Annotated in this window: 109 protein-coding genes and 3 pseudogenes (1 of these 112 cut by a window edge); 36 read left to right on the forward strand and 76 right to left on the reverse strand. The window is 62.1% G+C overall.

The genetic code is table 11. The features are described from left to right. The 5 genes and pseudogenes from tolC to M1D34_RS08040 all read right to left on the reverse strand — a co-directional run. Positions 1-1001: the 5' portion of an outer membrane channel protein TolC gene (tolC, locus tag M1D34_RS08020; protein ID WP_013844327.1), read on the reverse strand. Its footprint begins 370 nt before the window's first position; 1001 of the gene's 1371 nt are visible here — the first part of the coding sequence; its start codon is at positions 999-1001; its stop codon lies beyond the left edge, outside the window. A 276-nt stretch (positions 1002-1277) separates the two neighbouring features. Next, on the reverse strand, positions 1278-1937 hold the full coding sequence (locus M1D34_RS08025; protein WP_003534532.1) for a protein-L-isoaspartate O-methyltransferase family protein: 660 nt from the start codon (positions 1935-1937) through the stop codon (positions 1278-1280). A gap of 879 nt (positions 1938-2816) precedes the next feature. Beyond that, positions 2817-3242 (reverse strand): TonB system transport protein ExbD, encoded by a 426-nt coding sequence (gene exbD / locus M1D34_RS08030; protein WP_003534530.1) that lies wholly within the window; start codon positions 3240-3242, stop codon positions 2817-2819. 6 nt (positions 3243-3248) lie between these two features. Continuing rightward, positions 3249-4235, reverse strand: coding sequence for a tonB-system energizer ExbB (gene exbB, locus M1D34_RS08035; RefSeq protein WP_498781535.1), 987 nt, complete (start codon positions 4233-4235; stop codon positions 3249-3251). A gap of 220 nt (positions 4236-4455) precedes the next feature. Beyond that, positions 4456-6839: pseudogene (locus M1D34_RS08040) on the reverse strand (ComEC/Rec2 family competence protein). A gap of 305 nt (positions 6840-7144) precedes the next feature. Here M1D34_RS08040 and gltA point away from each other — a divergent pair. Continuing rightward, positions 7145-8434 carry a citrate synthase gene (gltA, locus tag M1D34_RS08045; protein WP_003537363.1) on the forward strand — a complete coding sequence of 430 codons (1290 nt, stop codon included), beginning with the start codon at positions 7145-7147 and terminating at the stop codon, positions 8432-8434. Between the two features lie 343 nt (positions 8435-8777). Continuing rightward, the gene (locus M1D34_RS08050) at positions 8778-9062 is read left to right on the forward strand and encodes a GIY-YIG nuclease family protein (RefSeq protein ID WP_010969264.1); all 285 of its coding nucleotides are present in this window, start codon (positions 8778-8780) and stop codon (positions 9060-9062) included. A 199-nt stretch (positions 9063-9261) separates the two neighbouring features. Here M1D34_RS08050 and lpxB read toward each other — a convergent pair whose 3' ends face one another. The 14 genes from lpxB to M1D34_RS08120 all read right to left on the reverse strand — a co-directional run bounded on the left by lpxB (position 9262) and on the right by M1D34_RS08120 (position 23877). Continuing rightward, positions 9262-10431 (reverse strand): lipid-A-disaccharide synthase, encoded by a 1170-nt coding sequence (gene lpxB, locus M1D34_RS08055; protein ID WP_498781538.1) that lies wholly within the window; start codon positions 10429-10431, stop codon positions 9262-9264. After that, positions 10428-11315: an LpxI family protein gene (locus M1D34_RS08060; protein WP_028012042.1), complete on the reverse strand. Its 888-nt coding sequence runs from the start codon at positions 11313-11315 to the stop codon at positions 10428-10430. Before M1D34_RS08060 ends, lpxB begins: the two co-directional genes overlap by 4 nt. Further along, on the reverse strand, positions 11315-12133 hold the full coding sequence (gene lpxA, locus M1D34_RS08065; RefSeq protein WP_162145860.1) for an acyl-ACP--UDP-N-acetylglucosamine O-acyltransferase: 819 nt from the start codon (positions 12131-12133) through the stop codon (positions 11315-11317). Before lpxA ends, M1D34_RS08060 begins: the two co-directional genes overlap by 1 nt. Then, on the reverse strand, positions 12130-12594 hold the full coding sequence (fabZ, locus tag M1D34_RS08070; RefSeq protein WP_498781540.1) for a 3-hydroxyacyl-ACP dehydratase FabZ: 465 nt from the start codon (positions 12592-12594) through the stop codon (positions 12130-12132). Before fabZ ends, lpxA begins: the two co-directional genes overlap by 4 nt. Beyond that, positions 12587-13651 (reverse strand): UDP-3-O-(3-hydroxymyristoyl)glucosamine N-acyltransferase, encoded by a 1065-nt coding sequence (gene lpxD, locus M1D34_RS08075; protein WP_015241169.1) that lies wholly within the window; start codon positions 13649-13651, stop codon positions 12587-12589. The genes fabZ and lpxD overlap by 8 nt, the downstream gene beginning before the upstream one ends. A 44-nt stretch (positions 13652-13695) precedes the next feature. Continuing rightward, complete coding sequence (bamA, locus tag M1D34_RS08080; RefSeq protein ID WP_010969258.1) at positions 13696-16026, reverse strand: outer membrane protein assembly factor BamA; 2331 nt, start codon at positions 16024-16026, stop codon at positions 13696-13698. A 248-nt stretch (positions 16027-16274) separates the two neighbouring features. Next, positions 16275-17399 carry an RIP metalloprotease RseP gene (gene rseP, locus M1D34_RS08085; RefSeq protein ID WP_003534980.1) on the reverse strand — a complete coding sequence of 375 codons (1125 nt, stop codon included), beginning with the start codon at positions 17397-17399 and terminating at the stop codon, positions 16275-16277. A 400-nt stretch (positions 17400-17799) separates the two neighbouring features. Then, on the reverse strand, positions 17800-18633 hold the full coding sequence (locus M1D34_RS08090; protein WP_010969257.1) for a phosphatidate cytidylyltransferase: 834 nt from the start codon (positions 18631-18633) through the stop codon (positions 17800-17802). After that, on the reverse strand, positions 18633-19376 hold the full coding sequence (locus M1D34_RS08095; protein WP_003534985.1) for an isoprenyl transferase: 744 nt from the start codon (positions 19374-19376) through the stop codon (positions 18633-18635). The genes M1D34_RS08090 and M1D34_RS08095 overlap by 1 nt, the downstream gene beginning before the upstream one ends. 36 nt (positions 19377-19412) lie before the next feature. After that, positions 19413-19973 carry a ribosome recycling factor gene (frr, locus tag M1D34_RS08100; protein WP_003534987.1) on the reverse strand — a complete coding sequence of 187 codons (561 nt, stop codon included), beginning with the start codon at positions 19971-19973 and terminating at the stop codon, positions 19413-19415. Positions 19974-20024: 51 nt separating this feature from the next. After that, positions 20025-20747: a UMP kinase gene (pyrH, locus tag M1D34_RS08105; protein ID WP_003534989.1), complete on the reverse strand. Its 723-nt coding sequence runs from the start codon at positions 20745-20747 to the stop codon at positions 20025-20027. 183 nt (positions 20748-20930) lie between these two features. After that, a complete protein-coding gene (tsf, locus tag M1D34_RS08110; RefSeq protein ID WP_003534991.1) occupies positions 20931-21854 on the reverse strand; it encodes a translation elongation factor Ts in 924 nt (307 codons plus the stop codon). A 251-nt stretch (positions 21855-22105) separates the two neighbouring features. Beyond that, complete coding sequence (rpsB, locus tag M1D34_RS08115) at positions 22106-22873, reverse strand: 30S ribosomal protein S2 (RefSeq protein ID WP_003534993.1); 768 nt, start codon at positions 22871-22873, stop codon at positions 22106-22108. 185 nt (positions 22874-23058) lie between these two features. Continuing rightward, positions 23059-23877, reverse strand: coding sequence for a cell envelope integrity EipB family protein (locus M1D34_RS08120; protein ID WP_003534995.1), 819 nt, complete (start codon positions 23875-23877; stop codon positions 23059-23061). Between the two features lie 141 nt (positions 23878-24018). Between M1D34_RS08120 and M1D34_RS08125 the strand changes: the two genes are divergently transcribed. The 4 genes from M1D34_RS08125 to M1D34_RS08140 are packed head-to-tail and all read left to right on the forward strand — an operon-like array spanning position 24019 to position 26869. Continuing rightward, positions 24019-24483: a RidA family protein gene (locus tag M1D34_RS08125; RefSeq protein WP_010969255.1), complete on the forward strand. Its 465-nt coding sequence runs from the start codon at positions 24019-24021 to the stop codon at positions 24481-24483. Between the two features lie 13 nt (positions 24484-24496). Continuing rightward, positions 24497-25222 carry a glycerophosphodiester phosphodiesterase gene (locus M1D34_RS08130; RefSeq protein ID WP_010969254.1) on the forward strand — a complete coding sequence of 242 codons (726 nt, stop codon included), beginning with the start codon at positions 24497-24499 and terminating at the stop codon, positions 25220-25222. A gap of 4 nt (positions 25223-25226) precedes the next feature. Next, complete coding sequence (locus tag M1D34_RS08135) at positions 25227-26414, forward strand: GNAT family N-acetyltransferase (RefSeq protein WP_010969253.1); 1188 nt, start codon at positions 25227-25229, stop codon at positions 26412-26414. A gap of 35 nt (positions 26415-26449) precedes the next feature. Continuing rightward, a complete protein-coding gene (locus M1D34_RS08140; protein WP_498781548.1) occupies positions 26450-26869 on the forward strand; it encodes an HIT family protein in 420 nt (139 codons plus the stop codon). A 250-nt stretch (positions 26870-27119) separates the two neighbouring features. Here M1D34_RS08140 and M1D34_RS08145 read toward each other — a convergent pair whose 3' ends face one another. The 8 genes from M1D34_RS08145 to M1D34_RS08180 form a co-directional block, all read right to left on the reverse strand. Next, positions 27120-27491 (reverse strand): AzlD domain-containing protein, encoded by a 372-nt coding sequence (locus tag M1D34_RS08145; RefSeq protein ID WP_028012036.1) that lies wholly within the window; start codon positions 27489-27491, stop codon positions 27120-27122. Then, positions 27461-28207, reverse strand: coding sequence for an AzlC family ABC transporter permease (locus M1D34_RS08150; RefSeq protein WP_498781550.1), 747 nt, complete (start codon positions 28205-28207; stop codon positions 27461-27463). The genes M1D34_RS08145 and M1D34_RS08150 overlap by 31 nt, the downstream gene beginning before the upstream one ends. A 72-nt stretch (positions 28208-28279) precedes the next feature. Continuing rightward, the gene (gene clpA / locus M1D34_RS08155; protein ID WP_010969251.1) at positions 28280-30796 is read right to left on the reverse strand and encodes an ATP-dependent Clp protease ATP-binding subunit ClpA; all 2517 of its coding nucleotides are present in this window, start codon (positions 30794-30796) and stop codon (positions 28280-28282) included. A gap of 9 nt (positions 30797-30805) precedes the next feature. Next, positions 30806-31159, reverse strand: coding sequence for an ATP-dependent Clp protease adapter ClpS (gene clpS, locus M1D34_RS08160; protein WP_003535011.1), 354 nt, complete (start codon positions 31157-31159; stop codon positions 30806-30808). A gap of 271 nt (positions 31160-31430) precedes the next feature. Further along, on the reverse strand, positions 31431-31784 hold the full coding sequence (phaP2, locus tag M1D34_RS08165) for a phasin PhaP2 (protein WP_153312972.1): 354 nt from the start codon (positions 31782-31784) through the stop codon (positions 31431-31433). A 241-nt stretch (positions 31785-32025) separates the two neighbouring features. Then, positions 32026-32229: a DUF3126 family protein gene (locus M1D34_RS08170; RefSeq protein WP_003535016.1), complete on the reverse strand. Its 204-nt coding sequence runs from the start codon at positions 32227-32229 to the stop codon at positions 32026-32028. A 179-nt stretch (positions 32230-32408) separates the two neighbouring features. Continuing rightward, positions 32409-33236, reverse strand: coding sequence for a serine O-acetyltransferase (gene cysE / locus M1D34_RS08175; RefSeq protein WP_003535018.1), 828 nt, complete (start codon positions 33234-33236; stop codon positions 32409-32411). Positions 33237-33529: 293 nt separating this feature from the next. Then, positions 33530-34309 carry an alpha/beta fold hydrolase gene (locus M1D34_RS08180; RefSeq protein WP_015241159.1) on the reverse strand — a complete coding sequence of 260 codons (780 nt, stop codon included), beginning with the start codon at positions 34307-34309 and terminating at the stop codon, positions 33530-33532. A gap of 190 nt (positions 34310-34499) precedes the next feature. Here M1D34_RS08180 and M1D34_RS08185 point away from each other — a divergent pair, with 190 nt between their 5' ends. Further along, positions 34500-34745: a zinc-finger domain-containing protein gene (locus M1D34_RS08185; RefSeq protein ID WP_003535025.1), complete on the forward strand. Its 246-nt coding sequence runs from the start codon at positions 34500-34502 to the stop codon at positions 34743-34745. Between the two features lie 27 nt (positions 34746-34772). Then, on the forward strand, positions 34773-35936 hold the full coding sequence (locus M1D34_RS08190) for an FAD-dependent monooxygenase (RefSeq protein WP_498781556.1): 1164 nt from the start codon (positions 34773-34775) through the stop codon (positions 35934-35936). 54 nt (positions 35937-35990) lie between these two features. On the opposite strand, the gene M1D34_RS08195 is transcribed toward M1D34_RS08190, so the two are convergent. Continuing rightward, the gene (locus tag M1D34_RS08195; protein WP_127638895.1) at positions 35991-37178 is read right to left on the reverse strand and encodes a cystathionine beta-lyase; all 1188 of its coding nucleotides are present in this window, start codon (positions 37176-37178) and stop codon (positions 35991-35993) included. Positions 37179-37515: 337 nt separating this feature from the next. Between M1D34_RS08195 and M1D34_RS08200 the strand changes: the two genes are divergently transcribed. The 6 genes from M1D34_RS08200 to M1D34_RS08225 all read left to right on the forward strand — a co-directional run bounded on the left by M1D34_RS08200 (position 37516) and on the right by M1D34_RS08225 (position 42504). After that, entirely contained in the window at positions 37516-38541 is a 1026-nt protein-coding gene (locus M1D34_RS08200) for an amino acid ABC transporter substrate-binding protein (protein WP_003535031.1), read from the forward strand. A gap of 104 nt (positions 38542-38645) precedes the next feature. Then, on the forward strand, positions 38646-39839 hold the full coding sequence (locus tag M1D34_RS08205) for an amino acid ABC transporter permease (RefSeq protein ID WP_010969246.1): 1194 nt from the start codon (positions 38646-38648) through the stop codon (positions 39837-39839). Positions 39840-39843: 4 nt separating this feature from the next. Next, positions 39844-40998 (forward strand): amino acid ABC transporter permease, encoded by a 1155-nt coding sequence (locus M1D34_RS08210; RefSeq protein WP_003535035.1) that lies wholly within the window; start codon positions 39844-39846, stop codon positions 40996-40998. Positions 40999-41016: 18 nt separating this feature from the next. Further along, the gene (locus M1D34_RS08215; protein ID WP_003535037.1) at positions 41017-41793 is read left to right on the forward strand and encodes an amino acid ABC transporter ATP-binding protein; all 777 of its coding nucleotides are present in this window, start codon (positions 41017-41019) and stop codon (positions 41791-41793) included. A gap of 188 nt (positions 41794-41981) precedes the next feature. Then, positions 41982-42227, forward strand: coding sequence for a type II toxin-antitoxin system Phd/YefM family antitoxin (locus tag M1D34_RS08220; RefSeq protein ID WP_498781560.1), 246 nt, complete (start codon positions 41982-41984; stop codon positions 42225-42227). Then, positions 42217-42504: a type II toxin-antitoxin system RelE family toxin gene (locus tag M1D34_RS08225; RefSeq protein WP_498781562.1), complete on the forward strand. Its 288-nt coding sequence runs from the start codon at positions 42217-42219 to the stop codon at positions 42502-42504. The genes M1D34_RS08220 and M1D34_RS08225 overlap by 11 nt, the downstream gene beginning before the upstream one ends. A 220-nt stretch (positions 42505-42724) precedes the next feature. Here M1D34_RS08225 and M1D34_RS08230 read toward each other — a convergent pair whose 3' ends face one another. The 5 genes from M1D34_RS08230 to cysG all read right to left on the reverse strand — a co-directional run bounded on the left by M1D34_RS08230 (position 42725) and on the right by cysG (position 47674). Further along, positions 42725-43537, reverse strand: a complete 813-nt coding sequence (locus tag M1D34_RS08230; RefSeq protein WP_003537440.1) for a ferredoxin--NADP reductase — start codon at positions 43535-43537, stop codon at positions 42725-42727. 145 nt (positions 43538-43682) lie between these two features. Further along, positions 43683-44183 (reverse strand): DUF934 domain-containing protein, encoded by a 501-nt coding sequence (locus M1D34_RS08235; RefSeq protein WP_010969243.1) that lies wholly within the window; start codon positions 44181-44183, stop codon positions 43683-43685. 17 nt (positions 44184-44200) lie between these two features. Further along, complete coding sequence (locus tag M1D34_RS08240) at positions 44201-45874, reverse strand: nitrite/sulfite reductase (RefSeq protein ID WP_003537444.1); 1674 nt, start codon at positions 45872-45874, stop codon at positions 44201-44203. Between the two features lie 14 nt (positions 45875-45888). Continuing rightward, the gene (locus tag M1D34_RS08245; RefSeq protein ID WP_003537445.1) at positions 45889-46206 is read right to left on the reverse strand and encodes a DUF2849 domain-containing protein; all 318 of its coding nucleotides are present in this window, start codon (positions 46204-46206) and stop codon (positions 45889-45891) included. A 10-nt stretch (positions 46207-46216) separates the two neighbouring features. Next, positions 46217-47674: a siroheme synthase CysG gene (gene cysG / locus M1D34_RS08250; RefSeq protein WP_498781566.1), complete on the reverse strand. Its 1458-nt coding sequence runs from the start codon at positions 47672-47674 to the stop codon at positions 46217-46219. A 223-nt stretch (positions 47675-47897) separates the two neighbouring features. Between cysG and M1D34_RS08255 the strand changes: the two genes are divergently transcribed. After that, positions 47898-48485, forward strand: a complete 588-nt coding sequence (locus M1D34_RS08255; protein WP_127638893.1) for a deaminase — start codon at positions 47898-47900, stop codon at positions 48483-48485. A 3-nt stretch (positions 48486-48488) separates the two neighbouring features. Beyond that, positions 48489-49322, forward strand: coding sequence for a nucleoside triphosphate pyrophosphohydrolase (gene mazG / locus M1D34_RS08260; RefSeq protein ID WP_003537451.1), 834 nt, complete (start codon positions 48489-48491; stop codon positions 49320-49322). A 178-nt stretch (positions 49323-49500) separates the two neighbouring features. Here mazG and M1D34_RS08265 read toward each other — a convergent pair. From M1D34_RS08265 to dusB, 12 genes and pseudogenes are all read right to left on the reverse strand, one after another. Beyond that, positions 49501-49608 (reverse strand): annotated as a pseudogene (locus tag M1D34_RS08265) (GIY-YIG nuclease family protein); the annotation flags it as partial. A gap of 21 nt (positions 49609-49629) precedes the next feature. Beyond that, entirely contained in the window at positions 49630-50793 is a 1164-nt protein-coding gene (locus M1D34_RS08270; protein WP_498781710.1) for an IS4-like element ISRm16 family transposase, read from the reverse strand. 114 nt (positions 50794-50907) lie between these two features. After that, positions 50908-51096 (reverse strand): annotated as a pseudogene (locus M1D34_RS08275) (GIY-YIG nuclease family protein); the annotation flags it as partial. A 929-nt stretch (positions 51097-52025) separates the two neighbouring features. After that, positions 52026-53423, reverse strand: coding sequence for a GTPase HflX (gene hflX / locus M1D34_RS08280; protein WP_015241154.1), 1398 nt, complete (start codon positions 53421-53423; stop codon positions 52026-52028). A gap of 6 nt (positions 53424-53429) precedes the next feature. Next, the gene (gene hfq / locus M1D34_RS08285; protein WP_003535434.1) at positions 53430-53672 is read right to left on the reverse strand and encodes an RNA chaperone Hfq; all 243 of its coding nucleotides are present in this window, start codon (positions 53670-53672) and stop codon (positions 53430-53432) included. 100 nt (positions 53673-53772) lie between these two features. Then, the gene (locus tag M1D34_RS08290; protein ID WP_498781570.1) at positions 53773-54636 is read right to left on the reverse strand and encodes a D-amino-acid transaminase; all 864 of its coding nucleotides are present in this window, start codon (positions 54634-54636) and stop codon (positions 53773-53775) included. Positions 54637-54647: 11 nt separating this feature from the next. After that, positions 54648-56024 carry a Trk system potassium transporter TrkA gene (trkA, locus tag M1D34_RS08295; protein ID WP_498781572.1) on the reverse strand — a complete coding sequence of 459 codons (1377 nt, stop codon included), beginning with the start codon at positions 56022-56024 and terminating at the stop codon, positions 54648-54650. A gap of 54 nt (positions 56025-56078) precedes the next feature. Beyond that, positions 56079-57443, reverse strand: coding sequence for a two-component system response regulator NtrX (gene ntrX / locus M1D34_RS08300; protein ID WP_003535439.1), 1365 nt, complete (start codon positions 57441-57443; stop codon positions 56079-56081). Beyond that, positions 57433-59748 carry a two-component system sensor histidine kinase NtrY gene (gene ntrY, locus M1D34_RS08305; protein ID WP_013844315.1) on the reverse strand — a complete coding sequence of 772 codons (2316 nt, stop codon included), beginning with the start codon at positions 59746-59748 and terminating at the stop codon, positions 57433-57435. Before ntrY ends, ntrX begins: the two co-directional genes overlap by 11 nt. 179 nt (positions 59749-59927) lie before the next feature. Beyond that, positions 59928-61382, reverse strand: a complete 1455-nt coding sequence (gene ntrC, locus M1D34_RS08310; RefSeq protein WP_003535443.1) for a nitrogen regulation protein NR(I) — start codon at positions 61380-61382, stop codon at positions 59928-59930. Further along, positions 61379-62527, reverse strand: coding sequence for a two-component system sensor histidine kinase NtrB (locus M1D34_RS08315; RefSeq protein WP_127541065.1), 1149 nt, complete (start codon positions 62525-62527; stop codon positions 61379-61381). The genes ntrC and M1D34_RS08315 overlap by 4 nt, the downstream gene beginning before the upstream one ends. Further along, positions 62524-63552, reverse strand: a complete 1029-nt coding sequence (dusB, locus tag M1D34_RS08320; RefSeq protein WP_498781576.1) for a tRNA dihydrouridine synthase DusB — start codon at positions 63550-63552, stop codon at positions 62524-62526. The genes M1D34_RS08315 and dusB overlap by 4 nt, the downstream gene beginning before the upstream one ends. Positions 63553-63700: 148 nt before the next feature. Between dusB and M1D34_RS08325 the strand changes: the two genes are divergently transcribed. Together M1D34_RS08325 and M1D34_RS08330 are read left to right on the forward strand one after the other, a co-directional pair. Then, the gene (locus M1D34_RS08325) at positions 63701-64933 is read left to right on the forward strand and encodes a bifunctional 2-C-methyl-D-erythritol 4-phosphate cytidylyltransferase/2-C-methyl-D-erythritol 2,4-cyclodiphosphate synthase (RefSeq protein ID WP_027993638.1); all 1233 of its coding nucleotides are present in this window, start codon (positions 63701-63703) and stop codon (positions 64931-64933) included. Further along, positions 64914-65411: a CinA family protein gene (locus tag M1D34_RS08330; RefSeq protein ID WP_498781578.1), complete on the forward strand. Its 498-nt coding sequence runs from the start codon at positions 64914-64916 to the stop codon at positions 65409-65411. Before M1D34_RS08325 ends, M1D34_RS08330 begins: the two co-directional genes overlap by 20 nt. On the opposite strand, the gene M1D34_RS08335 is transcribed toward M1D34_RS08330, so the two are convergent. The 16 genes from M1D34_RS08335 to tpiA form a co-directional block, all read right to left on the reverse strand. Further along, positions 65399-65848, reverse strand: a complete 450-nt coding sequence (locus M1D34_RS08335; protein ID WP_015241148.1) for a type II toxin-antitoxin system RatA family toxin — start codon at positions 65846-65848, stop codon at positions 65399-65401. The two genes, M1D34_RS08330 and M1D34_RS08335, sit on opposite strands and share 13 nt — an antisense overlap. A gap of 158 nt (positions 65849-66006) precedes the next feature. Further along, positions 66007-66975 carry a lipoyl synthase gene (gene lipA / locus M1D34_RS08340; protein WP_003535457.1) on the reverse strand — a complete coding sequence of 323 codons (969 nt, stop codon included), beginning with the start codon at positions 66973-66975 and terminating at the stop codon, positions 66007-66009. 134 nt (positions 66976-67109) lie between these two features. Next, positions 67110-67361, reverse strand: a complete 252-nt coding sequence (locus tag M1D34_RS08345) for a GlsB/YeaQ/YmgE family stress response membrane protein (RefSeq protein WP_003535458.1) — start codon at positions 67359-67361, stop codon at positions 67110-67112. A gap of 75 nt (positions 67362-67436) precedes the next feature. Next, positions 67437-68882 (reverse strand): dihydrolipoyl dehydrogenase, encoded by a 1446-nt coding sequence (gene lpdA / locus M1D34_RS08350; RefSeq protein ID WP_010969230.1) that lies wholly within the window; start codon positions 68880-68882, stop codon positions 67437-67439. Between the two features lie 17 nt (positions 68883-68899). Further along, positions 68900-69481: a GNAT family N-acetyltransferase gene (locus M1D34_RS08355; protein WP_498781581.1), complete on the reverse strand. Its 582-nt coding sequence runs from the start codon at positions 69479-69481 to the stop codon at positions 68900-68902. Positions 69482-69483: 2 nt separating this feature from the next. After that, a complete protein-coding gene (locus tag M1D34_RS08360) occupies positions 69484-70125 on the reverse strand; it encodes an SGNH/GDSL hydrolase family protein (protein ID WP_028011131.1) in 642 nt (213 codons plus the stop codon). A 56-nt stretch (positions 70126-70181) separates the two neighbouring features. Further along, complete coding sequence (locus tag M1D34_RS08365) at positions 70182-71525, reverse strand: pyruvate dehydrogenase complex dihydrolipoamide acetyltransferase (protein ID WP_498781583.1); 1344 nt, start codon at positions 71523-71525, stop codon at positions 70182-70184. A gap of 12 nt (positions 71526-71537) precedes the next feature. After that, positions 71538-72920, reverse strand: coding sequence for a pyruvate dehydrogenase complex E1 component subunit beta (locus M1D34_RS08370; protein WP_010969227.1), 1383 nt, complete (start codon positions 72918-72920; stop codon positions 71538-71540). Between the two features lie 17 nt (positions 72921-72937). Then, positions 72938-73984, reverse strand: coding sequence for a pyruvate dehydrogenase (acetyl-transferring) E1 component subunit alpha (gene pdhA, locus M1D34_RS08375; protein WP_003535472.1), 1047 nt, complete (start codon positions 73982-73984; stop codon positions 72938-72940). Between the two features lie 136 nt (positions 73985-74120). Next, positions 74121-74441, reverse strand: a complete 321-nt coding sequence (locus tag M1D34_RS08380; protein WP_013844312.1) for an FtsB family cell division protein — start codon at positions 74439-74441, stop codon at positions 74121-74123. Between the two features lie 770 nt (positions 74442-75211). After that, positions 75212-76486, reverse strand: coding sequence for a phosphopyruvate hydratase (gene eno / locus M1D34_RS08385; RefSeq protein ID WP_015241146.1), 1275 nt, complete (start codon positions 76484-76486; stop codon positions 75212-75214). A 134-nt stretch (positions 76487-76620) separates the two neighbouring features. Continuing rightward, entirely contained in the window at positions 76621-77463 is an 843-nt protein-coding gene (kdsA, locus tag M1D34_RS08390) for a 3-deoxy-8-phosphooctulonate synthase (protein ID WP_192937776.1), read from the reverse strand. Continuing rightward, positions 77463-78353: a VOC family protein gene (locus tag M1D34_RS08395; RefSeq protein ID WP_003534734.1), complete on the reverse strand. Its 891-nt coding sequence runs from the start codon at positions 78351-78353 to the stop codon at positions 77463-77465. The genes kdsA and M1D34_RS08395 overlap by 1 nt, the downstream gene beginning before the upstream one ends. Positions 78354-78505: 152 nt before the next feature. Continuing rightward, positions 78506-80143: a CTP synthase gene (pyrG, locus tag M1D34_RS08400; protein ID WP_162098018.1), complete on the reverse strand. Its 1638-nt coding sequence runs from the start codon at positions 80141-80143 to the stop codon at positions 78506-78508. A 135-nt stretch (positions 80144-80278) separates the two neighbouring features. Beyond that, positions 80279-80764: a preprotein translocase subunit SecG gene (secG, locus tag M1D34_RS08405; protein ID WP_003534731.1), complete on the reverse strand. Its 486-nt coding sequence runs from the start codon at positions 80762-80764 to the stop codon at positions 80279-80281. A 121-nt stretch (positions 80765-80885) separates the two neighbouring features. Next, the gene (tpiA, locus tag M1D34_RS08410; RefSeq protein WP_015241144.1) at positions 80886-81656 is read right to left on the reverse strand and encodes a triose-phosphate isomerase; all 771 of its coding nucleotides are present in this window, start codon (positions 81654-81656) and stop codon (positions 80886-80888) included. A gap of 260 nt (positions 81657-81916) precedes the next feature. Between tpiA and M1D34_RS08415 the strand changes: the two genes are divergently transcribed. Both M1D34_RS08415 and M1D34_RS08420 read left to right on the forward strand, forming a co-directional pair. After that, entirely contained in the window at positions 81917-82543 is a 627-nt protein-coding gene (locus M1D34_RS08415; protein WP_498781588.1) for a cytochrome b, read from the forward strand. Then, positions 82540-83145 carry a YceI family protein gene (locus tag M1D34_RS08420; protein WP_498781590.1) on the forward strand — a complete coding sequence of 202 codons (606 nt, stop codon included), beginning with the start codon at positions 82540-82542 and terminating at the stop codon, positions 83143-83145. Before M1D34_RS08415 ends, M1D34_RS08420 begins: the two co-directional genes overlap by 4 nt. Here the strand turns inward: M1D34_RS08420 and M1D34_RS08425 are convergent. Next, the gene (locus tag M1D34_RS08425) at positions 83142-84467 is read right to left on the reverse strand and encodes an FAD-binding oxidoreductase (RefSeq protein ID WP_498781592.1); all 1326 of its coding nucleotides are present in this window, start codon (positions 84465-84467) and stop codon (positions 83142-83144) included. The genes M1D34_RS08420 and M1D34_RS08425 overlap by 4 nt on opposite strands. Positions 84468-84495: 28 nt before the next feature. Continuing rightward, the gene (locus M1D34_RS08430; RefSeq protein ID WP_498781594.1) at positions 84496-85431 is read right to left on the reverse strand and encodes an alpha/beta hydrolase; all 936 of its coding nucleotides are present in this window, start codon (positions 85429-85431) and stop codon (positions 84496-84498) included. A 192-nt stretch (positions 85432-85623) separates the two neighbouring features. On the opposite strand from M1D34_RS08430, the gene parE reads away from it, so the two are divergent. Then, positions 85624-87684, forward strand: coding sequence for a DNA topoisomerase IV subunit B (parE, locus tag M1D34_RS08435; RefSeq protein WP_003534725.1), 2061 nt, complete (start codon positions 85624-85626; stop codon positions 87682-87684). A gap of 16 nt (positions 87685-87700) precedes the next feature. Here parE and M1D34_RS08440 read toward each other — a convergent pair whose 3' ends face one another. Next, the gene (locus M1D34_RS08440; RefSeq protein ID WP_003534724.1) at positions 87701-88171 is read right to left on the reverse strand and encodes a GNAT family N-acetyltransferase; all 471 of its coding nucleotides are present in this window, start codon (positions 88169-88171) and stop codon (positions 87701-87703) included. Between the two features lie 226 nt (positions 88172-88397). On the opposite strand from M1D34_RS08440, the gene M1D34_RS08445 reads away from it, so the two are divergent. Next, a complete protein-coding gene (locus tag M1D34_RS08445) occupies positions 88398-88829 on the forward strand; it encodes a hypothetical protein (protein WP_003534723.1) in 432 nt (143 codons plus the stop codon). Positions 88830-88844: 15 nt separating this feature from the next. On the opposite strand, the gene M1D34_RS08450 is transcribed toward M1D34_RS08445, so the two are convergent. After that, a complete protein-coding gene (locus M1D34_RS08450; protein WP_498781597.1) occupies positions 88845-89978 on the reverse strand; it encodes a DUF2336 domain-containing protein in 1134 nt (377 codons plus the stop codon). Positions 89979-90050: 72 nt separating this feature from the next. On the opposite strand from M1D34_RS08450, the gene M1D34_RS08455 reads away from it, so the two are divergent. Next, positions 90051-90761, forward strand: coding sequence for an aldolase/citrate lyase family protein (locus M1D34_RS08455; RefSeq protein ID WP_498781599.1), 711 nt, complete (start codon positions 90051-90053; stop codon positions 90759-90761). An 8-nt stretch (positions 90762-90769) separates the two neighbouring features. Here M1D34_RS08455 and M1D34_RS08460 read toward each other — a convergent pair whose 3' ends face one another. Together M1D34_RS08460 and M1D34_RS08465 are read right to left on the reverse strand one after the other, a co-directional pair. Further along, positions 90770-91372 carry a flavin reductase family protein gene (locus M1D34_RS08460; RefSeq protein ID WP_498781601.1) on the reverse strand — a complete coding sequence of 201 codons (603 nt, stop codon included), beginning with the start codon at positions 91370-91372 and terminating at the stop codon, positions 90770-90772. Beyond that, positions 91372-91956: a nitroreductase family protein gene (locus M1D34_RS08465; protein ID WP_003534715.1), complete on the reverse strand. Its 585-nt coding sequence runs from the start codon at positions 91954-91956 to the stop codon at positions 91372-91374. Before M1D34_RS08465 ends, M1D34_RS08460 begins: the two co-directional genes overlap by 1 nt. A 100-nt stretch (positions 91957-92056) precedes the next feature. Here M1D34_RS08465 and M1D34_RS08470 point away from each other — a divergent pair, with 100 nt between their 5' ends. Next, entirely contained in the window at positions 92057-93052 is a 996-nt protein-coding gene (locus tag M1D34_RS08470) for an RgsD C-terminal domain-containing protein (RefSeq protein WP_498781603.1), read from the forward strand. Positions 93053-93256: 204 nt separating this feature from the next. On the opposite strand, the gene thrS is transcribed toward M1D34_RS08470, so the two are convergent. The 5 genes from thrS to M1D34_RS08495 all read right to left on the reverse strand — a co-directional run bounded on the left by thrS (position 93257) and on the right by M1D34_RS08495 (position 97145). Beyond that, the gene (thrS, locus tag M1D34_RS08475) at positions 93257-95239 is read right to left on the reverse strand and encodes a threonine--tRNA ligase (RefSeq protein WP_127638834.1); all 1983 of its coding nucleotides are present in this window, start codon (positions 95237-95239) and stop codon (positions 93257-93259) included. A gap of 111 nt (positions 95240-95350) precedes the next feature. Continuing rightward, complete coding sequence (locus M1D34_RS08480; RefSeq protein WP_498781605.1) at positions 95351-95890, reverse strand: DUF1697 domain-containing protein; 540 nt, start codon at positions 95888-95890, stop codon at positions 95351-95353. After that, positions 95887-96324, reverse strand: a complete 438-nt coding sequence (locus M1D34_RS08485; protein ID WP_318876689.1) for a DUF2267 domain-containing protein — start codon at positions 96322-96324, stop codon at positions 95887-95889. Before M1D34_RS08485 ends, M1D34_RS08480 begins: the two co-directional genes overlap by 4 nt. Further along, on the reverse strand, positions 96321-96695 hold the full coding sequence (gene yidD, locus M1D34_RS08490) for a membrane protein insertion efficiency factor YidD (RefSeq protein WP_003534704.1): 375 nt from the start codon (positions 96693-96695) through the stop codon (positions 96321-96323). The genes M1D34_RS08485 and yidD overlap by 4 nt, the downstream gene beginning before the upstream one ends. Before the next feature lie 3 nt (positions 96696-96698). Then, positions 96699-97145: an iron-sulfur cluster assembly scaffold protein gene (locus M1D34_RS08495; protein WP_003534702.1), complete on the reverse strand. Its 447-nt coding sequence runs from the start codon at positions 97143-97145 to the stop codon at positions 96699-96701. 338 nt (positions 97146-97483) lie between these two features. Between M1D34_RS08495 and folE the strand changes: the two genes are divergently transcribed. From folE to M1D34_RS08510, 3 genes are all read left to right on the forward strand, one after another. Continuing rightward, complete coding sequence (gene folE, locus M1D34_RS08500) at positions 97484-98098, forward strand: GTP cyclohydrolase I FolE (protein WP_003534700.1); 615 nt, start codon at positions 97484-97486, stop codon at positions 98096-98098. Between the two features lie 101 nt (positions 98099-98199). Continuing rightward, positions 98200-98652 carry a phosphoribosyl-AMP cyclohydrolase gene (gene hisI / locus M1D34_RS08505; protein ID WP_003534698.1) on the forward strand — a complete coding sequence of 151 codons (453 nt, stop codon included), beginning with the start codon at positions 98200-98202 and terminating at the stop codon, positions 98650-98652. A gap of 346 nt (positions 98653-98998) precedes the next feature. Further along, positions 98999-99964, forward strand: a complete 966-nt coding sequence (locus M1D34_RS08510) for a patatin-like phospholipase family protein (RefSeq protein WP_003534696.1) — start codon at positions 98999-99001, stop codon at positions 99962-99964. A gap of 462 nt (positions 99965-100426) precedes the next feature. Here the strand turns inward: M1D34_RS08510 and M1D34_RS08515 are convergent, their stop codons facing one another. Together M1D34_RS08515 and M1D34_RS08520 are read right to left on the reverse strand one after the other, a co-directional pair. Further along, positions 100427-100855, reverse strand: a complete 429-nt coding sequence (locus tag M1D34_RS08515) for a CBS domain-containing protein (protein WP_003534694.1) — start codon at positions 100853-100855, stop codon at positions 100427-100429. A 395-nt stretch (positions 100856-101250) separates the two neighbouring features. Beyond that, positions 101251-101982 (reverse strand): rhomboid family intramembrane serine protease, encoded by a 732-nt coding sequence (locus M1D34_RS08520; protein WP_003534691.1) that lies wholly within the window; start codon positions 101980-101982, stop codon positions 101251-101253. 281 nt (positions 101983-102263) lie between these two features. On the opposite strand from M1D34_RS08520, the gene M1D34_RS08525 reads away from it, so the two are divergent. The 6 genes from M1D34_RS08525 to M1D34_RS08550 all read left to right on the forward strand — a co-directional run bounded on the left by M1D34_RS08525 (position 102264) and on the right by M1D34_RS08550 (position 108123). Next, positions 102264-102926 carry a PAS domain-containing protein gene (locus tag M1D34_RS08525; RefSeq protein WP_014529689.1) on the forward strand — a complete coding sequence of 221 codons (663 nt, stop codon included), beginning with the start codon at positions 102264-102266 and terminating at the stop codon, positions 102924-102926. 67 nt (positions 102927-102993) lie between these two features. Further along, the gene (locus tag M1D34_RS08530) at positions 102994-103602 is read left to right on the forward strand and encodes a PilZ domain-containing protein (RefSeq protein ID WP_003534682.1); all 609 of its coding nucleotides are present in this window, start codon (positions 102994-102996) and stop codon (positions 103600-103602) included. A gap of 863 nt (positions 103603-104465) precedes the next feature. Continuing rightward, positions 104466-105074, forward strand: coding sequence for a transglutaminase-like cysteine peptidase (locus M1D34_RS08535; protein WP_014529690.1), 609 nt, complete (start codon positions 104466-104468; stop codon positions 105072-105074). Between the two features lie 229 nt (positions 105075-105303). Then, positions 105304-106032, forward strand: a complete 729-nt coding sequence (locus M1D34_RS08540; protein WP_498781612.1) for a hypothetical protein — start codon at positions 105304-105306, stop codon at positions 106030-106032. 243 nt (positions 106033-106275) lie between these two features. Then, on the forward strand, positions 106276-107778 hold the full coding sequence (locus M1D34_RS08545; protein WP_013844306.1) for a D-alanyl-D-alanine carboxypeptidase: 1503 nt from the start codon (positions 106276-106278) through the stop codon (positions 107776-107778). Positions 107779-107853: 75 nt separating this feature from the next. After that, on the forward strand, positions 107854-108123 hold the full coding sequence (locus tag M1D34_RS08550; RefSeq protein WP_010969213.1) for a hypothetical protein: 270 nt from the start codon (positions 107854-107856) through the stop codon (positions 108121-108123). Between the two features lie 670 nt (positions 108124-108793). On the opposite strand, the gene M1D34_RS08555 is transcribed toward M1D34_RS08550, so the two are convergent. Both M1D34_RS08555 and M1D34_RS08560 read right to left on the reverse strand, forming a co-directional pair. Then, complete coding sequence (locus tag M1D34_RS08555) at positions 108794-109228, reverse strand: DUF1489 family protein (protein ID WP_003536712.1); 435 nt, start codon at positions 109226-109228, stop codon at positions 108794-108796. A gap of 86 nt (positions 109229-109314) precedes the next feature. Then, on the reverse strand, positions 109315-110715 hold the full coding sequence (locus M1D34_RS08560) for an L-serine ammonia-lyase (protein WP_498781615.1): 1401 nt from the start codon (positions 110713-110715) through the stop codon (positions 109315-109317). A 599-nt stretch (positions 110716-111314) separates the two neighbouring features. Here M1D34_RS08560 and M1D34_RS08565 point away from each other — a divergent pair. From M1D34_RS08565 to M1D34_RS08575, 3 genes are all read left to right on the forward strand, one after another. Next, a complete protein-coding gene (locus M1D34_RS08565) occupies positions 111315-112049 on the forward strand; it encodes a DUF599 domain-containing protein (RefSeq protein WP_013844304.1) in 735 nt (244 codons plus the stop codon). 140 nt (positions 112050-112189) lie between these two features. After that, positions 112190-113212 (forward strand): heparan-alpha-glucosaminide N-acetyltransferase, encoded by a 1023-nt coding sequence (locus tag M1D34_RS08570; RefSeq protein ID WP_498781617.1) that lies wholly within the window; start codon positions 112190-112192, stop codon positions 113210-113212. A 3-nt stretch (positions 113213-113215) separates the two neighbouring features. Then, positions 113216-113689 carry a methyltransferase family protein gene (locus M1D34_RS08575; RefSeq protein ID WP_010969210.1) on the forward strand — a complete coding sequence of 158 codons (474 nt, stop codon included), beginning with the start codon at positions 113216-113218 and terminating at the stop codon, positions 113687-113689. Positions 113690-113896: the final 207 nt, after the last annotated feature.

Raw genomic sequence — 113896 nt, forward strand, 5'->3', positions numbered from 1 at the left:
GCCGAGTCGACGAGGATTCGCTGCTGCCCCAGGATTTCCTTCGCCTGGCGAATCTGTCCGTATTCGGCACCGCCCTGATAGATCGGAACTTCCAGCCGAGCCGTGACGCTCGCGGTGGTATCGTCGAGGCCTTGACCGGCATTACCGGTGTTGCGGGTCACGGCGCCCTGGAGAACGACGCCCGGCAGCATCGTGCCTTCCGCCGATTTCACCTGGTAACCGGCCGAATCGACGGCATATTGCGCCGCCAGGATTTGCGGGTTCTCCCGCAGCCCCGTCGCAACGGCCTGATCGAGGGACCTCGGCATGGCCTTCGTGGCCGGTCCGGGCTGTCTGATGCCGGTCGGCGCTGCGCCGACGATCTGCACATAGACCGCTTCGCTCTGCTTCAGCTGCGCGATTGCAGCGACGAGCAGCGACTGTGCGTTGGCGAGTTCGGCTTCCGCCTGGCTCACATCCGTCCGCGTGCCTTCGCCCACTTCGAGGCGGGCCTGTGCGGCGCTCAACTGTTCCCGAAGGAAGGCGAGGTTCTGCCGGCGAATGGAAACGACCTGCTGATCGCGGGCTATGTTCGCATAGGATTGCGCGGCCGAAAGAAGGATCTGAATCTCATTGGCCTTCAGCGTCTCGCGGCTCGAAAACACGTCCGCTTGGGCCGCCCTGACATTGTTCAATGTCTGAAATCCATCGAAGATCGTCTGCGTGATGGAGATGCCGACCTGTCCTGCGTGAAGGTCCTGCGCACGGCTCTTTTCCTGGTCCAGCCGCGTTAGCGTTCCAGTCGCCGACGCGGAAATCTGCGGCCGGTAGCCGGCCTTCGCAATCGGCACCCCTTCGTCGGTCGCGCGCAGGCCGGCGCGAGCGGCGTTGAGATCCGGGTTGTTCGCATAGGCCTTGGCCATCGCCCCGAAAATCGTCTCCGCGAGAACGGCGTGGGGCGCGAGCAGCACACTGGTCGAGACAGCCGCCCACAAGGCTGCTTTGCGGACAATCGACACCATCTTCCCTCCGATCAATCGGGGCAGCGTCGCCACCCCGCATTTTTCAGCAGACCGTTTGGCGGCCTGCACAAACACTGCAGTGAAGCCCAGCGCCACCCATGGCGGGCAAATCACCGCTTCCAGGCTCTTTTGAACTCCGGATTCGGTTCTACGACAACTGCGCACCGACCCTCTACACGGCCATTTCAAAAAGAAACAAATAATACGTTGCCGATTGGCAACATTGCAGTTTTAGCTTCAGCACTCATATGTTGAGCTACCTCAATAAGAGGCACATCAAAAAACAAAAGAACGGTCGCGGCGGAAGCCGGGAAGCGGCTTCACGGCGGTGTTGAAGTCAGCTCGCTCGGACGTCATGCCCGATTCGCGCACGTAAAGTTTCGCACGAGATGCGTTACCAAAACCTTCCACGGCCACGAGCCGGCCGCCGTCGCGAAGCTGCTCGAACAGCTCGGCAGGGAGCATCTCGACGGCACCGTCGATGAAGATGACGTCATAGGGCGCTTCCGCCGCATATCCCTTGGTCAGATCGCCGCTCACCACGGCGACGTTGTCGTAACCGAGGCGTGCCAGCGTTGCCGTGGCCGTGGCGGCCAGGGCTTCGTCGCTCTCCAGCGCCACGACGGAACCGGCGAGAAGCGAAAGCAGGGCCGAGGCGTAACCTGTCCCGCAGCCGATCTCGAGGACCAGATCCGATTTGGAGATCTCCGCGAGCTGGAGGAGCTTTGCCAACGGCGACGGCTCCATCAGGTAACGCGGCTGGGAACCGCCGACGAGCTCGATATCGGTGTCGATATAGGCCAGCTCCCGCATCTTGGCAGGCACGAACTCCTCACGCGGGACCGACAGGAAAGCAGACAGGACTGAATGGGAGGTCACATCCGTGGTCCGGATCTGATTGTCCACCATCTTGATGCGGGCTGCTTCGAAGTTCATGATATTGCCTCGTGTCGGAATGGGCGCGGCGCCGGAAAGACCGTGCGATCTTGCGTCCGGCGGCGGCCAGCCTGTTGCCTGAAGCGCAACGCACCGATCGTATGCATGCGACGCGCCCTAGGTTGTTGTCTCTGTGCATGTCGTTGGCCCAAAACCGCTCCGCGCTTTCGGACGCATGCATAAAGCTCATAGATCGCCGCACGGCCGGTTTCAAGCGACTGCGCATCTGTGCACGCAAAAAGGCACCGCCAGCCCGCATCGGGACCGGCGGTCGGGACATGAGGAAACCTGCCGAGACGCGGGATGCGGTGGGGGAACCGCACTCCCTTCCCCTCATCCCGCTCTCTAAGGCCTGTTGAGATCATAGGCGAAGGTCAAACCACTTGTCGTCTCCCCGCATGCGGGCTTACGGCATGCACATATCTCTTGCGCGCCGGTGCGGCGGATACTGCTCATGAAAGGGATCCCTCGGGAACCCAACCGCCTCAACCCCGCTCGGTCGGGATTGCCCCTCAACCGGCTGCCGCCACCTTCTCCCCGCAGGCGGGGAGAAGGGATATGCCGCGCCCACTCGCTCCCTCGGGCGGACAGTGAATGCGGGGTTCAGTCGGCGCCGCTTGTCCCTTCTCCCCGCCTGCGGGGAGAAGGTGGCGGCAGGCGGATGAGGGGCGGGGGACCGCTAATGCCAATGTCAGCGCATACGGGTTTGATCCCGAGGACCCTTCCGCAAGCCTCGCCACTGATGGAAATACAGATGCCGCCGCTCCGGAGTGCCGTGGCATCGTTTTGGACATGCGAAGGTCTAGCCGTTTATCGTGCTCGTCACAGGGATGAGGAGAGCAAACAAGCCGCTGCGGTTTGCCCGAATCTCAACAGGCCTTAGCGGGCAGGCGCGGCCTCAAGGCCGACGAGTGCGATCTTGCCGTAGCCGGCATTCTGAATGAGGTTCATGACCGTCATCAGTTCGCCGTAGTCGACCAGCCGATCGGCGCGCAGGAGCACGCGCGTTTCCGTGTTGCCGCCGGTTATCCGGTTGAGTTCGGCAACGAAAGCTTCGCGAGGCGCCTCTTCATTGCCGATGGCAAGCGTGAGGTCGGCCTTCAACGTCACGAAGATCGGCTTGTCGTCGCGCGGCGTCGGCTTTGCCACGGATTGCGGCAGATCGACCTTCATGTCGACCGTCGCGAGCGGCGCAGCCACCATGAAGATGATGAGCAGCACGAGCATGACGTCGATGAAGGGGGTGACGTTGATCTCGCTGTTCTCGTCGAGATCGCCGCTGCTCTCGGAAATTCTTCCAGCCATTTTCGCTTATCCGATTCTGGCGATCGAGTCGGGGGCGTGGGCGAAGCCGTCCTGGCGGCGCGGCGGCGCTCTGCGGGCGTGGCGATGATCGAGATCGCGGCTTACCAGTCTTTCGACGGCTGCCGCCGCATCTGCCAGGATGAGCTTGTAGCCCCCGACGGACCGAGCAAAATAGTTATAGATCACCACCGCCGGTATTGCCGCGACGAGGCCGATCGCAGTCGCCAGCAGCGCCTCGGCGATGCCCGGCGCGACGATGGCGAGGTTGGTCGTCTGCGCCTTGCTGATGCCGATGAAGGAATTCATGATTCCCCAGACGGTGCCGAAGAGGCCGACGAATGGACCGACGGACCCGATCGACGCCAGGATTCCCGTACCGGCGCTCATCCTCTTGCCGGCGCGAACCTCGATACGCGTGAGCAGAGAAGAGACGCGTTCCTTGACACCCACTGCCGGCGCAAGGTCCAGAACGGCTTCCGAGCGTGTCATTTCGTCGATCGCTGCGGCGACCATCTCCCCAGCCACACCGGCGCGGCGCTCGAGCTTTGGCTGCACCTCGGCGAGACCATTCGCGGAAACGAGCGCAGCCACGGCGCGCTTGAGGCGCGACTTGGCATATATGAGTTCCAGCGTCTTCACGAGGAAGATCGCCCAGGTGGCGACGGAGGCGAGCGCCAGAGCGACCATCACCGCCTTTACGACGATATCGGCAGCGAGGAACATGCCGACCGGCGAAAGATCATGCGGAAGCACGGGGTTGACTTCCGTCGCGTCGCCCGCCGTTGCGTCGCCCGCTGCTGCCTCGAGCGGCGCCGGTTGCGCGCCCGGGTCATCGGCGCCGGGAACGTCTGTCGCCGGCGGCTGCGCATCGACCGAGACGGACGAGGGCTGTTGTACGGTCTGCGCGAGGCCGTGCGCGACCGGGCCGGCAAGGAAAACAGCCAGCGTTGCCGCCAGCAACACGTTCAATTTCGGCCGGATCCGATCAAACATCTCGTTCCTCTTTTCCCGCATTCGCCCGAGCGTCACGGGCCTGCAATCGATTTCAACCATCAGGTGGGCGCGGGATGCAAGCCGCAGCCGCTTGCGCCTCCCTTGTCGGTGAAGCGCCTTCGCAACGCTCTTTACGACAAACAATGGCGGGATGACAAGATTGTGGAGTACAATAATCAAGAATATGCGGCAGATGGGGCGATGAGGAATGCGCGGGCCGTCAGGGGGGTGAACCTTGCGGCGTAAAACTGCCCGTCCGCCAGTCGTAGCGGCGATGACGCTGCCAGGGGCGCTCAGTGGAGGAGAACGACGAGACGACGCGCATGCGAGGCGGCGCGCCCGGTTGTTCCTGCTCGGCATGGATCTCGTCTCGGTGCTTATGACCAGCGATCCGCCGGGCGGGCAGCCTGCAGACGGGCGGCGGCTGGCGACGACGACCAGATCGACGCGACCGCACAGGAAGGAGAGCGATTCGGCCTTTTCGATAACAGCCACTGTCCATCCCTCGCGGCTGCGCCCGGCGCACCCTGTTCCCTTTCTGCAGGCGAAGACGCCAGCTCGAGCCGAGGTCAGGAAAGCTGATGTCCCGGCGGCGGTGTCCGGTTCCGCTGCAAGGTCGACCGGTGCCTTATGTGCTGCGATCGCAAGCGCGCGCTGCCATTGCGAGAAGATGAACTCCGGCGGACGGCTCCGATTGGTCGCGATTGCATCCGCGGCGACCAGACCGACCAGTTGAGCATCCTCCGATATGGCGATCGATGGGCGCTCCTTCCGCGGCTCGAGCACGATCGCGGATGCACCCAGAGCGATCAGCCCCGCACCGACGAGCGCCAGCCGCGTTCTCAGCACGCAGAGCAGGATGCCGCCGAAGGCAATAAGGAAGAACTGCACGTCGCCCATGCGACCGGTCGTCCACTCGCCGTCGAGGGATGCGACATATCTCGCGACCGCCAGCATCCAGTCCAGCCCCTGCCCCATGACCACGAGGGGGTAATATTCGAGCCCGAAGGGCATAAGCAGCATCGCGAACAGCGCGAACGGCATGATGAGCACGCTGATCAGAGGCGTCGTGAGAACGTTTGCGGCCAGCCCGTAACCGGGGAGCCGGTGGAAATGGGCAGCCGCGTAAACCGCCGTCGCCAACCCGCCGATGACGGAGGTGGCGACAGTACCGATGGCGAGGCCGGACACGACCCCCGCGCCCCCCCGGTTCCTCGGGGTTTCGCGATCCTTTCTCCTGTGGTCGCGCCAGCGGGAATAGCCCGCAACGAGGGCCAGCGTCGCCGCAAAGGACATTTGGAACCCTGGTCCGGCTGCCGCCGATGGCGTCCAGGCGAGGATGACGAGTGCGGCAAGCGCCACGTTGCGCAGGCTGATCGAAACGCGGTCGAAGAACAATGCGACGAGCATGATCGAGATCATGATCCAGGATCTGAGCGCCGAGACCGCGCCGCCGGAAATCAGGATATAGAAGAAGACCATGAGAAGAGCGCCGACGGCGGCGATCTTCTTGACGGAATATCTTTCGGCCAAGCCGGGAACGAAGCTCAGCAGGGTCCGGGCGCCGATGAGAAACGTGCCCGCCGCCAGCACCATGTTGAGGCCCGAGATCGCCAGGACGTGCGACAGGCCGGCGGCGCGCAGCATCTCGACGGCCTCGCGGCTGATCGCGCGCTCCTCGCCGGTCACCAGCGCCGCAGCGATTGCACCGGTATCGCCGCCGATCGCTGTCCGGATACGGTTGCCGATCGCCTCGCGGACCAGTGCCAGATATGCGGCCGCCTTCGCCGGCAGCGAGGCCTGGGACCGATCCGTGACAGCGCCGGCATCCACCGGCGCTCGCGGCGCGCCATAGAAATACCCGACCGCGCCTACGCCTTTGAAGTAGGCGCCGAACGCGAAGTCATTGAGACCCGGCAGAGCCGGCCCGGAGGGCGGCGACAAACGCGCCTTGCCTTCGATCGTCGCCCCGACCGGAAACGCCTCGTGACGGCTCCGCGCCAGGAGCGTCGCCCTTTCCGGAGCCCTGCGAAGACGCGGGCCGGAGGTTTCCTGGATGCGAACGAGATAGCGCCAGCGCCCCCTGTCGTCCGGATCCCGCGACAGCACGGTTCCGCGAACGGTCGTCGTAACGGGAGTATCGAGAATGACCGTGTCGCGCCTTGCTGTTTCGGCCGCGGCGAGCAGCATGCCGGCCGTAAAGAGAGCAGGCGCGATCAACAGCGGCCGCCAGTTTCGCAGGTCTCCCCGGCAAAGCACCGCAGATATGCCGAAAACGCAAAGCAGCGCTGCAAGTTTGGCAGTTCCGACGGTTTCGGGCAGCGCGAGCCATGCAAGCGAGCCGAGCGCAAGCACGACCGGGATCAGGACGAAGCCGTGGCCGTATTCCTGCTCTTCTGCAACTGCAGCGCCTATCCGGAGGGAAACCGCCGTGGCCGCCGAGCGTATCCGATGGCGAATGTGTATCGCATGCCGGCCGGCAGGCGCCCGGCGGCCGGAGCCGATGACGGGCAAATCGCCAGTGAGAACCTGCGTCGCCTCGCTCTCGGGCCACGCGCTGCGTTCCCCATCGCGCACGACCGCTTGTGCCCCGCTCTCCCCCATTCCGCTCCGCCCGCGCCTGTTTTCGCGATCCTGCAGCCAACCATGCAATCTTGCAACTCGAAGGCTGATGCTCAAAAAAGAGGCAGACTAGATAGAATGGTACCGCATTATCAGCTTGCCGATCATTGATCTCTTCGAACGAATTGCCGTAACATGCGTTTGTTGCGTTGCCATATGCGTTTTCGCATCGCACAAGTTTGCCTTTGGTACTGCTTGGCAGTCGAAAATAAATCATATAGCAAATTCGCAACGCTCAAATTCGCGGCACAGAGCTATGCCACGATGTCACAAAAACGGAGGGTCCCATGTCAGAGAAAAGCGCGACAGTAACATTCGGCGGAAAATCCGCGGACCTGCCGGTGCGATCGGGATCAATCGGTCCGGACGTCGTGGACATCGGCTCGCTCTACAAGCAGACGACGATGTTCACCTACGATCCGGGCTTTACCTCCACGGCATCGTGTGAATCGAAGATCACCTATATCGATGGCGACGAGGGCGTCCTGCTTCACCGCGGATTTCCGATCGAGCAGCTTGCTGAGCACGGCGATTTTCTCGAAGTCTGCTACCTGCTTCTCTACGGCGAACTGCCGACAAAGGCTCAGAAGGCCGATTTCGATTATCGCGTCACGCATCACACCATGGTCCACGAGCAGATGTCGCGGTTTTTCACCGGCTTCCGCCGCGATGCCCATCCGATGGCCGTCATGTGCGGCTGCGTCGGTGCCCTTTCCGCCTTCTACCACGACTCGACCGACATCACCGATCCGCATCAGCGGATGGTCGCATCGTTGCGCATGATCGCCAAGATGCCGACGATCGCCGCGATGGCCTACAAGTACCATATCGGCCAGCCCTTCGTTTACCCGAAGAACGATCTCGACTACGCCTCGAACTTCCTGCGCATGTGTTTCGCCGTGCCTTGCGAGGAATATGTCGTCAATCCGGTCCTGGCGCGCGCCATGGACCGGATCTTCATCCTCCACGCCGACCATGAGCAGAACGCATCGACCTCAACCGTTCGCCTCGCCGGCTCGTCGGGTGCCAATCCCTTCGCCTGTATCGCTGCCGGTATCGCCTGCCTTTGGGGGCCCGCCCATGGCGGCGCCAACGAGGCGGCGCTCAACATGCTCGCCGAAATCGGCACGGTCGACCGCATTCCGGAATACATCGCCAAGGCCAAGGACAAGAACGATCCGTTCCGTCTGATGGGCTTCGGCCACCGGGTCTACAAGAACTACGATCCGCGCGCGAAGATCATGCAGAAGACCACGCATGAGGTTCTCGCCGAACTCGGCCACAAGGACGACCCGCTCCTGGAAGTCGCGATGGAGCTCGAACGCATCGCCCTGACGGACGAGTACTTCATCGAGAAGAAGCTCTACCCGAACATCGACTTCTACTCCGGCATCACCCTGAAGGCCCTGGGCTTCCCCACCACGATGTTCACGGTGCTCTTCGCCCTTGCCCGCACCGTCGGCTGGATCGCCCAGTGGAACGAGATGATCGAAGATCCGGAACAGCGCATCGGCCGTCCGCGCCAGCTCTATGTCGGCGCACCGCTGCGCGACTATGTGCCGATCTCAAAGCGATAAACGCGGGACGACCTCGAAAGCCTACCCCACCAACCGTCATCCTCGGGCTCGCCCCGAGGATCCAATCACGAACGTCGTTGGTATCGGGAATGGAAGATCGAGCTCATCGAGAAGTTGAACCCGATCGGCACGCATATGGATCCTCGGGTCAAGCCCGAGGATGACATGTGGTGGGTTTGCGCGTAATGACTGCGGCGAGGTTCTTGCACGAACCGCAGATCGGCCTTGCGAAGGCTGAGGCAGTCTTTAAGGATCGTAGCGACGTCCCTTCCCAGTCCCCTCGACTCCTCTCCCGTCATCCTCGGGCTTGACCCGAGGATCCAATCACGAGCATCGTCCGCATATGGCGGGCTATGTCTATATCGTCACGAACCACAAGCGCGGAACGCTCTATATCGGCGTTACGTCCGATCTCGAGCGCCGCATCTTCGAACACCGAGAAGGCTCGACGCCGGGCTTTGCGTCGAAATACGGGTGCAATCGACTGGTGTGGTATGAGGAGCACCTGCAGATCGGTACGGCCATTCAGCGCGAGAAATCGCTGAAGCGCTGGTATCGCGAATGGAAGATCGAGCTCATCGAGAAAATGAACCCCGACTGGCGCGACTTGTATTTCCAGCTTTGGTGAGCTCGCATATGGATCCTCGGGTCAAGCCCGAGGATGACATGCGGTAGGGTTCGTAAAAACTAGGGCGAGGTTCTTGCACGAACCGGCTGATCGGCTTTGCGAAGGCTGAGGTTAAGGGTCACAGCAACGTCCCTTCCCAGTCCCCTCGACTCCTCCCCGGTCATCCTCGGGCTTGACCCGAGGAAGCACCCGCCTCTCCTCATCCGGCCCGAATGCAAGCGAGGACGATATCCGCCGCCTTTTCGCCGGGCGGCCGATCCGTTTCCATTCGCTGTTGAACGAGGGCGAAGCCGTCGAGCATCGCACGACGTTGCGCCGTATCGCTCGAAAGCCGTTCGAACCAGCGCGTCAGAACGGCCGGCCGGATCGACTTGTTGAAATATTCGGGCACGACCGGAAAATCCGCGATGAGGTTCGGAAGCGCCGCGGTCCATATCCGAATGCGGGAATGCAGGAGGCTGACGATCCAGTCGGCAGAGTAGGTGGACACGACCGGAACTCCAGCGAGCGCCAGTTCGAGGATCACCGTACCCGAGGCGGCAATGGCCGCGTCGGCTTGGGCAAAAGCCTCCCATTTCCCGTCCGCCGTTACGCTTATCTCGGGCTGGATCCTCCAGGATGCCGTCAACGCCCTCACACGCTCTTCCTGGCGCGGCACGGTCGGCAACAGGAAACGAATGCCTTCGTGCCGCTCCGCGAGTTCTTCGGCTGCTTCGCGGAAGATCGGAAGCAGGCGGCTGACCTCGCTCCCGCGCGATCCGGGCAGCAGGAGACAGGCCTTCGGCTCGCGCCGATCCTGCATCTGCTGTCTAAGCCGCTGCCGCTCCCGGACAGCGAGGACATTGCCGTCCGATGCGAGCCGGTGCCCGACATAGGTCGTCGGCGGACCGCCGAGCTTCGCCATCGCTTCCTGCTCGAAGGGCAGAACCGCGAGCACGTGATCCACATAAGCACGCATGCGCGGCGCCCGCTCCGGCTTCCACGCCCAGACGCTCGGGCAGACGTAGTCGATCACGGGCAAGTCCGGCAATGCGGCGCGGACGCGTTGCGCCACGCGGTGGGTGAAGTCCGGGCTGTCGATGATCAACAAAGCATCCGGACGCGCAGCGGCGATCGCGCGGGCGGTCTGCCCAATCCGCAACAGAAGCTTCGGCAGGTTCGCCAGAACCTGCGAGAAACCCATGATCGACAGTTCGGAATAGTCGAAAAGCGACCGGAGCCCTTCGGCTTCCAGCCCCTCGCCACCAACGCCCACGAGTTCGAGCGGACCGCCCAGACGGTCACGCAGCGCCCGTACCAGGTCGGCCCCGAGCAGGTCTCCGGAAACTTCTCCGGCGATAACCGCCAGCCTGTAGGCCCTGCCCGTCATCTCCGGTCCCTGCGGCCGTCGCGCTCGATACCGAGAATGAACAGCCCGCTCCTGTCGGCCTCCTCCACGAGACGCGCGCGCTCGAGAACCAGCGCGCGTCCCGCCTCGACGGCGATGCCCGCGAGACCGGCTGCATGCGCTCCTGCGACCGTCGACGGACCGATCGAGGGCAGGTCCGCCCGTTCGTCCTGTTGCGGCTTGCAGAGCTTGACGAGAACGCCGCGACGACGGATTGAAATCCGCCCGTCTTTCCTGAGGTCGGCCACTCTCGCCAACATGGCGTCCGTCCCTTCCGCCCCCTCCAGCGCCACCACCCTGCCGCCGACTGCAACGGCGCCCTGGCCCACATCCAGCGCCCCCAGCGCGTTGGCTGCGGCGATGCCGGCTTCGATGTCACGCCGGTCTTCGTCCGTCGGGGCATGGGCGCCGAGCGGACCGGTATCGGCAAGAAGCCCCGGAACGACCTCGTGCGCGCCGATCACATGGGCGCCACTTGCCTCGATCAATTCGATCACCATGCGCAGCACGGCGTCGTCCCCGCCGGATATCAAGGTGCGGAAAACCCGCGGCACCTTGGCCAGCGTCTTCAGCGTAGGACGGATATCGCGCCACTCCGGCCGTCGCCGCACCGCACCGGAAAGGACGACCCGGTCGATTCCCTCGGTCTCGAAAGTGCGGCTGATCGCGGCAAAGTCTCCGATTGCGCAAACGGCATGGTCGAAGCCGGTCCAATCGGTATCGGCCTCACGCGAAAGCGCGATGATGAACGGGTCTTCACCCTGAAGGCGTGCGGCCTCGGCCACGTGATGGGGAAGCGTTCCGGCGCCGGCGATGATGGCGAGCCTGCCTTTTGACTGCGGCAGGCGATGAATCGCCACCGCCATCAGCCCTTGGCGCCGCGATTCGGCGACGACAGCGCGCGGTCGCTCTCCGCGGCGATGAAATCCAGGATCTCGATTGCCGGCGCGCAATCGAGATATTCGTTGCGGATAGCGGCTGCGTTCGCGCGGATCGAGCCGTCTCCTTCGAATATCTGCTTATAGCACCGCCGAACGCGATGAATCGCGGGACGATCGATCCCCGCACGGGTCATCCCGACCACGTTGAGTCCGCTCAAAACGCCGGGGTTGCCGTTGAGCATTCCATAGGGAATGACGTCATAGCTCACCGCCGACAGGCCCCCGATGAAGGCCTGACGCCCGATGCGGGTAAACTGGTGAACCGCGGAGCCGCCCCCGAGTATGGCTCGATCCTCGACGGTCACGTGCCCCGCAAGCATGACATTGTTGGAAAGGATGATGTTGTTGCCGAGGCGGCAGTCATGCGCCACGTGCGAATAGGCCAGGAACAGGTTGTTGTTGCCGACAATGGTTGCGCCGCCATGCTCCACCGTACCCGTATTCATGGTCACGCCTTCGCGGATGGTACAGTTTTCGCCAATCACCAGTTTCGTATTCAAGGCGCTGTGGTGCACACTCTGCGAATCGCCGCCGATGACGGCACCCGGAAAGATCTTCGTGCCCTTGCCGACGCTCGTATGGCCGATGACCGCGACGTGACTCAGAATTTCGACGTCATCCGCAAGAACGACATTCGGCCCGATGTGGCAGAACGGGCCGATCTTCACGTTTTCGCCGATTACCGCACCGTTCTCGATGGCCGAGGACGGGTGGATCTTCGCACTTGATGCTATCATTCTCAGGCGTCTTCCTTGCTGACAATCATCGCGCCGATATCAGCTTCCGCGACGAGTTGCCCGTCAACTTTTGCATCGCAGTGAAATTTCCAGATATTGCCGCGCTGCTTCTGCTTCACGACATGGAACTCCACCCGGTCGCCCGGCACGACGGGTTTGCGGAACCGTGCATTGTCGATCGTCATGAAATAGACGAGATTGCTTCCGATTCCCGTCTTGCGCGCACAGATCGCGCCGGCCGTCTGCGCCATGCCTTCGATCAGAAGAACGCCCGGCATGATCGGCTTCTCGGGAAAGTGCCCGGTGAAATGCGGCTCGTTGGCCGTCACGTTCTTGATCCCGATGGCCGAATTGTCGTCATCGATCTCGATGATGCGGTCCACCAGCAGGAAGGGGTAACGATGGGGAAGAAGCGTCAGGATTTCCTGTATGTCCGCCGTGCCGAGGACCGTTGCAGCCTCATTCATCCTTGCCACCCTTCTTCTTCTGCCTCTCGCTCGACCTGAGGGCCATTTCGGCGACATCGCGCAGGAAATCCCGCATCGGTCGCGCCGGAATCCCGCCATAGCGCTCGCCGGCCGGCACATCGCTCGCCACGCCGCTCATCGCGGCGATCTGCGCTCCGTCTCCAATGGTGATATGCCCGTTGACCCCGACGCCTCCGCCGATCATGACGCCGTCGCCGATCTGCGTGCTGCCGGCGATACCGACCTGGCTTACGATGCCGCAGTAGCGGCCGATGCGCACGTTATGGCCGATCTGCACGAGATTGTCGATTTTCGTCCCCTCGCCGATCACGGTGTCATCCATTGTGCCGCGGTCGATCGTCGTGTTCGCACCGATCTCGACGTGATCCTGGATGATCACCCGCCCGACCTGGACGATCTTGATCATTCCGCCCTTCGGGCCCGGTGCGTAGCCGAATCCGTCCTGGCCGATGCGGGCGCCCGGATGAATGATGACGTTGTTGCCGATCAACGCACAAAGGATGCTTGCACCGGCGGAAATGGTGCAATCCCGACCGATCCGCACGCCCTGTCCGATCATTGCTCCCGCTGCGATGCGCGTTCCGCTTCCAATCTCGGCGCCGGCTCCGATCACAGCCATCGGCTCGACCTCGACGCCCGCCTCCAGGCGCGCCGTCGGATCGACGAAGGCTCCCGGCGCTACGCCCCTCTCGCTCGTATTATACGAGGGCCGCATGGCCCTTTCGTGAAGCAGGGTGCCGGCAAGCGCGAAGGCCGTGTGCGGCTTCGATGTCAGCAGCACGGGAATAGTGTCGGGGACGAGCGACGAAATTGCTTTGTCGCAGATGATCGCGGCGGCGCGACAGGTCTGCAACTCTTCGCGATTCTTGCGCGACAGCATATAACAGATGTCGCCCGGCTTGGCGCGATAAACAGGCGCGACCGCACGCACGGTGCGGTCGGCGGCGCTTATATCCAGCAACTCCGCCCCAATCTGATTCGCGAGGTCGCCCAGACGAATCCCCTGATGGGGCGGAAAAAACCAATTCTGTTCCATGGACACTCCAGAACGATTCTCTGGCAGTTCTGGACTGCTCTTTATCAGAACGACGAGTTGATACCGAACTTGAAGTTCTGGACCTCGTCGAAGTCTTCCTTCGCAACCGGCACGGCGTAGTCCACACGCAGCGGACCGAAGGGCGAAGCCCAGATCAAGCTGACGCCGACCGAGGCGCGCAGCGAGGCATTGTCCCCGCGTACCGATTCACCAGGACCGATCTCGACGTCGTTGCCATAGAGCGTGCCCGCATCGACGAAGAGCGCGCCGCGGAAACCGCTGTCACGCGGAAGACCCGGCAGCGGGAACGTCGCTTCCGCAGACGCCGTGAAATAGGTCGTACCGCCCAGTGCGTCGCCGTTGTTCATGCGCGGGCCGAGACCGTTGCGCTCGAAGCCGCGGATATCGTTGCTGTTCAGCTGGAACTGGTCGAAGACTTCCAGCGAACCGGACGTCTCGAACAGATGACCGGCGCTACCGGAAAGCGAACCGATGATGTCGGCCTCGTCATGCAGCGTGTAGTACCACTTGGCTTTACCCGTCAGCTTGTAGAAGTCCGACGTGCCGCCAAGGCCGGCAAACTCCTGCGTCACCGAAGCGAGGATGCCCTCGTGCGGCAGTTGAGCATCATCCAGCGTGTTGTAGGTGATGGACTGCGAGATGGACGAGCGCGTCCAGGGGCTGCCGTCGATTACACGGTCGTAGGGAGACGAGAGTTCGTCCCGGTCGCCGAAATATTCGAGCTCCGTGTAGTTGTAGCGCAGCGTGGTCGACAGGTTCTCGGTGATCGGCGCGGTCACGCGCAGGCTGAAGCCCTGATCGTTGTAGCTGTAGTTGTCGTCGTCGAAGTCGTTTTCGTTCTTGAAGAGGTCGAAGCCTGCAGCGAGACGATAGCCGAGGAAATAGGGCTCGGTGAACGAAACATTGTAGGTCTGGCTGTCCTCGCCCTTGCCGGCGGCAAGACGAATATACTGGCCGCGGCCCAGGAAGTTCTTCTCCTCGATCGAAGCCTCGACGAGGAAGCCGCCGCCGTCGCCGGCGGAATAGCCGGCGCCGATGCCGAACGAACCGGTCGACTGATCCTGCACGTCGACGACGATGACGACGCGGTCAGCCGCGCTGCCCGGCTGCGTCGAGATGTTGACCGACGAGAAATAGCCGAGCGCCTCCAGGCGGCGCTTGGCGCGAGCAACCATTTCCTGGTTGAAGGCATCGCCTTCGCCGACATCGAACTCGCGACGGATAACGTAGTCACGCGTCCGGGTGTTGCCGCGAATCTCGATGCGCTCGACATAGGCGCGCTCGCCCTGGTCCACGAGATAGTCGACGGCGATCGTGTGGTTGGCGAGATCGCGGTTGCCGCGCGGCGTGACGCGCGCAAAGGGATAACCCTCCGACGCGACGCGCTTCGAAATCTCGCTCATCGTGCTCTGAATGTCCTTGGCCTTGTACACCGTGCCTTCCCGGCTCTGAACGAGACCCCTCAGTTCCTCGGCGTCGATGCCTTCGACCGTCGACTCGATATTGACCGGACCGAAGTCGTATCGAGGACCTTCCTCGATGGTGATCGTCACCGTGTATTCGTTGGTCGCCTCATTGAGCGCCGCTTCGGACGAGACCACCTGAAAATCGGCGTAGCCGCGGTTGTAATAAAACTGCCGCAGCAATTCCTCGTCGGCCCGCAACTTATCCGGATTGTAGACGTCCTTGCGCGTGAGGAACGAGAAGATGCCCGATTCCTTGGTCGCAATCACCGACTGCAGACGGCCGTCGCTATAGACCTCGTTGCCTACGAAGTTGATCTGCGTGATCTTCGTGCGTTCGCCTTCATTGATGACGAAGGCCAGGTTGACGCGGCCTTCGGCAATCGGAACGACCTGGGTCGTCACGGTCACGTCGCTGCGGCCGATGGCGGCATAGGCGTCCCTGATGGCCTGAATGTCGGTTTCGACGGTCGCCTCGCTATAGGGACCGAGCGGCTGGGTGCGAACGACACCCTGGAGCTTGTCATCCTTGATCTTGCGGTTGCCGTTGAAGACCACCTGGTTGACGAGCTGATTCTCGCTGACGGAAACGACAAGCGATCCGCCGGAAACCGTGATGCTGACATCGGAGAAATAGCCGGTGGCATAGAGCCGCTTCACGGATGCGTCGATATCGGCATTGCTGAAGCTCTTGCCGGGAACGATCGTGATATTGGCGCGAACGGTTTCCGCGCTGACGCGCGTTGCCCCACGCACTTCAACCCGATTGATGACCGCGGCTTGCGCGACTGAGGTACCAGCAACAAGTCCTACCCCGGTACCCGTGGCGACCATGCTTGCTGACAGAGCAAACGCCGACACCGCGTTCAAAAACCTTGAACCAGCTTTCATGTCAAAATCTTACCTTTTCCCAACGTCCCGCGGCAGTTTCGTGCCGACTCCGGTCACGGTTGCCGTTTTAACCGCTTTTCCCATACAAGCAAGTCAGCTCGTTAATTTCTGTTTACTTCAATTCCAACCGTGGCTTAACAGCCACTACGGCCTCTTATTATCGTAAACAAACCGTTATCGAGCAGCCGGCGAAACTCACTCGCTCCCCGAATCCTTAACGATGTCCGCTCCCGCCCAAGACTCCGCCCCTATCCGAAGAGCCAGTTGATATCGTTCCAGGCCGCAAAAACCGTCAGCATGAGCACCATGGCAAAGCCTATGCGGAATGCGAGATCCTGTGCGGCAGGACCGACCGGCCTGCCGCGCAACGCTTCGACCGCATAGAACATCAGATGGCCGCCATCAAGCACCGGCACGGGCATTAGGTTGAGCAATCCAATGGAAACCGAAAGCACGGCCGCGAAATTCAGCACCTCGGCAATGCCGAGTTTCGCCATCTGACCGGACATCTGGGCGATACGGATCGGCCCGCCGACCTGATCGGCGCTCATCCGGCCGACAAAGAGATTCGAAAGATAGTCGAGCGTGCCCGTTACGATCCGCCAGCTCTGCAGTGCCCCCTGCCCCACCGCTTCGAGAGGTCCGTAGGTCTCGACCCGGAAATTGCCGGCCTCCTGGTTCGTTCCGATGCCGATCTTGCCCTCTTCCATCTTGTTGCCGAGCGGGTCGACGGATTCGGTACGTTGGGGCACCATCGGCAGGTCGATCGCAGCGCCCTCGCGCTCGATCCGAACGGTGATCGGCAGCTCGGGACGGACGCTAACATAGCGGCGCACGTCGTCGAAGGTGGCGATCGGCTTTCCGTCGATCGAAAGCAGCCGGTCTCCCGGCAGAACACCCGCCTTTTCCGCGGCACTGTCCGGCGCCACGAAAGCGACGACGGGATCGGCGACGGCACGGCCGTAAATGGAAAAGAGGACTGCGAAGATCGCAATCGCCAGAAGAAAATTCGCGATGGGACCGGCCGCGACCGTCGCCGCGCGTTTCCATAGCTTTGCGCCCAGGAATGTACGGCCCCGTTCTTCCGGCGCGATCGTCTCCAGCCGCCGGTAGTCGGGCGTGCTCGCCGCATCCTCGTCGCCGAAGAACTTCACGTAGCCGCCAAGCGGGACCGCGCAGAATTTCCAGCGGGTGCCGTGGCGATCGGTCCAGCCGAAGAGCTCGGGTCCGAAGCCGACGGAAAAGGCCAGGATGCGGATGCCCGACCAGCGCCCCACCAGGTAGTGTCCCATCTCGTGAACGAAGACCAGCAACGTCAGGAGGAACAGGAAGGTGGGGATCGTGTACTGGAGATTGTCAAGCAGTAGGCTCATAGTCATTCCTAACGCGTCCGCTGCCACGTCCGCCAGTTCAAATTGCAAGGTCGGGGCCGTGCCGCCATGGTTCGCACCGCCGCATGATAGTCCCGCTTCGAGCCCGATATAAGGACTAGGACCTGTGGACACTTATGGATAGGGATTTGACGGCCCATATTGCGAGGGACTTTCGTGGAAAATCCGGCGCCGCAGGCCGTCCGCCTGCAAGCCGGATTTTTCGCGACAAGGCACCGCAATATGGGCCGCCCGAAGGGTTTTGCACAAATCGCCCACTGCCGGCGGCTTTTCCCTTGCAAAGGGGGCAACCCTTTGCTGCGGAAAAATCCTTGGCATTGACCGATTTGTGCAAAATCAAACCCCTATCCATAAGTGTCCACAGGTCCTACACCGGCAGTCTTCAAAGACCCAGCAGAATCGCGCCGAAGGCGACTTCCCGGCCGCCCGCCAGCAGGAACTGCCCAAGCACCAGAGCCAGCGCGGCAATGCAGGCGAATATCAGCCCATCCACCCGGTCCATGACGCCGCCGTGGCCCGGGATTAGTCTGCTCGAATCCTTGACGCCGAAGCGGCGCTTGACGAAGGACTCGAACAGATCGCCTATCTGGCTTGCGACGGACAGGACCAGCGCGATGACGGGGATGCGCAGGTCCTCGAGTGAAAAGTGAGCCATGAAAACGGCGACACCCGCAAGAACGCCGAAAATCGCGCCGCCGATCGCGCCCGACCAGGTCTTGCCCGGCGAGATTGCGGGCGCCAGCTTCGGCCCGCCGATCGCCCTCCCCGTGAAGTAGGCGAAAATATCCGTTGCCCATACGACGGCGAACACGAACAGCATTGCCATCAGCCCGAGATAGTCCGCTCCGCGGATCGCCGCGAGCGAAATGCTCGTCAGGCCCGCATAGACGATCCCGCCCGGCAGCCACCAGCTGGTTCCCTTTATCAGTACCCAAAGCGCTGCCGCGAGCACACAGAGGGCAAGTCCCGGCAGGCTGATATGCATATAGTCGAGGAGGACGAGGCCGGCGATCACCACCTGCGCCAGCCAGCCGAGGGCATTGCCCTGAAAGTCCCGCTCGGGGAGCTTGGTGATGGTGGACCACTCGTAATAGACGAGCAGGCCGATCGCGACGGAGAGAAGCTGGAAGGCGAAGCCGCCGATCCAGGTTGCAGCAAGAACCACCGCAGCCAGAACCAACCCGGAGGCGATACGAAGTTTGAGTTCGGCCTGCATCAGGAGCCGACCGCCAGAGTCGGTTGGGTCAGTCCGCCGAATCGGCGCTCGCGGCAGGCATATTGTTCGATCGCCGCAAAGAATGTCTCGCGCGTGAAATCCGGCCAGAGGTCCGGAATGAACAGCAATTCGGAGTAGGCCCCCTGCCAAAGGAGAAAGTTGGAGAGACGCTCCTCGCCGCTCGTCCGGATGATGAGATCGGGATCGGGAATGCCCGCCGTGTCGATCGTCGAGGATATCCGTTCCGCGGTAATCTCTTCCGGCCGCAGACGACCGGCAGCCACGTCCCCCGCCAGGCGGCGCATGGCTCTCGCCAGCTCGTCTCTGGCGCCGTAATTGAACGCGATGACCACCGTGATGCCGGTGTTTGCGATCGTCGTCTCCTCCGCTTCGATGAGCAGAGGCAGGATATCGCCGCTCAGGTTCGAACGGTCGCCGATCACCCGGATGCGGACGTTCTCACGGTGGAGATCGGCGAGATCCCGTCGGATGAAAGCCTTGAGCAGGCCCATGAGGTCGCTGACCTCGTTTTCCGGCCGGTTCCAGTTCTCCGACGAGAATGCGAACAGCGTCAGGTAACGGATGCCGATCTCCGCCGCCGTCCTTACCGCCCCGCGGACCGCCTCTACGCCCTTGCGGTGGCCCATGGTACGGGGCAGTCCACGCGCATTCGCCCAACGACCGTTGCCGTCCATGATGATGGCGACGTGAGCCGGTACGTTAGCGGGATTGAATTCTTGCATGGGTTGTCCGGACAAAGAGACTCACCTATCCGCAGGTCAGACCTGCATGATTTCCTTTTCCTTCTCCGCGAGCAAGCGGTCGATTTCGGAAATTACGTCATCGGTCATTTTTTGGACCCGCTCGGACTGAGCACGGCTCTCGTCCTGGCCGATCTCGCCGTCCTTTTCGGCTTTTTTCAGGTCGTCCATACCGTCACGGCGAACGTGGCGGACGGCAACCTTGCTTTTTTCGGCATAGTCGTGCGCGACCTTGACCAGCGATTTGCGGCGCTCCTCGTTCAGTTCCGGCAGCGGAATGCGCAGGTTCTGCCCGTCGACGATCGGGTTGAGCCCCAGATTGGACTCCCGGATCGCCCGCTCCACGGCACCGACCATGGACTTGTCCCACACCGAAACCGAAAGCATCCGCGACTCCGGGACCGTGATGTTTGCCACCTGGTTCAGCGGCATGCGCGAACCGTAGGCTTCGACGGTCACCGGATCGAGTACGTTCGCCGAAGCGCGACCGGTCCGCAGCGACGCGATGTCGTGCTTGAAAGCAGCGATCGCCCCGTCCATCCGACGCTTGAGTTCCTTCAGATCCACACCTTCACTCATGGTTCAAGACTCCCGTTCCTATCAGCGGCCCTTGCGGGCCCCAGCAGCTTGTCAATTATCGGTCACGATGGTGGCACGGCCGCCACCCGTCAATATCTCCGTGAAGCCGCCCTTCTCGTGGATGGAGAAGACGACGATCGGAATGGCATTCTCCCGCGCAAGCGCCACGGCGGCAACATCCATGACCGCGAGGCCCTTTTCGAGAATCTCGCTATGGGTCAGGCGGTCGAAACGGGTGGCCGAGGGGTCCTTCTTCGGATCCGCGGAATAGATGCCGTCGACCTGTGTTCCCTTGAAGATCGCCTCGGCGCCCATCTCCGCCGCACGAAGCGCCGCAGCCGAATCCGTCGTGAAGAACGGATTGCCCGTGCCGCCGGCGAAGATCACGACACGGCCGAGCGAAAGATGATAGAGCGTCGCGCGCTGCGAGAAACTCTCGCAGATTTCCGGCATGGCGATGGCCGACAGGACGACGGTGTCGATATCGAGCTTGCGCAGCGACGTTGCCAGCGCAAGCGCGTTGATGACCGTCGCCAGCATTCCCATGTGGTCGCCGGTTACGCGGTCGCCGCCCTTGGACGCGACAGCGACACCGCGGAAGATGTTGCCGCCGCCGACGACGACGCCGACTTCGACACCCATCGCTCTCGCTTCCGCGATATCGGAGGCAATTCGGTCGGCTACGGCAACATCGATGCCGAACCCCTGGCTTCCCATAAGCGCTTCACCGGAGGCCTTGAGAAGAACGCGCTTGTAGATTGGCTTGGCCGACATTGTCACTCCTGAAATAGATCGGCGCGCGTGTGCAGGCATCTGGCGCACACCGGCGTAAAGGCAAAATCCGCTGCGTGGTATCAACCGCTCCGGCGGGTCCTACGCATCGACTGGAGCCGGATACACGAAGGGCACCGCGTTGTCACGCGATGCCCCCACGTTTTCCCATTCGGGGTGAAGAAATCAACCCTTCGCGGCGGCTGCCACTTCAGCCGCGAAGTCGCTCTCTTCCTTTTCGACGCCTTCGCCGAGCAGGAGACGAGCAATGCCGGCGACTTCGATCGGCGCGCCGACGGACTTTTCCGCTTCCTTGATCGCGGCTTCCACCGTCTGGTCAGGGTTCATGACGAAAGCCTGCGACAGAAGGGCGACTTCCTCGAAGAACTTGCGCATGCGGCCATCGACCATCTTCTCGATGATGTTGTCCGGCTTGCCGGAAGCGCGCGACTGCTCGATGAAAACGTTGCGCTCGCGCTCGGCGACCGCCGGGTCGATTTCGCTCGAACGGACGGCGAGCGGGTTGGTCGCGGCGACGTGCATGGCAACCTGCCGGCCGATCGCGTTCAGAGCTTCCTTGTCGCCGGTCGACTTCAACGCGACGAGCACGCCGAGCTTGCCGATACCTTCGCCTGCGGCATTGTGTACATAGGTCGCGACGACGCCGTCCTCGACCTCGAGCAGTGCCGAGCGGCGCAGCGTCATGTTCTCGCCGATCGTGGCAATGGCGTCCTTGATCGTGTCTTCAACGGACTTGCCTGTCGCCGGATAGGTCGCCTTGGAAACGGCTGCAACGCTGCCGTCGGTGCCAAGCGCGACGTTGGCGACGCCGCGGACGAGCTCCTGGAAGGCATCGTTGCGGGCAACGAAGTCGGTTTCGGAGTTGATTTCGACGACGACGGCCTTGGTGCCGGAGCTGGCAATGCCGATGAGGCCTTCGGCAGCAGTGCGGCCGGACTTCTTGTCAGCCTTGGCGATGCCCTTGGCGCGCAGCCAATCGATGGCGGCTTCCATGTCGCCATTGGTCTCGGCAAGCGCCTTCTTGCAGTCCATCATGCCTGCGCCGGTCTTTTCGCGCAGCTCCTTCACCATTGCGGCGGTAACAGTCATCTTTGTGCCTCTTGTCTGTTTGCTGGCGCGCCGACCGGGATTGGCGCAGTGCCAGAAGGTTTGGCAGGAAATGGCCTTTCTGTGTGACATCGTGATGAAGCCACTTTAGCGATGTTCGCGGGCTCACCGCGCGCGATCGGCCGGGCCATTTCCGGCTGATAAAGAACAAGGCCGTTCAGATTCTACATCACAAACGGCCTCGTCCCGATATTTCATGCGTACGGCAGCGCTTCGTCTGCCGGTCGGGCCGATCAGGCTTCGGACGCTTCCTCGAGAGCCGGCTCGACCGGAACCTCTTCGGATGCGCCGAGATCGCGGCCAGAGGCGCCCTGCTGACGGGCAATACCGTCAATGGCGGCGCGGGCGATGAGATCGCAGTAAAGGGCGATAGCGCGCGATGCGTCGTCGTTGCCCGGGATCGCGTAGTCGATCTGGTCCGGATCGCAATTGGAGTCGATGACGGCAACCACCGGAATGCCAAGACGCTTGGCTTCGTCGATGGCGATCGATTCCTTGTTGGTGTCGATGATGAACATCAGATCCGGGGTACCGCCCATATCGCGGATGCCGCCGAGTGCACGGTTGAGCTTCTCGCGCTCGCGCTCGAGGTTCAGGCGCTCCTTCTTCGTGAAGCCGGAAGCTTCCGAAGCCAGGATCTCATCGAGCTTGCGCAGGCGCTGGATCGAGTTGGAGATCGTCTTCCAGTTCGTCATCATGCCGCCGAGCCAGCGGGCATTGACGTAGTACTGAGCGGAACGCTTCGCTGCGTCCGCGATGATCTCGGAAGCCTGGCGCTTGGTGCCGACGAAAAGCACGCGGCCGCCGCTGGCGACGGTGTCGCTGACGACCTGCAGGGCGCGCGACAGCATCGGAACGGTCTGGGCGAGATCGATGATGTGAACGTTGTTACGGTCGCCGAAGATGTACGGCTTCATCTTCGGGTTCCAGCGGTGTGTCTGGTGGCCGAAGTGCACGCCCGCCTCGAGAAGCTGGCGCATAGTGAAATCAGGCAATGCCATGCCTTTGTCTCCTTTTCCGGTTGAACCTCCGCAAGGCGTCGAGCGCACTTTAATGCGCCCACCGGCGGAACGATCCGGATTTCTCCCGGAAAATCCCATGCCTTACGTGTGGAATGGCCAGCCCCTTAGCGGCAACCGCCCGAGAAATCAAGCCTTGATGTCGTTTTGGAGTCGTTTGCCGGCGCTTACTTGCACTCTTCGGTGTTGAAGACCTCGAGCTTGGCGAGTTTTCCGCTCAGGACGAAGTCTCCGTAGTCCATGGTGAGATCCCGCGTCACGCCGTTCTCGTAGAGCTTGAACGCCATGCGATAGACGGGCAGCGCGTCGCCGTTCGCTTCGTCGTTGAAATAGGTGATCGTCACCGGCCAATAGTTCTCGCCAGCAAGCTTTCCGGCCTTGCCGACATCCGCGTCGTCAGGAGCGGGCTTGCGCGGCTTGCCCACGAAGGTCGAGGTGATCAGCGTCTTGTCGCCCGAATCGGAACCATCGAAGATACGCGCCTCGAAAAAGCTCTCTCCTTTTTTCGCACGTTCGATGACTTCGAGCATGTGTTCGGTCGGAAACCGGCTGGCCGCGAGCGCCACCTGGCGCTTGTCCGGAGCGGTCAGCTCGACCTTGACGCCCGATTTATCGTCATGCGCGCTTCCGCGCACCTCCTTGTCCAGCTTCTCGTCGGTGAAGGAGCGGGTGAGGAAACGAAAATTGCCGTTCTTCATGTCCTCATAGGTGGTGGTCTGCTGATCGGTGAGGCGAACCTCCTCGCCCGTATCGACCTGGGTGACGAAGCGGAAGCTGACGGTATAGCCTTCGCAGGAGGAGCCGTTGAACTCATAGACCATGCGGCCATACATGCCGGAGATGCCGGACCGCTCGGAGGCGTCCTTCAGCTCCAGATCGTAGACGGCGCGATGGGGAACGAGGGCAGTCGCCTGTGCAGCGCCCGCCGTCATGACCACGACACAGACGCTTCCCAGAGTGACGAGACCGAAGCCTTTACGAAACATCCGTTTCCTCCTGTTGGACTCGCCGCCAATGCGATAAACAAGCTTTCGGCAGAAACAAGGCAGATCGGTTCTGGTCCACGCCTGTCACGATCTGCTTTGCATGCCGGATTTTAGCACAAAAGACAACAACGGAGCCTTTCCATGTCCGCAGAGATCGAAACCCGCCTCACCGAACTCGGCATCGTCCTTCCGCAGGCAGTTGCGCCTGTCGCGAACTACGTGCCTTACGTCGTCTCCGGGTCGATGCTCTACATTTCCGGGCAGCTGCCGATGGAAAACGGCAAGGTCGCCGTCACCGGCCATGTCGGCAAGGATGTCGATGTCGCCGGCGCGCAAAGAGCCGCCGAACTCTGCGCGATCAACATCCTCGCTCAGGCCAAGGCGGCTCTTGGCGAGCTCGGCCGTATCCGCCGCCTCGTCAAGATCAACGGCTTCGTCGCTTCCACGCCGGACTTCGTCGAACAGCACCTGGTGATCAACGGTGCCTCCAACCTGCTTGCCAATGTGCTCGGCGAGGCCGGCAAGCACGCTCGTGCGGCTGTCGGCATGGCTTCCCTTCCCTTCAACGCGGCTGTCGAGATCGACGCCGTGATCGAAATCGCGTGATCAGGGACGTCCAATGAAGGATATTTCCTGGCTCAAGGCCCAGCCGATCGCCCATCGCGGCTTCCATGACATGAATCGCGAAGTCTGGGAGAACACGCTCTCGGCCTTCGCCCGCGCGGCCGAAGCCGGTTTCGCGATCGAATGCGATCTTCAATTCGCGGCCGACAGCGTTCCGGTCGTTTTCCACGACCACGACCTGCAGCGTCTCTGCGGGATCAGAGGCGACGTGCGGGCGAAAACGTCCGCCGAGCTCGGGCTGTTGTCCATCGGCGGCACCAGGGACAAGGTGCCGACGCTCAAGCAGATGCTGCGCCTCGTCGCCGGCCGGGTCCCGCTCATCATTGAACTCAAGGGGCGGAAGGGCGACGACGAGGGCTTTGCCGCGGCCGTGCTCGAGACGCTGGAAGGCTATGACGGCCACGTTGCGCTGATGAGCTTCGACCATTGGCTGCTCAGGGACCTGAAGGAGCTGGACGCGCCCTACCCCCTCGGCCTGACTGCCGAAGGCTCCAATCCGGAGACCTTCTTCGTGCACGAGGAGGCGATGCATCTCGGGCTCGACTTCATTTCGTACCATTACGGCCACCTTCCAAACCCCTTCACGGAAAAGGAGCGCGCGCTCGGCCGCACGCTCATCACCTGGACGGTGCGGGACAGACAGGCTCAGGAGCACACATTCGCCAATGCCGACCAAATGACCTTCGAGGGTTTCGATCCGCGGGAGATCATGATTTCGTAGGCGCATGACAGACGCGATCACCATCCGCATAGAGCATTCGTTCACGTCGATACCGCCGGCGAGCTGGGACAGGCTTGCCGGCGCCTCGAAGGGGCATGCCGGCACGCCCTACAACCCCTTCGTCTCCCATGCCTACCTTTCCGCACTGGAAGAATCCGGATCGGCAACGGCGGAAACGGGATGGCTCGGGCAGCATCTCCTGATGGAGGACGCGGACGGTTCCCTGCGGGGGGCGCTTGTCTGCTACGTCAAGAGCCACAGCCAGGGGGAGTATGTTTTCGACCATGGATGGGCGGATGCCTTCGAGCGTGCCGGCGGCCGCTACTACCCGAAGCTGCAATGTTCCGTGCCCTTCACGCCGGCAACAGGGCCGCGGCTGCTTGCGGCCGAGGGGAGCGACCGGCAAACGGTCGGCAATGCGCTCGCGGCCGGTCTCAAGGAACTCACGCGCCGCCACGGTCTTTCCTCGGCCCACGTGACCTTCGTCCCGGTTGACGAGATGGCGGCCTTGGAGCAGGCGGGCTTCCTGCACCGTATGGACCAGCAGTTCCATTTCATCAATCAGGGCTATGGATCGCATGACGACTTTCTCGCCACGCTTGCCTCGCGAAAGCGCAAGGCACTGAAGAGAGAGCGCCGCGCAGCCGTCGAAAACGGCATAACCATCGACTGGCTGACCGGCAGCGACCTCACGGAAGAGATCTGGGACCAGTTCTTCGCCTTCTACATGGACACCGGCGGACGCAAATGGGGCCGCCCCTATCTGACCCGCGCCTTCTACTCACTCATCGGCGAGCGGATGGCCGACGACATCTTGCTGGTCATGGCCAAACGCGGCGGGCGCTACATCGCGGGTGCGATCAATTTCATCGGCGGCGATGCGCTGTATGGCCGGCACTGGGGCTGTATCGAGGACCACCCCTTCCTGCATTTCGAAGTCTGTTACCATCAGGCGATCGATTACGCGATCGCGAAGGGATTGAAACGCGTCGAGGCCGGCGCGCAGGGCGAGCACAAGCTCGCGCGGGGCTACATGCCGGTGACCACCCATTCCGCTCATTTCATCAGCCATCCGGGGCTTGCGCGCGCCGTAGCCGATTATCTGGAACGGGAGCGCCGGGATGTGGAAGAAACCGGCGAGTTTCTTGCGGAGCACGGGCCTTTCCGCAAAGGTGAGCGCCAGGACGACTGAGACACCGCGAACGCGTGCCAGGAAAAGGAAACGACATGAGTGCATATGACACAAACAATATCTTCGCCAAGATATTGCGCGGCGAGATACCCTCGCACCGCGTCTACGAGGACGAAGCTACGGTCGCCTTCATGGATGTGATGCCGCAGGCCGAGGGCCACGTTCTGGTGCTGCCGAAGGCACCGTCCCGCAACATTCTCGACGCCGACCCGGCCACCCTCACCAGCCTGATCGCAACTGTCCAGAAGATCGCCGTCGCCGCCAAGGCCGCTTTCGACGCCGACGGCGTCACGATCATGCAATTCAACGAGGCACCGGCCGGACAGTCGGTCTTCCACCTCCACTTCCACGTCGTCCCCCGCCGCGAGGGCGTTCCGCTGAAGCCGCATTCCGGCAAGATGGAAGACGGAGAGGTGCTGGCTGAGAACGCGGAGAAAATCCGTCGGGCGCTTTAAGGCCTGTGGAGATCCGGGATTCCCGCAGCGGCTTGTTTGATTTCCTCATCGCTGTGCTCGTCACAGGGATGAGGACGTTGGGGAGGCCCAGACATCGCTTCAGCCCCGTAGAGATCGGACTGTTTGCTATGTGCTCACCTGAAATCGCGGAGACGGCCGCCAGAGAAAGACTCAGGCAAAGATCCTCATCTGATAAGGTAGTCTTGATTCAAACGTTTATGGCAATCTGTCATATCAATGCTTTAAATCGTCAAAACCCCAGCCACCAAAGACCCGCGGCCAGGGCGGCGATTGCCGTTGCAATGCCGGCGGCGGGCTTCTGGCGGGCGGCGAAAAACACGATCGCGCCTATCACGACGGAGCCCAGCCGAAGCCACAGTGGCGACTGCGCAAGAACGCCGGTCGGGTAAAGAATAAGCTTTGCGATGACCGCTGCGACCAGTGCCGTCGCCACCGCCCTCACCCAGTTCAGCGCCTCCGAATCGTCGCGCAGGCGATTGCCGGCGAGGACCCCTAGCCATCGCCAGATATCGGTCGCGAGCCAGCCGGCTATCGCGATGAACGCATAGGCCCACCATCCGTCCATCCAGGTCACGCGCTCTTCTCCCGCCTCGCGCGCCATAGGCGCTCGCCCGCCCAGGCCAGCGTTCCGCCGCCAAGGCCGGCGAGCAGGATGTCGAACTCGGGTGCGATCCAGTAGCAGAGCGGCCCTGCGACGAGCCCGATAGCGAGGGCCGCGTATACGACCGGATGGCGCGCGGAATTCCAGATCGAGGCGAGGAAATAGACCGGCGTCAGAAAGAAGAGACATCCGGCGACGATCGGCGTGAAATCGGCGACGAGCCGATAGACGATCCCGACCAGCGCCATGTTCGTGGCGACCAGCGTGATGCCGAAGCCGGCGAAGAAGGTCGCGCGGTGCTGGCGCGGAACCGCATGCACGCGCTCCATCGCGAAGACCCAGGCGGTGATGGCGATGAAATGCGAAAGCACGAGAAGCAGCCATGTCGGCGTCTTCGGCGTGCGCAGCTCGGGAACGAGTGCGGCGACCATCGGCATCAAGCGCACCGACGAAAGCGTGACCGCCAGGAACGCCGTCGCAAGACTGGCGCCGCTGAGGATCGAACTCACGAGAATGACCTTTGCCGGCAGGGCCCAGACGATGCCGGTCATGAACACGACCTGCGCCGGCGGGATCCCGGCCTGAACCGTCAGCGAGCAGAAGCCCACGAAGGAAAGCATGAGGATTATGGCCGGAAGGCTGAATATCCCGCGCGCACCCGCCAGAAACCAGCCCAGAGGCGATCGCTCCTCTTCGATACGGTTTGTGGAATCCACCCGCTATGCTCCACGCTCACAAGAAAGTGCCGGGTAACTCACCCGGCACCGTCACGTCCAGTCGCGATCGCGTTATTTCTTGCGCGGCACCTTCGGAACCGTCCGCCCCCTGAGGGGAGCCGCGCCGGAGCTGCCGCCGCTCTTGTTCGAGGACTTGGCGGTCGTCTTCTTCGACTTGGCTTTCGCGCCATCTTCGGCTGCGGCTACGCTTTCCTTTTCGGCAGCCTTCTTGGGTTTCGCGCCCTTGCCGGCCGGACGCGAGACCTCGGCCTTGGGCTTTATCGGAGCAGTTTCCGGCACGGCTTCGAGCATGAGCCCCTTCGTGCCGTCTTCCTTGTTGCCGATCGTCACCTTGACGACACCGCCCTTCTTGAGCTTGCCGAAGAGGATCTCGTCCGCGAGGGGCTTCTTGATGTTTTCCTGGATGACGCGTGCCAGCGGCCGTGCACCCATCTTCTCATCATAGCCCCTCTCTGCAAGCCAGGCGATCGCATCAGGCGCAAGGTCGAAGGTGACATTGCGCTCCGCAAGCTGCGTTTCGAGCTGCATGACGAACTTCTGCACGACCTTGTGGATGACCGGGGTCGGCAGCGAGTTGAACGGAATGACGGAGTCCAGACGGTTGCGGAACTCCGGCGTGAAGAGGCGATTCAGCGCCTCCACGTCCTCGCCGGTTCGCTTGGAGGAACCGAAGCCGATCGCCGCCCGAGCCATGTCGGACGCGCCGGCATTGGTCGTCATGATCAGGATGACGTTCCGGAAATCGATCTTCTTGCCGTTATGGTCGGTCAGCGAACCGTGGTCCATGACCTGCAAGAGGATGTTGAAGAGATCCGGATGCGCCTTTTCGATTTCGTCGAGGAGCAGCACGCAATGCGGATGCTGGTCGACGCCATCGGTCAGGAGGCCGCCCTGATCGAAACCGACATAGCCGGGAGGCGCGCCGATCAGTCGGGAGACCGTGTGGCGTTCCATATATTCCGACATGTCGAAGCGCAGCAGCTCGACGCCGAGCGAGGTGGCGAGTTGCTTCGCCACTTCCGTCTTGCCGACGCCGGTCGGGCCGGAGAAGACGTAGCAGCCGATCGGCTTGTTGGGCTCGCGAAGGCCTGCGCGCGCCAGCTTGATCGACGAGGCGAGCGCCTCGATCGCCAGATCCTGGCCATAAACGACGGAACGCAGTTCCTGCTCGAGATTGGCGAGCACGGCCTCATCGTCCTTGGACACGGTCTTCGGCGGGATGCGTGCCATCGTTGCAACGGTCGCTTCGATCTCCCTTTCGGTGATCAGCTTGCGGCGTTTGCTGACGGGCAAAAGCATCTGAGCGGCACCCGACTCGTCGATGACGTCGATCGCCTTGTCCGGCAGCTTCCGGTCATTGATATAGCGTGCCGAAAGCTCCACCGCCGCCTTGATGGCATCGTTGGTGTATTTCAGCTGGTGGTAGTCCTCGAAATACGGCTTGAGGCCCTTCATGATCTCGATCGTGTCCGCGATCGTCGGCTCGTTGACGTCGATCTTCTGGAAGCGGCGAACGAGAGCCCGGTCCTTTTCGAAGAACTGGCGGTACTCCTTATAGGTGGTCGAGCCGATGCAGCGGATCGCGCCGGAAGAAAGCGCGGGCTTCAAGAGGTTCGACGCGTCCATGGCGCCGCCGGACGTGGCGCCGGCACCGATGACCGTGTGGATCTCGTCGATGAACAGCACTGCACCGGGATAGTCTTCGAGTTCCTTGACCACCTGCTTCAGGCGTTCCTCGAAGTCGCCGCGATAGCGGGTACCGGCCAGCAGGGTTCCCATGTCGAGCGCGAAGATCGTTGCGTCCTGCAACGCCTCGGGCACCTTCTTCTCGATGATCCGCTTGGCAAGGCCCTCGGCGATCGCCGTCTTGCCGACGCCCGGATCGCCCACGTAAAGCGGGTTGTTCTTGGACCTGCGGCAAAGCACCTGAATGGTCCGGTTCACTTCGGCGTGACGCCCGATCAACGGATCGATCTTGCCGGACTTGGCCTTTTCGTTGAGGTTCACGCAATAGGCCGTGAGCGCATCCTGCTGCTTCTTCGGGCCGGCCTCCTCGCTCTCGCGCGAAGCCTTCTGTTCGGAGTCCTGGTCTTCCGCCCCGCGCACCGGCCGCGCCTCGGAGCTCCCCGGCCGCTTGCCTATGCCGTGCGAAATGAAATTGACTGCATCATACCGTGTCATCTCCTGCTCCTGCAGGAAATAGGCAGCATGGCTCTCGCGCTCGGCGAAGATCGCCACGAGCACGTTGGCGCCCGTCACCTCCTCGCGGCCCGAAGACTGCACATGGATGACGGCTCGCTGGATCACGCGCTGGAAGCCGGCCGTCGGCTTGGAGTCCTCGTCGTAACCGGTGACGAGGTTCGACAATTCGTTGTCAACGTAATCGGTCACGGTCTTGCGAAGCGTGTCGAGATTGACGTTGCACGCGCCCATCACAGCCGCCGCATCGGCATCATCGATCAATGCCAGCAGCAGGTGCTCGAGCGTCGCATATTCGTGATGGCGCTCGTTGGCAAAAGTCAGTGCCTGATGCAGCGCCTTTTCGAGGCTGGGCGAAAATGTTGGCACGTTAGTTCCTCATTTCTTTTCCATGACGCATTGCAACGGATGTTGATGCTGCCTGGCGAAATCCATCACCTGCGTCACCTTGGTTTCGGCGACCTCGTAGGTGAAGACGCCGCATTCTCCAACGCCGTGGTTGTGGACATGTAGCATTATGACGGTCGCCTCTTCGCGGTTCTTCTGAAAGAAGCGCTCGAGGATGTGAATGACGAATTCCATCGGTGTGTAATCGTCATTCAAAAGCAGAACGCGGTACAAACTCGGCTTCTTGGTCTTCGGCTTGGTGCGCGTGATGACGGACGTGCCACGACTGGGGCCGCCTCCGTCTCCTTCGCTTCCCTGCTGCATCCGGACCGGCATGGCGATCATTCTTGTTCATTCCTTTACAGCCGCGGATCCATTCGCATTCGGCCACGACATGCTTGCCTTTATCTAATGGTTCGTTCTTGGATTTTAAGACCGAACCCACGCACTGCAAACATATTCGCACGGCGAAACACAAGATTGATCAAATTTCTTCGGCGGCGGTGGCAACTTTCACGGGTTGCGGCGGGATCAATGAGCCGCGGCGCACGAACAGACGAAGGCCGGCCGCGGCATCCGCGACCGGCCTGTTCTGCAATAGCGATGAGGCTGATGGTCAGGCGGCGGCGGCTGTCTTGACCGCAGCGGCCGCCTTGGCAACCGGTGCCTCGTACGGCTTGTAGGCGTCCTTGGCGAGGTCGGCATACATCTCACCGATCTTCGTCGCCTCGGTGAAGAAGCCTTCGTAGCTTGCCTTCAGATAATTCGTCTGAAGCTCGAACGCTGCTTCGAGGCTTTTGACGCTGGTAAGCTTTTCGAGATGAGCAACGCTATCCTCGAAGGACTTCTTCGAATAATCGGCCGCTTCGGTCGCAATAGCCTGGAAGCCTTTGGTCATGGCGGAGTAGCTCTTCACGGCCACGTCGAGGGCTTCCTTGCTCTTCTTGTTCGCATCGTCGAAGTTAAACATCGGGTGTCTCCTTGTGACGGCTCGGCTAGGAACTCGGTTTAGTCTATGTGCACTGCACAAAAAGTCAAGTTCAGTGTGCAATGCAATAAAACACAGTTCTTGCAACGACTTGATGAAGACCGGACGCCTCCGGACAAATTCTTCGAAAAGTATGATTTAACAGCAGAAAACCCGGCCTGATTGCTCAGAGCCGGGTCTTGCAACGCGCGATTACCACCGATCCCGGTGGGATCGAGCGCTCTCAGAGATCGATGTCGAGGATCGCCATCGAGAAATTATAGGAGAGCTCGCCGTCCTCTTCGTCACGGAAGACGACACCGAGAAATTCGTCGCCGAGATAGACTTCAGCGGATTCGTCCTTCTTCGGGCGAGCCTTGACGACCATAGACTGGTTGAACGTGCGCTTAAGATAGGCCTCAAGCTTGCGGATTTCTTCGGGCTTCAAAACTCTTCTCCGTAGCCGATTGATTTGCCGCGCTTGTTGCACGGGCCATTGCCAGGTGTAAACCCATCAGAGCGCCAAGCGTTCGCCGAGAGGCGAAGAAATGCTCGCAACGCCTTGAATTGCTGCACTGATTTTTCGCGGCGTCGATGCCCGGCACAGCCGGGTTTCAGGCGCCTTGATCAGATATCGAACGACGCCAGGATCTGGTCCATTTGACGCGACGGCTCGGAACAGCCGGCCTCGCCGACGACCTTCGCCGGCACCCCGGCAACCGTCGATTTGGGAGGGACCGCCTTCAGCACGACGGAACCGGCGGCGACGCGCGAGCAGTGGCCGATGTGGATGTTGCCGAGAATCTTTGCGCCGGCGCCGATCAGCACGCCGTTGCCGATCTTCGGATGACGATCGCTGCCTTCCTTGCCGGTGCCGCCAAGCGTCACGCCATGCAAGATAGATACGTTGTCGCCGATGACCGCGGTTTCGCCGACGACGAGCCCCGTTGCATGATCGAGGAAGATGCCGCGCCCGATGCGGGCGGCCGGGTTGATGTCGGTTTGGAAAACACTGGAGGAGCGGCTCTGGAGATAGAGCGCAAAGTCTTTCCGGCCGCGGTTCCACAGCCAGTGAGCCAGACGGTGCGTCTGTATGGCATGGAAGCCCTTGAAATAAAGCACGGGCTCCATGAAGCGCGTGCAGGCCGGGTCGCGGTCGTAGACCGCCTGGATATCGACGCGCAGGACGGCGCCCCATTCGGGCCAGTCCTCGAGCATTTCGGCGAAGGTCTGGTGCAGGAGGCTCGCCTGTAGGTCGGGATGGTCCAGCCTCTCGCAGATCCGGTAGATGACGCAATCTTCCAGGGAATGCTGATTGACCACCGTCGAATAGAGAAAGGCCGCCAGCATCGGGTCGCGCTCGGCCGCCAGACGCGCCTCCTCGCGCAGGCTGTCCCAGATCGGATCGATCGCTTCGAGCGATTCCGTATGACGAAGTTCTGTCTTGGCGACCATGGTCGCTCTCCTTCCTGGGCGGTCCCTCAGCGGGGTCGTCTTTGGCTTGCCTGTTTAGGACGGGTCGTTGTTCCGGCATATATAGGCCAATTCCCGGCCGACATAAATGGCCTGACCGGAATTCACCTCTCGTTACAGCGCCGCGCGTCTTATCAGACGCGCAAAGGCCGCTGTAGCACTTTGATCTGCTGCATGTGTCCTTTAATCGGATACGATTAAAGGACACATGCAGTAGTGGCACGGACGGGAGCAACTCGAGGAAAAGTGCGCAGGGTTTTCCGTCCGGACTGGCCTCACCCAACCCCGGCAAGGAACTCCAGGACCGCCTTCTTGAACACCCGGTCGCCGACCGCCAGCATGTGGTCGCGCCCGGGAATGTCGAGTGCCACGGCATGCTGCATCAGCGCGGCGAGCTCCTCAGCCGATCCGGCGATGTCATCCTTTGTCCCGACACCGATCAGCACCGGCACGTCTATGCGGCCTACCTCGTCGGCGGTAAGCAGGTCCCGCGATGTCGATATGCATGCGGCGAGCGCCTGACGATCGCTTTTCGTCTGGTCTGCGAAGGCGCGGAACGTCCGGCCCCGCTCGTGCGTAACGTCCTCCAAAGAAGGTGCAAGCAGCGCGTCGGCGATCGGATCCCACTCCCCCACCCCCGTGATCATGCCTATCCCGAGACCGCCGAATACCAGCGAACGGACGCGATCCGGGTGCTGCAAGGCCAGGAATGCCGAGATCCGCGCGCCCATGGAATAACCCATGACATGCGCTTCGCCGATGCCGAGATGCACCAGAAGTGCCGCCGCATCCCCCGCCATCTGCGGCGGGTGATAGAGCGAGGGATCATGGGGCTTGCTGCTTTGCCCGTGCCCGCGATTGTCGAGCGCGATGACGCGGTATCCGGCGTCGCCGAGCGTCTTCAGCCATCCGGGAAAAACCCAATTGACATTGGCGCTCGATGCAAAGCCGTGAATGAGCAGGATCGGGTCGCCCGAGGGGTCACCTTCGTCGAAATAGGCGATTTCCAGTCCGTCGTGCGTGAAGCGGGAAAATGGCGGAGGGTTCAAGTCCATCTGGTTTTCCTGGTATTGTCCTGTCGGCGCGGACGTTAGTTGGTAAAGCAACGGCCGGAAACCCCAACCGCTCCAAAAACCATAGGGCGCGGCATGTTTGCCGCTACACATTTTCGCCAAAGCTCACTATGGTGCCGGCAAAACCGACACCCCAACCGACACCTAAGACTTGCATATATCGGAGTACGACATGGCCGGCCACAGCATCCCCCATTTTCAGAACGACGGCGGGCACCGGGTCATCGAGATCGGCGTCAAGGAATTCATGTGCACGGGTGCTTCCGTCCCGTTCGACCACCCTCACATCTTCGTCGACATGGGCGACGAGAACGAGAAAGTCTGTTCCTATTGCTCGACCCTCTACCGCTACAATCCTTCCCTGAAGGCGACGGAAACGATCCCTCCGGGCTGCCTTTTCACGACTAAAGCCGCCTGATCCTGCGCAGGCGACGGCGCGATATCCATGCAAAAGGCTGATCCGGTTGCGATCGTCGGTGCCGGCATCGCCGGGCTGACGGCTGCGCTCTGCCTTGCACGGAAGGGGTTCCGGACGGATATCTTCGAGCAGGCCGATGCATTGGAGGAAGCCGGTGCCGGGCTTCAGCTTTCGCCGAATGCATCGTGCATCCTCATCGAACTCGGGTTGCTGCCCGCTCTCGAACGCGTCTGGAATGAACCGGAAGCGATCTCGCTTACCGATGGCCGCTCGCTGCGGCCGCTTGCCAGCGTGCCTGCCGGCGCACGCGCCCGCGAGCGCTGGGGGGCGCCGTATGGCGTCCTGCATCGCGCCAGCCTGCAAACGATCCTTCTGGATGCCGTCCGGGCCGAGCCGCTTTGCCGCCTTCATCTGGGGAGGCGAATCGCGGACGATCCGCGAACAGTCATCACCGAGGCGAGCAAGCGCTCACCGGCCGCGATCATCGGCGCGGACGGGATCTGGTCGCGGATTCGCTCCTCTGTTCCCGGCGCCGGCACTGTCCGTTTTACGGGCAATGTCGCCTGGCGCTTCACGCTGCCACGCACCCGGGTGCCCGCCTGCCTGTCGGAAGATCGCGTCACCGCCTTCCTCGCGCCGAAGGCCCATCTCGTCGCCTATCCGATCCGGAAGATCGACGGCTTCAACTTCGTCGCGATCGTTGCCGGAAAGGCGTCGGGCGAAACCTGGGAGGGGCGCGAATCCGGCGATCGCCGGCGCGAGTTCGAGGCGGCCTTCAGGGATTGGCATCCCGACCTGCGCTCGTTGCTCGGTCACGCCGGCTCGGCGACCTACTGGCCGCTCTGCACGGTTGAAGACGGGGCTTGGCACAATGGACGCGACACCATCCTCATCGGCGATGCTGCCCACGCCCTGACGCCATTTGCAGCCCAGGGCGCGGCGATGGCCATCGAGGACGCCCGGGAACTCGCCCGATGTATGGCCGATTCTCCCGACCTTCCCTCCGCCTTCGCACGCTATGAAGACGCACGCAGGGCGCGGATCGGCCGCGTTCGCAAGCGCGCCGCCTTCAACAGCTTCGCCTACCACGCAGCAGGTCCGGTGCGGATCGCGCGCGATCTCGTTCTCTCATTTAAGAAACCCGAGGCGCTCGCAGCCGATTTCGACTGGCTTTACGGCTACGGCCCTTAGTTAGCGCAGGATGACGGGACCGAATTACCGCCTCCCTGTCGCTTCGTTCGGACCTCAGACGGCGTTTGCCGCAGCAAGGCCCGCCTCGATATCCCGGCGGATGTCCGGTACATCCTCGAGTCCGATCTGCAGCCGGATGACCGGCCCTTCGGACGGTGCCTTCGCGACCTTGCGATCGGAGAGGTTCACGTGAACGGCGAGGCTTTCGAAGCCGCCCCAGGAGTAGCCGAGCCCGAATAGCGAGAGCGCATCCAGGAAGGCATGCGCCTTTGCCTTGCCGTCTTCCGGTTCCGCCTTGAGCACGAAGGAGAATATCCCGCTCGCGCCGCCGAAGTCGCGCTTCCACAATTCGTGTCCGGGAAAGCTCGGCAGTGCCGGATGAAGCACGCGCGCCACCTCGTCTCGGCCCTCCAGCCATTCAGCGATCGCGAGCGCGCTTGCCTGATGACGCTCCAGGCGAACGCCCATCGTGCGCAGGCCGCGCAGGATCTGGTAGCTGTCGTCCGGCGAAACGCAGACGCCGAGCGTAACCATCGCCTCGCTGAGTGCCGGCCAATGGGCCGCATTGGCCGAAACGGTTCCGAGAAGAACGTCCGAGTGACCGGAGGGGTACTTGGTCGCCGCATGGATCGACACGTCGACGCCGTGGTCGAGGGGCCGGAAGTAGACCGGCGTCGCCCAGGTATTGTCCATGGTCACGATACAGCCGTGCCGGTGCGCCGCGGCAGCGATTGCCGGAATATCCTGCATCTCGAACGTATTCGAGCCCGGGGCTTCCGTATGCACCAACCGCGTGTTCGGCCTGATCAGGTTTTCGATGCCGGCGCCGATCGTCGGGTCATAATATTCGACCGTGACGCCGAGCCTGGAGAGCATCGTGTCGCAGAAGTGGCGGGTGGGGAAATAGACCGAATCGACAATGAGCACATGGTCGCCCGAGGAGAGATAGGCGAGGAACGGCACCGTGACCGCAGCGAGCCCGGAGGGAACGAGGATCGTGCCCGCTGCGCCCTCCAACTCGTTCACGGCCTCGCAGAGCGCGTCGGTCGTCGGTGTGCCGCGCGTCCCATAGGTATATTTCTGCGCCCGCGTCTCCATCGTCCTCGCATTCGGGAACAGCACGGTGGAGGCGTGAACCACCGGCGGATTGACGAAGCCATGGAAGTCGGAGGGGTTGTTGCCGGTGTGCGCGAGACGGGTATTGATGCCCTGCTCCGCCTTCCCGATCTTGTTGTCTGCCATTGAAACATCCGCTGTTGATTTTCGCTGCCGACTCATCGAACGGGCCACCGGCCGGGTCAAGGAAAAATTCAAGCCGGCCGCCCGTGAATCACGAAGGAGGCGCAACTGGCGGTTTTTTATTCATGACGGGCAATTCTGTCGCGAGACCTGCCTAAACTTCTGGCGAGCTTCACGTTTTTCACATGGAAGATCATAAAATCGGCAACGTCTCTTGACCCTTCCAGATTTTGAGCATGAGATAGTTTGTACTCAGGCCAGGAGGGTGGCCGAGGCTGCACGCGCCAAGAGAGCGCAACCGTGCAGACGCGAAAAACGACAACCGAAAAGGTTAAAAAAAATGGCAAGAAGAATTCTGACAGCTCTCGTTGGCGCTGCTGTCGTGGGGATTGGCACACATGCGGCATCCGCCGCTACGCTTGACGACGTGAAGGCCAAGGGCTTCGTCCAGTGCGGCGTGAATACCGGCCTCGCCGGTTTCGCAGCCCCTGACGCCTCGGGCAATTGGAGCGGATTCGACGTCGACTATTGCAAGGCGATTGCGGCCGCGATCTTCGGCGACGGCAGCAAGGTCAAGTATACGCCGCTCTCCGCCAAGGAGCGCTTTCCGGCGCTGCAGTCCGGCGAAGTCGACGTGCTCGCACGCAACACGACCTGGTCGATCAACCGCGACACGGCGCTTGGCTTCAACTTCCGTCCGGTCAACTACTACGACGGCCAGGGCTTCATGGTTCGCAAGGAACTCGACGTGAAGTCCGCCCTCGAGCTTTCCGGCGCCGCCGTCTGCGTTCAGACCGGCACGACGACCGAGCTGAACCTCGCCGACTACTTCAAGGCGAACAATCTGCAGTACAACCCGGTCGTCTTCGAGAAACTCGAGGAAGTGAACGCTGCCTACGACGCCGGCCGTTGCGATGTCTATACGACCGACCAGTCCGGCCTCTATTCGCTGCGCCTCACCCTCTCGAAGCCCGATGACCACATCGTTCTGCCGGAGATCATCTCCAAGGAGCCGCTCGCACCGGCGGTCCGCCAGGGTGACGATCAGTGGTTCGACATCGTCAGCTGGGTCCATTACGCCCTGGTCCAGGCCGAAGAGTTCGGCGTAACCCAGGCCAATCTCGAAGAAATGAAGAAGTCGACGAACCCCGACGTTCAACGCTTCCTGGGCGTCGAGGCCGACAGCAAGATCGGCACGGACCTCGGCCTCACCAACGAATGGGCGGTCAATATCGTCAAGGCAGTCGGAAACTACGGCGAAGTGTTCGACCGCAACATCGGCGCAGGCAGCCCGCTGAAGATCGAGCGCGGCCTCAACGCTCTCTGGAACAAGGGCGGTCTCCAATACGCACCGCCGGTCCGCTGATCGGACGCTATGTCGGGGGACGGCCGCGGCCGCTCCCCCGATCAACGATAAAAACCCGATAAGGGGAACATCCGAAAGGATGGACAAGGGGAAAGAGGCATTGCATGGCCATCGGCGTCACCAACGCGCCTGAACGAAGCAGGTCCTCAGGGTCGATCATCAACGATCCTCAGGTGCGCGGGATATTCTATCAGGCAATCACCATCATCATCCTCGCAGCGCTCATCTACTGGATCGTCGACAACACCGTCGACAACCTGAGACGCGCGAACATCGCATCCGGCTACGATTTCGTTAGAAGCCGCGCCGGCTTCGATGTCGGACAGTCGCTGATTTCATTCACCAGCGATTCCACCTATGGCCGCGCCTTGCTGGTCGGCTTCATCAATACGTTGCTCGTCGCAATTACCGGAATCATCACGGCGACGATCATCGGCTTTATCGTCGGCATCGGACGCCTTTCGCACAACTGGATCATCGCCAAGCTCTCGCTGGCCTATGTCGAAGTGTTCCGCAACATCCCGCCGCTGCTCGTTATATTCTTCTGGTACAGCGGGGTGCTGTCGATATTGCCGCAGGCACGGGATGCGCTTGCCCTGCCCTTTGATATCTTTCTGAGCAATCGCGGCGTCGCCTTTCCGAGGCCGATTGCCGAAGAGGGTGCAGAATACACGCTCCTCGCGTTTGTTATCGCCGTCGCCGCAAGTGTGTTCTTTGCCCGTTACGCGCGCAAGCGGCAGTTGGCGACCGGCGAGCGCCTTCCCGTCCTGTGGACCGTGCTCGGGCTGATCATCGGTCTGCCGCTGGTCACATTTCTCGTGACCGGTGCGCCGATCACCTTCGACATTCCCGTGGCGGGCAAGTTCAACCTTACGGGCGGTTCGGTCGTCGGACCGGAGTTCATGTCGCTGTTCCTCGCGCTTTCCTTCTACACGGCAGCCTTCATCGCCGAAATCGTCCGGGCCGGCATCCGCGGCGTTTCCAAAGGCCAGACGGAGGCGGCACATGCGCTCGGCATACGCCCGGCGCTGACGACGCGCCTCGTGGTCGTGCCGCAGGCGATGCGCATCATCATTCCGCCGCTGACCAGCCAGTATCTCAACCTCACCAAGAACTCCTCGCTGGCGGTTGCCATCGGTTATGCCGATCTCGTTGCCGTCGGCGGCACCATCCTCAACCAGACCGGACAGTCGATCGAGATCGTAAGCATCTGGCTCATCGTCTATCTCAGCCTGAGCCTCGCGACGTCGCTGTTCATGAACTGGTACAACGCCCGAATGGCGCTGGTTGAGAGGTGAGATCATGAGCACGAATCAGGCCTCTTTCGTTCGCGCTTCGATGATCGAAGCTTCGCCTGCCCCGTCACTGGAAAGCGGTGTCGTCTCCTGGCTGCGGAAAAATCTGTTCGCCACGCCCAAGGACACCGCCCTGACGATCATCAGCCTGCTCATCCTGGCATGGCTGGTGCCCCCCGCAATCCAGTGGCTCTTCATCGATGCCGCCTGGAGCGGCGGCGGCCGCGGCGTCTGCGCCACGCTCTCGCAAGGCGGCTCGCAGCCGGAAGGCTGGAGCGGCGCCTGCTGGGCCTTCGTCAATGCGAAATTCGCCCAGTTTCTTTTTGGCCGCTATCCGCTCGACGAGCGCTGGCGTCCGGCGCTTGTCGGCATCCTCTTCGTGTTGCTCCTGGTGCCGATGCTGATACCGAGAATCCCGTACAAGGGATTGAACGCACTTCTGCTGCTGGTCGCCCTGCCTATCCTTTCGGCGATCCTCCTCCCCGGCGGCTGGTTCGGCCTCACCTATGTCGAAACGCCGCTCTGGGGCGGCCTGATGGTCACCCTGGTCCTGTCCTTTGTCGGAATCGCGGTTTCGCTGCCGCTCGGCATCCTGCTGGCGCTCGGGCGCCGGTCGAACATGCCGGTGATCAAGATGCTCTGCACCGTCTTCATCGAGGTCATCCGCGGCGTTCCATTGATCACGGTGCTTTTCATGGCCAGCGTCATGCTGCCGCTGTTCCTGCCGCAGGGCGTCACCTTCGACAAGTTCCTGCGCGCCCTGATCGGTGTGTCGCTCTTTGCCTCCGCCTACATGGCGGAAGTCGTGCGCGGCGGCCTGCAGGCAATTCCGAAGGGCCAGTATGAGGGCGCCGATTCGCTGGGACTCAGCTTTTGGCAGAAAATGGGCTTCATCGTCCTGCCGCAGGCCCTGAAGCTGGTCATTCCCGGTATCGTCAACACATTCATAGGCCTGTTCAAGGACACATCGCTCGTGTCGATCATCGGCATGTTCGACCTGCTCGGCATCGTTCGCCTGAACTTCAGCGATACGAACTGGGCCACCGCCGTCACGCCACTGACCGGCCTTATCTTCGCGGGCTTCGTCTTTTGGCTTTTCTGCTTCGGCATGTCGCGCTATTCAGGCTTCATGGAACGCCTGCTCGACAGAAGCCAGCGGTAAAAAAGGGGAAAAAAGAAAATGGCAAATACCGCCACTGCACCGAAATTGGCCGTCTCGACGACGGATGTCGCGATCGAAATCACCAACATGAACAAATGGTACGGTGATTTCCATGTGCTGCGCGACATCAATCTCAGGGTCATGCGCGGCGAGCGCATCGTCGTCGCCGGCCCGTCGGGTTCCGGCAAGTCGACGATGATTCGCTGCATCAATCGGCTCGAGGAGCACCAGAAGGGCAAGATCGTCGTCGACGGCATCGAACTCACCAACGACCTGAAGAAGATCGACGAAGTGCGCCGGGAAGTCGGCATGGTCTTCCAGCACTTCAACCTCTTCCCGCATCTCACGATCCTGGAAAACTGCACGCTGGCGCCGATCTGGGTGCGCAAGATGCCGAAAAAGGAAGCCGAGCAAGTCGCGATGCATTTCCTGGAGCGCGTCAAGATTCCGGAGCAGGCGCTCAAATATCCGGGCCAGCTTTCGGGCGGTCAGCAGCAGCGCGTCGCCATCGCCCGCTCGCTCTGCATGCGGCCGAAAATCCTCCTCTTCGACGAGCCGACCTCTGCGCTCGACCCTGAGATGGTCAAGGAAGTGCTCGACACCATGGTCGGACTCGCCGAAGAAGGCATGACCATGATCTGCGTCACCCACGAAATGGGCTTCGCCCGCCAGGTCGCCAACCGCGTGATCTTCATGGACCAGGGCCAGATCGTCGAACAGAACTCGCCGGCCGAGTTCTTCGACAATCCTCAGCACGAGCGGACCAAGCTGTTCCTCAGCCAGATCCTGCACTGATCCGGAACAGTTCGAAACGACGGCGGCCCGCCTTCATGGCGGGCCGTTTCGTTTTGTGTTCCAAGCCAAAACCTCACAGAAGCCTTCCATTCTAAGGCCCGTTGAGATTCGGGCACCGCCGCGGCGTTGCAATAAAGTACTATTTCTGGTACTGAAATAGGCATCATCAATCGTTTGAAGATGGCATTATGCAGCGTGTAGAAGCCTCTGTGGCCGTGAGCGTTTCCGACTTGAAGAAGAGTCCGACGGCAGTAATGGGCGAGGCTCAAGGCGAGCCCGTGGCCGTGCTGAACCACAATCGTGTCATGGCCTATCTGGTGCCTGCCGATGTCTACGAATCCATGCTTGAGCGGCTGGACGACCTCTATCTTGCCGAGCTTGTGAAAGAGCGGGCGGACGAGCAGGGCGAGCCGGTCGATATTGATGCCCTATAGCCTCGAATTCCTGCCGTCTGCTCGAAAAGAATGGGACAGGCTGGGCGCAACGATCCGGCAGCAGCTTGTAAAGAAGCTGCGTGAGCGTTTGGAGCGCCCCCGCATTCCGAGCGCCGCACTACACGGGATGCCCGACCACTACAAAATCAAACTGAGACAGCTTGGCTATCGTCTCGTCTACCGGGTCGATGACAGCGTTGTCACTGTGCTGGTCGTGGCAGTTGGAAAGCGAGAGCGGGGTGACGTCTACAACTTGATGCGAGCACGCGGGCGTTAGATCGCCGGACCGGGCATCATAGGCCACCTAAACGCTCCAGCCCGCACGCGGCGAGAGGGGACATGCCCTCCAAAATGCTGGTGACTATGGCAGCCGAGGCGCCCGCCACGAGTCCCTTCGCCCCGCTTGCGGGGAGAAGGTGCCGGCAGGCGGATGAGGGGCGGCCGCAAATCGGCGTAAAATATCTTTAAGAGAACGCTATCGCCCTCGGCGCCATGGATCAGCCGACGAATGCACGTTCGATGACGAACTCTGCCGGCTTGTTGTTGGCGCCTTCCGTCAGGCCGGCGGCTTCGAGGATTTCCTTGGTATCCTTCAGCATGGCGGTGGAACCGCAGATCATTCCGCGGTCGATCTCGGGATCGAGCGGCGGCAGGCCGAGGTCTGCGAAGAACTTGCCGTTGGTCATCAGGTCGGTGATCCGGCCCTTGAAGGGATATTCTTCGCGCGTAACCGTGGCGTAGTGCCGAAGCTTGTCGCCGACGATCTCGTTCAGGAACTCGTGATTGCGGATTTCATCGACGAGATCGAAGCCATATTTCAGCTCCGCCACGTCGCGGCAGGTATGGGTAAGGATGACCTCCTCGAACTTCTCGAAGGTCTCCGGGTCGCGGATGAGGCTCGCAAAGGGCGCGATGCCCGTGCCCGTCGAGAACATATAGAGCCTGCGGCCGGGGACGAGCGCATCCAGCACCAGCGTGCCAGTCGGCTTCTTCCGCATCAGCACCTGGTCGCCGGGCTTGATCCCCTGCAGATGCGACGTCAGCGGCCCATCGGGCACTTTGATGGAGAAGAATTCCAGTTCCTCGTCCCAGGCCGGGCTCGCGATCGAATAGGCACGATAAACGGGCTTGTCGCCGACCATCAGTCCGATCATCGCAAATTCGCCCGAGCGGAAGCGGAACTCCTGCGGGCGTGTCATGCGGAAGCGGAAGAGCCGGTCGGTATAGTGTTCGACGCTCGTCACCGTTTCAGCGAAGACGCCTGCCGGAGCCTGTACCGCGAAATCTTCTTTTTTTGCCGGAGCATTCATCGTGACCACAGTCCTGTAAATGGTGACGCTGTTTATCAACTACAAGCGGATATTCCAACCCATGCCGAATTGAAAGGAAATCCCTTCCAAATATAGTCGCTTTCGAGGATTTCGGCTTGCTTCACACTGTCGCGGCCCGCACCTTTCAAGAGACGCGGCGCCAGCTGTAGGAATTGATGTTGGCGGACGGCTTTGCCGTCGGCTGGTAGTGGTTGGAAATGCCCGGCAGCCGGCCCTCCGAAAGCCGTTTGATCGCCGTGGCGTTGGTTACGGCGAAGCTGTCGACGCCGCAACGCAGCATAAGCGGGATCGGGTCGATCAGCACGTCGCCGACGGCGCGGATTTCGCCCTGGTAGCCGAGCCGCGAACGCAGCAGCGAAGCATGGCTGAAGGACCGGCCGTCGCTGAAAGCCGGAAATGCCACCGCCACCAGCGCGATCCTTTCGAGATAGGGCTGAAGACGCATCACGTCGTCTGCGGGGTTGATCAGAACGCCAAGCTCCGAGGCATCGCTCTCCGCAACCGCCGCCAGGAAGCCGTCGATGTTCAGAATCGCCTTCTCGTTCGACCCGGCCTTGGTCTCGTCGGTTTCGATCACCCAGGGATCATCGTTCACGAAGCCGGTTTCTTTCCAGATTTTCGTCATCTTTTGCTGTCCTTGGATCACGCGGCTGCCTGGGCACCGCCGCCATAGAGCGCATCCTTGAAAGGCTGCGGCCCCACCCGGCGATAGGCTTCGAGGAAGGTCTCCGACTTGTCCCGGCGCAAGCCGAGATAGGTATCGACGATCGTCTCCACCGCGTCGGTCACTCTTTCTGGCTCGAAGCCGCGACCGATGATCTCGCCGATCGATGTATGTTCGTCGCCGGAGCCGCCGAGCGTGATCTGATAGAGCTCCGCGCCCTTCTTTTCGACGCCCAGAAGACCGATATGGCCGACGTGATGGTGCCCGCAGGCATTGATGCAGCCGGAAATCTTGATCTTGAGCTCGCCGATTTCGGCCTGCCGCTCGGGCGAGCCGAAACGGTTCGAAATCTCCTGGGCGACCGGAATCGAGCGTGCATTGGCAAGCGCACAGTAGTCGAGCCCCGGACAGGCAATGATGTCGGTGATCAGCCCCGCATTGGCGGTGGCGAGGCCGGCGGCGACCAGGGCGCGGTAGACAGGCTCGAGGTCGGCAAGCGCCACATGCGGCAGGATCAGGTTCTGCTCATGGCTGACGCGGATCTCGTCGAAGGCATATTCCTCGGCGATATCGGCGACCGCATCCATCTGTTCGTGGCTCGCGTCGCCCGGAATGCCGCCGATCGGCTTCAGAGAGATCGTCACCATGCCGTAGTCGGGATGCTTGTGCGGCTGGACGTTCTGGTGCACCCAGCGGGCAAATTCCGGATCGGCCTTCTTCCAGCGGGCGAGACTGCCCCAGCCCTCCGGCCGGTTCGGCAGCGTCGCGGGCGCAAAATAGGCAGCGATCGCCTGGATATCCGCGTCCGGCAGCTTCAGTTCCGTGTCCTTCAGATTGGCGAATTCGAGCTCCACCTGACGGGCCAGTTCCTCGGCACCGGTTTCATGAACCAGGATCTTGATGCGCGCCTTGTACTTGTTGTCGCGGCGACCATGGAGGTTGTAAACGCGCATGATCGCGGTCGTGTAGGAGAGCAGATCCTCTTCCGGCAGGAAGTCGCGGATCTTCTTGGCGATCAGCGGCGTGCGGCCCTGCCCGCCGCCGACATAGACGGCAAAGCCAAGCTTGCCGTTCTCGTCCTTCTTCAGGTGCAGGCCGATGTCATGCACCTGAATGGCGGCGCGGTCGCGCTCGGCGCCGGTCACGGCGATCTTGAACTTGCGCGGCAGGAACGAGAACTCCGGATGGACGCTCGACCATTGCCTGAGGATTTCGGCATAGGGGCGCGGGTCGGCGACTTCGTCAGCCGCGGCACCGGCGAAATGGTCCGCCGTCACGTTGCGAATGCAGTTGCCGGAGGTCTGCAGCGCGTGCATCTCCACGCTTGCCAGTTCCTGAAGGATATCAGGCGTGTCGGAAAGGCGCGGCCAGTTGTACTGGATGTTCTGGCGGGTCGTGAAATGTCCGTAGCCGCGGTCATATTTGCGGGCGATATGGGCGAGCATCCGCATTTGCCGGCTCGAGAGCGTACCATAGGGAATGGCGACGCGGAGCATATAGGCATGGAGCTGCAGATAGACGCCGTTCATCAGGCGCAGCGGCTTGAACGCATCCTCCGCGAGTTCACCGGACAGTCGCCGCTGGACCTGGTCGCGGAACTGCTCGACGCGTGCGGAAACGAAGGCGTGGTCGAATTCGTCGTAACGATACATGGCTTCTCAGGTCCTCAGGCAGCAACATTCTTCGGGCCCGCAAGCCCGCTGTATCCAGGAGCGTAGGGGATCGACGGCCCTTCGGCACGGATCCGCTCACGCATGCGCAACGGCCGCAGCGTACCGTCTACTTCCTCGACGTCGATAACGTTGACGTCCACCACTTTATTCTCGTCGAACGAGCGCTTTCCGGTCGCCTCCAGGGCCGCGACGGCCTCCGCATGGCGAGCGACGAAGGCATCCTGCAACGACTCCACCCAATTGCCGGAAGCGTCGAGCCAGACGGAGATGCCATCCGCCAGACGGTTTGCCGTCAGAACCTTTTCCACCATCGCGTCGTCCTCAATTCCAGATCTGTTCGGTGCGTTTCGCTGAAACTTTGCCGGCACCGCTATACTTGGTGCGGCCGGCCGCCAGCGGCTCGGACCGCTCGAAATTCGCGCCCGCAACCGCTTCGCCGATGATCACCATGACCGGCCCGTCCAGTTCCGTGCGGGCCTCGAGGTCCGGCAGATCGCGGAGCGTTCCGTGCAGGAGACGGCGCTCGGCACGGCTCGCATTCTCGATCACCGCGACGGTCGTGTCCTGCGGCAGACCGGCCTGCATGAGCCGCGAGGCGACGGAGGCCGCAACGGTGCGGCCCATATAGACGGCAATCGTCGCGCCGGAAACCGCCAGTCGCGCCCAATCGGGAAGAACGCTGCCTGTCAGATCGTGCCCCGTCGTGAAAACCAGCGACGATGCCACGCCGCGCAGCGTCAGCGGCAGTTCGAAATCGGCGGCCGCGGCAAAGGCGGATGTGATCCCCGGCACCACCTCGTAGCTGATGCCGGCTTCACGCAGTGCCGCCATTTCCTCGCCTGCCCGGCCGTAGACCAGAGGGTCGCCGGACTTCAGCCGCACGACGCGCTTGCCTTCGCCGGCAAGCTTCACCAGCAACTGATTGATCTCGTCCTGCGACTTGGTATGGCAGCCCTTGCGCTTGCCGACCGAAAGCCGCTCGGCGTCGCGGCGGCCCATGTCGACGATCGCTTGCGGCACCAGCGCATCATAAACGATGGCGTCCGCTTCCATCATCACGCGCTGCGCCCGGAGCGTCAGCAGGTCTTCGGCGCCCGGTCCGGCGCCGACCAGCCACACATGGCCGGCCACGCCCCCCGCGACATCCAGAAGCTTCGAGGCCTCGCGGCGCGCGGATGCAAGATCGCCGAGCGCTACTTGATCCGCCACAGGGCCCGAGAAGAAGCGGCGCCAGAAGACACGCCGCGCGACGCCGCGCGGCACGAGGCGGTCGACGGCGTCGCGATAGCTCGCAGCCAAAGAGGCAACGATACCCAAGGACGGCGACAACAATTGATCGATCTGCGCGCGGATCATCTGCGCCAGAACCGGCCCTGCCCCTTCGGTGCCGATCGCAACTGCGACGGGCGCCCGGTTGACGAGTGCCGGCGTGAGGAAATCGCAATAGTCCGGCTGATCCACGGCATTTGCGGGGATTTTCCGCTCGCGCGCCGCAGTCACGACAACGCGGTCAAGCGCCGCATCGCCGGTTGCGGCAAAGACGAGGACGGAGCCTTCGACCTGATGAGCCCCAAAGGGTTCGCGCACGGTCTCGATATTGTTGGCATCCAGAAAAGCCTCGAATGCCGGTTCCGGGCGATCCGCATAGGCGACGATGCGCGCCTCGGTGTTCAGCAGCAACCGCACCTTGGCGAAGGCCTCGTCCCCATTGCCGAACACCGCCACGCTTTTCTGCGCGACGCGAAAGAATGCCGGAAAGACGGACAATTTCTGCGACATAACGAGGGGACGGCTCCTTTTGCAGGCTGCGGCGAATATCCCCTATAGGCCGCAACATTTGAAGGAACAGAAATTTCAATGCTTTTCCGGTCACGTATTGTTTTGCTCGACAGCCAATCTTTTTGAGCAAATATCTCCGGGACCCTGATCCGCCCGTTGGCTCGGCCATTGCGCCGATCGGCCGACCTCCGTTAAATGCCGGCTCAAAGCAGGAGACCGAGACATGAAAAAGACCGAACTGGCAGAGCGCCTGCTGACCGTCATCGAAGAGGACATACTGCCGCTCACCGAGAAGGGCGTAGCCGACGGCAACAAGGTGTTCGGCGCCGCTATCCTGCGCAAGTCCGACCTGTCGCTGGTGCTGGCCGAAACCAATAACGAGACCGAGAACCCGCTGTGGCATGGCGAGGTGCACACGCTCAAGCGCTTCTACGAGATGGCCGAGACGCCGGACACGCGCGAGCTGATCTTCCTCTCGACGCATGAGCCCTGCTCCATGTGTCTCTCGGCGATCACCTGGGCAGGTTTCGATAACTTCTACTATTTCTTCAGCCACGAGGATTCGCGCGACAGCTTCGCTATCCCGCATGACCTGAAAATCCTGAAGGAGGTTTTTCGCCTCGAACCGGGCGGCTACGCCCGGCAGAATGCGTTCTGGCAATCGGCATCCATCGCGGCACTGATGCAGGAGGCCGATCCGGAAACGCGGCAGCGGCTCAGCGGCCAGGACGCCCGCATCCGGGCACGCTACGATCGTCTGTCCGATACCTATCAGGCGAGCAAAGACACCAACGCCATACCGCTGAATTGAGCCATGGAAGCTTCCCGCGACATTCAACGCCTGCTCGACATCATGGCCGCGCTCCGCGATCCGGAGACGGGCTGCCCCTGGGATATCGTGCAGACCTTCGAGACGATCCGGCCTTATACGATCGAAGAGGCCTATGAGGTCGCCGACGCGATCGAGCGTCATGATATGGACGACCTGTGCGACGAACTCGGCGACCTTTTGCTGCAGGTGGTCTTTCACGCACGCATGGCCGAGGAGGCCGGCGCGTTTTCCTTCGGTGACGTCGTCGAAGCCATCACGCGCAAGATGATCCGCCGCCATCCGCATGTCTTCGCCCGCTCCGACGCCGACACCGCCGAGGCGGTGAAGCTGCAATGGGAAGAGATCAAGCAGGCCGAGAAGGCCGACCGGCGGCAACGGCGCCTGCAGCGCGGCGTGTCGCAAGAGGAGCATGCTGGCCATCTCGGCTCGATCCAGCGCAGTTTTCCGGCGCTGGTCGAGGCGCTGAAGCTGCAGGAACGGGCGGCAAAGGTCGGCTTCGACTGGTCCGAGCCGGAGCCGATCCTCGACAAGGTCGAGGAGGAAATCGGCGAGCTGCGGCAGGCACTTAAAGACGGTGACCTCGGGAAGGTCGCGGACGAGCTCGGCGACCTGATCTTCGCGCTCGTCAATATCGGCCGCCATGTCGGCACCGATCCGGAAATGGCGCTGCGCGGCACCAATACCAAGTTCCGGCGCCGTTTCGGCCACATAGAGAAGGAACTGGAAGCCGGAGGCGAAACGCTCGATGCGGCGTCGCTGGAGCGCATGGAAGAACTCTGGCAGGCGGCGAAGGCTATCGAAAGGCAGCTGACGTAGGCTCGTGCGTTACCCGCTGTGTCTATGCTATTCCTCATCCCTGCCCGTCAAGGAATCCAGCCGGGCGAAATCCTTGGGCTGAAAAGACTCACCCGCGCCGCAGACGCGGCGCTGCTCTCATCCCTGTGACGATAACAGGGATGAGAGTGGAGCGGGTGAGGTCCCTCGGCGCGTTTCGTAAGCCGTGAAGATAGTGAGAGATGTCTTCCCATTCGGGGTTCAGTTCCTCTATCAAATTGAGCTTCCACTTCCTCGGCCATTTCTTCATCGTCTTCTCCCGCATGATGCAGGGCTGTCCGGGGAAAATTCATGCATAGTGGAAGACCATTTGGTTTGGGATGGTCCGGGGTTTTGGTCGGCTTGGATTGACCTGCGGCGGCTTGTGGATTTCGGCGATGCTTTTGCGCTGGAACAGGCACTGGGTGACGAGGTCGGTGAAGCGCAGGATCGGTAGAGGGACGCGGGCGAGGCGGGCGGCGATGCGCAACAGTGCATAGGCGATCATCGCCGCGAAGATCTGCAGGCGGATGGCGTTGTCGTTGTTGCCGAGGAACTTGCGGATCTTGAGGTGCTGTTTGATCCAGCGGAACAGAAGCTCGATCTGCCAGCGATCCTTATAGAGCTGGCCGATCTCGACGGCGGAGCGCTCGAGGTCGTTGGTCAGAAGCGTGATCGTATCGCCGTCCTGGCGCTTGACGATTACCCGGCGCAAGCCGATCGGCAGCTTGGAATCGCCCTTGCTGGCGAGGCTGACCTGGCTGTCTTCGAGGACCAGGAAGCCATCGCCTTGAGGTTGCTCAACGGGGCGTTCAGCGACCAAAGCCAGTCCCATGTTGGTCTTCGGCCGGGTGACGAAACTGGCGCCGGCTTCGGCGATCGCCGTCCACCAGCCGTAATGGCAGTAGCCCTTGTCGAAGGCATAGGTTGCGCCCTTTTCGATGGTGATCGTGCGGCCGATCTGGGCGTCGTTGACGTTGGCGTCGGTGATGTCGAGGATGCCTGGACAATCGGCCTTGGGATCATAGACGACATGCAGCTTCATGCCGCGGATGCGGCCGTTCGACTTGGCCCAATCGTACAGCTTACCCAGCGGGATCGGGGTCGAATCGATCAGCCGCAGCATCTTGGTGCCCTCCCGGCGCGTCTGCCGGTCGAGCTGACCGGCCAGAAGCGCGAAGGTCTCGGCGAAGACGGCGACCGGGCGGCGGCGGTTGGCGTCCGACAGCGTCGAGCGCATCAGCCGGCCACTGCCGAGATGGTAATGATGCTGACTGTTGGCGTTGAAGCTCGCCTCCAACCCGCGCAGGCTGGTCGTGGCGCTCAACTGGGCATAGATCAGTGCCACCAGATGATCCCAGCTGGTAAAGCACTTGTCGTAGGCATCCCCGGCATGACGATCCACAATCGCCTGAAAGCTGCGGCGATCAATCGCTTTCAGCAGCTGGGCGAAAATGCTAGGGGTGAACCGCATGCTCCGTCTCCTTTTCTGAGTCTCGACAACCAGAAAATAGACGGAAAAACGCCGTCTGACGGGGCATGCGCCTGCGACATTTCGATTCACCCGGAACTTTCCCCGGACAGCCCTGCGCATGATGGCGGAAGTCAGCAGGTCGAACTCCTCGAACCACACCAATGTCTTCACGCCGTATCTGGATGTGAATCCAGGCGTCAGATCATTCTGGTGCTCGAGGAGGCGGCGCGGCAGGTCACGGGTCACGCCCGTATACAGTGTTCCGTTTCGCTTCGATGCGAGAATGTAGACGTAACCTTTCATTGCGTAACAGGTTGAACATTCCCTCGCGTATTCGCAAGCGAAAGCTGCATCGGCCTTACATACCACAATCCCTCATTCCTGTGCCTGTCACAGGAATCCCACCAGGCCAAGTCATTGGGCTGGAAAGGACTTTCCCGCGCCGCAGACGCGGCGCTGCTGGATCCCTGTGACGAGCACAGGGATGAGGGTGGAGCGGGTGCGGTCCCTCGGAATAGTTCTTATAGGTGCGCGGATATCAAAGATATGGCGCGCAGTCCCCAAACGAGGTTGCGGGAGCGCCCGTGCTTCCCCGCCTCCCTCATTCCTGTGCTCGTCACAGGAATCCAGCCAGACCAAGTCAATGGGCTGAAAAGACTCACCCGCGCCGCAGACGCGGCGCTGCTGGATCCCTGTGACGAGCACAAGGATGAGGGTGGAGCGGGTCCCGATCCCTCGGAATAGTTCTCATAGGTGCGCGGATATCAAAGAGATGGCGCGCAGTCCCCAAACGAGGTTTGCGGCAGCGCCCGTGCATCCCGCCTCCCTCATTCCTGTGCCTGTCACAGGAATCCAGCCAGACCAAGTCATTGGGCTGGAAAGACTCTTCCGCGCCGCAGACGCGGCGCTGCTGGATGCCTGTGACGAGCACAGGGATGAGGGGAGAGAGGGTCCCGGTCCCTCGGAATACTTCTCATGGGCCGTGCGGAAGGAGATGGCGCGCAGTCCCCAAACGAGGTTGCGGGAGCGCCCGTGCATCCCCGCCTCCCTCATTCCTGTACCTGTCACAGGAATCCAGCCAGACCAAGTCCTTGGGCTGAAAAGACTCAGCCGCGCCGCAGACGCGGCGCTGCTCTCATCCCTGTGACGAGCACAGGGATGAGGGGGAGAGGGTGCGGTCCACTCTTATAACCTGTGCGGAAAGTCAGGAAATGGCGCAACACTCCTGGCTGCTACCAATCCTCTTCGACGGCCTTCGGGCCGTTGCCCAGCCGCCTCTCGAGCTCCGTGGCCTCTCCCTCCGTCAGACGCAGGTCAAGGCTCACGCGTCCATCCTCGAGGTCTTCGCGGCCATCGACGATCGCATGCTGGTAGACCCAAGGCAGCAACTGCAGCTGATCGAGACCCAGAACGACGGTGCACTCGGTCATGACGCCCGAAAGACGCCGGCCTATTTCAGTGAGAAGATCGTCGACACCTTCGCCTGTCATGGCCGAAACGGCGACCGTGTTGTCGGCGCTCGCGGCCTTCTTCACCAGCGCTTCGCGCACTTCCGGCTCGACCTTGTCGATCTTGTTCCAGACCTCGACAATGCGCTCGGCACCCTCCTTCTCGTCGATGCCGAGATCGGCCAGGATGCGCAGCACGTCGCTTGCCTGGGCCTGATTGTCCGGATCGGACAGGTCGCGCACATGCAGGACCAGGTCGGCCTCGAGTACCTCTTCCAGCGTCGCCCGGAAGGCGGCGACCAGATGCGTCGGCAGATCGGAAATGAAGCCGACGGTGTCGGAGAGGATGACCATACGCCCATGCGGCAGTTTCAACCGCCTCAGCGTCGGATCCAGCGTCGCGAAGAGCATGTCTTCGGCGAGCACGCCGGCCCCGGTCATCCGGTTGAAGAGCGTCGATTTGCCCGCGTTCGTATAGCCTACGAGCGCGACGATCGGATGCGGCACCTTCTTGCGCTTCGACCGGTGAAGCTGGCGCGTGCGCCGCACCTGCTCCAACTCGCGCTCCAGCTTGACGATCCTGTCCTGCAGCAGCCGGCGGTCGGCCTCGATCTGCGTTTCGCCGGGCCCGCCCATGAAACCCGCGCCGCCACGCTGCCGTTCGAGGTGCGTCCAGCTGCGAACCAGGCGGCCCTTCTGATAATTGAGATGTGCGAGATCGACCTGCAGCGTGCCCTCCCTGGTGGAGGCACGCCGGCCGAAGATTTCCAGAATGAGGCCGGTGCGGTCGATGACCTTGGCGTTCCATTCCTTCTCGAGATTGCGCTGCTGGACAGGCGTCAGCGGGTGATCGACGATCACGAGCCCCGCATCCTTCTCGCTCAGGACGTGACCGATCTCCTCGATCTTGCCGGTGCCGAGCAGCGTGCCCGGTTTTGGCTGGGCGACGGGAACGATCATGCCGTGAACGACGTCCAGGTCGATGGCGAGAGCCAGGCCCGTCGCCTCCTCCAGCCGGCTTTCGTCCGAACGCGTGGCGGGCTGCGCAACGATGTCGGCAGAAGCCTTCCCGGTCTTTTTCAGGATCGGAACGACGACGACGGCACGCGAATCATCGCGGAGCCTCTCGAGCTCCGGAATGATCGACGACGATTTTGAATCACGCTTGGTAATGTTCCTCACATCCCGTCAGGAGGCAGCTTCCTCATTCTCGAACATCTGCAACGGCTGGCCCGGCATGATCGTCGAGATGGCGTGCTTGTAGACGAGCTGAGAATGACCGTCGCGGCGCAGCAGCACACAGAAATTGTCAAACGATGTTACGACACCCGTCAGCTTGACGCCGTTGATGAGGAATATGGTCAAAGAAATCTTTTGCTTGCGGACCGTGTTGAGAAAGAGATCCTGCAAGTTTTGAGAACGTTCCGCCATCGCGCCGCTACTTTCTTATTTGCCGGCGTTCTGGCGCCGGTGCATTTTGTTAATTTTTAAGGTGTCACGTACGATCCCGGCACCTCCGCAGGGTTTGGTATCAAATCACCGTCTTTTCCGCAATGTCGAAAAAGGCCTCGCGAATATTCTGTGCTATGCTTCCTGGATGACCGTTGCCGATCGTCTTTCCGTCGACGGAAACGACGGGAAAGCAGATGCTGGTAGCAGCGGTGATGAAGACCTCCCGCGCTGCGAGCATTTCTTCCACGGAGAAGGCCGTCTCCTCGATCGCAAGGCCCAGCGGCTTGGCCACGTCCATCAGGGTGGTGCGGGTCACGCCGCGCAGAATGCCACTTTCCGCCGGGCGGGTGCGTAACGTCCCTTCGCGGTCCACGATCCATACATTCGTCGCCGCCCCCTCTTTGACCATGCCGTCCACGTCGACGAAGATCGCCTCCTGCGCGCCCGCTTCCTTCGCCTGCTGACGGGCAAGCACATTCGGGAGAAGGCCGACGCTCTTGATATCGACGCGATCCCACCGGTTCTCCGGCACCGTTATCGCCGATATGCCCTCGGCATTCTTCCGGGCGATCGCCCCGGGATCCGTGCGCTTGGCGGTGACGACGATCGACGGCGGCGTGTCCGCATCAGGGAAAACATGATCCCGCCGCGCGACGCCGCGGGTCACCTGCAGATAGAAGAGCCCGTTGCGGACCCTGTTTCGGCGCAGCACCTCCCGGATGACATGGACGAGCGCCGCACGGCTCATCGGCCAGCCTATCCTGAGCTCGCCCAGGGACCGCCCGAGGCGATCGAGGTGACGGGTCAGGTCGATGATGAAGCCGTGCCGCACCTCGCAGACCTCGTAGACGCCGTCGGCAAACTGGTAACCCCGGTCCTCGACGTGAATGGCGGCTTCGGCGTGCTGGACGTAAGTACCGTTGACATAGGCGATTCTCGGCATGGCTGAGGCCCTCAGAAATATTGAATGCTCACGCGGAAGAGCTGTTCGACATCGCGGACGGTCTCGGCGGCCGCGAGGAGGACCACGCGGTCCTTCGCCTTGATCCGCGTGTTGCCGTCTGGGCGCACATAGGCTTTGTCGCGATAGAGCGCGCCGATGCGGATACCCTCCGGCAATTCGAGCTCGCGCAGCGCCTTGCCGACCAGCGGAGAGGTTTCGAGCGCCTCTGCCTCGATCACCTCCGCCATGCCGTTCTGCACCGCGTAGACCGACCGGATGCGGCCCTTTCGCACGTGCTGCAGCACACGCGAGATGGTGACGGCGCGCGGATTGATATAGGCGTCGACGCCGGCGGCGCCGGCGAAGTCCTGATAGGCCGGTTCGTTGATCAGCACGAGGGTCGACTTCGCTCCAAGCCTCCTGGCAAGCATGCTCCCGAGGATGTTGATCTGGTCGTTATTCGTCAGCGCGACGACGAGATCCGCCTCCTGGACATCCGCTTGCGCCAGGATCCGCTGATCCATGGCCGAGCCGTGGAGGACCACCGTGCTGTTGAGCTTGTCGGCGACGAGCACGGCGCGATCCCGGTCGTTTTCGACGAGTTTCACCCGCATGCGCGGCTGCTGTTCCTCGATCGTTCGCGCGACGAAATAGCCGATATTGCCGGCGCCGAGGATGATGATCCGCCGCGCCTCCTGTTCTTCATGGCCGAAGAGCGCCAGCGTGCGGCGGGCATGGTCGCGGTCGCAGACCACATAGGCGAGATCGCCGGTCTTCAACTGGTCGGAGGAATGCGGAACGATCAGCTTACCGTCCCGGAAGATACCGGTCACGGTCGCGTGCAGATCGGGAAAGAGCTCGCTCAATTGCTGCAGCGGCGTGTCGACGACGGGGCAGTCTTCCATACATTCGATCGCAACCATCGCGATCCGATCGTCCGCGAAGCGCACCACGTCGGTGGCGCCGGGAAAGGATATGCGGCGAAGTACGAGCCGCCCTACCTCGATTTCCGGAGAGATCGTCACGTCGATCGGGACGTTCTCGCGCGAAAAGAGGTCGGAATATTCGGGCGCAAGATAGCTCTGCGCGCGGATGCGGGCGACCTTGGTCGGTACGTTGTAAATCGCATGGGCTACTTCGCAGGCGACGATGTTGACCTCATCGTACAGCGTTACCGCGATGAGCATGTCGGCCTGGTCGGCGCCCGCCTTCGCCAGTACATCCGGATGTGCCCCGTGGCCGACGTAACCACGCACGTCCAGCGTCTCGGTTATGTAGGCAATCAGCGCGGCCGACGTGTCGATCACCGAAACGTCGTTATTCTCGCGCGACAGCCGCTCGGCGATGCCGTAACCGACCTGCCCTGCCCCGCATATGATCACCTTCATTGCTATTCCTTACGTATGGGACGGATCTGCCGATGGCTCGTTATGGGTTTCTGATCACACGCCCAACGATTTCAGCTTGCGATGAAGGGCGGAGCGCTCCATTCCGACGAATTCGGCGGTGCGCGAGATATTGCCGCCGAAGCGATTGATCTGGGCGATCAGATAATCGCGTTCGAACATCTCGCGAGCCTCCCGCAGCGGCAGGGTCATGATGTGCTGATCGCCCTGCGCCGAGATCTTCGGCAGGGTGTCCCCAACCTCGTTCGGCAGCATGTCGGCGGTGATCGGCGTATCGGGACCGTCGCTGCGCGCAAGGATCATCAGGCGCTCGATGTTGTTGCGCAGCTGGCGGATATTGCCGGGCCAATCATGCGCCTGCAGCACGGCCAGCGCATCCTCGCCGATCTTGCGCGGACGGATGCCGGCCTGTTCGCTTACCTGTCGCATGAACATGTCGACCAGGAAAGGAATGTCCTCGCGCCGCTCCGCAAGAGCGGGAACGCGCACCGGAATGACGGCGAGCCGGTGATACAGGTCCTCGCGGAACAGGCCCTCGGTGATCATGTTCTCGAGATTGTAGGCGGTCGAGGAGATGATGCGGACATCGACCTTGACGCGCTTGGAGCCGCCGACCCGCTCGAACTGCTGGTCGACGAGGACGCGCAGGATCTTGTTCTGCGTTTCGCGCGGCATTTCGCCGACCTCGTCCAGGTAGAGGATGCCGCCGTGGGCCTCCTCGAGTGCACCCGTTCGACGCGGCTGCCCCGTCGTTCCTTCGGTACCGAAAAGCGCGATCTCCATTCTGTCGGGCGTGATCGCAGCCGCATTGAGAGCCACGAAGGGACCGTTGGCACGCGCGGACTTGCGATGGATCATCCGCGCGACGAGTTCCTTGCCGGAGCCGGACGGTCCCTGGATCATGATACGGCTGTTGGTGGGCGCCACTTTCTCGATCATCTGGCGCAGCTGCGACACGGCAACGGAGGTTCCGATCAGTTCCACCGGATCGCCCGACTTCCGTCTCAGCTCTGAGTTTTCGCGCTTGAGCTTGGAATTCTCGAGCGCCCGCTCGGCGATCAGGATCAGCCGGTCGGCCTTGAACGGCTTCTCGATGAAATCATAGGCTCCGCGCTTGATCGCGGAAACGGCGGTTTCGATGTTGCCGTGACCTGAGATCATCACCACCGGCAAGTCGGGGTGCCGGTTCTTGATCTCGTCGAGCAGTGCCAGGCCGTCGAGCTTGCTTCCCTGCATCCAGATGTCCAGGAAGATCAGGCGCGGCACACGGTCGTTGATCGCCGCGAGAGCGCTCTCGCTGTCGAAAGCGGTCCGCGTTTCATGGCCCTCGTCCGAAAGGATTCCCGAGACGATCTCGCGAATATCCTCCTCGTCATCCACAACCAGAATATCAGCCGCCATTGGTATTACCCTTATCCTTCAAATTATCTTCGCCCCCGGTCTCGCCGGCGGGCGGCAGAACCACCCGGATCATCGCCCCGGCGCCACCGTCGAAGTCCGGCGGTGCGTCGTGCAGTTCCAGTTGCCCGCCGTGGTCCTCTATGATCTTCTTGACGATAGCGAGGCCGAGACCGGTGCCCTTATCCCGCATCGTCATGTACGGCTCCAGAATTCGGTGCCGGTTCTCGGTCGGAAGCCCCTTGCCGTTGTCGATGACGTCGACCACGAAACGGCCGGTGGTATCATCGCGACGGGATCGGATGACGACTGTGGGCGCGCCTCGTGACGTTCCCGCGGGCACGGCTTCGATCGCCTCCACCGCGTTCTTGACGAGATTGCCGAATGCCTGACCCAGCATGCGGCCGTCGAACTGCCCCTCGAGCGGTTCGTCGCCGAAATCGCGGACGAAGTTGATGTGGCTGTTGCCCATCTCGCGCAGGAATACGGCGTCCTTCAGGATCGCCCGCAGGTCCGACTTCTCCTTCGTCGGCTTCGGCATCCGCGCAAAGGCGGAGAATTCGTCGACCATCCGGCCGATGTCCTCGACCTGGCGCACGATCGTTTCGGTGCACTGGTCGAAGACCGCACGGTCCTCCTGATCGATCTGCTTGCCATAGCGGCGTTTCAGCCTCTCGGCCGAGAGCTGGATCGGCGTCAGCGGGTTCTTGATCTCGTGTGCGATGCGGCGAGCGACGTCCGCCCATGCGGTGGAGCGCTGCGCGATTACCAGATCCGTGATGTCGTCGACGGTGATGACATAGGAGCCATGCGATTCGTCGCCCTCCTCCCGCGTCACCTGAACATTCATCGTGCGCTCGGTGCCGCCGCGCATGATATTGATCTGCTTGCGGTAATCGTTGCGGTAGCGGCTCTCGGCCTCGACCAGAACCGCTTCGATTTCCGGGGCCACGTCGCTGAGATTCGCTCCGATGAGCTCCGGCGCCGCCTTCTTGAGCATCCCTTCCGAAGACGGATTGAAGATGGTGATGCGGCGATCCCTGCCGACACCGATGACTGCCGCCGTCACGCCGGAGAGCACTGCCTCGATGAAGCGGCGGCGTTGGTCGACCTCGTCCTTCGCCACCAGGATCTGATCCTGCTGGGTCCGAATTTCGCTCACCATCTTGTTGAACGTGCGCGACAGGTTGCCGACGTCGCCGTCGACGGCGCGCACGGGAACGACGACGTCGAGATTGCCGGAAGCGACGCTGTCGGCGGCGCCGATCAGCTGCCGGATCGGCCGGACGATGCGGTCGGCGACCGCAATGGCCGTCCAGATCGCCGCCAGCAGCACGATCAGGGCAAAACCGATGTAAAGGACGCCGAAGGCGATCTGCAGGGAGGTCCGCCCAGCCTCGAGCGTCTTGTATTCCGCAGTGTTCTCTTCCATCAGCCGCATCGATCGCATGACTTCCGGATCGACGTTTCGGACGGTGTAAAGATAGGTGCCCGGAATGTTTTCGAGCGGAATGACGGCTCCCACCAGATTGGTCACGCCCGGAGGAATAAGCGTCGGCTGACCGGCAATGGTGCTCTTCAGTGCGTCCTGCGGGATCGCCGGCAGCGGACGATCGGTCGAAATATTGGCCTGGAGTATGGCGCTGCCGTCAGCGCGCACGAGGAATGCGCCGAGCATGCCGCGCCCCCTCGCCTGCCGTGTCATCAGCTCGACGAAGCCGGTACGGTCGAGGCTATAGAGCTGGCGATTGCGCTCCAGGTCGTTGGCCATCGACACCGTCTGACCCTGAAGGTAGCTGGCATTCTCGAGGACGTAGGCCTGCGCGACATTCAGGGAGGAACGGACGATCGCCTGCGTACGCAGCGAGAACCAGCGATCGAGGCCGACATCGAGGGTGATGCTGGCGAAGATCGCGACGAGAATCGCCGGAGTGATCGCGACGATCGAGAAGAGCGCGACGATGCGCACATGCAGGCGCGCTGCGGCTCTTCCCTTGCTGCGCGCCCTGAGCAGTCTGAATATCTCGCGAGCGATGAGGTAGATCAGGCCCACGACGAAGAGGCCGTTGATGCCGGCGCAGGCGATCACGATGTTTCTCTCGGGCCGGATCGGGGTCAGACCGAGAAGAACGAGCAGCGACAAGGTGGCGCAGATCAGGGCACCGGTGGCGAGCATAAGCCCCGGCAAGGCAAAGGAGGCTCGCCGATCCTGGGCAGCAGTGACTCCGTCCTCCGTGCCCAATGGCAAGGCCATTCCATCCACCATGAAAAGTGCTACCCCCAACCGGCGTACCGACGACACCGGCATACGCCTGCGTTTCGGACCGAGACATTGAACCTTAAAGCGCCGCGTCGCCTTTCGGATAGGCAAAACTCCCCGCCCGCACCGGTCTGATCGACCGGCTGCGACCGAGCGCCGGCGAATCGACGCTTATGCGCGGTTCAAGCAACGCATTGTGGCGAAAATGCAACGGTGTTGCATCTCAGTCAAGCGCTACGCGAGCTGCGGTACACCGAGACCCCGAGTTCGCGGATCTTCTTGCGCAGCGTATTGCGGTTTAGACCCAGGAGGTCGGCCGCCTTGATCTGGTTGCCGCGGGTCGCCGTCAGAGCCGCGAGAATCAGAGGATATTCCATTTCCGCAAGGACGCGGTCGTAAAGGCCGGAGGGCGGTAAGGCATCGCCAAAGCTCGCGAAATACTGCCGCATGTTTTCCTCGACCGCCTGCGATATCGACAGCGAGCCCGAGCGCGCCGCGGCCTTCTCGATCGGGCTGTCCGGGATCTCCGAACGCAGTTCGTTCTCGATGATTTCGCGGGTAATGACATCCTGTGGATAAAGTGCCGTCAGACGGCGAACGAGGTTCTCGAGCTCGCGCACATTGCCCGGCCAGGGATGCGCCTTCATCAATTCGAGCGCCTCCTGATCGAAGCGCTTGACGTCGAGCCCTTCCTTTTCGGCCTGCTGGACGAAATGGCGGACAAGGTCCGGGATGTCTTCGGCGCGGTCTCTCAGGGGCGGCAGACGCAGGGGCACGACATTCAGGCGATAGTAGAGGTCTTCGCGGAAAAGGCCCTGATTGATCGATTGTTTCAGGTCCTTGTTGGTGGCAGCGACGATGCGGACATCCGAGCGGATCGGCGTGCGTCCGCCGACGGTCGTATACTCGCCCTGCTGCAGCACGCGCAGGAGACGCGTCTGCGCATCCATCGGCATGTCGCCGATTTCGTCGAGGAAGAGCGTCCCCCCTTCGGCCTGCTCGAAGCGCCCGGTGGAGCGCGTCTGGGCGCCGGTGAAAGCCCCCTTCTCATGACCGAACAGTTCCGACTCGATGAGGTCGCGCGGGATCGCCGCCATGTTGATGGCGACGAAGGGGCCATTTCTCCGCTTGCCATAGTCGTGCAATGCACGGGCAACGAGTTCCTTGCCGGTGCCGGACTCGCCGGTGATCATCAGCGTGAGGTCGGTCTGCATCAGCCGCGCAAGCACGCGGTAGATTTCCTGCATGGCGGCGGAACGGCCGACCAGCGGCATCCCGTCCTGCGAATCGTCCTCGAGCTTGGAGGGCCGCCGCTTCGGTTCGGCGAGCGCCCGGCCGATGATGCCGATCAGCTCCGTCAGATCGAAAGGCTTCGGCAGATAGTCGTAAGCGCCCTTCTCCGAAGCCTTGATGGCCGTCATAAAGGTATTTTGAGCGCTCATCACGAGAACCGGCAGATCCGGCCGTGCCTTCTTGATCCGCGGCAGGAGATCGAAGGCGTTTTCATCCGGCATCACGACATCGGTCACGACCAGGTCGCCGTCGCCGGCTGCTATCCAGCGCCAGAGGGTTGCGGCATTGGAGGTGATGCGCACATCGTATCCGGCACGGCTGAGCGCCTGGTTCAGCACGGTGCGAATGGCTGCGTCGTCATCCGCGACGAGGATCGTTGCGCCCGTCATCCATTGGTTCCTTTTGTCATCGGAGTTTCGTCATCGGCCGCCAGCCCCTTGGATGCCGGCATGAGAACGCGGAAAGTCGTGCGGCTATGCTGGCTGTCGCATTCGACGATGCCGCCGTGGCCGCCGATGATCTTGGCCACAAGCGCCAGGCCGAGACCGGACCCGTTCGTCTTGGTGGTGATGAACGGGTCGAAAAGATGCGGCAGCAGATCGGGAGGGACGCCCGGACCGTTGTCATGCACGCAGAATTCCAGAGGCAGCGAGATCTTTTCGCGCGTTCCGGCGACCGAAAGGCGAATGCCCGGCCGATAGGCCGTCGTCAGCAAAATCTCGCCGTCCGCCCTGTCGCCGATCGCCTCGGCCGCGTTCTTGATCAGATTCAGGAAGACCTGAACCAACTGGTCGCGGTTCGCGAAAACCGGGGGAAGCGACGGATCGTAATGTTCCGATATCTTGATTCTCCGGGCAAAGCCGGCCTTGGCGATCGCCTTGACGTGGTCGAGCACCGCATGGATGTTGAGCGGCAGGCGGTCGACCGGGCGCTCGTCGGAGAAGACCTCCATCCGGTCTACGAGCGAGACGATGCGGTCCGTTTCGTCGCAGATCAGTCTCGTCAGGGCGCGATCCTCGTCATTGACGGAGGTTTCCAGGAGCTGCGCGGCGCCGCGAATGCCCGAAAGCGGATTCTTGATCTCGTGGGCGAGCATGGAAGCAAGGCCGGTGACGGACCGCGCTGCGGCACGGTGGGTGAGCTGGCGGTCGATCTTGTCCGCCATCGACCGTTCCTGAAAGACGATCACCACCGATCCGGGTTGCGACAGTACCGGGGCCACATAGAGGTCGACGAGCTTGTCGGCTCCAAGGCGCGGAGAGCTGAGGTCCACCCGGTACTCGTTGACCGCCGCCCGACGCTCGCGAACCTGCTCGATCAGCGTGAGGAGCGGGCTGCCGAACGGAATGAAAGCGCTGATATCGTGGCGCGCAAGATGGTTGGCGCTGGCCCCGAAGAAGGATTCGGCCTCCCAGTTCGCAAAGGCGACGAAGCCGTTCTCGTCCACCAGGATGACCGGATTCTGGATCGCGTTCAGCACGGCCATGGAAAGATCGTTGGCACCTTCCACCGGTGCCGTTGCCTTCTCGGTCATGCCGCAATCTCCTCCCTCGCCGCCGCCCCGCCGGAGCGAACAATGGCGGCTACCACGCTGTCGCGTACGAAACCCGTCTCGGTCGATGTCAGAATCGCGGCTTTCTCCGAAGCGGGAAGCTCGGGCGCGAAACGATCGAGATACCAGCCCGCATGTTTGCGGGCGGTCCGCAGCCCGACCTCCACGCCGTAGAATTCGAGCATCATCTCGTAATGCTCCGCGAATATGCGGGCGACGCCCGACGCATCCGGGTGAGCAGCAGCGCCGGCGAGAACGCCAGCATGCCACGGCCGTCCCTGGCACGATCGACCGACCATGACGGCGTCCGCGCCCGACCGACGCAGGATCTCATGCGCATCCGCAACCGAATCCACATCGCCATTGGCAATCAGCGGGATGGAGACCACCTCGCGGACGGCCCGGATCGCATCCCAATCGGCTTTGCCGTTGTAGAATTGCATGCGTGTTCGTCCGTGAATGGTGATCGCCTTCACGCCTGCCTCCTCGGCCCTTCGGGCAATCAGCGGCGCATTGATCGAATTCTCATCCCAGCCGAGGCGCATCTTGAGCGTTACCGGGACCGTGGCTGCTTTGACCGTCGCTTCGATCAGCGAAAGCGCATGATCCGGATCGCGCATCAGCGCAGATCCGGAATAGCCGCCGGTGACCTTCTTCGCGGGACAGCCCATGTTGATGTCGATGATATCGGCGCCATTGGCCTCGACGATCCTCGCCGCCTCGGCCATCCAGTGCGCTTCACGCCCGGCGAGTTGCACGATGTGCGGATCGATGCCGGAATTCTTCAGCCGCGCCCAGGATTCGGCGGCGTTACCGACCAGTTCGCGGCTCGCCACCATCTCGGTCACGACGAACCCCGCGCCGAAACGCCAGGCAAGCATGCGAAAGGGCAGATCCGTCACGCCGGACATCGGCGCGAGCGCTACGCGATTGCGGATTTCGACATTCCCGATCAGAAGCGAGGGTGAAAAAGCCGTCGAGGGCAAATGCATATCTTTCAGGCACATGAAAATCTTGCACTATTTTTAGACATTGTTCTTCTGCTTGCCAAGCCTTTTCGACGCGCGGGACAAAATTCCTCGCATGGCTGGCCATGGCAGGACCTTCGCGGTACATCACGGCGAATATTGGCGAATGCGGGACCACATACAGAAGATGCAAGGCGAAGAACAGTTCTCCTGCGGCGTCGTGATCGTTGCGGCCGGCCGCGGCGAGCGCGCCGGCCAGTCGGCCGAGGGACCGAAGCAATACCGCACGATCGGTGATCGGCCCGTTATCGCCCATACGCTTGACATTTTCGCGACATGGCCCGGAGCGGGACCTGTCGTCGTCGTGATCCACCCCGATGACGAAGAGCTGTTCGCGGCGGCCCGCAAGCGGATGGCCGGGACCTTGGAGCTGACGGTGGTCCACGGCGGAGCGACGCGCCAGCTTTCGGTGCTCGCCGGGCTGGAAGCGGTCGCCGCTACCGGCGTGGAATACGTGATGATCCACGACGCGGTGCGCCCCTTTTTCGATCACACACTGCTCGATCGCTGCGGTGCGGCGCTTCGTGACGGCGCCCAGGCCCTCCTGCCGGCAATTGCGGTCGCCGACACGCTGAAGCGTACGAAGGCGGCCGGCCTCGTTGCCGAGACCGTTCCGCGAACCGATCTCTACGCCGCACAGACGCCGCAGTGCTTCCGCCTCGAGCCGATCCTCTCCGCTCATCGGCGAGCGGCGGCAAGCGGCAGGTCCGACTTTACGGACGACGCCTCTATCGCCGAATGGGCCGGCATCCCCGTCCTTCTGGTGGAAGGAGCCGTGGACAATTTCAAGTTGACACTCCGGAGGGACCTGTCGATGGCAGACGAGAAACTGACCCGCATGGCCATTCCCGATGTGCGCACCGGCAACGGATATGACGTGCATCAACTCGTGGACGGCGACGGCGTCACCCTCTGTGGTGTCTTCATCCCCCACGACCGCAAACTCTCCGGCCATTCCGACGCGGACGTAGCCCTGCATGCCCTGACGGACGCCCTGCTCGCCACTTGCGGCGCCGGCGACATCGGCGACCACTTCCCGCCATCCGACCCGCAGTGGAAGGGCGCGCCTTCGCGCATCTTTCTCGAGCACGCTGCGCGGATCGTCCGCGAGCGCGGCGGCACTGTTACCAATGCCGACATATCGCTGATTGCCGAGGCGCCCAAGGTCGGGCCGCATCGTCAGCAGATGCGCGAAAACCTTGCGGCGATACTCGGTATTTCGCTCGACCGCTGTTCGATCAAGGCGACGACCAACGAGAAACTCGGCTTTGTCGGGCGGAACGAAGGAATTGCGGCGATCGCCACCGCGACCGTCGTCTATGCATCACGGAGCAAGCCCGATGTGGACGACCGATACTGAAGAGAAAGCGCGGGCCATAATCCAGGATTTCACCTCCCGCGGACTTAAACTGGCGACCGCGGAGTCCTGCACGGGCGGCCTGATCGCCAGCGCCTTGACGGAAATCGCAGGCTCATCCTCCGTCGTCGACCGCGGCTTCGTCACCTATTCCAACGAAGCGAAGGTCGAGATGCTCGGCGTGAACCCCGCAACGCTTGCCGCACATGGCGCCGTCTCGCGTGAGACGGCAATGGAGATGGCCCGCGCCGCGGTTTTGCACTCAGCCGCCGATATGGCCGTGGCCGTCACGGGCATAGCCGGGCCGGGCGGCGGCTCCGCCGAGAAGCCCGTCGGCCTCGTTCACCTCGCCGCTGCCGCTCGCGACGGCACGATGATTCACCGGGAAATGCGCTACGGCGACATCGGCCGGGGTGCGGTGCGGCTTGCCACCGTGCACACGGCGCTCGATCTGGTCGCAGAGCTGGCTTACGACCCGTAGATCACATCCGCCCGCTTTTCGAATGCTTCGGAGAACATGCGGAAGGCGCGATCGAACATCGAGCCCATGAGCGCGCCCAGAAGGCGGCTCTTGAATTCATAGTCGATGCAGAAGTGTACGATCGACTGGCTTTCGTCCACGGGCTCGAAACGCCAGACATTGTCGAGGTACTTGAACGGACCCTCGATATAGTTGACGTCGATGATCCGCTCTTCCCGTTTGAGAAGCACCTGGGTCGTGAATGTTTCCCGGATCGCCTTGTAGCCGACCGTCATGTCGGCAAGCAGCAGCACCTTGCCGTCGCGCTCCTTGCGCGAGCGTACGCTCAGCGCTTCGCAAAGGGGCAGGAACTCCGGATAACGCTCGACATCGGCAACGAGAGCGAACATCTGCTCGGCCGAGTGCTTGACGACGTGGTTGGTTTCGAAATGCGGCATGAATTTGAGTTAAGGCCCCAGCGCCGGAAGATCAAGGAGGCGGCGCATTTGTGCCCGGCTTCTTGTCGGTGGCAGTGGAGTGTAGCCACGAATCTCCTTCGCCCCACTTGCGGCCGCCTGCGGGGAGAAGATGGCCGGCAGGCCGGATGAGGGGCGGACTACTCCGCCGCCGCAAGCTTCCTCTCCCGCGCCGCCTTCAGCCGGGCGAAGTCGTCGCCGGCATGGTGGGAAGAGCGGGTCAGCGGGCTTGAAGAAACCATCAGGAAGCCCTTGGTATAGGCGACCGTCTCGTAGGACTTGAATTCTTCCGGAGTGACGAATTTCTCGACCTTGTGATGCTTGCGGCTCGGCTGCAGATATTGGCCGATCGTCAGGAAATCGACATCGGCGGTACGCAGATCGTCCATCAGCTGCAGCACTTCGTTGCGCTCCTCGCCGAGGCCGACCATGATGCCCGACTTGGTGAACATTGTGGGGTCGAGTTCCTTCACGCGCTGCAGAAGCCGGATCGAATGGAAATAGCGCGCGCCCGGCCGGACCGTCAGGTAGTTGGACGGAACCGTTTCGAGATTGTGGTTGAAAACGTCCGGCTTGGCGGCCACGACACGCTCCAGCGCGCCGGGCTTGCGGAGGAAATCGGGCGTCAGGATTTCGATCGTGGTTTCCGGCGAGGCTTCCCGGATCGCGAAGATGACCTTCTCGAAATGCTCGGCGCCGCCGTCGTCGAGGTCGTCGCGGTCGACTGAGGTGATGACGACATGGCTCAGGCCCATCTGCTTCACCGCCTTGGCGACATTTGCGGGCTCGTCCAGATCGAGGGCATTGGGCTTGCCGGTCGCGACGTTGCAGAAGGCACAGGCACGCGTGCAGATCTCGCCCATGATCATGAACGTCGCGTGCTTCTTGTCCCAGCACTCGCCGATGTTCGGGCATCCGGCTTCCTCGCAGACCGTCACGAGCTTGTGGCTCTTCACGATCGAGCGGGTCTCCTGGTATCCCTTCGAGGTCGGTGCCTTCACACGGATCCAGTCCGGCTTGCGCAGGACCTCGGTGTCGGGCCGGTGGGCCTTTTCCGGGTGGCGAACACGCTGCGCCCGATCCGAGACGGCGTCGAAAACCGTTACCATGTGTCTTCCTTCATAGTGACGGGCAAGCGGCAGCAAGGCCGCCCGCACCTTGTCGCCTTATATAAACAGCCGGACATGAAAAGTCAGGCCACCATTTGCATGGCAGCCTGACGGCAAACGAATGGTGAATGGCCCTACCCTCGAACGGCGCGGCCCGCCGCGATCAACAGGCATGCGCCGATGAATCCGATGATGAGATAGGCGATCCAGCCGGTGTAAGCCATGCCCAAGGCCGCGAGAATGAAATTCAATACCACGGCGCCGATAATGCCGAGGATGATGTTCGCGAACAGCCCCATCTGGCTGTTCATGAATTTTTCCGCCAACCAGCCGGCAAGCCCGCCGATGATGATCGCCGCCAGGATACCTACGCCATTCAAGCTCATGAGGACCTCCCCGCATTGTAGATGCCATGCAATCAATGCGTGAAAAAGCCGAAAGTTCCGGACGGCCGCGCGTCATCAGGCGTTCAATACTCTGCCGTAGGCATCGAGCACGCTTTCCTTCATCATCTCCGAAAGGGTCGGGTGCGGGAACACCGTGTGCATCAGTTCCTCTTCGGTCGTCTCCAGGTTCATGGCGACGACGAAGCCCTGGATGAGTTCCGTCACTTCGGCCCCTACCATGTGCGCGCCGATCAGTTCGCCGGTCTTCTTGTCGAAGATGGTCTTGATCAGGCCCTGGTCTTCGCCGAGCGCGATCGCCTTGCCGTTTGCGCCGAAGCTGTATCGGCCGACGCGGATGTCGCGGCCGAGTTCCTTGGCCTTCGCTTCCGTGAGGCCCACGGAGGCGACCTGCGGGTCGCAATAGGTGCAGCCCGGGATCTTGCCCTTGTCGAGCGCGTGCACGCCGGGAACCCCGGCAATCTTCTCGACGCAGATGACGCCCTCATGCTCGGCCTTGTGCGCCAGCATCGGCGGCCCGGCGACGTCGCCGATCGCATAGATGCCCGCGACATTGGTCTTTCCGTAGCCATCGGTGACGATGCAGCCGCGGTCGGTCTTCACGCCGAGAGCCTCGAGGCCGAGGTTCTCGATGTTGCCCTGAACGCCGACGGCGGAGATCAGACGGTCCGCCTTGATCGGCGTGACCTTGCCGTCCTTCGTCTCAACATGCGCCGTGACGTCGTTCGCGCCCTTCTCGACCTTCGTCACCTTGGCATCGGTGATGATCTTCAGGCCGCGCTTTTCGAGCTGCTTACGGGCGAAAGCGGAAATTTCCGCATCCTCGACCGGCATGATCTGCGGCAGCAGTTCGACGACGGTCACGTCGACGCCCATCGAGCGGTAGAAGCTCGCGAATTCGATGCCGATCGCGCCGGAGCCCATGACGAGCAGCGACTTCGGGAATTCCTCCGGCTTCATCGCCTCGAAATAGGTCCAGATCAGCTTGCCGTCCGGCTCGATGCCGGGGAGCGCGCGCGGGCGCGCGCCGGTTGCGACGATGATGTGCTTGGCCGTATAGGTCCCCTCTCCCTTGACGCCCTTCGGAACCGGGTTCTGCGGCTGGACGGCTGGCTTGGACGGCGCGCCGACGACGATCTCGCCGGGTTTGGTGAGCTTCGCCTCGCCCCAGATCACGTCCACCTTGTTCTTCTTCATCAGGAAGGCGACGCCGCCGTTCAGCCGCGCAGAGACGCCGCGCGAGCGGGCAACGACATCCTTGACGTTGGCGGTGATCTTGCCTTCGAGGGTCAGGCCGTAGTTCTTGGCATGGTTGGCATGGTCGAGAATTTCGGCGGAGCGCAAAAGCGCCTTGGTCGGAATGCAGCCCCAGTTGAGGCAGATCCCGCCCAGATGCTCCCGCTCGACGATCGCCGTCTTCAAGCCCAGCTGCGCCGAACGAATGGCGGTCACGTATCCGCCCGGACCCGAACCGACAACGATAACGTCGTAATTCTCAGCCATGTTTTTCCTACCTTTGGTCAAGCGGCGTTGCGGGTGAAAAGCACCCAGTCGTGTTTTCTGCTGTCTTCGAAAAGCGGCACGGCCCCGGCGCGCGCCACCTCCTCGAAGCCGTTCAGCCTGTAAAGCGCCTGCGCCGTTTCATTGTGGCTTTCGGTGATCAGGCTCACCGGCGCCTGCCCGGCGCGGGAAAACTCGTTCTCGAGCAGAGCGCGGCCTATGCCTTTACCGCGGTAATGGCGGTAAACGCCGAGGCTATCGATGAACCAGTGACCGACCACCTGCTTCTGCAGGAAAAGCAAGGGCGCAAGCACGGGATGTTTCGGCTCGATCTCGAGGATCGATGCATCGATGCCGTAGGAAACCGACACGCCGACGATCTCGTCTCCGATTTCGGCCACCACCGCATCGCGCCACGTACCGGGCCCGGCATCCCGACGCAGCACGTTGCGGCCATGCTCGAAGGCGGTTTCCGCGGATTTGCTCAGAACGCCGCCGTACCAGAGCCAGGAGGCAAAGCCGTGTGAGGCGATGTCGATCAGGATCGCAAGTTCCGCTGCCTCGCTTCGCTTAGCAGGCCTGAGGGTCGCGCCAGCCGTCATCGTCAAAGCCCGAGCATCATCCGCACGACAGGCTCCAACCCTCTGCCGACCGCCCGGGTGTTCTCCGCGTCGAGGTGGACACCGTCGATCGGCGTCGTCCTGGCCACCGATCCGCCGTCGAAGAAGCCGCAGTCGAGCTCGTCGGCGAGATCGCGATAAAGCGGCGCCAGCATTGCGGATTGCTCGACCCCGCCCGCGAACATGGCGGCAAAGGCGCTGTTGGCCGTCTCGCAGAGCGGCGGCGGCGAGACGATGAGAATCTCGGGCCCCTCCTCCGTTTCCGTCGGCCAGTCGTGCCTGCGCACCAGATTGACGAGGCGCTCGATGCCCTTCACCGCACCGAAAGCGGTGCCGTGAATGATCGGCTTCATGTCGTTCGAGCCGAGCATGAACACGATGAGATCGAGTGGCGCGTGGGTGTGCAGGACCGTCGGGAGGACACGCGCGCCGTTCCGGTCGCAATCGGCGAGATGGTCGTCATAGGCGGTCGTCCGCCCGTTCAGCCCTTCGGCGATGACATGCACGTTCGAACCGAGCGCCTTCTGCAGCACGCTCGGCCAACGGTCCTCCAGCGCATGCCGGCCGGAACCGGTTGCATCGTATCCCCAGGTCAGACTGTCACCGTAGCAAAGGACTGTCTTCATCTGCCTACTCGCTTTTCATGGGGAAAGGACCGGCTGGGAAGCCGGTCCGGATCGCATCAGACGAGCATACCCATCGGGTTTTCGATGTAGCGCTTGAAGGCGGCGAGCAGTTCGGCGCCGAGCGCGCCATCGACGCAGCGATGGTCGGTCGAAAGCGTGACGGTCATCATATTGGCGATGACCATTTCCTTGTTCCTGACGACGACACGGTCCTCGCCGGCGCCGACCGCGAGGATCGTCGCGTGCGGCGGATTGACGACGGCGGCGAAGTCCTTGACGCCCATCATGCCCATATTGGAGACGGCCGTGGTGCCGCCCTGATATTCTTCCGGCTTCAGCTTGCGCTCCTTCGCGCGCTTGCCGAGATCCTTCATCTCGTTGGAGATCGCCGAGAGGCTCTTCAACTCCGCCTGGCGGACGATGGGCGTGATCAGGCCGCCGGGGATGGAGACGGCAACGCCGACGTCCGCGTGCTTGTGCTTGACCATGTTCTGATCGGTCCAGGACACATTCGCATCCGGTACGTCGCGCAGCGCCAGAGCAAGCGCCTTGATCACCATGTCGTTCACGGAAAGCTTGTAGACCGGCTTACCATCCTTTTCAGGTGCTGCGGCATTCAGCTGGGCGCGCAGCGCCATAAGCGCGTCGAGCTCGCAATCGACCGAAACATAGAAATGCGGGATCGTCTGCTTCGATTCGACGAGGCGCTTGGCGATCGTCTTGCGCATGCCGTCATGCGGCACGAGTTCGTAGGAGCCTGGCTCGAAGAGCTTGAGGACGGCGTCCTCCGACATGCCCTTAGCGAGCGTCGCCGGGGCCGGAGCTGCTGCCGGCGCGGCGGCGGGCTTGGCGGCGCCACCGGAAACGGCTGTCTCGACGTCCTTCTTGACGACGCGGCCATGCGGTCCGGAACCGGCGATCGCCGAAAGGTCGATGCCTGCCTCCTTCGCGAGGCGGCGTGCCAGCGGCGACGAAAAGATGCGCTTGCCTTCGCCATCGGCGGGCGCAGGAGAAGCCGGAGCAGCAGCTTGCGGTGCCGGCGCTGCGGCGGGTGCCGGAGCCGCGGCCGGTGCCGTTTCGGCCGTTTCCTTCGGCTTCGGTGCCGGGGCTGCTCCCGCTGCACCGTTGCCGCCCTTGGCGGCAGTCGCGACGTCTTCGCCCTCGGCGGCGAGAACCGCGATCAGCGCATTGACCTTGACGCCTTCAGTGCCGGCGGGAACGACGATCTTGGCGACCGTGCCCTCATCGACGGCTTCCACTTCCATCGTCGCCTTGTCGGTCTCGATCTCGGCGATCACATCGCCGGACTTGACCTTGTCGCCTTCCTTGACCAGCCACTTGGCCAGATTGCCTTCTTCCATGGTCGGAGAGAGGGCCGGCATGGTGATGTTGATTGGCATCGAACGACCCCCTTATTTGTAGCAGACGGCTTTCACCGCATCGACGACTTCCGCGACATTCGGCAGAGCAAGCTTTTCAAGGTTGGCCGCGTAAGGCATCGGCACGTCCTTGCCGGCGATCGTCAGGATCGGCGCATCGAGATAGTCGAAGGCCTGCTGCATGACGCGGGTGGCGATCTCGGTGCCGACGGAGGACTGAGGATATCCTTCCTCGACGGTGACGAGGCGGCCGGTCTTCTTGACGGACTCGATGACGGTCGGCAGGTCCATCGGCCGGATCGTGCGAAGGTCGATGATCTCGACGTCGATACCCTGCGCCTCGAGTTCCGCCGCGGCCTTGATCGCATAGGTCATGCCGATGCCGAAGGAGACGAGCGTCGCGTCCTTGCCGGTACGATGGATGCGTGCCTTGCCGATCGGCAGCACGAAATCGTCGAGCTTCGGCACTTCGAAGGACTGGCCGTAAAGGATCTCGTTTTCGAGGAAGATCACCGGGTTCGGATCGCGGATGGCGGCCTTGAGCAGCCCCTTCGCGTCCGCCGCCGTATAGGGCATAACGACCTTCAGGCCCGGAATGTGGCTGTACCAGGCGGCATAGCACTGGGAGTGCTGCGCGGCGACGCGGGCTGCAGCACCGCTCGGACCGCGGAAGACGATCGGCGCGCCCATCTGGCCGCCGGACATATAGAGCGTCTTGGCGGCCGAGTTGATGATCTGGTCGATCGCCTGCATGGCGAAGTTGAACGTCATGAACTCGACAATCGGGCGCAGACCCGTCATCGCCGCGCCGACGCCGACGCCGGCAAAGCCATGTTCCGTGATCGGCGTGTCGACCACGCGGCGCGCACCGAATTCCTGCAACAGGCCCTGCGTGACCTTGTAGGCGCCCTGGTATTCGGCGACCTCTTCGCCCATGACGAAGACGTCCTCATTGGCGCGCATCTCTTCGGCCATCGCGTCGCGAAGCGCTTCGCGGACGGTCATCGTCGCCATTTCGGTTCCGGCCGGAATTGCCGGGTCGGAAGGAACGTCCGCCTTGGGCTGCGCCGCGACGGGCGCCGCGGAAGCAGCCGGCGCTTCAGCCGCGGCCGGCTTAGGCGTTTCCGCTTTCGGGGCTTCGGTTTTCATGGAATCGATGTCGCTTGCGGCTTCGCCATCCTGCAACAGCACGGCGATTGGCGTGTTCACCTTCACACCCTCGGTGCCGGCTGCGATCAGCAGCTTGCCGATCGTGCCTTCGTCTACCGCTTCCACTTCCATCGTGGCCTTGTCGGTTTCGATTTCCGCGATGACATCGCCGGAGGACACCTTGTCCCCCTCGTTCTTCAGCCACTTGGAGAGCGTGCCTTCCTCCATGGTCGGGGAAAGGGCAGGCATAAGGATTTCTACAGGCATGTTTGTCCCTCCCCGGATCAAAGCAGGATATCGGTATAGAGCTCGGAGACATCCGGCTCCGGATCAGACTGGGCGAAATCGGCACTGTCCGCAACGATGTCGCGAACCTCCTTGTCGATCTGCTTCAGTTCGTCCTCGGTCGCCCAGCCTTTATCCGTCAGGCGGGCCTTCACCTGCTCGATCGGATCATGCTCCGAACGCATCTTCTGCACTTCATCCTTCGAGCGATACTTCGCCGGATCGGACATGGAATGGCCGCGATAGCGGTAGGTCAGCATTTCGAGGATGATCGGGCCCTTGCCGGAACGGCAATGTTCGACCGCCTCGTCGGCTGCGGCCTTGACGGCGCGGACATCCATGCCGTCAACCTGATAGCCGGGAATGCCGAAGGAAGCGCCGCGCTGGGAGAAATCGGTCTGCGCCGATGCCCGCGACACGGAGGTACCCATGGCATAACGGTTGTTCTCGACGATGTAGATCACCGGCAGTTTCCAGAGAGCGGCCATGTTGAAGCTCTCATAGACCTGACCCTGGTTTGCCGCACCGTCGCCGAAATAGGCGAGGCTTACATTGTCGTTGCCGCGGTATCTGTTGGCGAAAGCGAGGCCGGTCCCGAGCGAGACCTGTGCACCGACGATGCCGTGCCCGCCATAGAAGTGCTTTTCCTTGGAGAACATGTGCATAGAGCCGCCCTTCCCCTTGGAAAGACCGCCACGGCGCCCGGTGAGCTCCGCCATCACGCCGCGCGCACTCATGCCGCAGGCGAGCATATGGCCATGGTCGCGATAGCCGGTGATGACCTGGTCGCCCTCTTTCAGCGCCAGCTGCATCCCGACGACGACGGCTTCCTGACCGATATAGAGGTGACAGAAACCACCGATGAATCCCATACCGTAGAGCTGGCCGGCCTTTTCCTCGAAACGCCGGATCAACAGCATTTCCCGGTAGGCCTTGAGATCGTCTTCCTTGGAGAATTCGGCGATCGTGCCGCCGGCAAAATCTTTCTTGGCCGGCTTGGCAGCGGTCTTGCGGCTGGAAACGGACGCGGATTTTCGCGGAGCCATTCGTTCCTCCCAATGGTTAGCCTTTGGCGGCTACCATAGGGAAAGAAAAGCGCGGCAGCAATGCCATATTTGCATGGCTATTATTCGCGCCAACCGTTTGAAATTTAACGTCTTTTTTAATTTAACCTATTTTCAGTTAATTCGCAGGGTGGTGGAAAATAACGATCTCGTCGCTGCGCGACATGTTGAGCGCGAGGCGAGCCTTCTCATCCAGCATGTCTCTCTCCAGCGAACCGTCGCTCATCAGCTCGACTTCCTTTTCCAGGATTTTTCGCGTCTGAGTGAGCTCGTCCAGCCGTGCCTGCCGCTCGGCAATCTGGCGGTCGAACTCCTTCGTCGCCTCCAGACCATAGCCGCCATGGATCGAATGATAGCCGAAATAGGAAAGGAAGGCGACCGCCAGCAACGGCACCACCAATCGCCCCAGTCTTCGCTTCTTGTGATGCCGTGTCCACATCGCTCATGCCCTGAATTGAGTTGGAGCGGGCTGCAGGAGAAACTGCAAACCATAGTCCCGCGCCCGCTCCAATACGCAGTACGAATATGAAGACTAGCGTCGATTGATTAACCGACGGTTGACCATGAATAATTTGCGAATGGAGAGGGAATTCGGAGGGACGGAGTGCCGTCGGCCGGCCATCGGCAATGAAATCGCGGCGGCCCCTCATCCGCCTGCCGGCACCTTCTCCCCGCAAGCGGGGCGAAGGGACTCGTAGCGCCGCCGCTTGTCCCTTCTCCCCGTCAGAACGCTACGGCATGCACATATCTCTTGTTGTCCAGCCCTTCGCGGACTTACTCCGGAGTGGCGGCATCTGTATTTCCAGCAGTGGCGAGGCTTGCGGATGGGTCCTCAGGATCAAACCCATATGCGCTAACATTGGCATTAGCGGTCACCCGCCCCTCATCCGCCTGCGCCACCTTCTCCCCGCAGGCGGGGAGAAGGGACAAGCGGCGCCAACTGAACCCCGCATTCACCGCCCGCCCGAGGGAGCGAGCGGGCGCGGCATATCCCTTCTCCCCGCCTGCGGGGAGAAGGTGGCGGCAGCCGGTTGAGGGGCAACCCCGACCGAGCGGGGTTGAGGCGGTTGGGTTCCCGAGGGATCCCTTTCATCAGCAGTATCCGCCGCACCGGCGCGCAAGAGATATGTGCATGCCGTAGCGTCAGAACGGGGAGAAGGTGCCGGCAGGCGGATGAGGGGCGGAAAACTACCCCCGCCCCGCCTTCAATCAACCGCGCAAGATCGAGCGGCCGGCATATTGCGCCTGCGGGCCGAGCTGTTCCTCGATACGGATCAACTGGTTGTACTTGGCGAGCCGGTCGGAACGTGCGAGCGAGCCGGTCTTGATCTGACCGCAATTGGTGGCGACCGCGAGGTCGGCAATCGTCGAATCCTCGGTCTCGCCGGAGCGGTGCGACATGACGGCGGTATAACGCGCCTTGTGCGCGGTCTCGACCGCATCGAGCGTTTCCGAAAGCGATCCGATCTGGTTGACCTTGACGAGGATGGAGTTCGCGACGCCCATCTTGATGCCGTCGCGCAGGCGCGCAGAATTGGTGACGAACAGGTCGTCGCCGACAAGCTGGCACTTGTTGCCGACGAGGTCGGTCAGGGATTTCCAGCCGTCCCAATCGTCTTCAGCCATGCCGTCCTCGATCGAGATGATCGGATATTTGCCGGCGAGCTCGGCGAGATACTCGGCCATGGCGCCCGGCTCCAGCGTACGGCCCTCACCCTCGAGCACGTATTTGCCGTCCTTGAAGAATTCGGTCGAAGCGCAGTCGAGGGCGACATACATGTCCTCGCCAGGTTTGTAACCGGCCTTCTCGATCGACTTCATGATGAAGTCGAGGGCTGCAGGCGCCGAAGCGAGGCCCGGCGCAAAGCCGCCTTCGTCGCCGACATTGGTGTTATGGCCATCCGCGGCGAGCTGCTTCTTCAGCGTGTGGAAGACTTCCGAACCCATGCGGACGGCGTCCTTCAGGGTCTCGGCGCCGACCGGCATGATCATGAATTCCTGGAAGTCGATCGGATTGTCGGCGTGCGCGCCGCCATTGATGATGTTCATCATCGGAACGGGCAGGAGATGCGCGTTCGGGCCGCCGACATAGCGGTAGAGCGGCAGGCCGGAGGCTTCCGCAGCGGCCTTCGCGACGGCGAGCGAAACGCCGAGAATGGCGTTGGCGCCGAGGCGCGACTTGTTCGGCGTGCCGTCGAGCTCGATCATGGTACGGTCGATCTGGATCTGGTTTTCAGCGTCGAGACCGCCGATCGCCTCGAAGATCTCGCCGTTCACCGCATCGACGGCGCGCTCGACGCCCTTGCCGAGATAACGCGTGCCGCCATCGCGCAGCTCAACCGCCTCATGCGCACCGGTGGAGGCGCCCGAGGGAACCGCCGCGCGACCGAAACTGCCATCCTCGAGATGGACATCGACCTCGACGGTCGGGTTGCCGCGGCTGTCGAGGATTTCTCGGCCGATGATGTCGATGATTGCAGTCATGATCTCTTCCCTTGTGGACGATGATGATGGTCGGCCTGTCTTAATTCACGGCCTTGAAATTACAATGGCGTCGGGATCGCAAAATCCGGACCGCTGGGCCGCTTCATGAAAAATTCACGAAGCGCGGCACCGGCTCACGCTTTCGCAACCGCGTCAAAGGCGAGCAGTTTCTCGAGCAGCCGCGGCATGTCCTTCAGCGGCACCATGTTCGGACCGTCGGAGGGAGCATTGTCGGGATCCTCATGGGTCTCGACGAAGACACCGGCGACACCGACGGCGACGGCCGCACGCGCCAATGTCTCTACGAACTCACGCTGGCCGCCCGTGGAGCCTCCCTGGCCGCCCGGCTGCTGCACGGAATGGGTCGCATCGAAGACGACCGGAGCGCCGAGTGCCGCCATGATCGGCAGCGAGCGCATGTCGGAGACCAGCGTATTATAGCCGAAGGAAGCGCCGCGCTCGCAGAGAAGCACGTTCGGGTTGCCGCTCTCGGTGAACTTGGCAAGGACGTTCTTCATGTCCCAGGGGGCGAGGAACTGGCCCTTCTTGACGTTGATCGTCCGCCCCGTCTTCGCGGCCGCGACGAGCAGATCCGTCTGCCGTGACAGAAAGGCCGGGATCTGCAGGATGTCGACGGTCTCGGCCACGGCAGCGCATTGCTCTTCCGTATGGATATCCGTCAGCACCGGAAAACCGAACTCCCGCTTGAGGTCGGCGAAGACCTCCATCGCCTTGTCGAGCCCGATGCCGCGTTTGCCGGAAAGCGAGGTGCGGTTCGCCTTGTCGAACGAAGATTTATAGACGAGTCCGAGCCCGAGCGATCTGCAGAGCTCGACGAGCTCCCCCGCAATCATGAAGGCGTGTTCGCGGCTCTCCATCTGGCAGGGTCCGGCGATCAGTGTCAGCCGTTCCTTCTGCGAGAACACCACCTGGCCGGCACCTTCGCCGACGACGATCCTTGAATTGGTTTCCATCATCATCCTCCAAAGGCGAAGACTACACCCTGACCCGGCGCTTCCGGAACAATGAGGCGTCCGCCCATTTCTGCAAATTCAATATCGTTCTGCGCGAACAGCGCCCGCGTGGCCTCCAGATCGCTCACGCGGAAGACCACGGCGCGACCCCGCAAGCCGCGCTCCGCACCCTCGATCGAGCGACCGAAGAATGCCTCCACGCCGGCCGGGGTCAGGACGTTGATTTTGGCACTGCCTGCCTGGATGTCCATGCCGAAGGAATGGGCCGAGACCTCGCGCTCGTCCACGGCTTCCTGCAGAAGATACTGGAAATCCGTCGGGTTCTGCTCCGAAAGCACGACCTCGGCAATGCCGAGCACGCCGTTTCCATGGCGGTGAAGCGAGCTGCTGTCGACCGGCAGCGCACGCAGGCGCTGGCAGGCAAAAAGGAAAAAGTCCGGCGAACGCAGGTCCGCGGCAAAGGAAAGCCGGAAGGAACCGAGCCCTTCGCGCCCGTCGGGCAGCCGCAAAGGCCGTGAGAATTCGAGCATTTCGCCGCCGGAGATGCCGCGCGAGCGGAAACGGATGTGATCTTCGGCAGCGTCCGGCGTCCCGAGCACGACGGCGGACAGGCCCTCCGCCCCCTGGCGAAAACGAAACGCCTGGTCACGCGCCACGAAGGCGTTGCCTTCAAGCGCGGCTGCCTCGCATTCCTCCCGCGAAGCGACCGCGAGCGGCTCCAGATATGTGTCGTCCGAGAAGAAGACGCAGGCATTTGCGGTGCCGAAGGGGTGGCGCGCCTCATCGGCAACCGTGAAGCCGAGCGCCGCCAGGCGCTGCCTCGTCCGCGCGAGATCGGCCACCGGCAGCACGAGATGATCGAGCGGGCGGGCGGTTCGCTTGGATTGGCTCATGGCGGATTCCCTGATGACCGGTTTGCCGCTGTTTGCAACTTTTGACCGCCGATTGCAAGCGCGGCGGCGGGGCGCCCGGCACCGTGACCGGAAATGCGAACGGCCGCCTCTTGCAGGCGGCCGCAGAAGTGATTGCCCGTTCGGTGATCCGGCTACACAAGCCGGGACTGTTCGAGCGCTGCCTCGATGAAGCTCGAAAAGAGCGGGTGCGGATCGAGCGGACGCGACTTCAGTTCCGGATGGTACTGAACGCCGATGAACCAGGGATGGTCGGGATACTCGATCGTCTCCGGCAGAACGCCGTCCGGGGACATGCCGGAGAAAACCAGGCCACAGGATTCCAGTCGGCTCTTGTAATCGACATTGACCTCGTAGCGGTGGCGGTGACGCTCGGAAATATCGGGGGACCCATAGATGCCGGCGATCTTGGTATCGGGCTTCAAGGCTGCGCGATAGGCGCCGAGGCGCATGGTGCCGCCGAGATCGCCCGCGGCGGACCGCTTCTCGAGTTCATTGCCCTTCACCCACTCGGTCATCAGGCCGACGACCGGCTCCTTGGTCGGGCCGAATTCCGTCGAAGACGCCTTTTCGATACCGGCGAGATTGCGCGCCGCTTCGACGACCGCCATCTGCATGCCGAAGCAGATGCCGAAATAGGGCACCTTGCGCTCGCGGGCAAAGCGCGCCGCATTGATCTTGCCTTCCGAGCCGCGTTCGCCGAAGCCGCCCGGAACGAGAATGCCGTGGACCTTTTCCAGATAGGGCGCCGGGTCCTCCTTTTCGAAGACCTCCGACTCGATCCACTCGAGCTTGACCTTGACGCGATTGGCGATGCCGCCATGGTAGAGCGCCTCGATCAGCGACTTATAGGCATCCTTCAGGCCGGTATATTTGCCGACGATCGCGATCGTCACTTCGCCTTCCGGCGTGCGGATCCGGTGCGCCACATCTTCCCAGGCTTCCATGCGCGGCTTCGGCGCCGGCTCGATGCCGAAGGCGGCAAGCACTTCGTTGTCGAGCCCTTCCTTGTGATAGGCGATCGGCACGTCATAGATCGAAGCGACGTCGAGCGCCTGGATGACCGCGGACTGGCGGACATTGCAGAAGAGCGACAGCTTGCGGCGTTCCGCTTCCGGGATTTCCCGGTCGGCGCGCACGAGCAGGATGTCCGGATGAATGCCGAGCGCCTGCAGTTCTTTCACGGAATGCTGGGTCGGCTTGGTCTTCAGCTCGCCCGCGGCCGGAATGTAGGGCATCAGCGTCAAATGGACATAGACGGCGGTGCCGCGCGGCAGATCGTTGCCGAGCTGGCGGATCGCCTCCATGAAGGGCATCGCCTCGATATCGCCGACCGTGCCGCCGATTTCGCAGATGACGAAATCGTAGTCCTCATTGCCTTCGGTGACGAAGTTCTTGATTTCATTTGTGACGTGCGGGATCACCTGGACCGTCGCGCCGAGATAGTCGCCACGCCGCTCCTTGTCGATGATGTTCTTGTAGATCCGGCCCGTGGTGATGTTGTCGGTCTTGGTCGCCGAGCGCCCCGTGAAACGCTCGTAGTGCCCGAGATCGAGGTCCGTTTCCGCGCCGTCGTCGGTGACGAACACCTCGCCGTGCTGGGTGGGGCTCATGGTGCCCGGATCGACGTTCAGGTAGGGATCGAGCTTGCGCAGCCTCACACGGTAGCCACGCGCCTGCAGCAACGCTCCAAGAGCGGCCGCAGCGATGCCTTTTCCGAGGGAGGAGACCACGCCGCCAGTGATGAATACATATCGCGCCATGGGAGTCACCGGATACCTTTTCACAAACGATTCCGCCACCGAAAAATTCGTCTTTCAGAATTTTCCGTGCGGAATGGCAGATTTCACACAAAACAAAACCGGCGGATGAAGGGCATCCGCCGGCAGATCTTCTGATTTGCGGCCTTACTGACCGCTCGGAACTTGCGATCCCGTATTGCCGTTGGCGCCATCAGCCGGGGCTGCGGGGGCCGGAGCGGCAGGTGCGGCACCTGCCGGGGCCTGAGGCGCGGCAGTGCCACCTGCCGGTGCGGCGTTATTGGCGCCGTTGCCATTGGCCGGAGCCTCGGTGTTTCCGCCGGCCGGTGCGGGCTGACCGCCACCGAGCGAATCGAGTACCCCGCCGCTCGAGCTCGTTCCCGGGATACGGTCGAGAATGTCGGTCGCCTGCGGCTCGTAGCGCGACAGGATGCCCATCGCCAGCGCCAGGGCGAAGAAAAGGAAGGCCAGAACCGCGGTCGTTCGGGTCAGCGCATTGGCCGTGCCACGCGCGGACATGAAGCCCGAGCCGCCGCCGATCCCGAGACCGCCGCCTTCGGAACGCTGAATGAGAACGACGCCGATCAGGGCGACGACCACCATGAGATAGATGACGAGTAGTACGGTCTGCATCAGCTTCCAGTCCTGCCCTCTGCGGGGCATGCGAATCGAACGACGCCGGCCTCACCGTGGGGCCGCGTCAATTTGGCGCCTCTTTATACCAAGCCGCCAGCTATTCCAAGTCCCGCGGCAATCAGGCAGTCAATTCTTCATAGGCCCTGTAGATGGCGAGGAAATCATCGGCTTTCAAGCTCGCGCCGCCGATCAGGGCGCCGTCGACATTGGCAACGCCCATGAGTTCCTTCGCATTCGAAGGCTTGACGGAACCTCCATAGAGGATCCGCATCTTGCCGCCTTCCGGGCCGAAGCGCGAGACGAGCTCGCGGCGCATGAAGGCGTGCGCCTCCTCGACGTCGGACACGGTGGGCGTCAGGCCGGTGCCGATCGCCCACACGGGTTCGTAGGCGATCACCGTATTTTCGGCCGTCGCCTGATCCGGCAGGCTCTCGGCGAGTTGGCGCTTCAGAATATCGAGCGTCCGGCCGGCCTTGCGCTCCTCTTCCGTCTCACCGACGCAAACGATCGCGACGAGATCCGCTCCATGCGCTGCCTCCGTCTTGGCACGCACCAGTGCGTCGCCTTCGCCATGATCGGTGCGCCGTTCGGAATGGCCGACGATCACATGCGTGCCGAAGCAATCGGCGACCATTTCAGCCGAGACTTCGCCGGTATGGGCTCCCGACTGTTTCTGGTGGCAGTCCTGCGCCCCGATCATCAAAGGGCTGTCGTCGCAAAGCGCGGTCGCAACGTAAAGCAATGTGGCGGGCGGGCAGATCAGGGCGTCAACCCTCGCGGAAAGGTCGCCTTTGACGCCCTCGGCCATTGCCTTGATCTGGTCCAGAGACGCACGTGTTCCATTCATCTTCCAGTTGCCGGCGACGAGCGGGCGGATATCGGGCGTCATGGGATCTCCTCCAGATCAGGTCTCTTCGTCTCGGCAAGCGGCGTAGCAAATCGCTCGCGTAAAAAAAAGCACCCAGGCGGATTATTCCGGCGCCGGCGGTACAAGCTCTGCGGAATACGTCGCCCCATAACGCTTTGCCGGCTGTCCGGCCCCAATGGCGAATCGACCGGGCGAAAGCGAATAAAAACGAGGCCGCGGGCGTCTAATGCGGAGACGCTCTACCATCACGTAGACGTACGCGCCGGGCGTCGGAGTCTGCCATGCTGCGCAACAGCGACAACGGGTTCGGAACGGTGACGATCGCCCTTCACTGGACGATCGCGGTTCTGATCCTCGGGCTCATCCTCGCCGGCTTCGTCATGCGGCGCATCGAGATCGACCCGGCTCTGCAGTTCTCCCTTTACCAGTGGCACAAGTCGTTCGGCTTCACCGCTTTGGGACTGGCTGCGTTTCGGATGCTCTGGTGGCTCGTGGAAACCAGCCCGGCAGCTTCTCCGACCCTTGGCCCGATGGAGCACATGGCCGCACGGGCCACGCATCTGTCGCTCATCGCGCTCGCACTCCTCGTGCCGCTGTCCGGCTGGGCGGTCGTGTCCGTCTCGACGCTGGCGATCCCGAGCTTCTATTTCAACTTGATCATCATTCCGCATCTGCCGCTCCCGAAATCCGGGACTTCGGAAGCGTTCTGGGCCCTCGCCCATGCCATGCTCGCCTATGTGACGCTTGGCCTGGTCGCGATCCACGCGGCGGCAGCATTCTATCACCATCTCATGAGGCGCGACTTGGTGCTCATCCGCATGCTTCGCTCCGGGTCACTGCCGCGCACCGGCAGCACCGTCAAGACTTCCGAAAAGGACGACACCGTTGTCGAGAGGAAACGAACATGACCAGCCCAGGCAAGCAGTCCATGGCGGTGGCCCTGCCGCTCGCGCTTCTCGCCCTTGCCCTCGCAGGGACGCCGGTTGCGGGGGCGAAAGCGCCGGCACTTGCGGACGCCGCCGGGAACTACCGCATCGCGAGTTCCTCGAGCATCCAGTTCAGCGTGGGACAAGTGGGTGGCAGCGGCGGCATTGCCGGCCGCTTCACTAAATTCTCGGGCATATTCCGGATCGATGGCGATGACGTCGGGCGATCCTCCGTGGAGTTCACGCTTTTTCCGGAGAGCGTAAGGTCCACTGAGCGCCGGATCGAGGACTTCCTGCGCTCCAGCGCAGTGTTCGATGCAGCCAACCACAGGACCGTGACCTTCCGCTCTACCGGCGTCAGCCAGACCGGCCCGGATACCGCAACGATCGAGGGCGTTCTCACCGCCCGCGGCAAGAGCCGCAAGGAGCGCTTCGACGTGAGGCTCACCGATTGGAACAGGCGCTCGATTTCCTTCACGATCCGCGGCAGCATCCGCCGCTCGCCCTACGGCATGACCGTCGGGACGCCCATTTACTCCAACGTCGTGGAGTTCGACATGAACATAAGGGGGCAGAAGCGTTAGGTTTGCCCGGGCGCCAGGGCCGTGCGCCGCCAGAAGTCCGAGACCATTGCCGGATCGCGCAGCGCCTCCAGCCTTTTCCAGGCGGGAAATGATGCTTCGAAGATGGCTGGGCTCATGCGGAAGTCCTGGCACGGATTGACTGCACCGCCGGCCACGACGGCAATCTGGTCGAGAGCGTCGAGCAGCTTGACGGTGGCCTCGCCTTGATTGGCAAAGTCCATGGTCAGGGCGAAGCCCGGCCTCGAAAAGGAGAGAAGCCCTGGGGAGGCTATGCCACCGAAACGGTGCAGCTTCGTCCGTACGGACCCATGACCGGCACGGCGGGCTGTTTCGAGCAACCGCGCCGTGGTCTCCGGCGCGGTCGCAACGGGATAGACGCTTTGATGCTGGCAGAGGCCACGCCGCCCGTAGAGCCTGCGCCACCCGCCGATCGCGTCGAGAGGGTGAAAGTAGGAAGTCCACGTCTGCGTCGACACGGTCTCACCACGGTCGTGCTTGCGAAAGCGGTATTCGTTCAGCATTTTCAGCGTCACGCTGTTGAACAGACTGAAGGGCGGCGAAAAAGGCACGGCGAGCCTCGGCCCCTTCGGGATATCAGGATATTCGCAAGCGCCGTCGGCGTGATCCGCGGCGAACAGGACGCCCCTCCCCATGCGCCGTCCCGTCGCGAACTGGTCGAGCCAGGCTACGGCATACTCGTGCTCCTCTTCGGCCCGTTCGGCCAGTGTGAAATATCGATCGAGACTATCGAAGCGAAGCACGTGCCGCTGGACATGCGGCGACGGCACCTTCATCAACCGAAGCTCGACGTCGAGGATCAGCCCGGTCAGTCCCAGGCCGCCGATCGTCGCAGCGAAGAGTTCCGCATTCTCCTCGGGCGAGCAGACCAGGCGTTGGCCCGTCGAGCGCAGCAAGGTCAGGCGCCGGACGTGATTGCCGAAGGAGCCGCGCGCATGGTGATTGCCGCCGTGGATGTCGTTGGCGACGGCGCCGCCGACGGTGACGAGGCCCGTCGCCGGCGTCACGGGAAGAAAGAAGCGATGCGGAACGGCGCGCGCCAGCAGGTCGGCAAGGATAGTGCCGGCCTCGCAGCGAATGGTCCCGCTCCCCGGATCGAAAGACAGGATGCGGTTATGCTTCCTGCTTTCGATAAGCGTCCCGAGTTGGTTGCGGCAAACATCGCCGTGGCTCAGGCCATTGCCGACGGGAAGAAACGCCATGGCGGCCACCGAGCTTATGCCGTCCTCGTAGTCATCGGGTGAAACGGTCGGTCGAGACCGGTTTCCAAACCGACCCGCTTCCTCGAAATCGTCCATTCTCATTACCGCCGTCAACTCCACAACCGATCGCCTAGCGGTCAAGGATCCAGTTCAGCGCCTCTCGCCAGTCCGTCATTCTGATCGGAGTTCCATGCGAACCTGTTTCGAACAGGACGAAACGGGCAGGATAGCCCTTCGATCTGAGGCTGCGGTAGAGCGCGATCTGGGACTCGGCCGGATAGACGCTGTCGCGGCTGCCGTGGCTGAAGAGTATCGGCAGCCGCGCGCCGTAGGCGGCACTCTTGCGAAAGTCTGGGTCGGCGGGGCCGCCCATGATCATCACGCCGCCAAGGGCCGAGACGGCTGCCTCTTGGCGGGCTATGCCCCAGCAGATGAAGCTTCCCATGGAGGCACAGGAAAGGATTACCGGCCTTCCGCCGGAACGCTCCGCTGCGAAACGGATCAGTGCCGAAACATCCGCTACGCTCGCAGCATCGAAGGACCTAACGCTTGGAGCGTAATAGGTTCCGCCATTGACGACAGCCAGATTTTTGAGGCGATTGAAATTGCCTCCGAAGGCGAAATCATTGGCACCGAGACGGCGGTCGCCGCCGCGACCATGAATAAAGATCACGGTGAATGCGGCGCCGCGATCGGGGCCGACGCGGGTGACGTCAAGCCCCCGCTCGCCGAGACCGAGCGTCTCGTTCACCTGCACGCCCTTGACACCGAGCGACACGTAAGCGCGCTTCACCCGCCGCTCGGGTATCTGGTCGCGCTCGTTGATGTCGCGTAGTTCCTGGTAATCGACAACGCGGAAGTCGCCGCCATCCGCCTCCTGAAGCAGTTTGCTGTAGCGAAACAGCGCATCCTTGTAGGGCTTAACGGGTTCGGCCCTTGCGGAAACGGCAAGGCTCGCGAAAAGAAGCGCGCCGATCAGATGCCGTATGGAGAAAAGAATTGTGGACATGGACACCCGATCGGCTCCCTCGTTCGGCGCCTGCCTTGCCACCGGCGCCTCGGCCAAGCAACACTGGCGCGGCAAATCTGGCTCATTAAAGGGTATTTCTTCCTCCGGGGCATCGAAATTCGCCTTTTGTTCGCCCTTCGGGCGAGACTCTGGCAGAATTCCGGTGATTCGCGCGACAAAGGATGGCGGCCGCGCCGCGGTCTTGCTATGGCCTAGCCGACAATTAGACAGGAACGATCTGAACGCTCCATGGACGACAGCAGCGACCTTTTTTCCGCTATGCCCCAACAGCCGAAGCCGGCGGATGCCGCGCCACGCAAGCCCGCGGCCCCCGCCGCCGGTAACGAAGCGTCGCGCCCCGCACCCAAGACGAGCGACGGCAGCGACTACGACGCCTCGGCAATCGAAGTGCTGGAAGGTCTGGAGCCGGTCCGCCGCCGTCCGGGCATGTATATCGGCGGGACGGACGAAAAGGCCCTGCATCATCTGTTCGCCGAGGTCATCGACAACTCGATGGACGAGGCGGTCGCGGGACACGCCAACTTCATCGACGTGAACCTGGACGCCGACGGCTATCTGACGGTGACCGACAACGGCCGCGGCATCCCGGTCGAGAACCACCCGAAATTTCCCGGCAAGTCGACGCTCGAGGTGGTGATGACGGTGCTGCATGCCGGCGGCAAGTTCGACGGCAAGGCCTATGAGACCTCCGGCGGCCTGCACGGCGTCGGCGTTTCCGTGGTCAACGCACTGTCGGACGACCTTGAAGTCGAGGTTGCCCGCAATCGCCGGCTCTATCGCCAGCGCTTCTCCCGCGGCATCGCGCAGGGCGGCCTCGAAGACCTGGGTGACGTACACAACCGGCGCGGCACCAGGGTCCGTTTCCACCCCGACCCGCAGATCTTCGGACCGCATGCCCGCTTCGAGCCGGCGCGGCTTTTCCGAATGGCCCGCTCCAAGGCCTATCTCTTCGGCGGTGTGGAAATCCGCTGGTCCTGCGATCCGGCGCTCCTGCCGGAAGGTTCGGAAATCCCGGACAGGGCCGTGTTTCATTTCCCCGGCGGCCTCAAGGACTATCTCGCCGCCACGCTCGGCAAGGAATTCACGGTCACCCGCGAGATTTTCGCCGGCAAATCGGAAAAGTCCGGTGGCCACGGTTCGCTCGAATGGGCTGTCACCTGGTATGGCGGCGACCAGCAGATCCATTCCTACTGCAACACCATCCCGACGCCCGAAGGGGGAACGCACGAGGCGGGTCTGCGCATTGCGCTGACGAAGGGGCTCAAGAACTACGCCGAGCTCACACAGAACAAGCGCGCTGCGATCGTCACCACGGACGATGTCATGATCTCTGCGGCAGGCATGCTCTCGGTCTTCATTCGGGAGCCGGAATTCGTCGGTCAGACGAAGGACAAGCTGGCAACGGTGGAGGCGCAGCGCATCGTCGAAAACGCGCTTCGCGATCCTTTCGACCATTATCTCGCCGACAATCCGGCAGAGGCGGCCAAGCTTCTCGACTGGGTGGTGGAGCGCGCCGAGGAGCGTGTACGCCGGCGCAAGGAAAAGGAAGTCAGCCGCAAGACGGCGGTCCGCAAGCTGCGCCTGCCGGGCAAGCTCGCGGACTGCGCCCAGAATACGGCGGAAGGTGCCGAACTCTTCATCGTCGAAGGGGACTCGGCCGGCGGTTCGGCCAAACAGGCGCGCAACCGCGCCAACCAGGCGATCCTGCCGCTGCGCGGCAAGATCCTCAACGTCGCCAGCGCCGGCCGCGAGAAGCTCGGTGCCAATCAGCAGATCGGCGATCTCGTCCAGGCGCTCGGCTGCGGCACGCGCTCGAAGTATCGCGAAGAGGACCTGCGCTACGAGCGCATCATCATCATGACCGACGCCGACGTCGACGGTGCGCACATCGCCTCTCTTCTGATCACCTTCTTCTATCAGGAGATGCCGGAGCTCATCCGCGGAGGCCATCTCTATCTCGCCGTGCCGCCGCTCTATCGCCTGAGCCAGGGTTCCAAGACGCTTTATGCCCGCGACGACGCGCATCGCGAAGAGCTGATGCGGACGGAGTTCAATGGTCGCGGCAAAGTCGAACTCGGGCGGTTCAAGGGCCTCGGCGAGATGCTGCCCGCGCAGCTCAAGGAAACCACGATGGACCCGGCCAAGCGGACGCTCCTCAAGGTCGAAATCGACGATGTCGACTTCGAGGGCACCCGCGATGCCGTCGACAGCCTGATGGGAACGAAAGCCGAGGCCCGCTTCCGTTTCATCCAGGAGCGCGCCGTCTTCGCGGACAACCTGGACATCTGAAACTCGCGATCGCCCCTCACGCCTCCTGCCGAACCGGTTTTTCCATGAACAAGCTCAGCGGATCAGGTAGATAGCTGCCGAACGGCGCGCACTCCACGTAGCCGGATGCCTTATAGAGACCGATCGCTTCCGGCTGATAGATGCCGGTCTCCAGACGGATTGCCGTGAGACCGAGCTTTGCCGCTTTGGCTTCGAGAGCCGATAAGAGCAGCTTGCCAAGCTTCAGCCCCCTCGCCTCCGGGTCGACGAACATCCGCTTGATCTCGGCCGTACCGTCGCCCGCTTCGACGAGGCCACAGCAGCCGACGACTTCGCCGTCACGGCGGGCCACGAAAAAGGATACGGTGGGCTGCTCCAACTGAGACAGATCGACCAGATGATTGCTTTCGGCCGGATAGAGCGATGCCGCATAGGCGTCGGACAATTCGAGCAGGCGGATGACGGCCGGCTGGCGCGGCGACTCTTCGGCGATGGTTACGGCGGTCATTTCAGTCTCTCCATTCGGTCCCGTCCGGAAGCACATGATTTCAACGCTCTAATGCCGAAGATCGCCGGGACCAATACGCCAAACGACGCAATTTCGCAGCTACTACAATCAATCCGCGTAACGGGGAGAAACAATTTGTTTCGGCGCCCGCCGGCTTTTGCCCTTCTTTGGAAAGAATCGGACGGCCATAAACAAGCGTCGTCATCATCTGAACGGAAGAGTGACCATGAAAGCCGCCCTGATCGTCATGACCATTCTCGGTTGCGACGACAACGTTACCCAATGCCATTACATCTCGACCGTGAACGGCGACTGGCCGTCGATCGCGCAGTGCGACACGGAATCGCAAAAGGAACTGCCGCGGTTCTCCGACAGGAACTACCCCGTCGTGGTGGCCGTGTGCGAGAGCTCAGGGCCGGGCATGACGGCGGAAAGCGAGCCGGTTCCGGAGCTGAATGCAACGCTTCCGGCTCAGCCGGGCGTGCAGCAAAACACAACATCAACGGCAGAAGGCGGAGAACCAACCTTGCCGAGGCGCGCCCTGGCATTGATCAGCGGCGCCGTACCCGACCGGGAGAAACTGAAGGCGATCGTCAGTGCGCCGGTCCACTACGTCGAAGACGGCTATTCCTGGGTGGCGCGCCGATTCGGCAATTGAGGTAATCAAGCCGTCTTACGCGGCCTGGCGGGAGAGCAACAAGGCGTAGTTGCGCGCCCTCTGCCGCTGCTCGGCAAAAGCCAGCCGCTCCGCGAGTTCGGCGACGGCGTGATATGCGCCGAAGCTTCGGCGGCGAAGGCGATCCGAAAGTCTGGCGGCCACGGAGAGGGAGGCTCCATCGTGATCCGCATCTGCCTCGCATTGGCAGAACAATACGGCCTCCGAAAACATTCCGCTCACTTCACGGCCAAGCCCCGCAGTTTCGAGGAGAGCCCTGATCGAGTGGAATCGCCCGCCCGAAAGGATCGACCGGACGCGCTTCTCCGGGACTCCGGACAGATCCACGATTGCCGCAGAAAAAAACTCCGTCCTGCCGCTGCAAAGCGCCGTCAGCAGCAGAGCCGGCGTCAGGCGGCCGGTTTTGCGGAGAGCGGCAATCATCCGCTGCAATTCCTCCCTCGCGGAAGCCGACGAAAGCGTCAGCGCTGCCGCGTCGCAAGTCTCCCGCACGACACGCTGCGCCCGGTCCTCGCCGATAACGGCGCGTACCAGGTCGGACGCCGCAAGCGCCGCGCCGGCTTTTTCGGCGAGGGTCTGGCGCGCGTCGCTCGGCAGATCATGACGCTCGAGCAACAGGCCGCGGGCGGCCACGCTATCGCCGAGGCGGTCGGCAATTCGCCGCAACGAGCCCGGAGAAAGCCTGGCCCCCGGATTTTCCAACAGGATGAGCACCTCTTCCTCGCCGCCGATCTCGGCGATGGCAGCCGCAACCGCGCATGAGACGGCGCTGCGGGAGGCGATCAGCGCCCGCATCTCCGCGCCGCCGTCCGCCGCCATGTCGACAAGATCGTCGTCATTCAAGACCGGTGAGCGGGAAATCGCAATGTAGGCAATCTCGGGCTGGTCCTGCGCAAGCGCCTTGATGATCGAGCGCGGCACAATCGGGCAATCCGCCAGCGCCTCGGCAAGAGACCGCCGCACCTTGGGCGAAGGATCGTCGAGGAGAAAGGTCATCGCCATTTCGACCGCCTGCCGATCGATGCCGTTCACATCGGCCTGAGCAAAGGCGCGACCAAGCGCACTGGCAGCACTGGCGCGTTCGCTGGCTTTCGCCGTTTCCACCCAGCGAAGAAATGCTTGTATGATCACCTATGCCCCACTAGTCACCCGAGCAGCCCCATGCTCGAAGCCTAGCGGCCAAAGGTTTAAGATTGGTTCACCATGTCTGTTAACGGCGCGCAAACCATCCTACCGTTCCTGTATCTGCCGGCCGGCGAACCGGTGCCTCGCAGGGAGATCCTGACCGCCTTCCGAGCGGTCGTGATTGCCGGGAGCGAAACTGGCCTGCCGCCCTCGGATCTGCCTCGACAGGACGCCGGCTGCCTGTTGCTCGCCCGAATCGAAACGAGTGGCGATCCTGGCGAAGACGAACTTGCCGCTTTGATCGGCACCAGCTTCGACGGCGTCGTTCTGGCAGGATGCCGCGGCCCCGCAGACATTCAACGGCTCGATGTGCTGCTCAAGGTCGCCGAGGCGGCGGCCGGCAAGCCCCAGGGACGAACGGTGATTCTTGCGGAATACGCGACGACGCCGGAAAGCGTCCTGTCGCCTCACTCGCTGGCGGGTGCCTCATCGCGCCTCTCGGCACTGGTGTTCGATGCCTCAGCCCTGGCCGAAGCGTGTGGTTGCAGGCGCGTGACCGAAACTGGCGACGTGCCGGCCGTCGTTCGAGCCGGCCGTGCTGCGGCAGTCCTGAGAGCCTGCGAGGCCCGCATCGCGGCTTACGACATGCTGCCGGTCGACGCCGATGACGAGGCGACCGTGCGGCGCCTGTGGAAAAACAGCGTGGAGAACGGCTTTTCGAGCATTGCCCTCCGCTCGCCGCAGCAGATCGATCTTCTTGCCGCTGCAGGCGTCGTGCCGGAAGTCTAGAACCTGATCTAGCGAACAGGCCGCATCATCTCGAAGACGTCGCCGCCATCGCAATAGTCCATGTAGCCGAGCCGGGCGAGCGGCTTGACGGTCGCCATGTCGAACCGCCCATCGCGGATGGCCTCCTCGCGGATGTGAATGCCGACCACTGCGCCGATGACGACATAGCTGTCGGAAACGACGCCGTCGATACCCTTGGGACGGAAGATCTCCGTCATCCGGCATTCCAGCGCCGCGAATGCCTCGCCCACGAAGGGAGCCTTCACGAGCCTTCCCTCTACGGGCGTCAGTCCTGCGATCTCGAACTCGCTTTCACCATGCGGGGCAGCCACCGAGGTGAGATTGACCGCCTCGCTCAGGTTGCGGCTGGCAAAGCTCGCGGTGAACTCCCCGGTCGCCTCGATGTTGCGTACGGAATCCTTGTAGCCGCTCGAGGCGAACATCACGAGCTTCGGCCGGTCGCTGATGGCGTTGAAAAAGGAATAGGGCCCAAGGTTCAGCGCCCCATCGGCCGCGCGCGTGCCGATCCAGCCGATCGGTCTCGGCGACACGATCGCCTTGAAGGGATCGTGCGGCAGGCCGTGCCCGTTTCCGGCGGTGTCGTAGAACATCAGTCGCCCTCCCCGACCCAGGTGACGATCTCCTCGAGTTCGGGCCTGGGGCGCTCCGTCGGCGGCACCATTGCAGTGCCGATGTGAATGAAGCCCGCAATCTTCTCGCCCGGCGCCACGCCGAGCAGCGGATAGGCCCGTTCCTCGAAGGCATACCATTCGGTCAGCCAGTTCGATGCGTAACCGAGCGCATTTGCGGCCATCAGCAGATTGAGGCAGACGGCACCAGCCGACATCTGCTGCTCCCATTCCGGAATCTTGAAATGCGGCGCCGCCTTGCTGACCACGGCGACCACGACCGGCGCGCGCGTCAGCCGCGCCTCCTCGACCTTGATCATCTCTTCCGGCATGTCCGGCTTGGCGGCAAGCGCCATCTTCTTCAGTTCGGCGCTGATGCGCGCCCTCTCCTCGCCCCGATAGACAATGAAGCGCCACGGCGCCAATTTGCCATGATCCGGCACGCGCGAGGCGAGCTTCAGCATTTCCGCGACTTCCGCCTTGCTGGGTCCTGGCTCACCCATCTGAAAGGCCGGGATGGACCTGCGGGAGGCAAGATAGTCGACAAGCTTTATTTCGGTTTTCATATCGAGCGAATTCCACTAGTTTGCCGCCGGATCGGCAGCCACGAAAATGCCATACCGGCGTCCCAAGTGGAGTCACCCAGTCAAGAAGTCAACTGCTCTCATGCGTCTCCCTCTTCGTATTTTCCTGAGAACCGTTCTGGCGATCACACTCGCCGGGGCCGGTGCGGGACGCGCGCTTGCGGAGGATCCGACTGACGCCTTCAAGAGCTTTCCCTCGATCTCCGGCACGCACAAGATGCCGAAGCTTACCGGTTTCAGCCCGCTCATCACCGATCCGACGCAGGGCGGCCAACTGAAGGACGTGGAGCTCGAGGCGCTGCTGACGGATAAGGGAAAGCCGGTCCAATCGGGCCTTACCTGGCGGGTCTTCAGCCCCATTCCGGGCAGCGACGGAAAGCTGCCGCTGCTCGCGACCTCCGAGGGCGGCTCCACCGCTTTCAATCTCGTGCCCGGCGAATATTTCGTCAACGTCGCCTTTGGCCGGGCGGGCGCGACCCGCAAGATTCGCGTGCCCGAAGACGGCCCGCTCGACAAACAGGTGCTCGTGCTCGATGCCGGGGGCGTCATGCTGAACGCCGTCTCCGGCAGCGATGTCCGCATCCCGCCGAACGAACTCAGCTTTTCGATCTTCTCTTCCGACGTGAAGGAGGATGGCGAGCGCGGCCTCGTGGTCGCCGACGTCAAGCCCGGTACGGTGGTTCAGCTCAATGCCGACACCTACCACGTCGTGTCGAACTACGGATCGGTGAATGCCGTCATCCGTGCCGATATCCAGATCGAAGCCGGCAAGCTGACCGAAGCGACGATCCAGCACCGCGCCGCGAAGCTGACCCTGAAGCTCGTCTCGGAAGCCGGCGGCGAAGCCATTGCGGATACCGCCTGGTCGATCCTCACTTCCTCCGGCGACGTCGTCAGCGAGAGCGTCGGCGCCTTCCCGACCCTCGTCCTTGCCGAGGGCAGCTACACGGCGGTGGCCCGCAACAAGGACAAGATCTACCAGCGCGATTTTGCCGTGAAGGCCGGCGTCAATACCGACGTGGAAGTGCTGCTCAACGGCAACGGCGAAGCCGACCAGGCCGCGGAAGCGCAGGACTGAAGCCCGCCCCTCATCCGCCTGCCGGCACCTTCTCCCCGCAAGCGGGGCGAAGGGACAAGCAGCGGTCGCCCGATCATCTTTCACGCCGGTTGCTGCAGCGGGACGAGCGTGCCGCTTGTCCCTTCTCCCCATCAAGATGGGGAGAAGGTGGCGGCAGCCGGATGAGGGGCAGCCGCGTCATGAGCGCGCACTTACGGAAAACCGTTACACGCTTTTCCTGGAATTGCTCCTGCGCTTGAGGTCCGGTGCCATGGCTTCGGCGGAGAGCGAAGCAACGGCCTCGTCCAGCGACATTGCCGTCTGCGCCTGAGAACCCAGGCGACGGATGTTGACCGAGCGCTCCTCCGCTTCGCGCTTGCCGCACACGACGATCACCGGAACCTTCGTTACCGAATGCTCGCGGACCTTGTAGTTGATCTTCTCGTTGCGGAAATCGGTCTCGACCGTCAGCCCCGCATCACGCAAGCGTTCGGCGACTTCGCGGCCATAGTCGTCCGCTTCCGAGGTAATCGTTGCGACCACCACCTGCAGCGGCGATATCCAAAGCGGCATATGGCCGGCATAGTTCTCCAGCAGAATGCCGAGGAAACGCTCCATCGAACCGCAAATGGCACGGTGGATCATCACCGGCTGACGCTTCTCGGATTCGCTGTCGATGTAGAAGGCGCCGAAACGCTCCGGCAGGTTGAAGTCGACCTGCGTCGTTCCGCACTGCCATTCGCGGCCGATCGCGTCCTTCAGCGTATACTCGAACTTCGGACCGTAGAATGCGCCCTCGCCCGGCAGGATGCCGGTCTTGATGCGGCCTTCGGACTGCTCCTCGATCGTCTGCAGGACTTCCGTCATCACGGCTTCGGCGCGATCCCAAAGCTCATCGGAGCCCACACGCTTTTCCGGCCGCGTCGACAGCTTCACGACGATTTCCTTGAAGCCGAAGTCCTCGTAGACGGAAAGGATCAGGTCGTTGATCTTCAGGCATTCGGCCGCCATCTGCTCGTCGGTGCAGAAGATGTGCGCATCGTCCTGCGTGAAGCCGCGGACGCGCATGAGGCCATGCAGCGCGCCGGAGGGTTCATACCGGTGGACTGCGCCGAATTCCGCCAGCCGAACGGGCAGTTCGCGGTAAGACTTCAGACCATGCTTGAATATCTGGATATGCCCGGGGCAATTCATCGGCTTCAGCGCGAAGACGCGATCATCGTCCGTATCGTCGCCGGCGACAGTCACCTTGAACATGTTGTCGCGATACCAGCCCCAGTGACCGGAGGTCTCCCAGAGCGACTTGTCGAGGACCTGGGGAGCATTGACCTCCTGGTAATCGCCTTCGAGCCGGCGGCGCATATAGGCGACGAGACTCTGGAAGATCCGCCAGCCCTTTCCGTGCCAGAAGACCACGCCAGGCCCTTCCTCCTGGAAGTGGAAGAGGTCCATCTCGCGGCCGAGCCGGCGATGGTCGCGCTTCTCGGCTTCGGCGAGCACGTGCAGATACTGATCCAGCTCCTCCTGCGTGTGCCACGCAGTGCCGTAGATGCGCGTCAGCATCGGATTGTTGCTGTCGCCGCGCCAATAGGCGCCCGCCACCTTCATCAGCTTGAAGGCCGTACCGATCTGGCCTGTCGAGGCCATGTGCGGCCCGCGGCAGAGATCGAACCAGTCGCCCTGGTAATAGATCTTCAGGTCCTGGCCCTCGGGGATGGCGTCGACGAGCTCCACCTTGTAATTCTCGCCCTTGGCGGCAAAGACCTCCTTGGCCCTGTCGCGTGACCAGACCTCCTTGGTGAAGGGCTTGTTGCGGGCAATGATCTCCCGCATCTTCTTCTCGATGACGGGCAGGTCGTCCGGCGTGAAGGGCTCGTTCTTGGCGAAATCGTAATAGAAGCCGTTGTCGATGACCGGACCGATGGTCACCTGCGTTCCCGGCCACAATTCCTGCACGGCCTCCGCCATGACATGGGCCGCGTCGTGGCGGATGAGCTCGAGCGCGCGCTTGTCTTCGCGCGTGACGATCTCGATCCTGCCTTCCGTCACGGGATCCGAGAGATCGCGCAGTTCGCCGCTAATGGCGATCGCGACGGCCTTCTTGGCGAGCGACTTCGAGATCGATTCCGCGACGTCGCGACCGGTCGTGCCCGGGGCGAATTCTCGAACGGAGCCATCAGGAAATGTAAGGGAAACGGATTGCGACATCATGATCTCCTATCCAGTCCCGCCAACGAATGCGGGTGGTATGGTTTGCCGGCCGGGGCCGGTTCGCGGGCCTGATAAAGCTTTTTCACCGTGGAGTAAAGGCGCGGCCGCTCAACCGGCGACCATTCCACGCAGTCCCTTCACCGTATTCCAGTTGCGCACCGTCCCGATGCCGAGCCGCTTGGTCGTTAGCGCCCCGAGCAGCTTCGATTCGCTCGCCTTGCCGGCAAAATCGACCCAGAGATCGCCGTCGACTATGGCCACGCGCTCGCCCCTGGAGCAATAGCCGAGCAGTTTTTCCCGCATGTCGACCTCGAGAGGCGAGCGCATCACCCGCACGTGGACGCTCGCAGGGTCCCTTTCGCTTTCCGCGAGAAAAGGGTTGCCTGCCGCAAGTCTCGACCAGTCCTCCGCGGAACGAACGATGATGTCGACGTGACGGCCGAAGGTCTTCTCGAAAGCCTTTTCGAGTTCGGCCTCCAATTCCGCGAGCGGCTTTTCCGGCGCCTCGAACAGGAGATTGCCCGTGGCGACAAGCGTGCGCGGCGCCCTGTAGCCGAGCGCTTCGGCCATCGCCTTCAAGTCGGCCATCACGACGCGCCGGCCGTCGCCGAGAACGATGCTGTGGAGCAAGGCGACGTAAGCCTTCATTCGCTTGAAGCCTGCCAGAAATCGACAGCGCCCGCCGGCAGCCGTGCAAGCACACGATCGAGCAGGGTTTTGTCGACATTCCGCCGCAAAGCCGCGGCTACATCTGCAATCGCCGTTTCCGGAGAGACGTTGTGGTTGCCGCGGAAGGCCTGCACCTCGCGCGTCATCGCCCGGCGCTCGGAGAAGGGGAGCGTCGGCTCCTCCAGATCCCAATCGGCGACGAAGATCGCACGAAGGACCGGCGGCAGCGCATTGGCGAAAAGCAGGCCGTCGGAAATTTCGAGGCGGCGGCGGAAAGTGTAAAGCACCGCCTGCACCATCGTATAGGCCTGATTGGTTGTCTGAAGAGCGGCGATATCGCGCGCGTCGACGATGAACCGGTCGAAATCCGCAGAGGCCTGCCGGTACTCCATCGGAATGGTCACGGCTCTCATGCGTCCTTTCGGCGTGGCTGCCAGTAGCGCCATGGCGTGTACCAGCGCTGGCGCGGTGCGAGGCTGTCCGGCACCGGATCGAATCCGTGGGTTCCGCCCGGGCCGCAGCGGACGACCCGGAACAAGGTCAGCCACCCGCCGGCCCAGAGGCCGTATCGGGCGATCGCCTCGAAGCCGTACTCCGAACAGGTCGGCAGGTGCCGGCAGGAATTGCCGATGAAGCTCGACAGCGTCAGTTGATAGGCGCGGATCAGGGTCATGCCGACGAGCCGCCCCGGCGTCTTGCGGAAAGGCCCGGACCAATTCCGCCCCCCGGCGGCACCGGTATCGCCGCGGGTGATTGCATGATCGGCATGGGGCTGAGGGCACATGGCTCAGACGGCCGCAGCGAGGCGCCTGGCCTCGATCTGCCCGATGGCATCGACGACGGCATCGAAAGTCAGCATCGTCGATGCATGGCGCGCCTTGTAGTCCTTGACGGGCTTCAGAAAGCGCATGTCCTCGAAACGGTCCGACGGGCCCTCCCCATCGGCCTTCAGCATGGCCAGCATATCCTCGCGGGCCTGCCGGATCTCGTCCGCATGGGCACCTACGACATGCCGCGCCATGATGGATGAGGACGCCTGGCCGAGCGCACAGGCCTTGACGTCATGGGCGAAGTCGGTGACGACGTCGCTGTCCATCTTCAGCCAGATTCTCACCTTCGAGCCACAGAGCTTGGAATGCGCGGCGGCTTCGGCGTCGGCGTCGGCCAACATTCCGAGGCGCGGAATATTGCCTGCGAATTCGAGAATTCTGCTGTTGTAAATGTCGTCAATCATTTAGGAATCCGGTGGATTTTTCGCGGTTTCTGACGTTCGGCGCATGATTTTCCCCAGGCGGCGGGAAAAAAGCAAGGCGTGGCGCATTCGGGCTCTTTTATCCATGTGGCACCATACTATATGCTATGTCGTGTTGGGGTGACAGTTCCGCAAGGGGATCAAATGTCGCCTGTTGTTTGGGAAACCGTGCCGGACGGTCCAGTGCACTGCTAAGCCGAGACCCGAAAGCCCCGGAACCCGCCAACGGAACCCAAGCCTGCAGGGTTAGGCGTATGGCCAATGGCGAGTTGTCCGAAAAGATAAAACGTCAGCAATTTCGTATTGCTTGAAGGGGCCATATGGACGCCATAGTGAAGAATTTTCCTGTGCTCGACGACACAGGTCGTCCGACGCAGAAGGAAGCCGAAGAAGCCGTTCGCGTCTTGTTGCGCTGGGCAGGTGAAGATCCGGCACGAGAAGGCCTGAAGGACACGCCTTCGCGTGTCGCCAAGGCGTATCGGGAAATTTTCGGCGGCTACGATCTCGTGGCGGAAGACGTGCTCGGGCGAACCTTCGAGGAAGTCTCCGGCTACGACGATATCGTGCTCGAAAAGGACATCCCGTTCTATTCGCATTGCGAGCACCACATGGTGCCGATCATCGGCAAGGCCCATATCGCCTATCTGCCGAACGGCCGCGTGCTCGGCCTTTCCAAGATCGCCCGGGTCGTCGATATCTACGCCCGTCGCCTGCAGACGCAGGAAGCGATGACGGCGCAGATCGCAAAGGCCATCGACGAGACCCTCATGCCCCGGGGCGTGGCGGTGATGATCGAGGCCGAGCACCTGTGCATGGCGATGCGCGGTATCAAGAAGCAGGGCGCGACGACGCTGACGACCACCTTCACCGGTGCGTTCAAGAGCGAGCCGGCCGAACAGGTCCGCTTCATGACGATGCTCAGGGGCTTCAAGTAAGCTCCGCCACCGCATGTTGAAACGCATGCAGCAACCCCCAAGTGCTACAGCGGCCTCGCGCGTCTGATCAAGACGCGCGGCGCTGTAGTGGAGCTCAGACGATGACGCTCACTTTTGCATCCCCCCCGCAGGACAAGGCCGAACTGGAAAGCGGCCCGGCCTTCACCCCGCGTTTCGACGAGAAGGGTCTGATCACGGCCGTCGTGACCGATGCCCGCGATGGCGAATTGCTGATGGTCGCGCATATGAACGCCGAAGCGCTGTCCCTCACGCTCGAGACCGGATTCGCGCATTACTACAGCCGCTCACGCGACCGCCTCTGGAAGAAGGGCGAAAGCTCGGGCAATTTGCAGACCGTCCGGGAAATACGAACCGATTGCGACCAGGACGCCGTCTGGTTGAAAGTCTCGGTGGCCGGCCACGATGCCACCTGCCATACCGGGCGCCGCTCGTGCTTCTATCGGACGGTCGGCGTCGCCGATGGCGAAGCAAAAGTGGCGATCACCGACGACCACAGGCATTTCGATCCGGCGCAGATCTACGCCGGCAACTGAGCATCTGCTTTTTTCTGGTTCGCCTGGTTGATATATTCATCTTTTGGCAACCAAACGGGCATCTAATCATTAATCTTGTAAGTGGTTCCCGCGGTAACGGCGGAGCACCAAAATGTGTTGCAGGCTGTATCCAATGTTTATCGGGCGGGCCGCATTTGTAGCCGGTTCAGTGCTATATCTCGATCATGGTGTCAGTCTTTCAGCGACCAGATGTGAGGCCGGCACCGGCATGTTTCGATGGCCGAATCGCTTCGGTTCAAGGAATATTCGGTAGTAGGGCTCGGCAGGGCTTTCTGCAGGGCCGTGTGCTAGAAGCTAATCTATTCGGCGGTGTCGGAGGTGCCGGATGCTGAACTGGACATTCACGCGTAACAGTCAGATTGCCGATCTTTCCGGCGCGAACGGGTCGTCGATCACGACCACTCCTCCAGCACTACCCATTTCTCAATCCGTGAAACCCAGGATTGCGCTGGCGCTCGGCGGCGGTGCTGCGCGGGGCTGGGCCCATATCGGTGTCCTGAAAGCCCTCGACGAGGAGGGTATCGAAGTCGGAATGATTGCGGGCACATCGATCGGTGCGCTGGTGGGCGGCTGTTACCTCGCCGGCAAGCTCGATGAATTGGAGGCTTTCGCCCGCTCGCTTACCGTGCGCCGCATTGCCGGCTTGCTCGATTTCGCGATCGGCGGCGGTGGCCTCTTCGGCGGTCTGCGGCTCACCAAGCGGATGCAGGAACATCTGCAGAACCTCAGTATCGAGGATCTCGACCGGCCCTTCGTGGCCGTCGCCACGGAGGTCTACAGCGGTCACGAGGTATGGATCGAGAAAGGATCCCTTATTACCGCCATTCGCGCATCTTACGCCTTGCCTGGCATTTTCGAGCCCGTCAACGCCAATGGCCGGACTCTCATCGACGGCGCGCTGGTCAACCCCGTTCCCGTTTCGGTCTGCCGCGCACATGAGCAGTTGCACGTCGTCGCCGTCAACCTGAACTACGATGTCTACGGGCGCTCGGCGGTGGTCAAGCACAGCGCCGGCATGGAAACGCCCGATGCGCCGGCAACGGAGGCAAACCGCTTTTCAGCACGGCTCGGCATGACCAGCGTCATGGTCCAGGCCTTCAACATCATTCAGGACCGCATTTCGCGCGCCCGGCTGGCTGGCGATCCGCCGGATCTGTCTCTCCACCCGAAGCTGAACGATATCGGACTTTCGGAATTCCACCGCGCGGGCGAAGCAATCGAGCGCGGCTATCAGGAAGCCAAGATCAAGCTTTCGGAAATCCGGCGCATGCAGGAACCGCTGTCCCGTTGAAAGGCCGGGAGAACTTGCGGATCGGCCCAAGTGTTCCAAGGCCCGTTGAGATCCGGACACCCGGCGCCGCTTGTTTGATTTCCTCATTCCTGTGCTTGTCACAGGAATCCAGCCAGACCAAGTCCTTGGGCTGAAAGAATGCTCCCGCGCCGCAGACGCGGCGCTGCTGGATCCCTGTGACGAGCACAGGGATGAGGTAGAGGAGAGATTGCAGTCCTCCGAAAAGTTCCTACAGCGCCGCTCGTCTTATGAGACGCGCAAAGGTCGCTGTAGCACTTTGAGCTGCTGCATGTTTTTGTCCATTGATCGGCCACGATCAATGGACACATGCAGTGGCGCACGGTCGGTACTCAAGGAAATTCAAGCGCATCGCCATGTGTGCTGACAAAACCGAGCAGGGCTTCAACGCCATTATCCATCTCGCAGCAGCCATCATAAACTCAAGATGAATCTCAACAGGCCCTAGCCGGCGATATAGGCCTTGATCTGTTCGGCCTCGTTCTCGATGGCGCGGATGTGATATTTGACCACGTCTCCGATCGAGATAATGCCGGCCAGCCTGCCTTCCCGCTCCACGGGCAGATGACGCGCGCGAAATTTACTCATCATCTCCATCAGCGAGTCGACGGACATTTCCTCGCGACAGCAATAGACGTTCTGCCACATGACGGAAGAAACCGGCTTGTCGAGGCAGGCGGCACCATATCGGGCAATCGAGGCAACGATGTCGCGCTCCGTCATGATGCCAACGATATGCTCCTCCGGATCGACGACGACAACGGCTCCGATATGATTTTCATGCAGTAAAGACGCGGCCTGCTGAACCGTCACCTGCGCTGTGACCGTGATGACGTTGCTGCCTTTTTCATTGAGAATCGCTTTCACCGACATGCGCACATCTCCCGTTGCGACAAAACCGGGCCGACGGGAAGAGTTTCCGTCCGTGCCGGTCACTGCACTTTCTTCCGGCGGAAGGAAGACCGCGAAGACAGTGCAGATGGCCGCAGGAAACCCGTACCCATTCCGGCGCCTGCGCAGCCCTTTGCCGCTCCTCGAGCACAAAGCTACGCCGGCACCCGGCCTTTTCCGCGGTCGCCTCGAGCAGTTCGGCGGCCGTGATGAATGGTGCTCCAGCGACTTCAGGAAATCAAGGCTTCTGCAGAAAGCCTGCCGCCTCTGCGGCGAAATCAGGCATCACGAAAATTCTGCGGTTGATACAATCGATTATCGCACTCTCGCCCGAAGGCGGCCGAGGCTTCTTCCCGGCTGGCGGCGCCTCACCCAACCTACCTTCGGGGATCGAAGAATGCGAACAGAAGGAAGCCGAAGAGGAAACCGCCGATATGCGCCTCCCAGGCCACGCTTCCTGCCCCTCCGATCGACAGAAAGCCAAAGCCCACCAGCAAATTGGTCAGAAACCATATCCCGGTGAAGACGAGCACGGACCGGTTGGTGAGCGTCTCCGCAAACGACAGCCGTCGATTGAGATGGGCAAACTGGCGGCTGATGCGACCGCTCGGGGAAAATACGAAACGGGCCGCCGCCCCCATCAAGCCTGAAACGACGCCCGAAGCCCCGATCACCACGGCCATCTCGCCCCAGTGGAAGATGATGTGCAAGCCGACGGCGGCAGCCGCCGACAGGCACCAGAACAAGGCGAGCCGAGCCATCCCGATCCGTCTGACGACGGGTGCGCCGAACGCGACCATCCAGAAGACATTGAAGATGAGATGCTCCCAACTGCCGTGCAGGAAGGAATAGGTTACCGGCGTCCAGAGCCAGACCAGCCCCTGCTCACCGAGCGGAAGCGTGTAGCGCACGGGCAGAAAGGCAAAGTTGAGGATCAGTTCCTGGTCGATCTCGGCCGGCAGGACATAGGTCCTCAAGACATGGACCGCGATCAGGAACGAAAGGATTCCGGTCAGCCCCGGCGGAAGATTGAAGGCGGGCTCGCGACTGCGGACGTCGGTACTGTCGACATCGGTTTCCGGTGACGTTGCCGCCTGATCCCGTTCCATAGCTGCCTCTTCCCTTCGGTCGCTGCGGTTGCGCCCAGACGGCGGCGAACCGCCCGCAGTAGCGCGCAAGGGATAAGCAAACAAAAAAACGCCGTCCAGTGAAAACTGAACGGCGTCACGCGCCGTTGCGCGCGCGTCAGTCGATGTGCTGAAGGCAATCCTTCGTGAAGTGCTGCCGAATGACATGGCAGCCGCCGGCGTCGAGCGCAATCGAAACCGGCCGTTAACCTTAATTTCGCCGTGGCACGAAAATCGCTCCATGCACTCAAGGACCACGCAATATGCCGCCGGCTATCTCGATCTGGGACGGTCTGCGCCGCAACAACGACCGATCGGGCAAGATGCGCAGCAGAACGACAATGGAACTGTTTCAATACTGGAACGAAGTTCGCGGCGGCCGCGATCTCCCGCGCCGTGACGAAATCCAGCCCGCCGATATTCGTTCACTCCTGCCCAACGTCTTCATCCTCCAGGCGCAGGCGGACGGTGGAATACACTTTCGTCTCGCGGGCACCCACATCTGCGGCTTGTTCGGCGACGAACTCCGCCACCGTCAATTCTCCGCCTTGTGGCTCGGCGGACAGCAGGAGGAGGCTGCCCGTATCGCCGGTCAGGTCGTGAAGCGATGCATGCCGATGCTACTGGCTGCGTCCGGCGCAACCGCAACCGGGGATCGGTTGGAAGTGGAAATTCTGCTTACCCCCCTCGCCTCTCCCGATGGAACGGGCGACCGCATACTCGGCGCTCTGTCGCCGCTGTCCCGTCCGATATGGCTGCACATGAAGCCATTGCAGCACCTTGTCCTGGAAAGCCGCTGTGCCGCATTGCCTGCGTCCGAATGCTCCACGACTGCCGGTCTGACCGGCAGCCGCATCGATGCCTGCGATCGCCCCTTCCGCATGGCGCAGCACCTGCGCGTCTTCGAGGGTGGAAGGCGAAACTGAGCGAACCTTCTGTTAATCGGTGCGGTCTATACTTTCGCCTGCAAAATATATCCATCGTAGAGTGATCATGTTCTCCTTCCAGCATGCGCAGAACAGCGCCCCGAAACCACATCAGGAAAGCGCATTTCAGCGCGTTTCGGTCAATCTTTCGGGACGACTGATGCTTGCCAGTCACGAGGAATATGACTGTACCGCCCTGGAGATGTCGCCGGGCGACGTTCTGTTGACCTCCCCCGCGCGTCCGCGCGGCGGAGAGCGTATCATTGCCTATGTCGACCATGTGGGTCGCCTCGAAGGCACGGTGTCACGCGTTGCGGACGATGCGTTCGTGATCCAGCTCAACGCCACGGAACGCAAGCGCGAGAAGCTTGCGGCACAGCTGACCTGGATCGCCAACAAACACGAACTCGGTCTGCCGGAAGACCGGCGCCATGACCGGCTGGCACCTCGCAAGACATTGACGGAACTCACAGTCGATACCGGCGAGAGATACAGCTGTCGGATCATCGACCTCTCGCTTTCCGGCGCGGCGGTCGACATCGACACACGGCCTGCCGTAGGATCGCCGGTCAGGCTGGGTAACATGAAGGGCAGGATCGTCCGTCATTTCCAAGAAGGCGTCGCCATCGAATTCTCCGGGATACAGTCCCGCGAGGCACTGACCGAGTTTCTGTAAGCACTAAGGCGTGTTGAGATTCATCTTGAGTTTATGGCGGCTGCTGCGAGATGGATAATTTCGTTGAAGCTCTGGTCGGTTTTGTCGCTACGCATGGCGCGACGCGCTTGAATTTCTTGGATACCGACTGCGCAGCCCACTGCATGTGTCCTTTGATCGTTGCCGATCCAAGGACAAAACATGCAGCAGATCAAAGTCCTACAGCGACCTTTGCGCGTCTGATAAGACGCTGCAATCTCTCCTCACCCTCATCTCTGTGCTTGTCACAGAGATCCAGCAGCGCTGCGTCTGCGGCGCGGGGAAATGTTCTTTCAGCCCAAGGCCTTGGTCTGGCTGGATCCCTGTGACGAGCACAGGGATGAGGAGATCAAATAAGCCGGGGCGGGTATCCCGAATCTCAACAGACCTTAGAGGCGGCGCTTGCGTCAGCGGACCGCCTTGACCAGGCCTCTGCCCTCGCCTAGTCCAAAATCAACTCTTCCGCAGCGGGCCGGCAACAGAAATAGCTTCTGGTAAACCGGGCGTTACGCTTCTCGGCGATCCGACACTATTTCCTGCTGGCTCCGATGGGTCCCACCGTCACCGGCTGCATGGCTGACGGGACGCGCAATCGCGGCTCTGCTACGCTCGCCGCACATAGTATTCTCACCTATATTCAATGGCTTACACGGATTTGCACCGTCGTCGCTCCCGGTGGCCGCCGACAAGCAGCATGAAAATCGATAAAATTTGAATCGAATTTTATTACAGATCTCCTCAATTTTTATTCTTATGTTATTCGAGTTTGTTCTTGTTTTTACTTCCGATCTTCGCCGCCGGTAAAAAACTCTGTGCCAATGTCGAACCACAACGGGGAGACAGACATGCGCACAATCATCACCATGGCGATCGCTGCCGCAGCCCTTGCCACCGGCCTCATCGCCGGGCCAGCTTACGCGGTGCCGGCGAACATGACGGTCGGCGGCGCGACCAACCCGCCGATCGGACATTACGAGTTCTGCAAGGCCAATCCCTCCGAATGCGCGGCCATTGGCGCGGACCATGGCCCATCCGTGCTGACGCGCGACAGCTGGAAGAAGATCCTCGAAATCAATTACGAGGTGAATCAGGCGATCGCCCCGATGACCGACATGGAAATCCATGGCGTCGAGGAAAACTGGTCCTACCCGGACGCCGTCGGCGACTGCGAGGATTACGTGCTGCTGAAACGCCGCAGGCTGATCGAAAGCGGCTTCTCCCCCGCCGATCTTCTGATCACCGTCGTCCTGCAGCCGAATGGCGACGGTCATGCCGTCCTGACGGTGCGCACCGACCGCGGCGATTTCATTCTCGACAACATGCGCAGCAAGGTGCTGCTCTGGTCGGACACGGAATATACCTACCTGAAGCGGCAGTCCTCGGAGCATGCCGGGCGCTGGGTGAAACTGCAGGATGGCCGCGCTCTCGCCGTCGGCAGCGTCAGCGCGCAATAACGGATGAGCAGGCGCCGGCCATGGCCCGCGCCTCTGATCGGCCCCGGTCGGCACTACCCCGTCCGGCCCGGGCCGATTTTCTCCGGGCGGCGCAGACCCGCCACGCTTCACCCAATATTAACCAAGTTGGACGAGCCTTGGCTGCGAGCGAATTCCGCGCGGCGAGGTCATCCAGTGGCCTTCGAGCGGATAGAACGCGCGCCCTGATCAGCTACCCTACGGCGCAGCCATGAACCCGCCCCACATTCCCGAACCGGAACTCCTGCCGCTCCTTTCGTCCCGCTTCGTCTACAAAGCGGCCGCAGCCGTCGTGATCCTCCTTGCGCTGACAATCACCCTTTCCTTTTCCGGGCGCTGGTTCGGCCGACATCTCGCTGAGGCCGGCCACACGGCAAGCCGCGAAACCTACGACATCTTTATCGGCCAGGACCATTTGCGCCTGCCGGCGAATGTCATTCGCTTCGAAAACCAACGTAGCACGAGCATCGTCGGGCGCGTGGATCTCTATCTCACCTGGCCCGGGCTCGAAGGCTACGCCGAGGAGACGCGGCCCTTGTTCGACGATGTCAGCCGGCCGGAAAACCTGATCTTCCTGCAGGTCGCGCAGAGTACGATGTCTCGCGACATGTCGGGGCGTCTCGCCCCCGTCTACCGCCATATCCTGCAGGACGCGCCGCAAGCCGGCCCCGAGGGCCTGACAAGGTACGACGCAAAGCCGGATTCGAGCTATGCCGGCGAAGTCTTCTTCATCGCCGAGAGAGATGAGCGCCCTGCCTACGTGCTGCGCTGCGTACTCCCCGAGACCACCGCGGCTTCGACCAGCGCCGATTGCCAGCGCGACGTTCACATGGGCAAGGACCTCATCGTTCTCTACCGTTTCTCCAGCAGGTTGCTGCCGCAGTGGCGTGCCATCGAAGATTCGATGGAAACTTACATCAGCACGCATCTCGTGCCGTGATTTTGACGAAGAGTCGTGATGCAGCCAATGCGCCGGCTAGAACGGGATGGGGGAGTATGCGCGGGGTTTTCGGCCAAGCCTACCAAAACGTCATGATCTAGCGCGGGCTGAAGGTGCCGATCCTGAACAAAACGACCTGTGGCGGGCAACCAATCATTCATCATAAACCGATTGGTAACGCTATCCCGATACTGTCTCGGGAAAGGTCGTATCCGGAGACGGCATCCGGACGGCACCCCTGATATGAGAATGAAGAGCGATACAGTGTCTCAATCCGTTTTTTTTGATCTCGCGAAACGCCCGTTCGGCGTCTTTTCAGAAGTTATGGGGCGGATTTTTCTCGCCGGCCTGATCGCCGTGCTGACCTTTTCGGCGCCCGCCTTCGCGAATTCCAAATATGCCGGCATCGTCGTCGACGCGAAAACCGGCAAGGTTCTTTACGGCGAAGACGCTGATCAATTACGCTACCCGGCCTCGCTGACGAAGATGATGACGCTGTATCTGACGTTCGAGGCGCTCGAAGCCGGACGGATCAGCAAAAGCACGCCTGTTCCCTTTTCCAAGAAGGCGTCGGCAGAGCCGCCGTCGAAGCTCGGTGTGCGCGCCGGGCGATCGATCACCGTCGAGCAGGCGATCCTCTCGCTGGTGACGCGCTCCGCCAACGATGCGGCGACGGCGCTTGGCGAGCTCCTGGGTGGTTCGGAACAGCGCTTCGCCCGGATGATGACCAACAAGGCCCGCGCGCTCGGCATGACGCGCACCACCTATCGCAACGCCCATGGCCTGCCCAATTCTGAACAACGGACGACGGCCCGCGACCAGGCCCGCCTCGGCATCGCGCTCCGGCAGCATTTCCCGCAGTATTACGACTACTTCTCCACGCGCAGCTTCCGTTTCGGCAAGCAGACGATCGGCAACCACAACCGGCTGCTCGGCAACGTCCGCGGGGTAGACGGTATCAAGACCGGCTATACGCGCGCTTCCGGCTTCAATCTCGTAACCTCGGCCCAGCTCGACGGGCGCAGCATCGTGGCGGTCGTCATGGGCGGCACGTCGGGCGGCGCCCGCGATGCGCAGATGCGCAAGCTCGTCGCGAAATACATGCCTTCCGCATCGCGCCGCGGCAGCGGCAATCTGATCGCCGAGGTCCCGGCCGAACCCGTGACGACGGTAGCCGAAGCCGAAGTACGGCCGGCAACCGCCGCAGCCGTCGCGTCGGCGGCAATGGACCTGCCGAATACCGGCCCGGTCCCGGATTTCCGCTACACCGGCGAAAGCGCCGCCGGCGTCGCAATGGCCTATGCATCGACGAAACCGGCCTCGGACAATCCCGTGCTCGCAGCCAAGATCGCGCCGAACACGCTCGACTCGCAGATCGCCAGACTTGCCCAGGAGCCGGAAGCCGCTGGCGACGTCGATACGCAGATCACCAATTCGGTCGCCACCGCTGAAACCGCACCTGCCGCGGCCGAAGCCAGCACCGAAGCGAATGTCGGCATGCAGGGCTGGGTCATCCAGATCGGCGCCACGCCCGACAAGACGCAGGCCATGACGCTGCTCGACAATGCCAAGGAAAAGGGCGGCAAGGCACTGCGTAACGCCACCCCCTTCACGGTCGCCTTCAGCAATGACGGAGCTCAGCTCTACCGCGCCCGCTTCGGCGGCTTCGACGATCAGGACAAGGCCGTCAACGCATGCAGGGCATTGAAGAAGAAGGGCTTCGCTTGCTGGGCGAGCCAGCAGTAAGAGACTCTATGAATGGCAGCCGGGCGCGTTTCTCCGGCTGTCCTCCTCGGTTTTGTACAGCGTAACGAGGTCAGCATGGCAATGAACGAGAACGTCCCCGGCGACACGATGATGGCGGACAGAAGAGCCAGACCATCGCGAATTCGGCTGCATCCGTTGCACGAGGCGGCCATGCGCATCGCGGACATCGGCCTGAACCGATCCAAGGCAAAAACGCGCGACCTGGTTGGCATGCTCCTTACGCATGGCGCGCGCGCCTGGCGTTCGACCCAGCCTCGGGCGGGCATCCATTTGCACGTCGCGGCACCGGGGCGCAGCCGCCCCCTCCGAATTCGCCTGCATTAGGCTCGAATTTGGAATATCGCATGCGGCTTTCCGCGCGCAGCCCAGCGTTTCAACGCTTTAAACTCGATCATGCGGGCAGGTCATGGACCGCCCCTCATCCGCCTGCCGGCACCTTCTCCCCGCAAGCGGGGCGAAGGGAACTCGCGGCGCCCCACCGCTTGTCCCTTCTCCCCGTCATAAACCTACGGCATGCACATATCTCTTGCGCGCCGGTGCGGCGGATACTGCTCATGAAAGGGATCCCTCGCGAACCCAACCGCCTCAACCCCGCTCGGTCGGGGTTGCCCCTCAACCGGCTGCCGCCACCTTCTCCCCGCAGGCGGGGAGAAGGGATATGCCGCGCCCGCTCGCTCCCTCGGGCGGGCGGTGAATGCGGGGTTCAGCCGGCCCGCTTGTCCCTTCTCCCCGCCTGCGGGGAGAAGGTGCCGGCAGGCGGATGAGGGGCGCGTGACCGATAATGCCAATGTTAGCGCATATGGGTTTGATCCCAAGGACCCATCCGCAAGCCTCGCCACTGCTGGAAATACAGATGCCGCCACTCCGGAGTAAGTCCGCGAAGGGCTGGACAACAAGAGATATGTGCATGCCGTAGCATCAAAATGGGAGCAGCCGTGGTCATGAGCGCGATTTGTCGGACGCGTCCGCTCTCGCCGGCGAAGGTGGCCGCCGGCTATAAAAGGCCGAGTTCGGCAAGTTCACGCCGCAAGTCGAGCGGCATCTCCCCGCCATCGGCGAGCGAGGCAAGATCGCGCGGGGCTTCCTTCTCCTCGAGATAGCGCCAGCCCTGAAAAGCCCGACGCGGCTGCGGTTCCGTCTCCATGACTTCCGGACCGAGAAGGAGATTGCAGCGGCCGATGCCCTCGCCGTCGGTGAAGGTCTCGATGCCGATCAGCGGCTGACGCGCCTGAACGTATCCCTTGATCACCCAATAGAGCGAACCGCCGGCGAGAAGCTCTTCCGTACGCTTCGGGACCATCCGGGTCGTGTGGAAGGAGTGCGGCTGCTGCCCGGCTGCGATCGCCGCCAGGGCCTTGCGCGCTACCCATTCGCGCAGGTCCTCGATCGATTCGGCACCGACACAGAGTTTGATGAGATGCAAAGCCATGGCGAACCTTGAACACCCGGCCGGCGGCTGCGGTCAAGCCGTCCGGGCGTATTCGTCCACAGCCCCATCGGCTTCGGACTGAGCGCTCAGCACTCGACCACGTTGACGGCGAGACCCCCGGTCGATGTTTCCTTGTACTTCTCGTTCATGTCCGCGCCGGTCTGGCGCATCGTCTCTATACAGGCATCGAGCGGCACGAAATGCTTGCCGTCGCCCTTGAGTGCGAGCGAAGCGGCCGTAACCGCCTTGACGGCCCCAAGGGCATTGCGTTCGATGCACGGCACCTGAACGAGACCTGCGACCGGATCGCAGGTCATTCCGAGATGGTGTTCGAGCGCGATCTCGGCCGCATTCTCGATCTGCTCGGGCGTTCCGCCCATGACGGCAGCAAGACCCGCCGCGGCCATCGCCGACGCCGATCCGACTTCGCCCTGACAGCCCACCTCCGCGCCTGAAATCGAGGCGTTGTGCTTGATGATGCCGCCGATCGCCGCTGCGGTCAGCAGGTAATCCCGGATGCCTTCCTGATCGGCATCGTCGTGGAAATGCAGATAGTAGCGGATCGTCGCCGGAACGACGCCGGCCGCGCCGTTGGTCGGCGAAGTCACCACCCGGCCGCCGGCAGCATTCTCCTCATTGACCGCCATGGCATAGACGCTCAACCAATCATTTGCGAGGAGAGGATTGGTCTTGTTGGAGCGCCATTCCTCCTGCAGCTTGTCGTGGATCGCCCGGGCGCGCCGGCGCACCTTCAGCCCACCAGGCATGATGCCGTCCTGGCTGAGGCCGCGATCGATGCAACTGCTCATCGCCGTCCAGATGCGGTCGAGCCCGGCGTCGAGCTCGTCCGTCGACATGCTGCACTCTTCGTTCGCCCGCTTCATCTGGGCGATCGTCAGCCCGGAGCGCGCGGCCATGTCGAGCATCTGCTGGGCCGTGGCAAAGGGATAGGGCACCTTTACGCCGGCGGGCTTGTTCTTCTGGGCCCTCATCGCGTCCAGTTCCGTATCGGTCACCACGAAGCCGCCGCCGATCGAATAGTAGATGCGTTTCAGAAGGAGCCGGCCGTCCCGGTCGAAGGCGGAGAAGGACATGCCGTTTGCATGACCCGGCAGCGGCGTCTTCTTGTCGAAGACGAGATCGGTTTTCGGCTGGAACATATAGCCCGCGTGACCGGGCGGGGTGATGCGGCCCGTACGCTCCACCTGCTCGATGATCCCGTCCATCCCGTCCGGCTCGACGAGATCCGGCCGCTCGCCCATCAGGCCGAGAATGACCGCCCTGCCCGTTCCATGGCCGATGCCTGTATGCGCCAGCGAACCATGGAGGCTTACCTTGATGGCGCCGACAGCCGCGTGAGACGGTCGCGGCCATTCATCCGACAGGATGAGATCGAGAAACCTGTTGGCCGCCGACATGGGCCCCATCGTGTGAGAGCTCGATGGACCGATACCGATCTTGAAAACGTCGAAGACGGAAAGAAACATGAATTCCTGCCCAGAGCCTGACGCCACGTTGCTGCCGATGAGCTCCGCGTTCGCGTCGATGATAGGACCGAAACCGACCGTTTTCCTGCTCGGGCGGTGTCGATCATTCCCTAATATAGGATCGAACCCTAAGCGATCCTATGCCGATCCATCAGGCGACCGACCGACATTGGATTCTGTTCGTGCGACATGCCACTGAAGAACTGCGCATGTGTTCGGCGATCAAAAAAAAGCGATGCAGCCCGTGGACTGCATCGCCTGACATTTCAATCTATCTTCAGAAGCCGCCGAAGAGATAGGCGAGAACGAGAACACCCCCGAAACCCGCCACGGCGCGAACCGTCACGCCCCAGCACGACTTCTCTACTGTTTTGTCCATGATGTCTCCGAATACCGAAGCCCGGTAACCATTAAGTCGTGTGGCCGTTCAATAGCGAAGAATCTGTTAACACGCAATGGTGAAATATGGCGAAATAGTGTCAGAGCGATGCGGGACACCTTGGGCGCGGACACGAAGCCGTGTGCAAGCGGCGGAATCCCGGAGCGCCCGGCTCGATGCTCGCGCCTCGATTTCGCCGTGAGTCTTAAGACAGGCCAACATGGGCCCATCTTGCATTTTCGGACGGCCGTGCCAAAACACCGCTATGACCTCTGAAGATTACGTCGCGCTCGCCATCTTCGTCCTCCTCTGGGCCGGCTTCAGCTGGGCTTCCGACGGGGGGCGCGGCTTCGACCGCGTCAGCCTTACGCGTTTGATGAACGAGCACAGGGCGCGCTGGATCCGCAATTCGCTCAATCGCGATCTGAAGATGATCGACACGCAGATCATCGCCGGGCTGCAGGCCGGTACCGCCTTCTTCGCCTCGACGACGATCTTCGCGCTCGGCGGTTGTTTCGCATTGCTCGGCGCAACAGACCAAGTGCAGATGATCTTTAGCGATCTGCCACAAATATTCCGAAGCGGGCGGACGGCCTTCGAACTGAAAGTCGGCGGATTGACCTGCCTCTTCGGCTATTCTTTCTTCAAGTTCGGTTGGTCATACCGGCTGTTCAACTACTGCTCGATTCTGATGGGCGGCATTCCGATGACGGCGGACATGAAACGCGACCAGAAGGCCGCCGAGCGTGCCGCAGAGCGTGCGATCCGCATGAACATACTTGCGGCCAAGCACTTCAATGCCGGCCTTCGGGCGATCTTCCTGTCGATCGGCTATCTCGGCTGGTTCATAAGCCCCTATGTGTTCATGGTGCTGACCGCCCTCGTGATCTTCGTCCTCGCGCGCCGGCAGTTCTTCTCCGAAGCGCGCGCCGCGCTGATCGAGAATGCGCAATAGGCTGCAGCAACCGATTGCACCCGGCCCGCGGTTTGCGGTAACCGACCGAATAACTGGCGGCCCTCATTTCAACATATTCGCGACGCGACTGAAATGAGGCGCCCTCGTAGATCCACCTCCAGCAGCAGAGCGATTCTTCGATGTCCGAACAAAGCGCGACGACGACCCCTGAAGCGCAAATGCGCACGGAGGCGACCGGAACCAACCGGATGGTTCTCCTGGATGCGCTGCGCGGCCTGGCACTCGTCGCCATGGCCCTCTATCACTTTGTCTGGGACCTCGAATTCTTCGGCTATGTCGCGGCCGGCACCGCCGGGACCGGCGGCTGGCGGATGTTTGCACGCCTGATTGCCAGCAGCTTCCTGTTTCTTGCCGGTTACAGCCTCGTGCTCGGCCAGCTCCCGAAACTCCGTCCGCGCGCCTTCGCCATACGTTTCGCGAAGATCGCCGGCGCAGCCGCGCTGATCAGCATCGGGACCTGGTTCGCCTTCCCTCAGTCGTTCATCTTCTTCGGCATTCTCCACGCCATTGCGGCGGCAAGCCTCGTCGGCCTCCTGTTCCTGAAATTGCCGGCCGCCGTTTCCTTTCTTGCGGCTGCCGCGGCCTTCGCGGCTCCCCTCTATCTGCGCTCGTCGTTTTTCGACATGCCGGCGCTCTGGTGGGTCGGCCTCTCGGAAACGATCCCGCGCTCGAATGACTACGTTCCTCTGCTCCCCTGGATTGCCCCTTTCCTGTTCGGCCTCGGCACCGCGAAGCTGCTCCACCCGTTATTTTCCGCCCGCCGCAGCCGAAGCGCCGGGACCCATAAGCACTCGTGGATGACGCCTCTCGCCTTTGGCGGCCGTCACAGCCTTTTGATATATCTCATCCACCAGCCGCTGCTTATCGCGGCAGTCTATCTCTTCTCTCTCGCCGTTCCCGCCCCGGCACCGGATCCGGCACGGGTCTATCTGCTGAACTGCGAACGGGCCTGCAGCAACGAAAATTCCGGGATCTCCTGCAGTACCTTTTGCGGTTGCACGCTCGCCGGCCTGAAGGAACAGAACCTGTTCGACGATCTGAACCTGGGCAAGATCGACGTGAACACGGATGAACGCATTGCGCGAATCGCCGGTCAGTGCACAATGGATGCACAATCAGGAGAGGCACAGTCAGGGGACTAGGACATGAATGCCTTTCGTGCCAAGCCGCTGAAGTTTCCATGGCCGCCTCTGCTCTATGGCGCGGCCGTCCTGATCGCGCTGGCCCTGGGCCACCTTTTCCCGATTCCGGTGGCGCACGAGCACAGTTGGATCCTCTCGCTGGTGGGCTACGGCCTCGTGGTGCTGGCGATCACCATCGATCTCTGGGCCGTCAAAACCCTCCTTGACCGCCATACAGCCGTACTTCCGAACCGGTGCGCCACCTGCCTCGTCACCTGCGGCCCATTTCGTTTCACCCGCAACCCGATCTATTTCAGCTACACGCTGGCGATGACCGGTCTCGGATTGGCGACGATCAACCCCTGGTTCTTCATCACGGCAATTGCGGCGGTCGGATTGACCACCCTTTTCGCGATCCGAAAGGAGGAGCGACACCTGCTGTCGCGCTTCGGTTTCGAGTTCGAGCGATATTGCCGGCACACTAGCCGTTGGATTTGAGCGGACATGGAAGAGTCTGCCTTTTCCTCATCGTGCACGTACAGGGATCCAGAAGCGCCGTCTGCGGCGCGGAAGCGTCCGTTCAGCTGGCTGGATTCATGTGACACGCAGGAATGGGGGAGTTTTGGGGGGCGGTACGCGAGCGTTCGCGCGCGGATTATGCGAGCCGTCTTTCGCTGATTGCATTGGCTTGCGAAACGAATGGGC

The organism is Ensifer sp. D2-11, assembly GCF_054161295.1.

Coding starts and splice junctions, on each gene's coding strand:
- M1D34_RS08025 (WP_003534532.1), bottom strand. CDS start 1,937: ATGAACTTCGAAGCAGCCCGCATCAAGATGGTGGACAATCAGATCCGG.
- exbD (WP_003534530.1), bottom strand. CDS start 3,242: ATGGCTGGAAGAATTTCCGAGAGCAGCGGCGATCTCGACGAGAACAGC.
- exbB (WP_498781535.1), bottom strand. CDS start 4,235: ATGTTTGATCGGATCCGGCCGAAATTGAACGTGTTGCTGGCGGCAACG.
- gltA (WP_003537363.1), top strand. CDS start 7,145: ATGTCAGAGAAAAGCGCGACAGTAACATTCGGCGGAAAATCCGCGGAC.
- M1D34_RS08050 (WP_010969264.1), top strand. CDS start 8,778: ATGGCGGGCTATGTCTATATCGTCACGAACCACAAGCGCGGAACGCTC.
- lpxB (WP_498781538.1), bottom strand. CDS start 10,431: ATGACGGGCAGGGCCTACAGGCTGGCGGTTATCGCCGGAGAAGTTTCC.
- M1D34_RS08060 (WP_028012042.1), bottom strand. CDS start 11,315: ATGGCGGTGGCGATTCATCGCCTGCCGCAGTCAAAAGGCAGGCTCGCC.
- fabZ (WP_498781540.1), bottom strand. CDS start 12,594: ATGAATGAGGCTGCAACGGTCCTCGGCACGGCGGACATACAGGAAATC.
- lpxD (WP_015241169.1), bottom strand. CDS start 13,651: ATGGAACAGAATTGGTTTTTTCCGCCCCATCAGGGGATTCGTCTGGGC.
- bamA (WP_010969258.1), bottom strand. CDS start 16,026: ATGAAAGCTGGTTCAAGGTTTTTGAACGCGGTGTCGGCGTTTGCTCTG.
- rseP (WP_003534980.1), bottom strand. CDS start 17,399: ATGAGCCTACTGCTTGACAATCTCCAGTACACGATCCCCACCTTCCTG.
- M1D34_RS08090 (WP_010969257.1), bottom strand. CDS start 18,633: ATGCAGGCCGAACTCAAACTTCGTATCGCCTCCGGGTTGGTTCTGGCT.
- M1D34_RS08095 (WP_003534985.1), bottom strand. CDS start 19,376: ATGCAAGAATTCAATCCCGCTAACGTACCGGCTCACGTCGCCATCATC.
- frr (WP_003534987.1), bottom strand. CDS start 19,973: ATGAGTGAAGGTGTGGATCTGAAGGAACTCAAGCGTCGGATGGACGGG.
- pyrH (WP_003534989.1), bottom strand. CDS start 20,747: ATGTCGGCCAAGCCAATCTACAAGCGCGTTCTTCTCAAGGCCTCCGGT.
- tsf (WP_003534991.1), bottom strand. CDS start 21,854: ATGACTGTTACCGCCGCAATGGTGAAGGAGCTGCGCGAAAAGACCGGC.
- rpsB (WP_003534993.1), bottom strand. CDS start 22,873: ATGGCATTGCCTGATTTCACTATGCGCCAGCTTCTCGAGGCGGGCGTG.
- M1D34_RS08120 (WP_003534995.1), bottom strand. CDS start 23,877: ATGTTTCGTAAAGGCTTCGGTCTCGTCACTCTGGGAAGCGTCTGTGTC.
- M1D34_RS08125 (WP_010969255.1), top strand. CDS start 24,019: ATGTCCGCAGAGATCGAAACCCGCCTCACCGAACTCGGCATCGTCCTT.
- M1D34_RS08130 (WP_010969254.1), top strand. CDS start 24,497: ATGAAGGATATTTCCTGGCTCAAGGCCCAGCCGATCGCCCATCGCGGC.
- M1D34_RS08135 (WP_010969253.1), top strand. CDS start 25,227: ATGACAGACGCGATCACCATCCGCATAGAGCATTCGTTCACGTCGATA.
- M1D34_RS08140 (WP_498781548.1), top strand. CDS start 26,450: ATGAGTGCATATGACACAAACAATATCTTCGCCAAGATATTGCGCGGC.
- M1D34_RS08145 (WP_028012036.1), bottom strand. CDS start 27,491: ATGGCGCGCGAGGCGGGAGAAGAGCGCGTGACCTGGATGGACGGATGG.
- clpS (WP_003535011.1), bottom strand. CDS start 31,159: ATGATCGCCATGCCGGTCCGGATGCAGCAGGGAAGCGAAGGAGACGGA.
- phaP2 (WP_153312972.1), bottom strand. CDS start 31,784: ATGTTTAACTTCGACGATGCGAACAAGAAGAGCAAGGAAGCCCTCGAC.
- cysE (WP_003535018.1), bottom strand. CDS start 33,236: ATGGTCGCCAAGACAGAACTTCGTCATACGGAATCGCTCGAAGCGATC.
- M1D34_RS08180 (WP_015241159.1), bottom strand. CDS start 34,309: ATGGACTTGAACCCTCCGCCATTTTCCCGCTTCACGCACGACGGACTG.
- M1D34_RS08185 (WP_003535025.1), top strand. CDS start 34,500: ATGGCCGGCCACAGCATCCCCCATTTTCAGAACGACGGCGGGCACCGG.
- M1D34_RS08190 (WP_498781556.1), top strand. CDS start 34,773: ATGCAAAAGGCTGATCCGGTTGCGATCGTCGGTGCCGGCATCGCCGGG.
- M1D34_RS08195 (WP_127638895.1), bottom strand. CDS start 37,178: ATGGCAGACAACAAGATCGGGAAGGCGGAGCAGGGCATCAATACCCGT.
- M1D34_RS08200 (WP_003535031.1), top strand. CDS start 37,516: ATGGCAAGAAGAATTCTGACAGCTCTCGTTGGCGCTGCTGTCGTGGGG.
- M1D34_RS08205 (WP_010969246.1), top strand. CDS start 38,646: ATGGCCATCGGCGTCACCAACGCGCCTGAACGAAGCAGGTCCTCAGGG.
- M1D34_RS08210 (WP_003535035.1), top strand. CDS start 39,844: ATGAGCACGAATCAGGCCTCTTTCGTTCGCGCTTCGATGATCGAAGCT.
- M1D34_RS08215 (WP_003535037.1), top strand. CDS start 41,017: ATGGCAAATACCGCCACTGCACCGAAATTGGCCGTCTCGACGACGGAT.
- M1D34_RS08220 (WP_498781560.1), top strand. CDS start 41,982: ATGCAGCGTGTAGAAGCCTCTGTGGCCGTGAGCGTTTCCGACTTGAAG.
- M1D34_RS08225 (WP_498781562.1), top strand. CDS start 42,217: ATGCCCTATAGCCTCGAATTCCTGCCGTCTGCTCGAAAAGAATGGGAC.
- M1D34_RS08230 (WP_003537440.1), bottom strand. CDS start 43,537: ATGAATGCTCCGGCAAAAAAAGAAGATTTCGCGGTACAGGCTCCGGCA.
- M1D34_RS08235 (WP_010969243.1), bottom strand. CDS start 44,183: ATGACGAAAATCTGGAAAGAAACCGGCTTCGTGAACGATGATCCCTGG.
- M1D34_RS08240 (WP_003537444.1), bottom strand. CDS start 45,874: ATGTATCGTTACGACGAATTCGACCACGCCTTCGTTTCCGCACGCGTC.
- M1D34_RS08245 (WP_003537445.1), bottom strand. CDS start 46,206: ATGGTGGAAAAGGTTCTGACGGCAAACCGTCTGGCGGATGGCATCTCC.
- cysG (WP_498781566.1), bottom strand. CDS start 47,674: ATGTCGCAGAAATTGTCCGTCTTTCCGGCATTCTTTCGCGTCGCGCAG.
- M1D34_RS08255 (WP_127638893.1), top strand. CDS start 47,898: ATGAAAAAGACCGAACTGGCAGAGCGCCTGCTGACCGTCATCGAAGAG.
- mazG (WP_003537451.1), top strand. CDS start 48,489: ATGGAAGCTTCCCGCGACATTCAACGCCTGCTCGACATCATGGCCGCG.
- M1D34_RS08270 (WP_498781710.1), bottom strand. CDS start 50,793: ATGCGGTTCACCCCTAGCATTTTCGCCCAGCTGCTGAAAGCGATTGAT.
- hfq (WP_003535434.1), bottom strand. CDS start 53,672: ATGGCGGAACGTTCTCAAAACTTGCAGGATCTCTTTCTCAACACGGTC.
- M1D34_RS08290 (WP_498781570.1), bottom strand. CDS start 54,636: ATGCCGAGAATCGCCTATGTCAACGGTACTTACGTCCAGCACGCCGAA.
- trkA (WP_498781572.1), bottom strand. CDS start 56,024: ATGAAGGTGATCATATGCGGGGCAGGGCAGGTCGGTTACGGCATCGCC.
- ntrX (WP_003535439.1), bottom strand. CDS start 57,443: ATGGCGGCTGATATTCTGGTTGTGGATGACGAGGAGGATATTCGCGAG.
- ntrY (WP_013844315.1), bottom strand. CDS start 59,748: ATGCCGGTGTCGTCGGTACGCCGGTTGGGGGTAGCACTTTTCATGGTG.
- ntrC (WP_003535443.1), bottom strand. CDS start 61,382: ATGACGGGCGCAACGATCCTCGTCGCGGATGACGACGCAGCCATTCGC.
- M1D34_RS08315 (WP_127541065.1), bottom strand. CDS start 62,527: ATGACCGAGAAGGCAACGGCACCGGTGGAAGGTGCCAACGATCTTTCC.
- dusB (WP_498781576.1), bottom strand. CDS start 63,552: ATGTGCCTGAAAGATATGCATTTGCCCTCGACGGCTTTTTCACCCTCG.
- M1D34_RS08325 (WP_027993638.1), top strand. CDS start 63,701: ATGCAAGGCGAAGAACAGTTCTCCTGCGGCGTCGTGATCGTTGCGGCC.
- M1D34_RS08330 (WP_498781578.1), top strand. CDS start 64,914: ATGTGGACGACCGATACTGAAGAGAAAGCGCGGGCCATAATCCAGGAT.
- M1D34_RS08335 (WP_015241148.1), bottom strand. CDS start 65,848: ATGCCGCATTTCGAAACCAACCACGTCGTCAAGCACTCGGCCGAGCAG.
- lipA (WP_003535457.1), bottom strand. CDS start 66,975: ATGGTAACGGTTTTCGACGCCGTCTCGGATCGGGCGCAGCGTGTTCGC.
- M1D34_RS08345 (WP_003535458.1), bottom strand. CDS start 67,361: ATGAGCTTGAATGGCGTAGGTATCCTGGCGGCGATCATCATCGGCGGG.
- lpdA (WP_010969230.1), bottom strand. CDS start 68,882: ATGGCTGAGAATTACGACGTTATCGTTGTCGGTTCGGGTCCGGGCGGA.
- M1D34_RS08355 (WP_498781581.1), bottom strand. CDS start 69,481: ATGACGGCTGGCGCGACCCTCAGGCCTGCTAAGCGAAGCGAGGCAGCG.
- M1D34_RS08360 (WP_028011131.1), bottom strand. CDS start 70,125: ATGAAGACAGTCCTTTGCTACGGTGACAGTCTGACCTGGGGATACGAT.
- M1D34_RS08365 (WP_498781583.1), bottom strand. CDS start 71,525: ATGCCAATCAACATCACCATGCCGGCCCTCTCTCCGACCATGGAAGAA.
- M1D34_RS08370 (WP_010969227.1), bottom strand. CDS start 72,920: ATGCCTGTAGAAATCCTTATGCCTGCCCTTTCCCCGACCATGGAGGAA.
- pdhA (WP_003535472.1), bottom strand. CDS start 73,984: ATGGCTCCGCGAAAATCCGCGTCCGTTTCCAGCCGCAAGACCGCTGCC.
- M1D34_RS08380 (WP_013844312.1), bottom strand. CDS start 74,441: ATGTGGACACGGCATCACAAGAAGCGAAGACTGGGGCGATTGGTGGTG.
- eno (WP_015241146.1), bottom strand. CDS start 76,486: ATGACTGCAATCATCGACATCATCGGCCGAGAAATCCTCGACAGCCGC.
- kdsA (WP_192937776.1), bottom strand. CDS start 77,463: ATGATGGAAACCAATTCAAGGATCGTCGTCGGCGAAGGTGCCGGCCAG.
- M1D34_RS08395 (WP_003534734.1), bottom strand. CDS start 78,353: ATGAGCCAATCCAAGCGAACCGCCCGCCCGCTCGATCATCTCGTGCTG.
- secG (WP_003534731.1), bottom strand. CDS start 80,764: ATGCAGACCGTACTACTCGTCATCTATCTCATGGTGGTCGTCGCCCTG.
- tpiA (WP_015241144.1), bottom strand. CDS start 81,656: ATGACGCCCGATATCCGCCCGCTCGTCGCCGGCAACTGGAAGATGAAT.
- M1D34_RS08415 (WP_498781588.1), top strand. CDS start 81,917: ATGCTGCGCAACAGCGACAACGGGTTCGGAACGGTGACGATCGCCCTT.
- M1D34_RS08420 (WP_498781590.1), top strand. CDS start 82,540: ATGACCAGCCCAGGCAAGCAGTCCATGGCGGTGGCCCTGCCGCTCGCG.
- M1D34_RS08425 (WP_498781592.1), bottom strand. CDS start 84,467: ATGAGAATGGACGATTTCGAGGAAGCGGGTCGGTTTGGAAACCGGTCT.
- parE (WP_003534725.1), top strand. CDS start 85,624: ATGGACGACAGCAGCGACCTTTTTTCCGCTATGCCCCAACAGCCGAAG.
- M1D34_RS08440 (WP_003534724.1), bottom strand. CDS start 88,171: ATGACCGCCGTAACCATCGCCGAAGAGTCGCCGCGCCAGCCGGCCGTC.
- M1D34_RS08445 (WP_003534723.1), top strand. CDS start 88,398: ATGAAAGCCGCCCTGATCGTCATGACCATTCTCGGTTGCGACGACAAC.
- M1D34_RS08455 (WP_498781599.1), top strand. CDS start 90,051: ATGTCTGTTAACGGCGCGCAAACCATCCTACCGTTCCTGTATCTGCCG.
- M1D34_RS08460 (WP_498781601.1), bottom strand. CDS start 91,372: ATGTTCTACGACACCGCCGGAAACGGGCACGGCCTGCCGCACGATCCC.
- M1D34_RS08465 (WP_003534715.1), bottom strand. CDS start 91,956: ATGAAAACCGAAATAAAGCTTGTCGACTATCTTGCCTCCCGCAGGTCC.
- M1D34_RS08470 (WP_498781603.1), top strand. CDS start 92,057: ATGCGTCTCCCTCTTCGTATTTTCCTGAGAACCGTTCTGGCGATCACA.
- thrS (WP_127638834.1), bottom strand. CDS start 95,239: ATGTCGCAATCCGTTTCCCTTACATTTCCTGATGGCTCCGTTCGAGAA.
- M1D34_RS08480 (WP_498781605.1), bottom strand. CDS start 95,890: ATGAAGGCTTACGTCGCCTTGCTCCACAGCATCGTTCTCGGCGACGGC.
- M1D34_RS08485 (WP_318876689.1), bottom strand. CDS start 96,324: ATGAGAGCCGTGACCATTCCGATGGAGTACCGGCAGGCCTCTGCGGAT.
- yidD (WP_003534704.1), bottom strand. CDS start 96,695: ATGTGCCCTCAGCCCCATGCCGATCATGCAATCACCCGCGGCGATACC.
- M1D34_RS08495 (WP_003534702.1), bottom strand. CDS start 97,145: ATGATTGACGACATTTACAACAGCAGAATTCTCGAATTCGCAGGCAAT.
- folE (WP_003534700.1), top strand. CDS start 97,484: ATGGACGCCATAGTGAAGAATTTTCCTGTGCTCGACGACACAGGTCGT.
- hisI (WP_003534698.1), top strand. CDS start 98,200: ATGACGCTCACTTTTGCATCCCCCCCGCAGGACAAGGCCGAACTGGAA.
- M1D34_RS08510 (WP_003534696.1), top strand. CDS start 98,999: ATGCTGAACTGGACATTCACGCGTAACAGTCAGATTGCCGATCTTTCC.
- M1D34_RS08515 (WP_003534694.1), bottom strand. CDS start 100,855: ATGTCGGTGAAAGCGATTCTCAATGAAAAAGGCAGCAACGTCATCACG.
- M1D34_RS08520 (WP_003534691.1), bottom strand. CDS start 101,982: ATGGAACGGGATCAGGCGGCAACGTCACCGGAAACCGATGTCGACAGT.
- M1D34_RS08525 (WP_014529689.1), top strand. CDS start 102,264: ATGCCGCCGGCTATCTCGATCTGGGACGGTCTGCGCCGCAACAACGAC.
- M1D34_RS08530 (WP_003534682.1), top strand. CDS start 102,994: ATGTTCTCCTTCCAGCATGCGCAGAACAGCGCCCCGAAACCACATCAG.
- M1D34_RS08535 (WP_014529690.1), top strand. CDS start 104,466: ATGCGCACAATCATCACCATGGCGATCGCTGCCGCAGCCCTTGCCACC.
- M1D34_RS08540 (WP_498781612.1), top strand. CDS start 105,304: ATGAACCCGCCCCACATTCCCGAACCGGAACTCCTGCCGCTCCTTTCG.
- M1D34_RS08545 (WP_013844306.1), top strand. CDS start 106,276: ATGAGAATGAAGAGCGATACAGTGTCTCAATCCGTTTTTTTTGATCTC.
- M1D34_RS08550 (WP_010969213.1), top strand. CDS start 107,854: ATGGCAATGAACGAGAACGTCCCCGGCGACACGATGATGGCGGACAGA.
- M1D34_RS08555 (WP_003536712.1), bottom strand. CDS start 109,228: ATGGCTTTGCATCTCATCAAACTCTGTGTCGGTGCCGAATCGATCGAG.
- M1D34_RS08560 (WP_498781615.1), bottom strand. CDS start 110,715: ATGTTTCTTTCCGTCTTCGACGTTTTCAAGATCGGTATCGGTCCATCG.
- M1D34_RS08565 (WP_013844304.1), top strand. CDS start 111,315: ATGGGCCCATCTTGCATTTTCGGACGGCCGTGCCAAAACACCGCTATG.
- M1D34_RS08570 (WP_498781617.1), top strand. CDS start 112,190: ATGTCCGAACAAAGCGCGACGACGACCCCTGAAGCGCAAATGCGCACG.
- M1D34_RS08575 (WP_010969210.1), top strand. CDS start 113,216: ATGAATGCCTTTCGTGCCAAGCCGCTGAAGTTTCCATGGCCGCCTCTG.